This window comes from Pseudomonas plecoglossicida NBRC 103162 = DSM 15088 (assembly GCF_000730665.1).
Taxonomy (GTDB): Bacteria; Pseudomonadota; Gammaproteobacteria; order Pseudomonadales; family Pseudomonadaceae; genus Aquipseudomonas; species Aquipseudomonas plecoglossicida.
Window position 1 is genome coordinate 57,672 of the sequence record NZ_BBIV01000004.1, and the last position, 112,176, is coordinate 169,847.

Below are 112,176 nucleotides of genomic sequence, written 5' to 3' on the forward strand. Positions count from 1 at the left end.
GCGTGCTCTCCGACTCCATGCGCAGCCTGTTCTGCCATACCATGCAACAGGATATCGAAGCCCTCCAGGCAGCCCTGGCCGGCAATGACCAGGCGCAGGCGACACAGTTGGTGCATTCGGTGTGCGGGGCCCTGGCCGTGGTGCGTGCCGACGACTTGTCGCAGGTGTTCGGTGGCCTGGAGCAGCGCCTGCGTGAACAGCCGCTGGATGCCTCTTTGCAAGCCGATGTGAGCCAGGCGCTGGGCAGGCTCAGCGGATTGTTGTTGTCGCTATGAAGGCTTCCCACTCGGACCGTTCGAACATGCCAAAAACCACCATTGTAATTGCCGATGATCATTCGATCGTGTTGCTCGGGGTGCGTCAGCTCGTCGAGGCGACCGAATGCTTCGAGGTAGTCGCCGAGGCCTCGAACTCCACAGACCTGATTGCCAGGCTGCACGCAACCAGCCCTGACATTCTCATTACCGACTACAACATGCCAGGCGATACGCAGTACGGTGATGGTCTGAAGTTGATCGACTATCTCGTGCGCCATTTTCCAGGCATGCAGGTCCTGGTGCTGACCATGGTCTCGAATGACCTCATTCTTTCCCGACTCTACGACCTCGGGGTAGCCGGGGTGGTGCAGAAGAGCCAGCTGCATGCGGAGATCGAGCGGGCCCTGGAAGCGCTGGTGCACAAGCGCAAATACAAGGCCACCAGCCTCGAGCGCTCCTGGGTGCGGGACGATTCGCCGTCGGTCGATGCGCGTATCGCCTCGCTTTCGCCCAAGGAGATGGAAGTGTTGCGGCTGTTCATCGCTGGCATGAGCCTGAACGACATCGCCAGGGTCCAGAACCGCAGCGCCAAGACCATCAGCACCCAGAAAGTGGCGGCCATGCACAAGCTGGACGTCAGGACCGACCAGGAACTGATCGCGTTCTGCCTGGCGGAAAAGCTCTTCCAGTAAAGCAGCGCCCCTGCTTGCGGTTTTCAGGATCGCCTGATGGCGCCAGGCAAGCCCCGAGGGCTAAGGTGTGCCCACATGGCTCCTGGGGTGCAACGTCTGGTGGTGTGGTACATGTCTATAAGAAACGTGAAACTGGTACCCAGAACCGTCATGGCGTTCGGGATTACCTGTGTCTTGCTGATGGTGCTCGGCGGGCAGTCGTGGTGGCGCATGGGCAACGTCCTGTGGTCGATCACGGACTTGCAGGACAATTGCCTGCCGAGCGTACGCCAGTCCGGCATTATCGAAGTCACTTCCTACAAGCTGCGGATGGCGAACCAGTTCTTCGCCGTGGGCTCCTCGAAATCCGCAGATGGCGGTGCAGGGCAGGTCAGGCACTGGAAAGCTGTCCTGGAAAGGGAAACCGCAGCCTATGTCCCGCTGATCGTCGGGCCTGAGGAGCAGCATCTGTTCGATATCGTCAATGCCAACGTCGAATCGTTCATGCGACAGGTGGACCAGCTGCTGGCGCTGGGCCGTGCCAGCCAGGATGAGCGGAAAAGGTTCGTCGACAGCCAGGCAGCACCCGCGGCCGAGACGCTGCAGCGGTCCATCGAGGATCTGCAGCGTCTGATGATGGGCCGCGCCGAACAGTCCGGTACCAATGCACGTGCTGAAGCGCATCAGAGTACCGTGGCGACACTCGTGGTAGTTTGCATCGCGCTGTTGGTGACCTGCGTGCTTACCGTGGTCTTCACCCGCAGCATCATCGTGCCCCTTCGCGAGGTGCTTGGCGTCACGCGGAAAATTGCCGATGGCGACCTGACGGGCAATGTCAGCCTTGGCGGCAAGGACGAGCTCAGCGAACTGCAGTACGCCACGGCGCAGATGGTGGACAATCTGAAAGCCACACTCCATCACATCGCCGAATCCTCGTCGCAGCTGGCGGCGGCGGCGGAAGAAATGAGCGCTGTCACCCATGAGTCAAGCTCAAGCGTGCAGCGTCAGAGCATGGAAACCGAACTGGCCGCTACTGCAGTCAACCAGATGACGGTGGCAGTCGACGAGGTGGCGCGCAACGCCATGGCGGCATCGGTCTCCAGCCAGCAGTCGGAGCAGTCGGCGCACACCGGCATGCAGCGAGTGAATGAAACCATTGCCTCGATCGAAAGCCTCAGCCATGCCGTCCAGGGCAACAGTGTGCAGATCGAGCGATTGTCAGTTCGCACCGGCAACATTGCCGAGGTCTTGAATGTGATCAGGGCCATCGCCGAGCAGACCAACCTGCTGGCGCTCAACGCTGCCATCGAAGCGGCACGTGCCGGCGAGCAGGGGCGTGGATTTGCCGTGGTGGCCGATGAGGTGCGCGCGCTGGCGCATCGAACCCAGGCCTCCACGCTAGAGATCGAGGAGACCATCAGCTACATCCAGTCCGACTCGCAGAAGGCGGTTTCGTCGATGAAGCAAACCGACCAGAAAGCGATGGCGGCGTTGCAGATCGCTCGCGAGGCGGGCGCGGCGATCGGCGAGATCACCCAGGCCGTTTCCGATATCAAGGACCGTAACTGCCTCATTGCCAGCGCTTGCGAAGAGCAGGCGCAGGTGGCCAAAGCCGTGGACATGAACCTGGTCAGCATCAACAACCTCTCGGTACAGAGCACCAGTGGCGCGGAGCAGATTTTTCAGGCCAGTGGCGAACTTTCGGTCCTGGCGGTGGACCTGAACAGGTTGGTCGCCCGTTTCGTCATCTAGCGCCAACGAGGGAGATGGAAAATGTTGTCGGAATCTTTCAGAACGTATCCTCCAAGCCTTGACAGGATCTTCATATCAGCGAGTGAGACCAGCGACATACAGGGTTTCGTCGAGCAATACTTCGAAACCCGCAATCTGCGTGACAGTACGCAGATACAGCAAAGCGTGGTCGCTGCGCTAAGGCGTTATCCCGGCGAGGCACCGGTTCGGATGTATGAGCTCAATGCGTGGCTGGACAAGACCTTCAGGCGCCACTTCTTCTGCCGTTGCTGAAACCAATGGGCAAGACCGACGGTATCCATCGCTGCGAACGAACCACGACACGATCAGGTTTCACAGGCGAACGCTGCGCAGGCCCAGGCATCGAAATGTTGTGACAAGATTGTGCCGAGCCGGCCGGGCGGGGAGGGCTTATTCTTGGCGTTCATTTCTCGATCCGTGGAGACGCGCGATGAATACCCGTGGTTTGCTCGACCAGTTGCTCAAGTCCGGTCAGGAACTGTTGCAGAGCCCGTCAGGCAAGGCATCCGCTGGCAAGCCCGCAAGTGGTGGCCTGGGCAACCTGCTCTCGGGCGCCGGTGGCGGCGCTCTGGCAGCCGGGGTCATGGGCATGCTGATGGGCAGCAAGAAGGCCCGCAAATACGGTGGCAAGGCGCTGACCTACGGCGGCCTGGCAGCCCTCGGGGTATTGGCCTACAAGGCCTACGGCAACTGGCAGGCCAAGCAGGGCGCGACGCCCCAGGACGCCCCCCGGACCCTCGACCGCCTGCCGCCGGCCCAGGTCGAAATGCACAGTCAAGCCATCCTCAAGGCCCTGGTGGCGGCGGCCAGGTCCGATGGCCATATCGATGAGCGTGAACGCGAACTGATCGAAGGCGAGTTCACCCGCCTGGACAGCGACGGCGAGCTGCAGCAGTGGCTGCATGCCGAACTTCACAAACCGTTGGATCCGGCCGAAGTCGCCCGCGCGGCACAGACACCGGAAATGGCCGCCGAGATGTACCTGGCCAGCGTGATGATGGTCGATCAGGAGAACTTCATGGAGCGCGCCTATCTTGATGAGCTTGCCCGCCAGCTGCGCCTTGACCCGGCGCTGCGACAGGAACTGGAGAACCAGGTCAGGCTTGCAGCCGGCCACTGACCGGAAACTGAGGGCTGCTTTGCAGCCCTTCGCCGGCAAGCCGGCTCCCATACGTGCCGTGGATCAGCAAAGTACTGCATTCTCCACGCATTTCAGCCGCAAAAGCGGAGGAAGCCTAGGCTATACTTCGACGATTTTCCCGCTCGTAGTGTATTCCTGAGGGCTGAATGTGAAGAACTGGACCTTGCGCCAACGGATCCTGGCAAGTTTCGCCGTGATCATCGCCATCATGCTGCTGATGATCGTGGCCGCCTACTCTCGACTTGTGACGATCGAAAGTGCCGAGGAGGCTGTGGGGTCCGACAGCATTCCAGGGGTCTACTACAGCTCGATGATCCGCAGCGCCTGGGTCGACAGCTATGTCACCAGCCAGCAGCTGGTGGGGCTTTCCAACCGCCGTGAAGTCACCCCGGCCGACATGGAGCTGTTCAAGAGCTTCGACGAACGCCTCAAGCAACACATGGCCAGCTACCACGCCACCATCCAGGATCGTGACGACCAGGCCAGGTTCGACACCTTCGTGCGCATGGAGGAGACCTACGTCAAGCTGGTCGACCAGGTGCTGGAAGCCTATCGCCAGCGCCACTATGACGAGGCCGAGCGGCTGATCAGCGATGAGCTGACCCCGGCCTGGGTCGACGGGCGCAAGCACCTGAACACGGTGATCGAACACAACCGCGAATCGGCCGAGGCCGCCACCGGCGAAATCGTCAGCGCGGTGAGCACCGCCAAAGGCAGCATGATGGTCTCGCTGCTGCTGGCGATCATCGCCGCCGGTATCTGCGGTCTGCTGCTGATGCGTGCGATCACCGCACCCGTGCAGCGTGTGGTCCATGCCCTCGACAAGTTGCGTTCGGGCGACCTGAGCATGCGCCTGAGCCTCGACCGCAAGGACGAGTTCGGTGCCATCGAGAATGGCTTCAACGAAATGGCCGAAGCACTGGCCAACCTGGTGTCCCAGGCGCAGCGCTCCTCGGTGCAGGTGACCACCTCGGTGACCGAGATTGCCGCCACCTCCAAGCAGCAGCAAGCCACGGCTACGGAAACGGCTGCCACCACCACGGAAATCGGCGCTACCTCACGCGAGATCGCCGCCACCTCGCGCGACCTGGTGCGCACCATGACCGAAGTCACCAGCGCCGCCGACCAGGCGTCGAGCCTGGCCGGCTCTGGCCAGCAAGGCCTGGCGCGGATGGAGGAAACCATGCACCAGGTCATGGGCGCTGCCGATCTGGTCAATGCCAAGCTGGCGATCCTCAATGAAAAGGCCAGCAACATCACCCAGATGGTGGTGACCATCGTCAAGGTCGCCGACCAGACCAACCTGCTGTCGCTCAACGCCGCCATCGAAGCCGAAAAAGCGGGTGAATACGGGCGTGGTTTTTCGGTGGTCGCCACCGAAGTGCGTCGCCTGGCCGACCAGACGGCCGTGGCCACCTACGATATCGAACAGATGGTGCGGGAAATCCAGTCGGCGGTGTCTGCCGGGGTCATGGGCATGGACAAGTTTTCCGAAGAAGTGCGTCGTGGCATGTACGAAGTCCAGCAGGTAGGCGAGCAACTGAGCCAGATCATCCACCAGGTCCAGGCCCTGGCACCGCGGGTGCTGATGGTCAACGAAGGCATGCAGGCCCAGGCCACCGGTGCCGAGCAGATCAACCAGGCCTTGGCCCAGCTCAGCGATGCCAGCACCCAGACGGTGGAGTCGCTGCGTCAGGCCAGCTTCGCCATCGATGAGCTGAGCCAGGTGGCCGCAGGCCTGCGCGGCGGCGTATCGCGCTTCAAAGTCTGATCATCATGACCGACCTGCACCCGCATCCGGCAGCGGCTGCCCAGGCCAAGGGCAAGGGCACGCTGTACCTGCAGTTTCGCATCGACCAGCAGCGCTTCGCCCTGGATGTGCACGAGGTGGTCGAGGTCCTGCCGCGCCGGCCGCTCAAGCCGATCGCCCAGGCACCGGCCTGGGTCGCTGGCATCTACGCCCACCGTGGCGTGCTGGTGCCGGTGATCGATCTGTGCGCCCTGAGCTTCGCCAAGCCCGCCGCCGCGCGCACCAGCACGCGCATGGTGCTGGTGCATTACCGCAAGGTGCATCAGCTGGGCCTGATCCTGGAACAGGCGACCGATACTCTGCGATGCCGCCCGGAAGAGTTTCAGCCATACGGGCTGGACAATGACCATGCGCCTTATCTGGGCCCGGTACGCCAGGATGCCCAAGGGCTGTTGCAGCGCATTGCAGTGGATGATCTGCTCAGTGATGCGGTACACCAACTGTTGTTCCCGGATGTCCCAGATGCGCAGCAGGTGGAGCCATGAGCCAGCAACGCTTTTTCCGTTTCCTGCAGGAGCGCATCGGCCTGGATGTCGAGTCGGTGGGCGTACCCATGGTCGAACGTGCCTTGCACCAGCGCAGCCTGGCGCTCAATGCCGCCGACCTTGACGATTACTGGCTGCGCCTGCAGCAATCGCCAGGCGAACAGCAGGCGCTCATCGAAGCGGTGATCGTTCCTGAGACCTGGTTTTTCCGATATCCCGAATCGTTCACCGCGCTGGTCGACCTGGCCCACAAACGCTTGGCCGAACTTGCCGGCGAAAGGCCGTTGCGCTTGCTCAGCCTGCCATGCTCGACCGGCGAGGAGCCTTATTCGCTGGCCATGGCATTGCTGGATTCGGCGATCAACCCTGCAGCCTTGCAGATCGACGCCATCGACATAAGTCCCAATTCCGTGGCCAAGGCCGTGCGGGCGACCTATGGCCGCAACTCTTTCCGCGGCAGCGAGCTGGCCTTTCGCGAGCGACATTTTCACGCTGTCGGCGACAGCCATCAGCTCGACGAGCGGGTACGCCAACAGGTGAAGTTCGAAGTGGGCAACGTGCTCGACCCGCTACTGGCCAGCCGCGATGGCCTGTATGACTTCGTGTTCTGCCGCAACTTGCTGATCTATTTCGATTTGCCGACCCAGCAGCGAGTATTCGAGGTGCTCAAGCGCCTGATCCACCCGCAAGGGGTGCTGTTCATCGGGCCGGCCGAAGGCAGTCTGCTGGCGCGACTGGGCATGCGCCCGCTGGGGATTGCCCAGTCGTTCGCCTATGTGCATCAGCCTGCCGATACGACCGTCGCGGCGCCTGCGCCATTGCGCAGCATCTCGGCGAGAGCGGCCACTACGCCGATCAAGCCAAGTCGGCCTTTGCCCGCGCCGCAGCCACGACGGCCGACCCCGGTCGCCGCGCCGGTGGTCGAGCAGCGCGAGAGCGAGGATGAGTTACTGGCCAGCATCGCTCGGCAGGCCAATGCCGGTGACAGCGTGCAAGCGCGCGCCAGCTGCCAGCGCTACCTGCGCCAGTTCGCGCCGAAGGCCCAGGTGTATTACTGGCTGGGGCTGCTCAGCGACACTGAAGGCGACGCGACGCAAGCGCTGAGTCACTACCGCAAGGCGCTGTACCTGGAGCCGCAGCACCCCGAAGCGCTGCTGCACCTGGCAACCCTGCTGGCCGCCCAGGGCGATAGCGCAGGCGCACGCCGCCTGCAGGAACGCGCGGCGCGCGCCGGTCGGGAGTCTGAACGATGAATGTCGACCATGCGCTCGAGCTGCTCGCCGAGGGAGACCTGCACATCGATGACTGCTGGAACCGTATCGGCGTGCACGGCGACAAGCAGTGTCCATTGCTGGAACGGCACATCCACTGCCGCAATTGCGAGGTCTATGCCGCTGCCGCCACACGCCTGCTGGACCGCTATGGGCTGGTTCAGGACGAGCAGGAGCACGCGACGCAGACGAGCGAAGCCCATGCCGGGCGTTCGCTGCTGCTGTTCCGCCTGGGCGAACAGTGGCTGGCCCTGGCCACAGCCTGCCTGGTGGAGATCGCCCCGGTGCAGCCGGTGCATTCATTGCCGCATCAGCGCTCGCGGGTATTGCAGGGCGTGGCCAATGTGCGTGGCGCCCTGGTGCCGTGTCTGTCCCTGGGCGATCTGCTGGGGAGCGAGTCGTCGCCTGATCAGACTCGCAGTGTGCGGGCGATGCCTCGCATGTTGATTCTGGCTGCGTCGGGAGGCCCGGTGGTCATCGCCGTGGACGAGGTCGATGGCATTCACTGTCTCGACCTCGCGCCGGCCGGCGCCAGCGAACAGGCTGCACCGTTCACCGCGGCGGTACTGCAGTGGCGCGGGCGTAGCGTGCGGGTGCTGGAAGACCAACAACTACTGTCTGCCGTGCAGCGGAGCCTTTCATGACCCCTGAGCAAATGCGCGACGCATCGTTGCTCGAACTGTTCAGCCTGGAGGCCGAAGCCCAGACCCAGGTGCTCAGCACCGGGCTGATGGCACTGGAGCGCAACCCGACCCAGGCCGATCAACTGGAAGCCTGCATGCGCGCTGCGCACTCCCTCAAGGGGGCCGCGCGGATCGTCGGCCTCGACGCCGGGGTCAGCGTGGCCCATGTGATGGAAGATTGCCTGGTGGCGGCCCAGGAAGGCCGGCTGCTGCTGCGTGCCGAGCATATCGATGCACTGTTGCGCGGCACCGACCTGTTGCTGCATATCGCCACGCCCGGCGATCCGCAGGGCGAGGCCGCCGTGCCGTCTTTCCTCGTGCAGATGGCCGGGCTGATCGACCCTGAGGCTGTGCCTGTGCCCGCGCCTGTGGCAGAAAGCGCCGTGGCAGTGGCCGCCGAGCCTGCACCGGTCGAGACCGAGGCCGACAACGAGTCCGTCCCGCGCAAGGCCGGCAAGCGCGGGGAAGGGGGCGAGCGGGTCCTGCGGGTGACCGCGGACCGCCTCAACAGCCTGCTCGACCTGTCCAGCAAGTCACTGGTCGAAACCCAGCGGCTGAAGCCGTACCTGGCCTCTTTGCAGCGCCTCAAACGCATGCACGGCCAGGGCATGCGGGCCCTCGATGGCCTCAAGGCGCAACTGGAGGACAGCGGCCAGAGCCCGGAAGTGCTCGAAGCCCTGGCCCAGACCCAGCGGTTGCTGCTGGAGACCCAGCAGATCCTGCAGCAGCAGGCGGCCGACCTGGATGAGTTCGGCTGGCAGGCCAGCCAGCGCGCCCAACTGCTCTACGACACCGCCCTGGCTTGCCGGATGCGCCCGTTTGCCGATGTGCTCACCGGCCAGAGCCGCATGGTCCGCGATCTGGGGCGTTCGCTGGGCAAGCAGGTACGCCTGCAGATCGACGGCGAGAAGACCCAGGTCGATCGCGACGTGCTGGAAAAGCTCGATGCGCCCCTGACCCACCTGCTGCGCAATGCCGTCGACCACGGCATCGAAACACCCGGGCAACGCTTGCTGGCCGGCAAGCCGGAGGAGGGGGCGATACGCCTGCATGCCTCCCATCAGGCAGGCCTGCTGATCCTCGAATTGAGCGATGACGGTGCGGGCATCGACCTTGCACGGTTGCGTCGCAGCATCGTCGAGCGTGGCTTGTCGCCGGCGGACACCGTGGCACAGATGAGCGAGGCGGAACTGCTGACGTTCCTGTTCCTGCCCGGCTTCAGCATGCGCGACAAGGTCACCGAGGTGTCCGGCCGTGGCGTCGGCCTGGATGCGGTGCAGCACATGGTCCGCGAGCTGCGCGGTTCGATCGAGCTGACCCAGGTGGCGGGCCAGGGCTGTCGCTTCCATGTGGAGGTGCCGTTGACCCTGTCGGTGGTGCGCAGCCTGGTGGTGGAGGTCGGCGGGGAGGCCTACGCATTCCCGCTGGCCCATATCGAGCGCACCGTCGAAGTCGCCGCCCAGCAGATCGTGCAGATCGAAGGGCGCCAGCACTTCTGGCACGAGGGCCGGCATATCGGCCTGGTGGCGGCCAGCCAGTTGCTCAATCGCCCTGCGGCGCAGAGTGGTGAGGACAGCTTGCGGGTCGTGGTGATTCGCGAACGCGAACAGCTTTACGGGGTGGCCGTGGAGCGCCTGATCGGTGAGCGCGTGCTGGTGGTCATGCCGCTGGACCCACGCCTGGGCAAGGTCCAGGACATCTCGGCAGGGGCTTTGCTGGATGACGGTTCGGTGGTGTTGATCGTCGACGTCGAAGACTTGTTGCGCTCGGTCGAGAAGCTGCTCAGCACCGGCCGTCTGGAACGTATCGAGCGTGGCGCGCAGGCGGGGCGTGGGACGGTGCGCAAACGCATCCTGGTCGTCGACGACTCGCTCACCGTACGTGAACTGCAACGCAAGTTGCTGAGCAATCGCGGCTACGAAGTGGCGGTCGCGGTCGATGGCATGGACGGCTGGAACGCCCTGCGCAGCGAGGATTTCGACCTGCTGATCAGTGATATCGACATGCCGCGCATGGACGGTATCGAGCTGGTCACGCTGGTGCGCCGCGACCAACGGCTGCAGTCACTGCCGGTGATGGTGGTGTCGTACAAGGACCGCGAAGAAGACCGGCGGCGTGGCTTGGATGCCGGAGCCGACTACTATTTGGCCAAGGCCAGCTTCCACGACGACGCGTTGCTCGATGCCGTGGTGGAATTGATCGGAGCAGCTCAGGGATGAAGATCGCCATCGTCAATGATATGTCCATGGCCGTGGAGGCCTTGCGCAGAGCCCTGGCCTTCGAGCCCGCGCACGAAGTGGTGTGGGTGGCCAGCAATGGCGCCGAGGCGGTGAAAAAGTGCGCCGAGGATACGCCCGACCTCATTCTCATGGACCTGATCATGCCGGTCATGGATGGCGTCGAGGCCACCCGGCGGATCATGGCCGAGACGCCGTGCGCCATCGTCATCGTCACCGTCGACCGCAAGCAGAATGTGCACCGGGTGTTCGAGGCCATGGGCCATGGCGCGCTGGACGTGGTCGATACCCCGGCGCTTGGTGCAGGCGATGCGCGCGAGGCCGCTGCGCCGCTGCTGCGCAAGATTCTCAACATCAGCTGGCTGATCGGCCAGCAGCGGCCCAATGCGACCAAACCGGTGGCAGCACCCTTGCGCGATGCCGCCCAGCACCGAGGCCTGGTGGCGATCGGCTCCTCGGCGGGTGGCCCTGCTGCCCTGGAAGTGCTGCTCAAGGGCCTGCCTCCGGCATTTCCGGCGTCCATCGTGCTGGTTCAGCATGTGGACCAGGTATTCGCTGCCGGCATGGCCGAGTGGCTTGGCAGCGCTTGCGGGCTGCCGGTGCGCCTGGCCCGTGAGGGCGAGACGCCGCAGCCGGGCCAGGTGCTGCTGGCAGGTACCAATCACCATATCCGCCTGCTACAGAACGGGCAGTTGGCCTACACTGCCGAACCTGTCAATGAAATCTACCGGCCCTCGATCGACGTGTTCTTCGAGAGCGTGGCGCGCTACTGGCGCGGCGATGCGGTGGGCGTGCTGCTCACCGGCATGGGCCGCGATGGTGCCCAGGGCCTCAAACTGATGCGCCAGCAGGGCTTCCTGACCATTGCCCAGGACCAGTCCAGCAGCGCCGTCTATGGTATGCCCAAGGCCGCTGCGGCCATCGACGCGGCGGTGGAAATCCGTCCGCTGGAGCGAATCGCCGGGCGCTTGACGGAAATCTTCACAAAATGACGACATGTATTGAATCACGCCGCGCAGGCTGCAGTGATCAGGTGAAAACGGATGACTGACTTACCGATCGAGGGTTTCGCGACCCCCAACGAAAACTCGGCGATGGTCCTTTTGGTGGACGATCAGGCGATGATCGGCGAAGCCGTGCGCCGTGGCCTGGCCCACGAAGAGAACATCGACTTCCACTTCTGCGCCGACCCGCACCAGGCCGTGGCCCAGGCCATGCGCATCAAGCCCACGGTGATCCTCCAGGACCTGATCATGCCAGGCCTGGACGGCTTGACCCTGGTGCGCGAGTACCGCAACAACCCGGCCACGCAGGACATCCCGATCATCGTCCTGTCGACCAAGGAAGACCCGCTGGTCAAGAGCGCGGCCTTTGCCGCCGGGGCCAACGACTACCTGGTCAAGCTGCCCGACACCATCGAACTGGTGGCGCGTATCCGCTATCACTCGCGCTCCTACCTGACCCTGTTGCAGCGCGACGAGGCTTACCGCGCCTTGCGCGTCAGCCAGCAGCAGTTGCTCGATACCAACCTGATGCTGCAGCGGCTGATGAACTCCGACGGCCTGACCGGGCTGTCCAATCGCCGCCACTTCGACGAGTACCTGGAGCTGGAGTGGCGCCGGGCCATGCGCGAGCAGCAGCAGTTGTCGCTGCTGATGGTCGATGTCGACTATTTCAAGCTCTACAACGACAGTTTCGGCCACCTGGCCGGTGACGAAGCCTTGCGCCAGGTGGCCGAGGCGCTGCGGGGCTCCTGCTCGCGGCCTACCGACCTGCCGGCACGCTATGGCGGCGAGGAGTTTGCCCTGGTGTTGCCCAATACCTCCCCGGGCGGGGCGCGGTTGATCGCCGAAAAGCTGCGCCAGACCGTGCTCGGCCTGAACATCCCGCACACAGCGCCCCAGGCCGATTCGCGTCTGACCGTGAGCATTGGCCTGGCGACCCACACGCCGCCGATCGGCAGCCATTGCCGGCAACTGATCCTGGCGGCGGACAAGGGCCTGTACCAGGCCAAGCACAGCGGCCGTAATCAGGTCGGGATCGCCTGAACGGGCCTCATCGCCGGCTTGCCGGCGATAGGGCCCCCCAGAATTTCTACCGCCCGGCGGGTCTGCCGCCCAGCCCCAGACTGGTTTATACTCCCCGGCTTTTCACCGAATTCGCGCGAGTAGCCAGCCCATGGAAATCCAACCGATCCTGAACACCATCAAGGACCTCACCGAACGTTCCCAGTCCATTCGGGGGTATCTTTGACTACGATCACAAGCATGACCGCCTGATCGAAGTCAACCGCGAGCTCGAAGATCCCAACGTCTGGAACAAGCCCGAGTACGCCCAGGCCCTGGGCCGCGAGCGCGCCATGCTGGCGCAGGTCGTCGAGACCCTGGACAAGATGTCCAACGGCCTGGCCGACTGCCAGGACCTGCTCGACATGGCCGTCGAGGAGAAGGACGAAGGCGCCGTCAGCGACGTCGTGACCGAGTTGCAGAGCCTGGAAGAGTCCCTGGCCCAGCTCGAGTTCCGTCGCATGTTCAGCGGCGAGATGGACATGAACAACGCCTACCTGGACATCCAGGCCGGCTCCGGCGGTACCGAAGCACAGGACTGGGCCAACATCCTGCTGCGCATGTACCTGCGCTGGGCCGACAAGCGTGGTTTCGACGCCACCATCATCGAGCTTTCCGAAGGTGAAGTCGCCGGCATCAAGGGCGCCACCGTGCACATCAAGGGCGAGTACGCCTTTGGCTGGCTGCGCACCGAGATCGGCGTGCACCGCCTGGTGCGCAAGAGCCCGTTCGACTCCGGCGCCCGTCGTCACACCTCGTTCTCGGCCGTGTTCGTGTCGCCCGAGATCGACGACAAGGTCGAGATCGACATCAACCCGTCCGACCTGCGCATCGACACCTACCGCTCTTCCGGCGCCGGTGGTCAGCACGTGAACACCACCGACTCGGCGGTGCGTATCACCCACGTACCGACCAACACCGTGGTGGCCTGCCAGAACGAACGCTCCCAGCACGCCAACAAGGACACCGCCATGAAAATGCTGCGGGCCAAGTTGTACGAGCTGGAAATGCAAAAGCGCAACGCCGCCTCGCAAGCGCTGGAAGACAGCAAGTCGGACATCGGCTGGGGTCACCAGATCCGCTCCTACGTGCTGGATGACTCGCGCATCAAGGACTTGCGTACCGGCGTCGAGCGAAGCGACTGCCAGAAGGTCCTGGACGGCGATCTGGACCAGTACCTGGAAGCGAGCCTCAAGCAAGGGCTGTAAACCGCACACCACTGCCGCGATACCTGGCCGCCCGCCGGTATCGCGCGCCCTGCCCGACAAGGGCAACGAACACCTGATGGAAAGAATGACGACATGAGCGACCTCAAGACCGAAGCGCAAGACCTGCAACAGGAAGAAAATGCCCTGATCGCCCTGCGCAAGGAAAAACTTGCCGCCGAGCGCGCCAAGGGCAACGCCTTCCCCAACGACTTCCGTCGCGACAGCTACTGCAACGACCTGCAGAAGCAATACGCGGACAAGACCAAGGAAGAGCTGGAAGCAGCCGCGATCCCGGTCAAGGTCGCCGGCCGCATCATGCTCAACCGTGGTTCGTTCATGGTCATCCAGGACATGACTGGCCGCATCCAGGTCTACGTCAACCGCAAGACCCTGCCGGAGGAAACCCTGGCCGCAGTCAAGACCTGGGACCTGGGCGACATCATCAGCGCCGAAGGCACCCTGGCCCGTTCCGGCAAGGGCGACCTGTACGTCGAAATGACCAACGTGCGCCTGCTGACCAAGTCGCTGCGCCCGCTGCCCGACAAGCACCACGGCCTGACCGACACCGAGCAGCGCTACCGCCAGCGCTACGTCGACCTGATGGTCAACGAGGAAACCCGCAACACCTTCCGCGTGCGCTCGCAGGTGATCTCGCACATCCGCAAGTTCCTCATCGAGCGCGACTTCCTCGAAGTCGAGACGCCGATGCTGCAGACCATCCCGGGTGGTGCCGCGGCCAAGCCGTTCGAAACCCACCACAATGCCCTGGACATGGCCATGTTCCTGCGTATCGCGCCGGAGCTGTACCTCAAGCGCCTTGTCGTTGGTGGTTTCGAGAAAGTGTTCGAGATCAACCGCAACTTCCGTAACGAAGGCGTTTCGACCCGACACAACCCCGAGTTCACCATGCTCGAGTTCTACCAGGCCTACGCCGACTACCGCGACAACATGGACCTCACCGAGGAACTGTTCCGCGAGCTGGCGCTGCTGGTACTGGGCACCACCGACGTGCCGTATGGCGACAAGGTATTCCACTTCGGTGAGCCGTTCGCACGCCTGTCGGTGTTCGATTCGATCCTCAAGTACAACCCTGAGCTGACCGCCGCCGACCTGCAGGACGTCGACCGCGCCCGCGACATCGCCAAGAAGGCCGGTGCCAAGGTGCTCGGCCACGAAGGCCTGGGCAAGCTGCAGGTGATGATTTTCGAAGAGCTGGTCGAGCACAAGCTGGAGCAGCCGCACTTCATCACCGAGTACCCGTTCGAAGTCTCGCCGCTGGCCCGTCGCAACGACGACAACCCGGCCGTGACCGACCGCTTCGAGCTGTTCATCGGCGGCCGCGAGATCGCCAACGCCTACTCCGAGCTCAACGATGCCGAAGACCAGGCCGAACGCTTCCTGGCCCAGGTGGCCGAGAAGGACGCCGGTGACGACGAAGCCATGCACTATGACGCCGACTTCGTGCGTGCGCTGGAGTACGGCATGCCGCCGACCGCAGGCGAGGGCATCGGTATCGACCGCCTGGTGATGCTGCTGACCAACTCGCCGTCGATTCGCGATGTGATCCTGTTCCCGCACATGCGCCCACAGGCCTGAGTGAACTGAACAAGCCGCCTTTCGAGGCGGCTTTTTCTTGCCTGAAGGCTTATGTTGTCATTACTGGCCTCATCGCCGGCAAGCCGGCTCCCACGGGACCTTGTGGGAGCCGGCTTGTCGGCGATGAGGTCGGTACAGACAGCCGACGACTCGAACGATGAGGTATTCAGAGTGACACCCGCAATGCCCCACCAAGGCGCCGCCGGCATCGCCAGTGCCGTCGCCGAAAACGTGCAATACCAAGGCCGCAAGACCGCCCGTCAAGGCAGCGAGCAGCGCCGTCAGCTCATCCTCGACGCCGCCATGCGCATCGTCGTGCGTGATGGCGTGCGTGGCGTGCGTCACCGCGCCGTGGCAGCCGAGGCCGGCGTGCCGCTGTCCGCCACCACCTATTACTTCAAGGATATCGAGGACCTGCTCACCGATACCTTCGCCCAGTACGTCGAGCGCAGCGCTGCCTACATGGCCAAGCTCTGGGCCAACACCGAGGTGGTGTTGCGCCAGTTGCTCGCCCAGGGCGACGGCAGCGCGCACTCCCGGGCGCGGCTGGCCGACGAAGTGGCGCGCATGACCGCCGACTATGTTTCACGCCAATTGCTCACCCGCCGCGACTTCCTCATGGCCGAGCAGGCCTTCCGCCAGGAGGCGCTGTTGTGCCCGCGGCTGGCCGAGCTGGTGTGCGCCCATGAGCAGATCCTGCTGCATGGCACGCGGCAATTGCTTCAGGTCGTCGGCTCTCGGCAACCGGAGCAGGACGCCCAGATGTTGACGGCGATAATCGAGCAGATGGAATATCAGGGCCTGCTCAAGGATGCCGATGCACAGGCCGATGGGCAGATGCTCGCTATGCTTACCCGTTACCTGCACCTGGTGTTGGCATCGGCCTGAGCCGTGATCGACCTTTCAAGGAGAACCTGATGAAAGCCTGGCGTGTGGTGTTGTTGACGTTGTCATTCCTGCTGCTGGGCGGTTGTCTGGTGACCTTCCATGAGCCGTTGCCGAGCAACCAGGCGGCGCCCAAGGCCCTCTTGGGCAAGTGGCGCTGCAAGGATGCCTGGGGCGAGCCGCTGCAGCTGGTGATCAGCCGCAGTGGCGCCGATGCCTACAAGGCAGTGGCCACGGCCAAGGGCAAGAAGCCTGAAGAATATGTGTTTACCGTCTCGCGCCACGGCAACCGCTGGTACCTGTCGGCCGGGGTGCCGAAACGCCTGGGCGGCAATTTCCTGATTGGCGGCTTCGACATCGTCGATGGCAAGGAGCTGGTGGTCTACAACCTCGATGTCGAGCAGGTGCAGCAGGCGGTCGAGAAGAAAGAACTGACCGGACGCGGTACCGAAGTGCCGGAGGGCAACGGCGCCGGCGTGCTGATCGACAGCCCGGCGGCGCGGGTACTGGCCTACCTGGATGACCCGGCCAATTCCGACCTGTTCGTCGAGGTGGCGCGCTTCCAGCGCTCCGGCAAATGACCGTGCGGGCCTCATCGCCGCGGTTCGTCGCCACGACAAGCCGGCTCCCACACGGACCCTGTAGGAGCCGGCTTGTCGTGGCGACGAACCGCGTCGATGAGGCCGGTACAGGCGCCCTGTTCTAGAAAGGAGTCCCCGGTGGACGAGTACCAGCTGACCATCCGCACCCTGTCCGACCGCATCGTCGCGGCGCAGACCCCGATCCGCGTGCTCGACGCCGTGAAATGGGACGACAGCATCCGCCAGGGCTTCCTCAAGGCCAAGGGCAAGGAGCCGCCAGCGGTGGACCGCGCCTATTACCAGTCGCGCCCGCTGTCGTTCGACTCCAGCGCGGTCAAGGCCGAGTTCCAGAGCATCGAGCGCGACATCACCCGCCAACTGGGCCAGTTCAACCCGGTCGGGCAGATCATGCGGCGCATGTGCAAGGAGTACCGCATGGTGGTGCGTATGCTCGAAGCGCGTGGCACCGAAGACTTCGGCCTGATCTCCCAGGAACTGTATGGTGCCGCCTCCGATGCCTTCCACGCTGGCGACCCGACCCTGGCCGACCTGGGGCTGATGCTGTCGGACTACCTGAACAACATCGATGGCCGCGGCGACCTCAAGGACGAGCCGAAGAACCTCACCGCCAAGGAAGCCGTGAATATCCTCCAGCAGCGGCTGAACAAGGTGTTCGGCGAGGCCGAGGAAACCATCCGCGTGTTCGAGTCCGACGGTATCGTCGCCGATGCGGCGGCGGGTGCCGACTACATCAAGATCCGCAGCGACGCCATGTTCAACAGCCGCGATGTACGCGCGCTGGAAGTGCATGAAGGGCTGGTGCACGTGGGCACCACGCTCAATGGCCTGAACCAGCCGATCTGCACCTTCCTGGCCAAGGGCCCGCCCTCGTCGACGGTGACCCAGGAAGGCCTGGCGATCCTCATGGAGGTGATCGCCTTCGCTTCCTATCCCAGCCGCCTGCGCAAGCTCACCAACCGCACCCGCGCCATCCACATGGTCGAGGAGGGCGCCGACTTCCTGCAGGTCTTCGGCTTCTTCCGCGAGCAGGGCTTCGAGATGGCGCAGAGCTACAGCAATGCCAGCCGGGTGTTCCGCGGCTCGGTGCCCAATGGCCTGCCTTTCACCAAGGACTTGTCCTATCTCAAGGGTTTCATCATGGTTTACAACTACATTCAGTTGGCCGTGAAGAAGGGCAAGCTCGAGCAGATTCCGCTGTTGTTCTGCGGCAAGACCACCCTGGAAGACATGCGCACCTTGCGTCAGCTGGTCGAAGAGGGCCTGGTCGAACCGCCCAAGTACTTGCCCGAACAGTTCCGCGACCTCAATGCGCTGTCGGCATGGATGTGCTTCTCCAACTTCCTCAACCACCTGAGCCTGGATCGCATTGAAGCCGACTACGCGAACATTCTCTGAGCGCTGCCGCCTGCTGGTCCTGGGCTTGCTCCTGCTGGGGCTTGGTGGTTGCAGCAGCCTGCTGTTCTACCCCGAACCGGGCCAGGCGTTCACCCCCTTGCGGGCCAAGCTCGATTACCGCGACGTGCACCTCACGACTGCCGATGGCGTGCGCCTGCACGGGTGGTGGCTGCCGGCCAAGGCGGGGGTCGCGGTCAAGGGCACGGTGCTGCACCTGCATGGCAATGGCGGCAACTTGCCTGGGCACCTTGGAGGCAGCTACTGGCTACCGGAGCAGGGTTACCAGGTGCTGATGATCGACTACCGTGGCTACGGCCTGTCCGAGGGCGAGCCTGGCTTGCCGGAAGTCTACGAGGACATCGCCGCGGCCATGACCTGGCTCGACCAAGCCCCCGAGGTCAAGGGCAAGCCCTTGGTACTGCTGGGCCAGAGCTTGGGAGGGGCGATGGCCATCCACTACCTGGCAGCCCACCCGGAACAACGGCAGCGTTTCAGCGCCCTGGTGTTCGATGGCGTGCCGGCCAGTTATCGTGGCGTCGGCCGCTACGCGCTCAGCACTTCGTGGCTGACCTGGCCGCTGCAGGTGCCGCTGTCCTGGCTGGTGCCGGACGGCGACAGCGCGATTCGTTCGGTCGAGCGCCTGAGCACCCCGCCCAAGCTGTTCTTTCACAGCATCGACGACAACCTGGTGCCGATGGACAGCGGCATACGCCTCTACCAGCACGCCCCGCCACCGCGGGTGTTGCAACTGACCCGCGGCGGCCACGTGCAGACCTTCGCAGACCCGGTATGGCGCCAGGTGATGCTGCGTTTCCTGGATGATCCCAGCCATTTCAACGGCCTGCGGCGGCTCGCCGAAGTGCCCAACTACCCTGACGAGAAGAACAAGCAATGAGTGAAGAACGCAACGCCATCCCACTGATCCTGACCGGTATCGGCAGCATCGTCGTGACGGTGGGAGCCCTCTGGTACTACGGCTACCTGCATTTCGCCAAACCCGAGGATGCGCTGCTGCTGCAGGATTTCACCATGCTCAAGACCATTCCTGGCGAGGACTACAAGGTATCCCTCGACCCGGCGGCGCAGGTGGCGCAGTGCGTGGATGGCGTGCTGGTGCTGTTCGATACCGAGCAGAAAGGATTGACCGGAGTACTGGTCGACAACCGCAAGCGGGCGGTGCGCTGCATGGGCGAGGAGACGCCGCAGCAAGTGCAGTGATGCGACCGGCCTTATCGCTGGCAAGCCGGCTCCCACAGGTACTCCACAAGCCTTGAATATCGTGGAGAACCCTGTGGGAGCCGGCTTGCCGGCGATAGGGCCGGTACAGCCAATGAAAAACCTTATTGCTGGATCTGGCTAACCGAACGCGGTGCCACCGGCTGGTTGTCATTGGAAATGGTCACCTCCACCCGGCGGTTCTGCGCACGCCCCGAATTGTTCGAGTTGTCCGCCACCGGATACTCCTTGCCATACCCCTGGGCGACGATGCGCGCCGGGTCCACGCCGGCCCGTACCAATGCCATGCGCACGGCAGCGGCGCGGCGCTCGGACAGGGTCTGGTTGTAGTTGGCCGAACCTACGCTGTCGGTGTATCCCTCGACGCTCACCTTGCGCTCCGGATTCTCCTGGAGGAACTGCGCCAGCTTGGTGACGTTCGGGTAGGCATTGCTCTTGAGGTTGGCCTTGTTGAAGTCGAACAGCACGTCGCCGAAGGTCACCAGGGTACCGCGGTCAGTCTGCTTGGCGTTGAGGCTGTCCTGCAGCTTGGCGATCTGCGCATCGCGGGCGTCGAGCTTGGCCTTGGCGCGATCGGCCGAGGCGTTCTTCAGTTCGTTTTCGGCGGTGCGCAGGGCGATGGTCTGCTTGGCCACTTCGACGCGCTGGTTGGTCAGGTAGGCCAGCTGATCCACCTGCCGGGTGTCCTCGCGTTCCATGAAGGCCTTGTCGGCCTTGTTCAGCGAGTCCTGGGCGTCCTTGGTTTCAAGCGCGGCGACCTTGCTCGACTGCGGGTCGCTCTGCAGCGCCGAGAAGTTGGTGCGGGCCGATTCCAGGTTCGGGTTCGGGTCATGGGAGCAGGCAGCGAGGCTGACGCTCAGGGCCAGCAGGGCGGGAATCATGATGGGGTTGCGCATAATGTTCATCCTTTGATCGATTGCGAAGGCTCAAGTCGACGTGCCGCGCTCACTGAGCGCTGCGCATGCCTTCCTGACGCACGTCCTGGGCACCCTGGCGGGCTTCCTGCAAAGCCTTCTCGGCCTTGGCCGCCTGGGCCTTGCGTTCGGCGAGGCGGGCATCCCATTCGGCCTGCTCGGCCAGACGCTTGGCTTCGTCGTACTGCTTGTCGTGCATGGCGATTTCGGCCTGTTTGAACTTGTCCTGGGCGGCTTTCATTTCCACGGCAGCGAATTCGGTACCGCCAGCACTGACGGCAGAATTCACGGCGGACTGGGTCACGGCGTACTGCTCGGTGGGTGGATTGCCGGCACAGCCGGCCAGAACCAGGCTACTGCCCAGGGCCAGCGCGGCCAGCTTGAGTCTGCGCACATGTGGGGATGAGGTGTTTGCGGTGCGGGTCTTCATGATGGTCAGCTCCATTGGATCACTCCTGAAAAACGACGATATCCGTAGCAGTCAATCGCTCAATCCCTGGCTTCAGTCCGCACTTGCGCCGAACGGTGCACGACAGCAGCTGTGCAGGGTTTTAGCGTGATGGCTATTGGCTGGGACTGAAGGCGTTTTTGAATGGTTCAGAAAAATTGTCGGGGCTGGCCGACGACATCGGGCTGCGCAGGCAATCGCTGCGGCGGGGAATGTTCGAGGGAGGAAGGGATGGTTCCGGGCCGTGACAACGCCCGGAACCCAGGGTGGGCCTCAATTGCCGCTGTCATCGCCGGGGTTGCTGAGGTCGTGCAGATGGCGGCGTGAGAGGGCCAGGAAGCGGGGTGTGGAGCCGATGTCCTCGAACAGCGGGTCGCCTTGTTCGTCAGTCGAAATGACCTTGCGGCCCTGCACGTAGGGGAAGCTGGCTTCCAGTTCCTCCAGGGCGGCGGCCACCAGTTCGCCAAGCAGTTCCTCGGCGGTGCGTTTGGGGTACATGTCGATGAGCGCGGCCAGGCGCGCTTCGGACTCCAGGTCCAGGTGCAAGGTGTGGCCGGTGGGGCTCAGGCTGCCTGCGGCATTCTGCTCCCAGTGCTGGGCGAGTTCGCGGATTTTCATGGTGACCTCTGTGGACGCCTGCAAAGGCTGCAATGCTTGGGACTGCTCTGTTCTAACTTTAGTTTGCTTTGCCCGATCACGGCTTGCCATGACGCCTTGCCTGTGGGCACTCTTGGGGCATGCAGTCACCTGAGCAGCGCGCGGGCGAGCCGCGCCGAAGAGAGGGCCAATGACCGATATCGATGTGCGCTTGCGTGAAGATGTCCATCTGTTGGGGGAGTTGCTCGGCGAGACCATTCGCCAGCAGCATGGCGAGGCGTTCCTGCAGAAGATCGAGGATATTCGCCACAGTGCCAAGGCCGACCGCCGCGGCCCGGGCGAGCAATTGAGCTCGACCCTGGCAGACCTTGCCGAGGAAGACCTGCTGCCGGTGGCGCGCGCCTTCAACCAGTTCCTCAACCTGGCCAACATGGCCGAACAGTACCAGCTCATTCGCCGCCGCGATGCCGAGCAGGGGGAGCCCTTCGAGGCGCGGGTGTTGCCGGAGCTGCTGGCGCGGCTCAAGCAAGCCGGGCACAAGGACGATGCGTTGGCCCGTCAGCTGGCCAAGCTCGACATCCAGTTGGTGCTGACCGCGCATCCCACCGAGGTAGCCCGTCGTACGCTGATCCAGAAATACGACGCCATCGCCGGCCAGTTGGCGGTGCAGGATCATCGCGACTTGACGCCCACCGAGCGCGAGCAGGTGCGCGAGCGCCTGCGCCGGTTGATCGCCGAAGCCTGGCACACCGAAGAAATCCGCCGTACCCGTCCAACGCCGGTGGATGAAGCCAAATGGGGCTTCGCGGTCATCGAGCATTCGCTGTGGCAGGCCATTCCCAGCCACCTGCGCAAGGTCGACAAGGCGTTGTTCGAGGCCACCGGCCTGCGCCTGCCGCTGGAGGCCGCGCCCATTCGCTTTGCCTCGTGGATGGGCGGCGACCGCGACGGCAACCCGAACGTCACCGCTGCCGTGACCCGCGAAGTGCTGCTGCTGGCACGCTGGATGGCGGCCGACCTGTTCCTGCGCGATATCGACGCGCTGGCGGCCGAGCTATCCATGCAGCGGGCCAGCGCTGCCCTGCACGAGCGGGTAGGGGACAGCGCCGAACCCTACCGAGCCGTGCTCAAGCAACTGCGCGACCGCTTGCGAGCGACGCGTGCCTGGGCGCACACCGCGTTGACCAGCAACCCGCCGGCTGGCGCCGACGTGCTGGTGGACAACCGCGACCTGATCGCCCCGCTGGAGCTGTGCTACCAGTCGTTGCATGAATGCGGCATGGGCGTCATCGCCGATGGACCCTTGCTCGACACATTGCGCCGTGCGGTGACGTTCGGGCTGTTCCTCGGCCGCCTGGACGTGCGCCAGGACGCCGCCCGGCACCGCGATGCACTCTCTGAGATCACCGATTACCTGGGCCTGGGCAGCTATGGCGACTGGGATGAGGAGCAGCGCATCGCGTTCCTGCAGACCGAGCTGAAGAGCCGCCGGCCACTGCTTCCTGCGCATTTCCAGCCCCAGGCGGACACTGCCGAAGTGCTTGCCACCTGCCGCGAAATCGCGGACGCGCCGGGCGCTTCGCTGGGTTCGTATGTCATCTCGATGGCCGGTGCCGCCTCCGACGTGCTGGCGGTGCAGCTGCTGCTCAAGGAGGCCGGGCTGACCCGGCCCATGCGCGTGGTGCCGCTGTTCGAGACCCTGGCCGACCTGGACAACGCCGGGCCGGTGATGGAGCGCCTGCTCGGCCTGCAGGGCTACCGAGCTGGCCTGCGCGGGCCGCAGGAAGTGATGATCGGTTATTCCGACTCGGCCAAGGACGCCGGCACCACCGCCGCCGCCTGGGCTCAGTACCGTGCCCAGGAGAGCCTGGTGCGCATCTGCCGTGAGCATCAGGTCGAGCTGCTGCTGTTCCATGGCCGCGGCGGCACCGTGGGCCGCGGTGGCGGCCCGGCCCACGCGGCGATCCTGTCGCAGCCGCCGGGGTCGGTGTCGGGGCGTTTTCGCACCACCGAGCAGGGCGAGATGATCCGCTTCAAGTTCGGCTTGCCGGGCATCGCTGAGCAGAATCTCAACCTGTACCTGGCGGCGGTGCTCGAAGCTACCCTGCTGCCCCCACCGCCGCCGCAGCCAGCCTGGCGCGAGCTGATGGACCAGCTGGCGGCCGACGGCCTCAAGGCCTACCGTGGCGTGGTACGGGACAATCCCGACTTCGTCGAGTACTTCCGTCAGTCCACGCCTGAACAGGAACTCGGCCGCCTGCCCCTGGGCAGCCGCCCGGCCAAGCGCCGCGCCGGTGGCATCGAGAGCCTGCGGGCGATCCCGTGGATCTTCGGCTGGACCCAGACCCGCCTGATGCTGCCCGCCTGGCTGGGCTGGGAGACGGCGCTGAGCAACGCCCTGGCGCGCGGCCAGGGCAAGCTGCTGGCGCAGATGCGCGAACAGTGGCCGTTCTTCCGCACCCGCATCGACATGCTGGAGATGGTCCTGGCCAAGGCCGATGCGCAGATCGCCGAGGCCTACGACCAACGTCTGGTGCAACCGGGCTTGCTTCCTTTAGGTGTGCACCTGCGCGACCTATTGTCGCAGTCCTGCCAGGTGGTGCTGGGCCTGACCGGGCAGCCGGTGCTACTGGCGCACAGCCCCGAGACCCGGGAATTCATCAGCCTGCGCAACACCTACCTGGACCCGCTGCACCGCTTGCAGGCCGAGTTGCTGGCGCGCTCGCGCAGCCGCGAAGCCGCTCTGGACAGCCCGTTGGAGCAAGCCTTGCTGGTGACCGTGGCGGGTATCGCGGCGGGCCTGCGCAATACCGGCTGAGGCCATGCCGGGGTGCCCAGGTCTCGGGATGTGCCCGGGGCCAGGGCGAGGGGAAGTGGGTGGTTGCGCCGGGCGCAACCACCCACAACCGAGGTTGCCGATGGCACATTCCTGCAACTTTGTGGCGCTTGTCTGGCTGCCGGGCGCTGTGTATCTTGAGCAGCCTTCTGACCGATTTATGGTCATACCCGATTTTCCGGACTTGGCCCTGATTGCCGAATCCATTGAATTTCATACAAAAATTTGAGGAGCACGAGATGCGCGTAATTCTGCTGGGAGCTCCCGGGGCCGGTAAAGGTACTCAGGCAAAGTTCATCACCGAGAAGTTCGGTATTCCACAGATTTCCACCGGTGACATGCTGCGTGCCGCCGTCAAGGCCGGCACCCCACTGGGCCTGGAACTGAAGAAAGTCATGGATGCTGGCCAGCTGGTCTCCGACGAGCTGATCATCAGCCTGGTCAAGGAGCGCATCGCCCAGCCGGATTGCGTCAATGGCTGCCTGTTCGACGGTTTCCCGCGGACCATCCCGCAGGCTGAAGCCATGGTCGCGGCCGGTGTCGATATCGACGCCGTGGTCGAAATCGCCGTCGACGACGAAGAAATCGTCGGCCGCATGGCTGGTCGCCGCGTGCACCTGGCTTCGGGCCGCACCTACCACATTCAGTACAACCCGCCGAAAGTGGCAGGCAAGGACGATGAGACCGGCGAAGACCTGATCCAGCGCGACGACGACAAGGAAGAGACCGTGCGTCATCGTCTGTCGGTCTACCACAGCCAGACCAAGCCGCTGGTGGACTTCTACCAGAAGCTGTCGGCCGCCAACGCCGGCAAGCCGAAGTACAGCCACATCGAAGGCGTCGGTTCGGTCGAAGCGATCACCGCCAAGGTCATGGCAGCCCTGAGCTGATCCGGCACCGCGCATCACGACGGCCCGCTTGCGGGCCGTTGTCGTTTTGGGGCTGCCGATGCAACCCATCGCCGGCAAGTACTGCACAGCCCTCGAAACCTGTGGGAGCCGGCTTGCCGGCGACAGGGCCGCACAGCGGCCCCTTGACGACACAGCGCCGTACCTCCTCTATACTGCCGCTCTTTTCACTTGCTCCTGGATACCCGTTCGATGACCACCCTGCTGGCCCTGGATACCGCCACCGAAGCCTGTTCCGTCGCGCTGCTGCATGATGGCAAGGTAACCAGCCATTACGAGGTCATCCCGCGCATGCACGCGCAAAAGCTGCTGCCGATGATCAAGCAGTTGCTGGCCGATTCCGGTGTGGCGCTGAACGACCTCGACGCCATCGCCTTCGGCCGTGGCCCGGGTGCCTTCACCGGCGTGCGTATCGCCATCGGCGTGGTGCAGGGCCTGGCCTTCGCCCTCGAACGCCCGGTGCTGCCGGTATCCAACCTGGCTGCGCTGGCCCAGGGTGCGTTGCGCGAGCACGGGGTGCAGCAGGTCGCGGCTGCCATCGATGCGCGCATGGACGAGGTGTACTGGGGTTGCTACAAGGCGGTGGATGGCGAAATGCGCCTGCAAGGCCTGGAAGCGGTGTTGCCTCCGGAGCGCGCAGCATTGCCCGAGGGCAGCGGCGGCGACTGGTACGGCGCGGGTACCGGCTGGGGTTACGCCGAGCGCCTGGCCGTACAAGCCAGTGCCAGCAACCTGGCGGCATTGCCCAATGCCCTGGACATCCTCGAACTCGCTCGCTTCGCCTGGGCACGCGGCGAGGCGATCGCAGCCGACCAGGCGCAACCGGTCTACCTGCGCGATAATGTAGCCACGCCCAAGGCGCGCTGAGTGCAGTTCGTCGGTTATCGCGGTTGTCGATAAAACCTTTGGCGCGAACTGTGGTCCAGTTATCACTCGAGCATTAGCGACGGATTCCTGATGCTGCTAAATTGCCATCACTGGTCCTGAGTGCTCACACCATGCGTATCGACGGTTTTTCATCGCAGTCCTACCCGGTCAAGCGCACCCCGCGCAAGGCAACGGTGCGCGATGAGAGCATCGATGACGCCGAGCTGATCGAAGAGGGCGAGGTCGTTCAGGAACCGGTGACGCGCCGACGCCCCGGTGGCCTGCCGGCCCGCCAGCAAGACAGGGTGTTTCCCCGCGCCTGTGACAGGCGCACCGCCACGGCGCTTGCCAGCTACCTCAGTACCGCAGGTTTTACCGATTGGGACATGGAAGTGGTGGGGCTCGACCTGTACATTTGATGGATGAGTCCATCACCCCTGCCTTATTTCCTTGGTTGTCCGTCCTGGAGCGAAAACGCCTGGCGCGACTACCTGTATCCCGCCGATGCCACCAGCAACCAGATGCTTGGCTACTACAGCCAGGTGTTCAATGCCGTCGAGGGCAACACCACTTTCTACGCCCGTCCTGCCCCTGGCACCCTCGCGCGCTGGGCACAGGTCATGCCGGCGCACTTTCGCTTCACTGCCAAGTTTCCCAGGGATATCAGCCACGAGGGCGACCTGCGTGATCAGCTGGAATCTGCGTTCGATTTCACCCGTCTGATGGCCCCGCTGGGCCAGCGTGTATCGCCGTACTGGCTGCAGTTGCCTGCCCAGTTCGGGCCTGCGCGGTTGGCCGAGCTCGCGTGCTTTCTCGACGAGATCGGCGCGCAGGTGGCAGTGGAAGTGCGCAATCCGGCCTTTTTCGCCAAGGGTGAGGAAGAGCGGGTGCTCAATCGCCTGTTGCACGAGCGTGGCGTGGAGCGCATCTGCCTGGATCCACGTGCCCTGTTCAGTTGCACCGCGCGCGATCCCGCCGTGCTTCATGCCCAATCGAAGAAGCCCAAGGTGCCGCCGCGTCCTGCCGCGTTCAGCCAGCACCCGCAGGTGCGTTTCATCGGCCATCCTGAACTTGAGGCCAACGAAACCTTTCTCACACCCTGGGTGGACAAGGTCGCCGCCTGGATCGAGGAAGGGCGCAGCCCCTATGTGTTCCTGCACACCTCCGACAACCGCCTGGCCGCCGCGCTGGCCCAGCGTTTCCACCAGCGGCTGATGGCGCGCCTGCCAGGCCTTGGCGCTTTGCCGGAATTGCCGCGCGGTCCCGAGGTCGAACAACTGGGACTACTCTGACCATTCCCTGACCAGCCGGAGGTTCTGACCATGGATGTACAAACCCTGCGAGCCGAAGCCTTCAAGGCGCTGCACGAGCGTGAGGGTGCCTTCGTCATCCCCAACCCGTGGGATGCAGGTTCCGCCAAGCTCCTGGCCAGCCTGGGCTTCGAGGCGCTGGCCACGACCAGTGCAGGGCTTGCCTTCAGCCTCGGTCGGCCAGACGCCGAAGGGGCCTTGAGCCTGGACGAGACGCTGGACAACGCCGCATTGATCGTCGATGCAACGGCCTTGCCGGTAACCGCCGACCTGGAAAACGGTTTCGGCGACCTGCCCGAAGACTGTACCCAGACCATCCTGCGGGCGGCCGAGACGGGCCTGGTAGGCGGCTCCATCGAAGATGCCAGTGGCCGCAGCGAAGCGCCCATCTACGACTTCGGCCTGGCTGTGGAGCGCGTGCGTGCCGCCGTGCAGGCCGCGCGCGGCCTGCCATTCCCGTTCACCCTTTGCGCCCGCGCGGAAAACCTGCTGCACGGTCGCATGGACCTGGACGACACCATCCTGCGCCTGCAGGCCTACGCCGAGGCGGGTGCCGATGTGCTGTATGCCCCCGGGCTGCGCAGCGTCGACGAGATTCGCGCGGTGGTGCAGGCCGTGGCGCCGAAGCCGGTGAATGTGCTGATGGGGCTGGCGGGGGTGCCGCTCGGCGTCAACCAGTTGCAGGACCTGGGCGTGCGCCGTATCAGCGTGGGCTCGTCGCTGGCTCGTGCGGCGCTGGGCGCGTTCCAGCGGGCGGCATTGGAAATTCGCGACCAGGGTACGTTCGGTTATGGCGAGCAGGCATTGCCCTTCGCCGAGCTGAACGACCTGTTCCGCCGCTGAGGTGCCGTGCGCGCGCTGGCCTGGCTAGGCCTGCTGCTGCTGGCGGCGGGCGTGGCCTGGTTATCCGGTTGGCGCCTGCCGGGGGCCTGGAACCCTTGGGCAGCGCTGGACGTGCGCCAGCCGCCCAATCTGCTGACGCCCTACAAGCTGGCCCGCTTGCGCAAGGACCCGGGCTTGTGTCGCCAGGCGCTGGAGACCAGTGCCCTGCGCTACAAGGCGCAGGCCGACAGCCCGGCAACGGCCAACTGCCCGCTGCAGAATGCCTGGCGCATCGAGCAAGGGCAGGCGCGCCTGAGCAGCAGTTTCCTCGCCAGTTGCCCGCTGGCAGTGGCTTATGCGTTGTTCGAGGCGCACGGCCTGCAGCCCATCGCGCAGCGGGTCTTCGGCCAGCCGGTGACGCAGGTCGAGCACCTGGGCAGTTTTGCCTGCCGCAATGTCTATCATCGCAAGCAGGGGCGGCTGAGCCAGCACGCCACGGCCAACGCCCTGGATATCAGCGGCTTTCGGCTGCAGGATGGCCAACGGATCGTGCTGGCGCGGGATTGGCAGGCGGGCGGACAGAAGGCGCAGTTCCTGCGTGAGGTCCAGCAGGCGGCATGCGCCAGCTTCAGTACGGTGCTGGGCCCGGACTACAATGCCGCCCACCATGACCACTTTCACCTGGACATGGGGTTGTGGCAGGTCTGCCGCTGACTTCAGGCGTGGACGCGGACGTTGTTCAGCACCACCGGGCGTGCCCAGTGGATGTCGAATTCCAGGTCGTTCTGCTGCCTGGCCATCGTCGGCGCGTCGTAGGGCTCCGGCGCGGGGTCAAGCAGGTCCATGTCGAACTCCGCGATGGGCAAATGCAGCGGGCGCGCAGAAGGTGCAGGGCCAGGCTCGCCAAGGGGCTGGCCCTGGCTCATGACTACCGGGCGCAACCAGGTATTGCTGATGTCGAGCTGACGCTGCTGCTGGATCATCTCGGCGGCACTGAACGGTTCCGGCGCCGGCTCCAGCAAGTGGGCTTCGAGTTCGGCCTTGGGCAGGAACAGCGGCTCGGGTGGTGCGATCAGGGTGTCGTGCACGGGGCAGGCGCGCTGGGATTCGATCAGGGCCAGGGCCTTGGCGCCGCCGATCGGCTCGCCGCTGTCCTTGTCGTACTGCACCAGTGCCTGGCTGACGCTGTCAGGTGCCTGTGCTTGCTGCTCGGCCATGGCGCGGGCAAAGAAATCCTGCCACAGGTGGCTGACGCCCCCCAGTGCCTGGGTATTCTGCCGACCGTAGTTGCCGACAGGCGACAGGTAGGTCAAGCCGACGGGAAGAGTATCTGTCATGGCAGTCGCGCGCGTTGTGCTCTGGCAGAATAGCGGGATATTGCCTGTATCGGCCGCTGCTGCCGATTCATTAAGGGCTTGGTTTGATTTTTCAGGTGTGGACGATGGAAGAGCAAGGCACGGGTATCAGGGTCGAAGCGATGTCGGCTGAGTATGCGCAACAGGCCACGGTATGGGCCGAGCGTCTGGGCCTGCCGCTGCAGGACGATGCCGCCGGTTTCGCCGTGCAGGTGGGCGCCGAAGGCTTGCAGATCCAGCAACTGGGCCCACAGGCGCCCGGGCCGGTACGTGTGGACTTCGTCGAGGGCCAGGCAGCGCACCGGCGCCAGTTTGGTGGTGGCAACGGGCAGATGATCGCCAAGGCCGTGGGCATTTCCCAAGGCATACGACCGCAGGTGCTGGATGCCACGGCAGGGTTGGGCAAGGATGCCTTCGTACTGGCCAGCCTGGGATGCCAGATGACCCTGATCGAACGTCAGCCGCTGATTGCCGCCTTGCTGGAAGACGGCCTGGCGCGGGCCCGGTTGGATGAAGAGGTGGGCCCGATCGTCGGTCGCATGCGCCTGCTCACTGGCAATGCCATCGAGCGCATGCGCAACTGGGAAGGTGAGCCGCCGCAGGTGATCTACCTCGATCCGATGTTCCCGCACCGGGACAAGAGCGCACTGGTGAAGAAAGAAATGCGCGTGTTCAGGCCCCTGGTCGGCGACGACCTGGATGCGCCGGCGTTGCTCGAGGCCGCGCTTGCCCTGGCCAGTCACCGGGTGGTGGTGAAGCGGCCGCGCAAGGCGCCGATCATCGACGGGGCCAAGCCGAGCCATAGCCTGGAAGGCAAGTCGAGCCGGTATGACATCTATCCCAAGAAAGCGCTGAAGGCTTGATCCGGATGCAGTGTTGAAGCGACTGGCCCTATCGCCGTGGCGACGAACCGCGGCGATAGGGCCAGTGAAGCCAGTCAGAAAATCAGGGCCGGAATGCCCGAATGAACACCCCGACCACCTCGCGCACATGCGCCTCGGCTTCGTCTCCTTCAAGCGGTCCCGCACACCCCAGCAACAACCGGTAGTCCGGCGCGCCCTTGACCAGACAGAAAAAGTGTTCGGCCGCCCGCAACGGATTGTCGATGCGCAACAACCCGAGCTCATCCACCCCGCGTAACAGTGCTTCCATCCCCGTCAGCACGCGCTTGGGCCCGGCCTCGTAGAAGAACTCGCCAAAGCTCGGATCCTGGCTGCCCTGGGCCATGATCAAGCGGCTTAGCTTGACCGCTTCGTCACTGCTGATCAGCGCCTGGAAGCCTCGGGCAATGCTCAACAATACCTCTTCAACCGCCGCACCTTCGGGGTACTCGAACATCAGGTCGGGCAGCTGGTTCTGGCAGGTCGCCATGACCGCTGCGCCGAACAGGGTCTGCTTGTCGTTGAAGTGGCTGTAGACCGTGAGCTTCGAAACACCTGCCGCCGCAGCGACCGCATCCATGCTGGTGTTGGCGTAGCCAAGGCTGAGGAACAGCGTCTTGGCGGCTTCGAGGATCGCCTCGCGCTTGGCCAGGTCCTTGGGCCGGCCGGGGCCGTTGGGTGCGTCGTTGGGCATTGGAGTCCGCATCTGGTTGAAGGGGCGCACATCTTACCGGCTAAGTCGGCTTCCGGCTGTAGGCTGCGAGCACCCGTTGATCTTGATTTTCTTTCCGACGTCGGCTTCCCGGCCCCGGTCCCCTGACTTAATATACTCGCCAGTACAAATATTCCGTGCGCTCGTCGCGAAAGGATTCATCATGTTGCGTCATGCCTTGTCTCTCGTTCTGCCTGCCGCTGCTGTGCTGCTCCTCGCGGCCTGCGGACAGGAAACCGCGCCGCCCGCTGCACCGCGCCCGGCCTTGGTGGTCCAGCCGCAGCCGGCCGGAGCCGCTGCCGACAGTTACCCCGGCGAAGTGCGTGCGCGCTTCGAGCCGGAGCTGGCCTTTCGTATTGGCGGCAAGGTCAACAAGCGATTGGTCGAGGAGGGGCAGCGGGTGAAGGCCGAACAGCCGTTGGCCGAGCTCGACCCGCAAGACGTGCGCCTGCAACTGGAAGCCAACCGTGCCCAGATGGCAGCCGCCCAAGCCAACCTGTCGCTGGTGCGCGCCGAGCGTGACCGCTACCAGAAACTGCTCGAGCGGCAGATGGTCAGCCACTCCCAGTATGACAATGCCGAAAATCTCTACCGCGCCGGCCTGGCTCGCCTGAAACAGGCCAAGGCCGAGTTCGACGTGGCCGGCAACCAGGCCGAATACGCCGTGTTGCGCGCACCGCAGGCGGGCGTCATTGCCAAGCGTCAGGTCGAGGTGGGCCAAGTGGTAGCCGCCGGACAAACGGTGTTCACCCTGGCCGCCGACGGCGAGCGCGAGGTTGCCATCGGCCTGCCGGAGCAGCAGTTCGCCCGCTTTGCCGTGGGGCAGCAGGTCAGCGTCGAGCTGTGGTCACACCCCAACCAGCGATTCGAAGGGCGTATCCGTGAGCTGTCGCCTGCTGCCGACCCGCGTTCGCGCACCTTCGCCGCGCGCATCGCCTTCACGTCGGCCAAGGTCCCGGCAGAACTGGGCCAGAGTGCGCGGGTGTTCATCGCCCATGACGGGACGATCCCGCTGTCGGTGCCCTTGTCGGCGGTGACTGCAGAAAATGGCCAGGCCTATGTATGGCGGGTCAACCAGGACAGCCGCCTGGAGCGCGCGGTGGTGCGCCTCGGGCCTTACGGAGCGGAAAGCGTGCCGGTGCTCGAGGGCCTCAAACCCGGCGACTGGGTGGTCGCCGCCGGCGGCCATGTACTGCGCGAAGGGCAGCAGGTGCAGCCAGTGGATCGCACCAACCGTGTAGTGAACCTGACGGCCAAGGAGTAAGTCCCGATGGGTTTCAACCTTTCCGCCTGGGCGCTGCGCAATCGCCAGATCGTACTGTTCCTGATGATCCTGCTGGCAGCCATTGGTGCCATGTCCTACACCAAGCTGGGCCAGAGCGAAGACCCGCCGTTCACCTTCAAGGCCATGGTCATCCGCACCCTGTGGCCGGGGGCCACGGCCGAGGAAGTGTCGCGTCAGGTCACCGAACGCATCGAGAAGAAGCTGATGGAAACCGGCGAGTACGAGAAGATCGTTTCGTTCTCCCGGCCGGGTGAGTCCCAGGTCACCTTCATGGCCCGTGACTCGATGCATTCCAAGGACATTCCCGAACTGTGGTACCAGATCCGCAAGAAGGTCGCGGATATCCGCCACACCTTGCCGCCGGAAATCCAGGGGCCCTTCTTCAACGACGAGTTTGGCACCACCTTCGGCAATATTTATGCACTGACCGGCACCGGCTTCGACTATGCGGTGCTCAAGGATTACGCCGACCGCATCCAGATCCAGCTGCAACGGGTCAAGGATGTGGGCAAGGTCGAGCTGGTCGGCTTGCAGGACGAGAAGATCTGGATCGAGCTGTCCAACCTCAAGCTGGCCACACTCGGCGTGCCGCTGGAGTCTGTGCAGCAGGCGCTGCGTGACCAGAATGCCGTGAGCGCCGCCAGCTTCTTCGAGACGCCCAGCGAGCGCCTGCAGTTGCGGGTCAGCGGGCGTTTTGACAGTGTCGAGCAGATTCGCCAGTTCCCTATTCGAGTCGGTGATCGCACTTTCCGCATCGGTGATGTCGCCGAGGTGCACCGCGGCTTCAACGACCCGCCCGCGCCGCGCATGCGCTTCATGGGCGAAGATGCCATTGGTCTGGCCGTTTCGATGAAGGAGGGTGGCGACATCCTGGTGCTTGGCAAGGCCCTGGAGGGCGAATTCGAGCGTCTGGCGCGCAACCTGCCGGCCGGCATGGAACTGCGCAAGGTCTCGGACCAGCCAGCTGCGGTCAAGGCCAGCGTCGGCGAGTTCGTCCAGGTGCTGGTCGAAGCGCTGATCATCGTGCTGCTGGTGAGCTTCTTCTCGCTCGGGCTGCGCACTGGCCTGGTGGTGGCATTGGCCATCCCCCTGGTACTGGCCATGACTTTCGCCGCCATGCACTACTTCGGCATCGGCCTGCACAAGATTTCGCTCGGGGCGCTGGTGCTGGCCCTGGGCCTGCTGGTGGACGACGCGATCATTGCCGTGGAAATGATGGCGATCAAGATGGAGCAGGGCTTCGATCGGCTCAAGGCGGCCAGCTACGCCTGGACCAGCACGGCCTTCCCGATGCTCACCGGTACGCTGATCACCGCTGCCGGCTTCCTGCCGATTGCCACCGCTGCATCGAGCACCGGTGAATACACCCGCTCGATCTTCCAGGTGGTGACCATCGCGCTGCTGACCTCGTGGGTGGCGGCCGTGGTCTTCGTGCCCTACCTGGGGGAACGCCTGCTACCGGACCTGGCCAAATTGCATGCGGCACGCCACGGCAAGGATGGGCGAGCGCCAGACCCGTATGGCACGCCGTTCTACCAACGCGTGCGGCGAGTGGTGGAGTGGTGCGTGCGGCGGCGCAAGACGGTCATCCTGCTGACCATCGCAGCCTTCGTCGGCAGTATCCTGCTGTTCCGTTTCGTGCCCCAGCAATTCTTCCCGGCCTCCGCGCGCCCAGAGCTGATGGTCGACCTCAAGCTCGCTGAAGGCGCTTCGCTGGCCAATACCGCCGAGCGGGTCAAGCAACTGGAAGCGTTGCTCAAGCAGCAGGACGGTATCGACAACTACGTGGCTTATGTCGGTACGGGTTCGCCACGTTTCTACCTGCCGCTGGACCAACAGCTCCCAGCCGCCAGCTTCGCCCAGTTCGTGGTGCTGGCGAAATCGATGGAAGACCGCGAACGCCTGCGCAGTTGGCTGATCGCCACGATGGACCAGCAGTTCCCTGACCTGCGCGCCCGCGTCACTCGGCTGGAGAACGGCCCGCCCGTGGGATATCCGGTGCAGTTCCGGGTCACCGGCGAGCACATCGAGAAGGCCCGTGCACTGGCCCGCGAAGTGGCGGACAAGGTGCGCGAGAACCCGCATGTGGTCAACGTTCACCTGGACTGGGAAGAGCCGAGCAAGGCGGTGTTTCTGGAGATCGACCAGGACCGCGCGCGCGCCCTTGGCGTCAGCACCGCGCAGCTGTCCACGTTCCTGCAGAGCTCGCTGACCGGTACCACGGTCAGCCAGTACCGCGAGGACAACGAGCTGATCGAGATCCTCCTGCGCGGCACTCAGCAAGAGCGTAGCGAACTCGGCAACCTGGGCAGCCTGGCGCTGCCCACCGACAACGGCCAGAGCGTGGCGCTGTCGCAGGTGGCGACGTTGGAGTACGGCTTCGAGGAAGGCATCATCTGGCACCGCAACCGCTTGCCGACGGTGACCGTGCGCGCCGATATCTACGACAAGGAGCAGCCGGCGACCCTGGTCAGGCAGATTGCGCCGACCTTGCAGGCGATCAAGGACAAGCTGCCCGACGGTTACCTGCTGGAGGTCGGCGGTACGGTCGAGGACGCCGAGCGCGGGCAGCGCTCGGTGAACGCCGGCATGCCGTTGTTCATCGTGGTGGTGCTCAGCCTGCTGATGATTCAGCTGCGCAGCTTCTCGCGCACGGTGATGGTGTTTCTCACCGCACCCTTGGGCTTGATTGGCGTGACCCTGTTCCTGCTGGTGTTCCGCCAGCCGTTCGGCTTCGTCGCCATGCTCGGCACCATCGCCCTGGCGGGGATGATCATGCGCAACTCGGTGATCCTGGTGGACCAGATCGAACAGGACATCGCCTCCGGGCTGGACCGCTGGCAGGCGATCATCGAGGCCACGGTGCGACGCTTCCGGCCGATCGTGCTGACGGCGCTGGCGGCGGTGCTGGCGATGATTCCGTTGTCGAGAAGTGTGTTCTACGGGCCGATGGCGGTGGCGATCATGGGGGGATTGATTGTCGCTACCGTGCTGACGTTGCTGTTCCTGCCGGCGTTGTATGCGGCGTGGTTCAGGGTCAGGAAGGGCTGAAGATTGCAGGGGAGGGCGTTGCCCTCCCATCGCCGGCAAGCCGGCTCCCACAGGTTCGACACAGCTGTTGAAAACTGTGCTGTACCTATGGGAGCCGGCTTGTCGTGGCGACGAACCGCGGCGATGGGCTGCAAAGCAGCCCCCCTTTGGCCATCAAAGCGCGCCAAACACCTTCTTGGCCAGGCTGGTAGCTGCCTGTGCCGGGTTCTGGCGAATGCTCTGTTCCTGCTTGCCAATCATTTCGAACAACCCGTCCAGCGCCTTCTCGGTCACGTAGTTCTCGATATTGGCATCCGTCTTGATCAGCCCCAGGCCCTTGGCCTGGCCTGCGAAGCTGTTGTACTGCTGGGCCAGGCCGACCTTGTCGGTGGCTTGCTTGACGATGGGCAGGAACTTGGCGCGGATCTGCTCGCGGCTGCTCTTGTTCAGGTACTGGGTAGCCGAATCGTCGCCGCCGCTGAGAATGCCCTTGGCATCGGTCACGCTCATGTTCTTCACCGCATCGACAAGGATTGCCTGGGCCTGCGGCACTGCAGCTTCGGCGGCCTTGTTCATGCTGGCTTCCAGGGCCTCGACCTGGTCACCTTTGCCGAACATCTTCATGGCCTTGGCGGCCTTGCCGAGGTTGCCTGGCAGTTCGATGCGAACGTCCGGGTTGTTGCTGAAGCCGCCCGGGGTGCTCAGTTGCTTGACCGCCAGCTGGGCGCCTTGGGTGAGGGCGTCCTTCAGGCCGCCGGTGGCATCCTTCTGGCTCAGGTCGCCCAGCGACAGGGCCAGGGCACTGGCCGACAACAGCAAGCCGGCGCACAGCGTGGTGAAGCGCAGGGAAGAGCGAATCATGGGGCATTCCTTCTGAACGAGAACAAAAGCGCGTCAGCGCACCGGATCGACCTTGATCCGCACCGGCTGTGGGTCGCTGCCGTCGAGCTTGACGCCGTGGTGCTCGGTATTGATGAACAGCAGCTTGCCGTCCAGTTCGATGCGGGCGCTGACCGCGTAGCGGTGGCCGGGCTTGATCTGGGCGGGGTCATAGCTGAGGTGGAAGGGCAATGGCACGTTGCCCCTGATCGGGCCGGCCTGGCTGGCCAGGGTCACAGCCGGGGCGTCCATCAGCGAAACATCTTGCAGGCTGACACTCAAGGTAGCCGCAGGTGGCAAGGCGATGCGCTGCAGGTAGAAGACTTCACCGTCCAGGCTGGCCTGGGTCGATGGGGTGTTGCTGGTACAGGCTGCGAGCAGGGATGCGCAACACAGCATAAAGAGCTTTTTCATGGAATCTCCGGTGTCCTTGGGGCCGGCTTTTGGCCAACCCCGGGGACTTTAGCGGATTTTCCACAATCAATCAGCGATCAGTGGGGGTATCGATCCAGGTACCACCGTGTATGCCATCGCTCATCGAGTCGATCTTGTCGACGATGACCCGGACCTTGCCCTTGACCTTGTCGAGTTCGACTTCATGGGCGCGTGTGTTGATGTACCGCAGTTGGCCATCCTGTTCGATACGAACCGCCACCGCGTAGGTGTGGCGAGGGTCGATCTGCAGGCTGTCATAGTTCAGGCGCAGGTTGATCGGCATCGTGCCCCCGCAGCGCAAGCGCAATTGGGCATTGCAGATGGCGGACGCATCGGCCCGTGACACATCGTCCAGGCTCACTTGCACGAGGGCGGAAGGCGGTAGCGTGCCGTCACTCGAGGCCACGATCTCGATACTCAGCGATTGGATGGAAGCGTCGCTCATGTCTGTACTCCGAATGGGATTGGGGGACAAGCCACCCATCCTCGTCCCATCGGCATAACCGGAAGCAGCGAGAAGCCTTACCCGATGACCGCCTCCGTAGCCTCATCACGGTGCAGCGCGACTTGTCGGATCGACAACCGCAGCTCGGCCGACAGTACGCGCTTGGCCACGCCCTCGGCCAGTTCGCCGAGCTTTTCGCTGTAGCCAAGCTTGCCGTCAGCGCCTGGGTGCAGCACGCCTTGCCTGATCGAGGTCTGGATGAAGTGCCGGAACAGGGTCTTGTCGAAGAATTCCGGGGCGTTCAGGCCATGCAGGATGGACAGGCGCTGGGCCATCATCACACAGAGGTCTTCCAGTTCTTCGGCGCTGAGGCTGTTCTGGCCGCTGTTGAGCAACAGCGAGGTGGCCATGTAGAAGCGCTGCAAGGTCTGGGTGATGGTGCGGGCGAGCAGGGTCAGCAGGACGAACTGGCGCGAGCTGGGGGCGGGGCGAATGTACACCTCGCCCTCCAGGCGCAGCAGGCCTTGCTCGACCAGCGCAGCCAGCCACTGGTCGATCACTTCGTCCAGTTGCGCAGGCTCCCAGCGCAGGAACAGTTCGGCTTGCAGGTACGGGTACAGCGCGTGCACGTACTGGCCGAGCAGTTCGCGGCTCATCCGCGAGCTGCTGTGGAAGAAGCTCGCCAGCAACGCCGGCAGGGCAAAGATGTGCAGGACGTTGTTGCGGTAATAGGTCATCAGCACCGCGTTGGCTTCGTCCAGGTACAGGATGCGGCCCAGGGCGTCTTTCTGCTCGGCCAGCAGGTCCATGCCCCTGACGTGCTCGATCAGGGCCTTGCCGTCGCCTTCGGGCAGGGTGGTGTGGGCGGAATACGGCACTTTGCGCAACAGCGCCAGGTACAGGTCGAGCACGCGGGTCAGGGCCTGTTCGTCCAGGGCCAGGCGGCTGGTGGACAGCAAGGCCAGGGCCACCAGGTTGACCGGGTTGATCGCCGCCGCCTCGTTCAGGTGGCGGGCCACGGTGTCGCCCAGGCGTGTGGTGGCTTCGTTGAGCCAGGCCGGGCGGAACTGCGGGCCGTGTTCCTGCTGGCGCCAGCCGGGTTGCTGCTGGTCGAGGAAACCGGCCAGGCGAATGGGCTCGCCGAAGTTGACGTAGACCTGGCCGAAACGCTGCTTCAGCGCGCCGACGACCTTGAAGATGTCGAAGATCGATTCCTTCTTCTTGCTCGCCCCACGCAGTTCGCCCAGGTAGGTGCGGCCTTCGAGCACCCGTTCGTAGCCGATGTACACGGGGACGAAGACGATCGGCGTGCGCGACGAGCGCAGGAAGCTGCGCAAGGTGATCGCCAGCATCCCGGTGCGCGGCTGCAGCATGCGCCCGGTGCGCGAGCGCCCGCCTTCGACGAAGTACTCCACCGGAAAGCCCTTGCTGAACAGGGTGTGCAGGTATTCGTTGAACACGGCGGTGTACAGCGGGTTGCCCTTGAACGTGCGGCGCATGAAGAAGGCGCCGCCACGGCGCAGCAGGCCGCCGATCCCCGGCATGTTGAGGTTGATGCCGGCGGCGACGTGCGGTGGCGTCAGGCCATTGCGGAACAGCAGGTAGGACAGCAGCAAATAGTCGATATGGCTGCGGTGGCACGGCACGTAGATCACTTCGTGACCCGGGGCGATGCCTTGCACCTGTTCGATGTGGTTGACCTTGATGCCGTCGTAGATCTTGTTCCAGAACCAGCTCAACACCACCTCGAGGAAACGGATCGCGGTGTAGGTGTAGTCCGAGGCGATCTCGTTGCCATAGCGCAGCGCCTGGGCCTCTGCCTTGGCCTGGGGGATGTTTTCGCGCTGCACTTCTTCGGCAATGGCCTGACGGACCAGCGGGGCGTGCACCAGGCCTTTGACCAGGTTGCGCCGGTGCGAAATGTCCGGGCCTATCACCGCGGTCTTGAGGTTGCGGAAATGCACGCGCATCAGGCGCTGGGCCATGCGCACGGTGCGTTCATGCCCCTTGTTGTGCTGCACCAGTTCGCGCACGTGGATGGGCGCGGAGAATTGCACACGGGTCTTGCGCCCCAGGATAAGGATGGTCAGCAGCCGGCGCAGGCGCCCTGTAACGGCCCAGCTGTCGGCGAACAGCAGCTTCCAGGGGCTGGATTCGCTCGCTGGGGTCTGCCCCCAGAACACGCTGACCGGAATGATCTGCGCATCCTCCTCGGGGTGCTGGTTCACGGCGGCGACCACGCGCTCCAGCGTGGGCGGAGCGCCCCGCTTGTCGTGGCGGCCCAGCCAGTCCGGGTCCGGCGTCAGGTAGAAGAACCCGGCGGGTTCGTGCAACTGGCCCACGGCCACCGGTAGAACCGGGCGCGGCAGCCCGGCCTTGGTGCACTCGTGGTCGAGCACTGCCAGGTCGCTCAGCGATGGCGACGGCAGGGCATAGAACACCGGCCGGCTGCGGTCGAGGTTGAGGCTCATGGACGACTGGTTGATGGTCTCGGAGCGCACCCACAGGTACAACAGGCGACGCAAGGCGCCGAAGATCAGGCGGCGCAGGGGGGAACGGGTCATGGGGTTGTGCCCTGGGTGTGATGACAGAGGATAATTTAGCCGCGAATGCAGCCGAATAGTCTGCCGGATCTGCGCAAGTTCAGCAAAATCCTGCAAGCGGCGCCGCAGTCATAAAAATTATTTCATCCATGACATATACTCGGCCTGCCACTTGCAGGATATTTCAGCAAGCGGCGTCGGCACGTGGTAGGTACCCCGTGCCTGCAAGGCGATCTTCACAATAAAAATCCGGAGTAGTTCAGATGTCGTCTCGTGAGACTGGGAATGTAAAGTGGTTCAACGATGCCAAGGGCTATGGCTTCATTCAGCGCGAGGGTGGTGCGGATGTGTTCGTCCACTATCGGGCGATCCGCGGTGAGGGGCATCGTACCCTGGTCGAAGGGCAGCGGGTGGAATACGCCTGCGTGCAGGGCCAGAAAGGCCTGCAAGCCGAGGACGTAGTCGGGCTCTGAGCCTCAAGCTACAAGCTTCGAGCTGCAAGTTGACCGTGTAACTTGCAGCTTGATGCGAACCCTCTTGACGCTTGTAGCTCAAAGCTTGCAGCTCATGAGGTGCGCCAGGTGATTTCCTCTTCACCGTCGGCGCTGATGCGGATCCAGCGATCGGCATCCTCTTCTCCGTCTTCCTCGACCCAGCCACCCGGTGCGCAGCGCACTTCCACGCCAAGCGCGGCGAACGCGGCACGGGCGCAGGCAATGTCATCGGCCCAGGGCGTCTGGTCGCTTTCCAGGTACAGGCTGTTCCATTTCCCTACAGCCTTGGGTAACCAAGTGACCGGAATGTTACCGGCTCGGCATTTGAAGGTCTGGCCTTTCTGCTGCCATTCGCTGCACGGGCCGATCGCCTCGGCCAGCCACCTGGCAATCTGCTGGTGGTCGACGTCGGTGTCCTTCAGGTAGATCTCGATATCAGGTTGGCGCATAAGGGCTCCGGGTATGCTCAGTCTTGGCGCACGAAATAGTCATAACGCATGGAAACCGTGACCTCGAACGGCTCGGGCTGGTCGATCACCTGCGCACGCCGCTCGGCGCTGGCGCGCCAGCCGTGCGGGGTCATCGCCAGCAGGTCGGCGCGGGCCTTGGGCTCGGCCAGGCTCAGGCGGAACTCGAGGGTTTCGCTGTGGGCGTGGGCCATGCCTGGCGGCACCAGGGCCAGGTGCTTGTCGTCGGCGTAGGGGCGTACTTCATCGTAGAGCACCTCGCGCAGCTCCATCAGGTGGCCGCTGGTCGGGCCAACCCGCATCAGGCCGCCGCCGGGGCTGAGCAGGCGCTTGGCCTCGGCCCAGTCGAGCGGGCTGAACACGCTGGCGATGAACTGGCAGCTGGCGTCGGCCAGCGGCACGCGTGCCATGCTGGCGACCATCCAGGTCACGCCAGGGTCGCGGCGGCAGGCGCGTTTGACCGCTTCGCGGGAGATGTCCAGGGCATAGCCCTCGGCCTGGGGCAGCGCCTTGGCCAGTTGCGCGGTGTAGTAGCCCTCGCCGCAGCCGATGTCGAGCCAGGCGCCGGGCTTGCGCTCGGCAGCCAGTTCCGCCAGGCGGCGAGCCACGGGCGCATAGTGGCCGGCGTCGAGGAAGTCCCGGCGCGCCTCGACCATGGCCTGGTTGTCGCCTGGGTCACGGCTGTTCTTGTGCTGCACCGGCAACAGGTTCAGGTAACCCTGGCGTGCGCGGTCGAAGCGGTGGCCGGCGGGGCACACGGCCCCGTTGTCGAGGCGCGTGAGGGCGGCCTGGCAGATTGGGCAGGCGAGCATCAGGCGAGCAACCGCACCAGGGTCTGGTAGTAGATCTCGGTCAGCAAGTCGAGATCGCTGGCCAGGATTCGCTCGTCGACCTGGTGAATGGTGGCATTGACCGGGCCCAGCTCGACCACCTGAGTACCCATGGTGGCGATGAAGCGGCCATCGGAGGTGCCGCCACTGGTGGACGGCTGGGTGTCGCGGCCGGTGACGCCCTTGATGCTGGCCGCCACCGCGTCGAGCAGTTCGCCCGGCTCGGTGAGGAAGGGCAGGCCCGACAGCGCCCAGTCGATCGACCAGTCCAGCTCATGTTTGTCGAGGATCGCCGAAACCCGTGCCTGCAAGCCTTCGACGGTCGACTCGGTGGAGAAACGGAAGTTGAACAGCGCGCTCAGCTCGCCCGGGACCACGTTGGTGGCACCAGTACCCGAATTGAGGTTGGAGATCTGGAAACTGGTCGGCGGGAAGAACGCATTGCCTTCGTCCCAATGCTCGGCAGCCAGTTCCGCCAGCGCGGGTGCGGCCAGGTGAATCGGGTTGCGCGCCAGGTGCGGGTAGGCCACGTGGCCCTGCTTGCCGCGCACGGTCAGCTTGGCGCCGAGCGAGCCACGGCGGCCGTTCTTGACCACGTCGCCGAGCAGGGTGGTGCTGGACGGTTCGCCGACGATGCACCAGTCCAGGCGTTCGTTGCGTGCCTTCAGGCGCTCGACCACGGCTTTGGTGCCGTGGTGTGCGGGACCTTCTTCGTCGCTGGTGATCAGGAAGGTGACCTTGCCGCGGTGGTCGGGGTAGTCGCGCACGAAGCGCTCGCTGGCGACCACCATCGACGCCAGGCTGCCTTTCATGTCCGCGGCGCCGCGGCCGCAGAGCATGCCGTCGGCATCGATCAACGCCGCGAAGGGTTCATGTTGCCACTGCTGCACCGGGCCTGTGGGTACCACGTCGGTGTGGCCGGCGAAGCACAGCACCGGGCCGTCGTGGGTACCGTGGCTGGCCCAGAAGTTGTCGACGTCCTCGATGCGCATCGGTTCGAGCTGGAAGCCCGCGGCGCCCAGGCGATTCATCATCTGCGCCTGGCAGTCGGCGTCGACGGGGGTGACCGAAGGGCGACGGATCAGGTCGCAGGCCAGTTGAAGGGTGGGCGAGAGCTCGGCAGGGGCCGTCATGGGGGACTCCGGGGCAAGGTAAGGCGGGGAAACGAGGGGCGTTATCTTATATCAAAACTGGAGCGTCGGCACGGGCTAAGGGGCCGCTGCGCGCCCCGATCGCCGGCAGCCCCGTCCATTTCAAGCCTCCTGCGGTTCTGCCACCTTGTCCGCAGGCTTGGGCAGCGACGACAACAGCGCCATCACCAATGCCGCCAGGTACGGCAACGACTGCACCAGCAGCATCGCCACCCAGAAGCGCATGTCCGAACTCGGCAGCCCTTGCACCAGGCAGATGCCAGCAGCGGCGCCCCACAGCAGCAGCATGATGAACAGCTCTTCGCGCGCTTCGGAAATCGCCACCAGCACACCGTGGCTGTCGGCATGCTTGGGCGTGCGGATGAACGGCATGCTGCTGGTGAAGAACCCGTAGAGCACCGCCTTGGCAATGGTGTGCGACAAGGCCAGCCCGGCCAGCGCCGCGGCGAAGGCGTCCTTGAGGTTGACCCCCACCGCACGGCGGTACAGGAAGATGATCTTGCCTACCTTGAAGAAGAACAGCGCCAGGGGCGGAATGGCGAAGATCATCAGTGGCGGGTCGACCCGGTGCGGCACGATGATCATCGCCGCCGACCACAACAACGCGCCTACGGTGAAGAAGATGTTCATGCCGTCGGCGATCCATGGCAACCAGCCCGCCAGGAAGTGGTAGCGCTGGCCGCGGGTCAGCTCGCTGCCCTTGCCGCGCAGCAAGGCGGCAGCGTGGTGCTTGATGATCTGGATGGCGCCGTAGGCCCAGCGGAAGCGCTGCTTCTTGAAGTCGATGAAGGTGTCGGGCATCAGGCCCTGGCCATAGCTGTTGTGGGCATAGGCCGCCGACAGGCCTTTCTCGAAGACCCGCAGCCCCAGTTCGGCATCTTCGCAGATGCACCATTCGGCCCAGCCCAGTTCCTCGAGTACGCTGCGCCGGGTCATGGTCATGGTGCCATGCTGGATGATCGCGTCGCGGTCGTTGCGGGTGACCATGCCGATATGGAAGAAGCCCTTGTACTCGCTGTAGCACAGCTTCTTGAAGGCGCTTTCGTGCTGGTCGCGGTAGTCCTGCGGCGATTGCACCACGGCGATCTTCGGGTCGGCGAAGTGCGGCACCATGTGCTTGAGCCAGTTACGGTCGACGCAGTAGTCCGAGTCGATCACGGCGATGACTTCGGCATCCTTGGCCGTGTGCGGGATCAGGTAGTTCAGTGCGCCGCCCTTGAAGCCGGCCAAGGGCGAGACATGGAAGAACTTGAAGCGCTCGCCGAGCGTTTCGCAGTGGGCCTTGAGCGGCTCCCACACGGCAGGGTCCTTGGTGTTGTTGTCGATCACCAGGACTTCGTAATCCGGGTAATCGAGCGCGGCCAGGGCGTCCAGGGTCTGTTTGACCATCTCGGGCGGTTCGTTGTAGCACGGCACATGCACCGAGACTTTCGGCCGGTAGGCGCTGTCGCTCTGCACTGGCAGGAACTCCCGGCGGCGTTTGTGGATCCACACTGCTTCGGCCAGTTCGTGGGCCTCGGTCATCAACACGATGAACACGCCCAGCGCACCCAATGCCAGCAACACCCCGACGGTGAGGCTGAACCAGGTGCTGTACTGCTGGCTGTAGTCGTAGCCGATCCACACCAGCACCGAACCACACAGGAAGGTGATGAACGTCAGGAAGGTTCGGCCGCGCTGGCGCAAGGACGAGCCATCGATCAGCAGCACGGTCAGGGCGATCATCGCCAGCACCACCGAGGCGACCGCCAGTGCACGCCATTGTGGGATCGCTACCACCGGCCCCTCGAAGTTGAACTTCTGCTGGCGTTCGGCGTTGAACACCCCCCAGTAGGCCCCCACCGAGCCTTCGTCACTGGCTTTCCAGGGTTGGTCGTAGGCTTCGATGACGAAGTAGTTGTAGCCACGGCGGTTGAGGGTGTTGACCAACGTGCGCAGGTAGATGGCCTGGTCGGCCTGGGTCGCGTCGGCACCGCCGCGCATGCGGCCATTGCTCGGCCATCCGACTTCCGAAAGCAGCAAGGGCTTGCGCGGGAACTGCTGCTTGAGCTCGCGGGCGCGGTCGAGGACGAACGCTACCGAGTCCTGCATCGGCACGAACTCCCAGTAGGGCAGGATGTGCGCGGCGATCAGGTCGACGTGCTTGGCCAGCTCCGGGTGTTCCTTCCAGATATGCCACTGTTCGCTGGTGGTGACCGGCACCTTGACTGCGGCACGCACCCGGTCCAGGTACTGGATCAGAGCTTCGGGGGTAACCTCTTCGCGGAACAGGGCTTCGTTGCCCACTACCACGCGCACCACGCTGCGCGAGGTATTGGCCAGTTGGATGGCTGTGGCGATCTCGCGCTCGTTGCGTTCCAGGTCGGGGCTGATCCAGATGCCCAGGGTCACCCGCAAGCCGAACTCCTCGGCCAGCCGCGGAATGTCGGCCTGGGAGCCTTCGACGGTATAGATGCGGATGCTGTCGGTCAGCTTGTTCATCTGCTCCAGGTCCTGGCGCATCTCGTCGTCGCTGGGGTACTGGCCCTTTTGCGGGCTTTCCCCGAGGCGGAATGGCGAGTATGAGAAGCCGGAGATCTGTTCTGGCCAGGCAGGCGCGGACACTGGGCGATTGACCAGCGCCCAGAACCCGGTGAACAACGCGGCGATGGCCAGCACCACAACCAGGTTGAGGCCGAATTTGCGTGAAGACATTGTGATCCAATTCTGTCCAAGTGTTAGGACATTAGAGCAGCAACTGTAGGATTTTTCCTAACGATGGAGCTGGTGGCGGCCACTGGCCTATAATGCGCGCCGATTTTGCGGTATGAGCTTCGGGGTAGTCACATGAGCACAGAAGATCCACGCTTCGCCGGCGTCGCCCGGCTTTACGGCGACGAAGGGCTGCAGCGCCTGAGCCAGGCCCACGTGGCAGTCGTCGGTATCGGCGGGGTCGGCTCGTGGGCGGCCGAGGCCCTGGCGCGCAGTGGTGTGGGCGAAATCACCCTGTTCGACCTCGACGATGTCTGCGTCAGCAACACCAACCGCCAGGCCCATGCCCTGGAAGGCCTGGTCGGGCGCCCCAAGGTCGAGGTGATGGCCGAGCGTCTGCGGGCGATCAACCCGGCGTGCACGGTGCATGCAGTGGCCGATTTCGTCACCCGTGACACCATGGCCGAGTACATCACCGAGCACCTCGATGCCGTCATCGATTGCATCGACAGCGTGATGGCCAAGGCGGCGCTGATCGCCTGGTGCCGGCGTCGCAAGATTGCCATCGTGACCACCGGCGGGGCGGGGGGGCAGATCGACCCCACGCAGATCCAGATCGGCGACCTCAACAAGACCTTCAACGACCCGCTGGCTTCACGGGTGCGTTCGACCTTGCGCCGTGACTACAACTTCTCGCGCAATGTCAGCCGCAACTACGGTGTGCCGTGCGTGTTTTCCAGTGAGCAGCTGCGTTATCCCAAAGGGGATGGCAGCGTTTGCCTGCAGAAGAGCTTCGTTGGCGAAGGCGTGCGCCTGGACTGCGCGGGGGGCTTTGGTGCGGTGATGATGGTGACCGCGACCTTTGGCATGGTCGCGGCGAGCAAGGCCGTGGAGAAACTGGTAGCCGGTGCTCGTCGGCCGTCGGAGCGGGTGAAGGCTCAATAGCCAATCGTAAAGCGGGTTCCCACAGAAGCAAGGTGGGGTCACTGCAGATTTCGGCTCAATTCCGCCATGCGCTGCAACACTGCATGCAGCCCATTGCTGCGTGATGGCGAAAGTTGGCGTTCCAGCCCAAGCTGGGTAAACCAGTCCTGTAGGTCCAACCCAGCCAGTTCAGTGCCGGACAACCCCTGCACTCGCACCAGCAGCAGTGCCAGCAGCCCGCGCAACAGCCGCGCATCGCTGCTGGCCTTGAAGCGCCAATGGCCATCGCGCTGCTCAGCCACCAGCCACACCAGGCTTTCACAGCCATGCACGCGGTTGGCTTCGGACTTGTCCGCGTCGCCCAGCGGTTCCAGGCTGTCGCCCATCTGCATCAGCAACCGTGCCCGCTGCTCCCAGCCGCGTGCCTGCGCGAAGACGTCCAGTGCCTTTTGGGCCTCTGCCGACATACTCATCGCAACAGCTCCAGGCCCTGGTCGAGGGCATCGAAGAAGCGTTGCAGGTCATCGCTGTCGTTGTACAGCGCCAGCGAAACGCGAATCGCGCCTTCCAGGCCCAGGCCTTTGAGCAAAGGCATGGCGCAGTGATGGCCTGCGCGCACGGCAATGCCTTGCTCGGTCAACAGGTGCGCGATGTCGGCGTTATGCACGCCTTCGATGACGAAGCTGGCCAAGGCGGTTTGCGGGGTGCCGAGCACACGCACACCCTCGCGATCGACCAGGCCGCGTAGCAGCCCCTGATGCAGGTGCGCTTCATGGGCCTCGACAGCATGGGCATCGAGGCCGGCCAGGTAATCCAGGGTTGCGCCCAGGCCGATCACGCCGGCGATCGGCGGGGTGCCCGCCTCGAAACCCAAGGGGGCCGGGCGGAAGCTTGCCTCCTGGTAGTCGGCCAGTTGCACCATCTCACCGCCGAACTGCCAATGGCGCAGCAATTCCAGCGCCTGGCTGCGCCCGTAGAGCACGCCGACGCCTTCGGGGCCGTACAGCTTGTGGCTGGAGAAGACGTAGAAGTCGCAGCCCAGTTGCTGCACGTCATGGCGACCATGCACCACGCCCTGGGCGCCATCGACCACGGTCAGCGCGCCTTGGGCGTGGGCATGGGCCAACAACCCCGCCAGCGGCTGCCAGGTACCGAGCACGTTGGACAACTGGCTGACCGCAAGCAGCCGGGTGCGTGGGCCGATCAGTTGCAGCGCTTGCTCCAGGTCGATGCGACCGTGGACGTCCAGCGGCAATACCACCAGACGCAGGTTGCGGCGCCGTGCCAGTTGCTGCCAGGGCAGCAGGTTGGCGTGGTGCTCAAGGGCGCTGACGGCGATCTCGTCGCCCGCCTCGAAGCGGTGCTCCAGGCCATAGGCCAACAGGTTCAGCGCCGAAGTGGCGCCATGGGTGAACACGATCTGTCGCGACTCTGGCGCATTGAGCCAGGCGGCCACTTTATCCCGGCTACCTTCGAAGGCCTGGGTCGCCAATGCGCCGGGCAGGTGTTGGGCGCGGTGAACGTTGGCCGCGCCATGGCCGTAGTAATGGCTCAGGGCATCGAGCAGGGCCTGGGGCTTCTGGGTTGTGGCGGCGCTGTCCAGGTAGGTCTGGTGCTGCCGTTGCAGGGCGGCGATGGCGGGGAAGTCGGCACGCCAGGGGGAGGGCTGGAACATGATCACGGGGCCTGGAATGAAAATCGGGTCTGGCGTGAGTGCGCCAGACCCGATCTTAACACTTCGAACCCGCGGGGAGTTCTCAGTTGTGGGCGTGCAGCGCCTCGTTCAGCTCGATGGCCGACTTGTGCGTCTTGCACTCGACGGCGCCGTTGAGCGAGTTGCGGCGGAACAGCAGGTCGGTCTGGCCAGCCAGGTCACGGGCCTTGACGACCTTGACCAGCTCGTTGTTCTCGTCCAGCAGGTTCACCTTGGTGCCGGCGGTGATGTACAGGCCGGCCTCGACGGTGTTGCGGTCGCCCAGCGGGATGCCGATACCGGCGTTGGCGCCGATCAGGCAGCCTTCACCGACCTTGATGACGATGTTGCCGCCACCGGACAGGGTGCCCATGGTCGAGCAGCCGCCGCCCAGGTCCGACCCCTTGCCGACGAACACGCCAGCGGAAACGCGGCCTTCGATCATGCCCGGGCCTTCGGTGCCGGCGTTAAAGTTGACGAAGCCTTCGTGCATGATGGTGGTGCCTTCGCCGATGTAGGCGCCCAGGCGCACACGGGCGGTGTCGGCGATACGCACGCCGGCCGGGACCACGTAGTCGGTCATTTTCGGGAACTTGTCCACCGAGAACACTTCCAGCAACTCGCCCTTCAGGCGTGCTTCCAGTTGCAGTTCGGCCAGTTCGCTCAGGTCGACGGCGCCCTGGTTGGTCCAGGCCACGTTTGGCAGCAGTGGGAAGATGCCTGCCAGGCTCAGGCCATGCGGCTTGACCAGGCGGTGCGACAGCAGGTGCAGCTTGAGGTAGGCCTCTGGGGTCGAGGTCAGGGCTGCGTCTTCGGCCAGCAGGGTGGCGACCAGCGGCTTGTTGCTCTCGGCCAGGCGGGTCAGCAGGGCAGCCTGGGCGGCATCGACGCCTTTCAGGGCTTCGGCCAGCTGGGCGGCCTGGGCATTGCTGAAGGCGATGGCCTGGTTGCCACCTTCGTAGCCGAGGATTGGCGCTACTGCGGCAACCAGCTCGGCGCTCGGGTTGAGCAGGGGCTGTGCGTAGAACACTTCCAGCCAGGTGCCCTGGCGGTTCTGGGAGCCGACACCGAAGGCCAGGCTGAACAGGGTATTGGACATGTGATTACCTCGTGCGAAATAGGGTAGGGGCTCAGGTCAGCGCGGCGGCGTAAAGATCGGGTTTGAAACCGACCAGCGTGCGCTCGCCAAGGTCGAGCACCGGGCGCTTGATCATCGACGGCTGGGCCAGCATCAGTTCCACGGCCTTGGCCTGGTCGAGGTCGGCCTTGCTGGCGTCGTCGAGCTTGCGGAAGGTGGTGCCTGCACGGTTGAGGATGACTTCCCAGCCGTGTTCGTCGCACCAGCGGTTCAGGCTGTCGCGGTCGATGCCTTGGGTCTTGTAGTCATGGAATTCGTAGGCGATGGCTTTGTCTTCGAGCCAGGTGCGCGCCTTTTTCATGGTGTCACAGGCTTTTATGCCGTAGAGCGTATGGGTCATTGTGTGCATTGGGGTCAAAAGTTTCCCCAATCTCTCCCTGTCTGATAGTCAGTCGCGGGATTATGCGGGATCGATCCTTTTAGTGCCACGTGTGTGCACCCGAGCAGACGTATCAACGTGTTACATATTTGCGCGCCACCTGCGACTATCGTGCAGCGGCCTCATTTCCCGCTACCCCGCTAACATATTGTTTCAATGGCGATGTTTCGCCCTGTTGTGGTTTTGGGTTCACAAAGGAAGCTTTAACGGATGCAGTCCGCCTATACCGTCCTCATCCTGTTGACGCTGGTAAGCGTGTCGAAACTGGTCGGGCGGGTGATCCCGCTGCCCTTGCCGCTGGTGCAGATTGGCGCCGGTGCCTTGCTGGCGTGGCCAACCCTGGGTCTGCATGTGGCCCTGGACCCTGAACTGTTCCTCTTCCTGTTCCTGCCGCCGTTGCTGTTCGCCGACGGCTGGCGCATGCCCAAGCGCGAATTGTGGCGCATTCGTGGCCCGGTGGTGGCATTGGCCGTGGGGTTGGTGCTGTTCACCGTGGTCGGGGCGGGCTACTTCATTCACTGGCTGCTGCCGACCATCCCGCTGCCGGTGGCCTTCGCCCTGGCGGCGGTGCTTTCGCCGACCGATGCGGTGGCGGTGTCGGCCATCACCCAGGACCGTTTGCCGACCCCGCTGATGCACATGCTGCAGGGCGAGGCGTTGATGAACGACGCCTCGGGCCTGGTGACCTTCAAGTTCGCCCTGGCGGCGGCGATCACGGGGGCTTTCTCGCTGGCCGACGCCAGCTTCAGTTTCGTCCTGGTTGCCTTGGGTGGCCTGGCAGTCGGCGTGGCCCTTAGCTGGCTGATCGGCCGCCTGCGGGCCTGGATGATCGCCCGTGGCTGGGATGACCCGGCCACCCACGTGGTGTTCATGTTGCTGTTGCCGTTTGCCGCCTATGTGCTGGCCGAGCGACTCGGGGTATCGGGCATCCTTTCGGCGGTGGCGGCCGGCATGATGCAGAGCTGGCTCGACCTGCTGCCGCGCCAGACCAGCACCCGTCTGCTCAACCGCAGTGTCTGGTCGCTGCTGGAGTTCGCCTTCAACGGCCTGATCTTCCTGCTGCTGGGGCTGCAGTTGCCGGACATCATCAAGGCAGTGGTCAGCCATGAAGCCTCCATCTGGCCGACCCTGGCCTGGCGTTGCCTGGACGTGCTGGCGATCTTCGCGGCATTGATCCTGCTGCGCTTCACCTGGGTCCAGAGCATCTGGCGTGCGATCGGTGTGGTCCGGCGCTGGCGTGGCAAGCCGGCGCTGGTGCTGATGCCCACCGCGCGTTCGTGCTGGATGCTGACCCTGGGCGGTGTACGTGGGGCGGTGACGTTGGCGGGTGTGATGTCGGTGCCGTTGCTGATCAGCGCGGGCCAGGCATTTCCCGAGCGGGATTTGCTGATCTTCATCGCCGCCGGGGTCATCCTGCTGTCGCTGATCAGTGCCTGTATTGCCTTGCCGTTCCTGCTGCGCGGCGTGACCAGGACCCCCGACGAACGGCTGCACCAGGAGGTGCTGGATGCCTGGCGACGCACGGTCGAGGCGGCGATTCATGCGTTGGAGGCGGAAGAGGTGATCGACGCCAGTGCGCCACAGGATGCGGCGCAGGCGACCATGGCGACCGAGCTCAAGGCCAGGTTGATGGCCGAATATCGGGATGAGCTGAACAGTTACAACGACACGGCCGAGGCGAGGGCGCTGGCCGAGCAGATGGACCTGCTTGAGCGGCGCTTGCGCTTGCGGGCGCTGCGGGCGCAGCGGTTGGAACTGTACAACCTGCATCGCCAGCACCTGGTGGGTGATGAGTTGGTGAGGCAGGTGCTGGGGGAGCTGGATATGAGCGAAGCGAACCTGGGGCAGGTCAAGTAGGACGCTGGGGCTGCTTGGCAGCCCAGTCGCCGGCAAGCCGGCTGCCACAGGCACGCTCGCGCAATAGCTGTGGCAGCCGGCTTGCCGGCGATGGGTCAATCAACGATTGCGCAGAAACTCACGAATCCGCTCTGCCGCCTCGATGCATTCGGCCAGCGGCGCAACCAGCGCCATGCGCACCCGGCCAGCCCCCGGGTTCACACCACCCACCTCGCGCGACAGGTACGACCCCGGCACCACGGTCACATGCTGCGCTTCGAACAGGTCGCGGGTGAATTCGGCATCACAGCCCGGCACCTTGGCCCACAGGTAGAAGCTGCCATCGGGCCGCTGAACGTCCAGCACCGGCTGCAGGATGTCGAGCACGGCGTCGTACTTGGCGCGGTACTGGTCGCGGTTGTCGCGCACATGGGCCTCGTCCTGCCAGGCAGCGATGCTGGCCAGCTGGGTCTGCACCGGCATCGCGCAGCCGTGGTAGGTGCGGTACAGCAGGAACGGCTTGATGATCTCGGCGTCACCGGCGACGAAGCCCGAGCGCAGGCCTGGCAGGTTGGAGCGCTTGGACAGGCTGTGGAACACCACGCAACGCTTGAAGTCGCTACGGCCCAGCTCCGCGCATGCGCTCAGCAGGCCCGGTGGCGGTGCATCTTCATCGAAATACAGCTCGCTGTAGCACTCGTCGGCGGCAATCACGAAGTCGTGCTCGTCGGCCAGGGCGATCAGCTTCTTCAACGTGTCCATCGGCACCAGCGCACCGGTGGGGTTGCCCGGCGAGCACAGGAACAGGATCTGGCAGCGCTGCCAGACTTCGGCCGGCACGGCGTCGAAATCGGGGTTGAACCCATTGCTTTCCAGGCACGGCAGGTAGTGCGGCGTGGCGCCGGCGAGCAGGGCCGCGCCTTCGTAGATCTGGTAGAACGGGTTGGGGCTTACCACCAGGCCATCATCGGCGCGGTTGACCACGGCCTGGGTGAAGGCGAACAGCGCTTCGCGGGTGCCGTTGACCGGCAGGATGTGACGGTCGGCATCCAGCCAGCCGGCCGGCACGCCGAAACGGCGTGCGCACCACTGGCCGATGGCCTGGCGCAGGGCCGGCAGGCCGAGGGTGCTGGGGTAGACCGCCAGCTTGTCGAGGTTGTCGGCCATGGCCTTTGCGACGAAAGCCGGCGATTCGTGCTTCGGCTCCCCGATCGACAGGGCGATGGCGCGTTTGTCTGTCGCGGGTTTCACGCTGCCCAGCAGGGCGCGGAGTTTCTCGAACGGGTAGGTCTGGAGCAGGGTCAAGGCGTGGTTCATCGGCGTAAGGTCTCGTCAATCGTCTAATGGTTAAAAGGTCACGCGGTTCGGGCTGGCTTCGCTGGCCTGGCCAGCCTGCAATTGCTGCACGATGGCCTCCTGCAGGCGGCTGCACAGTTGCGGGTCGGACAGCGGCTGGTTGTCGGCGTCGGTGATGAAGAACACGTCCTCGACACGCTCGCCGAGGGTGGCGATCTTGGCGTTCTGCAGCGACAGGTCGAACTCCAGGAAGATGCGCCCCAGCCTTGCCAGCAGGCCCGGGCGGTCTGGTGCGGTGATCTCGAGGATGGTCACCGGCCGCTGGGCATCGTTGAGGATAGTCACCTGCGGCGGGAAGTTGAAGTGCTTGAGCTGGCGCGGCACCCGGCGCTGGATGATGGTCGGGTAGTCCTCGGGGTTGCGCAGCGCCTCGGTCAGCCCGTCGCGGATCTGCTTGACCCGCTGCGGGTTGTCGCCGATCGAGCCGCCATCGTTGTCCAGCACGATATAGGTATCGAGGGTGAACTGGCTGCTCGAGGTGATGATCCGCGCGTCATGGATGTTCAGGTTCAACTGCGACATCGCCGCCACGGTCACGGCGAAGAAGTCGTGCTGGTCGGGGGCATAGATGAAGATCTGCGTTCCGCCCTCGAACTCGCGTTGGGTGGTTTCCTTGATCAATACCAGCGGCCCGCCGTCGGCCGGCTGCTGGAGGATCGCGTCACTGTGCCAGGCCACGTCGGCAGCGGTGTGCTTGAGGAAGTAATCGTCACCCAGTTGCGACCAGAGCTGCTCGACGTCGTCTGGGTCGGTACCTTCGCGGATCAGAATGTCCAGCGCCGCGCTCTGGGTCTGGCGGATCTGCTCTTCACGGTCCAGCGGGTTTTCCAGGCCGCGGCGCAGGGCGCGCTTGGTCTCGGTATAGAGCTGGCGCAGCAGACTGGCGCGCCAGGAGTTCCACAGGCTGGGATTGGTGGCGTTGATGTCGGCCACGGTCAGCACATAGAGGTAGTCCAGGCGTATTTCGTCCCCCACGTGCAAGGCGAAGTCGTTGATGACCTGCGGGTCGGAAAGGTCCTTGCGCTGGGCGGTGGTGGACATCACCAGGTGGTTCTGCACCAGCCAGACGATCAGGCGGCTGTCCCAGGCGGGCAGTTGGTGGCGTTCACAGAACTTCTGCGCGTCCACCGCACCGATTTCGGAATGGTCGCCCTGGCGGCCCTTGCCAATGTCGTGGTAGAGGCCTGCCAGGTAGATCAGCTCGGGCTTGGGCAGGCGCCCCATGAGCTTGCTGGCCAGCGGGAATTTCTCGGATACCGGCGTGTACTGCAGCTTGCGCAGGTGCTTGATGAGATTGAGGGTGTGCGCATCGACGGTATAGATGTGGAACAGGTCGTGTTGCATCTGCCCGACGATCAGGCCGAACTCCGGCAGGTAGCGGCCGAGGATACCGTAGCGGTTCATCCGCCGCAGGTTGCGGTGGATGCCGATCTCGCACTTGAACAGCTCGATGAACAGGCTGGTGTTGCGAATGTCATTGCGGAAGGTGTCATCGATCAGGTGGCGGTGTTCCCGCAGCAGGCGCACGGTGTCGGCCCGCACGCCCTTGATCTCCGGGTGCTGGGCCATCAGCACGAAGATCTCCAGCATGGCGAACGGGGTGCGCTTGAATACCGTTGGGCTGGCCGCCTCGATATAGCCATCGTGCAGGCGGAAGCGGGCATTCAGCGGCTGGGTGGTGCCACTGTCGTCATCGGCGAGGATAACTTCCTCGAAGTGCTGGATGATCAGGTCGCACAACTGGCTGATGCTCATCACCACCCGGTAGTACTGCTGCATGAACTGTTCGATGGCGCGCTTGGGGTTCTCGTCGCTGTACCCAAGCAGCGCGGCGATGCTGCGCTGGTGGTCGAACAGCAGCCGGTCCTCGGCGCGCCCGGCGAGCATGTGCAGGGCGTAGCGGACCTTCCACAGGAAGTCCTGGGAGGAGGCGAGCAGCTCGTTCTCGCTTTCCAGCAGGAAACCCTCGCCGGCCAGCGCATGCAGGTTGAGCGTGCCGTACTGGCGACGAGCCACCCAGAGCACCGTCTGGATATCGCGCAGGCCACCAGGCGAGCCTTTGACGTTGGGCTCGAGGTTGTATTCGGTGTCGTTGTACTTGTGGTGGCGGGCCTTGAGTTCGGCGCGCTTGGCCAGGAAGAACTCCTTGCTCGGCCACATGTGCGCGGTGCTGGTGACGTCCAGCATGCGCTGGCGCAGCGCCTCGGGGCCGGCAATGGTGCGGCTTTCCATCAGGTTGGTGATGACCGTCAGGTCGGCGCGGGCCTGTTCGGCGCACTCGTCGACGGTACGCACGCTCTGGCCGACTTCGAGGCCGATGTCCCAGAGCAGGGTCAGGAAGCGCTCGATGGCATCGCGGTACTGTTCGTGCTCGCAGGCGTCCAGCAGGATCAGCAGGTCGATGTCCGAGTGCGGATGCAGTTCACCGCGCCCGTAGCCGCCGACGGCGATCAGCGCGATGCCGTCAGGATCGCCCCAGTCGAACTGCTTCCAGGCCTGCTGCAGGATGTTGTCGACGAGCCACGCGCGGTCTTCGATCAGGCGGCGTATTTCGCGGCCTTCGCGAAAACGCCTGTCGAGCACCTCGCCGGCCTGGCGGATGGCTTTCTTGAAGGCGGCGATCGGGCTCGCCTTGAGGGCCAGTTCCGCCTGGAACTGGCCGCGGTCGAACAGCTCGGGATCCACCTGGGGCATCGCGTCGCGTTCCTGTCGTAGGGGTTGCCTTGAGCGAAATCAGGCCGAGGTGCGCGGGATCGTGTCGTCCTTGCGCAGGGTGAAGATCTCGTAGCCGGTCGCGGTTACCACCAGAGTGTGTTCCCACTGGGCGGAGAGCTTACGGTCCTTGGTGATGGCAGTCCAGCCGTCGCCGAGAACCTTGGTGTCGGCCTTGCCCTGGTTGATCATCGGCTCGATGGTGAAGGTCATGCCTTCTTTCAGTTCCATGCCGGTGCCAGCGCGGCCGTAGTGAAGGATCTGCGGTTCTTCGTGGAACACCTTGCCGATGCCGTGCCCGCAGAACTCGCGAACCACCGAGAAACCGTTCTTCTCGGCGTGCTTCTGGATCACTTCGCCGATGTCGCCCAGGCGGCAGCCCGGCTTGACCAGTTCGATGGCCTTGTACATGCACTCCTGGGTGACCTTGGACAGGCGCTCGGCCCACACCGGCACGTTGCCGACATGGAACATGCGGCTGGTGTCGCCGTGGTAGCCGTCCTTGATCACGGTGATGTCGATGTTGAGCGTGTCGCCATCCTTGAGCGGCTTGTCGTTGGGGATGCCGTGGCAGACCACATGGTTGATCGAGGTGCAGATCGACTTGGGGTAGCCCTTGTAGTTGAGGGGCGCCGGGATGGCCTGCTGGACATTGACGATGTAGTCGTGGCAGATGCGGTCCAGCTCTTCGGTGGTGATGCCGGGCTTGACGTGTTCTTCGATCATCTCCAGCACGTCGGCGGCCAGGCGGCCGGCGATGCGCATCTTCTCGATGTCTTCTGCGGTCTTGATGGTGACGGTCATTACAGGCTCTCTACGGCGCCGTGTACGGCGCGAACAAACGGGAAAGGCCGGATTCTAGCAGAGCAGGGCGCCGATCGGTCGGGATACAGGCAGAGAATTGAGGCTGGCGCGCAGTCCATCGCCGGCAAGCCGGCTGCCACGCCGATCGCGTTATCATCGTGGGAGCCGGCTTGCCGGCGATGGGTCGCGTAGCGGCCCCAAGTGCCCGGGAAACTGCCAGTCCTGCAGCCATTCTGGCCTCTTTGGCAGGGTGCTGTAAAAACCGCTGACGGACGCACTTGTATCCGGGTTCCGTTCGCGTTCGGTCTGTGGTATAAAATGCGCCGCTTTCGGGGACGACCCCGTCAGCCTAAACCCACACACGTGTCGACACGATGACCTGGGTGCCCCGAGTTTTCGAATTTGCGGGTTGGTCATTGGGATACGTGGAGGCCCAACCCGACTTATCAAGGAACTATCATGTCCCAAGTCAACATGCGCGATATGCTGAAGGCCGGTGTGCACTTCGGCCACCAGACCCGTTACTGGAATCCGAAAATGGGCAAGTACATTTTCGGCGCGCGTAACAAGATCCACATCATCAACCTGGAAAAAACCCTGCCAATGTTCAACGACGCTCTGGCGTTCGTAGAGCGTCTGGCTCAGGGCAAGAACAAGATCATGTTCGTCGGCACCAAGCGTTCCGCCGGCAAGATCGTCGCCGAGCAAGCTGCTCGTTGCGGTTCGCCATACGTTGATCACCGTTGGTTGGGCGGCATGCTGACCAACTACAAAACCATCCGTGCTTCGATCAAGCGTCTGCGCGACCTGGAAACCCAGGCCGAAGATGGCACCTTCGCCAAGCTGACCAAGAAAGAAGCCCTGATGCGTTCCCGCGACCTGGAAAAACTGGATCGCAGCCTGGGTGGTATCAAGGACATGGGCGGCCTGCCTGATGCCCTGTTCGTGATCGACGTTGACCACGAGCGCATTGCTATCACCGAAGCCAACAAGCTGGGCATCCCGGTCATCGGCGTTGTCGATACCAACAGCAGCCCGGAAGGCGTTGACTTCGTCATCCCAGGTAACGATGACGCCATTCGCGCTATCGAGCTGTACATGACTTCGATGGCTGACGCCGTCATCCGCGGCCGCAACAACGTTGCTGGCGGCACCGAAGTCTACGCTGAAGAAGCGGCTGCACCGGCTGCCGAGTAATAGGCGCTAGCGTCTACTTGGCACGCGAAAAGGGGGCTTTGCCCCCTTTTTGCCACCTTGAAATCCTGCTGTCAGCAACGGCCCCGCATCATGGGCGAGCTGATATAAAGGCAGCGATTTGCAGAATTTAACGCCCGTGACGAGCGGGTGGAATGGTTGAAAAACTTTCCAAGAGGATTTTGAAATGGCAGCAATTACTGCAGCGCTGGTGAAAGAACTGCGCGAGCGTACCGGCGAAGGCATGATGGATTGCAAAAAGGCCCTGGAAAAGGCTGGCGGCGACATCGAAAAAGCCATTGACGACATGCGTGCCTCGGGCGCGATCAAGGCCGCCAAGAAGGCGGGCAACGTCGCTGCTGAAGGCGCTATCGCGGTCAAGACCGACGGTAAATCCGCCGTCCTGCTGGAAGTCAACTCGCAGACCGACTTCCTGGCCCTGCAAGACGACTTCAAGAACTTCGTCGCCGACAGCCTGGAAGAAGCCTTCGCCCAGAAGCTGACCGACGCAGCTCCGCTGATCGCCTCGCGTGAAGCAGCTCGTGAAGCCCTGGTTGCCAAGTGCGGCGAAAACGTCAACATCCGTCGCCTGGTGCGCGTTGAAGGCGACGTTGTCGGCGCCTACCTGCACGGCAACAAGATCGGTGCTGTCGTTGTCCTGAAAGGCGGCGACGTCGAGCTGGCCAAGAACATCGCCATGCACGTTGCCGCGTCGAACCCAGAGTTCCTGGACGCGTCGGAAATCTCCGCCGAGGCCATCGAGCGCGAGAAGAACGTCTTCCTGCAGCTGAACGCCGACAAGATCGCTGGCAAGCCGGAAAACATCGTTGAGAACATGATCAACGGCCGTATCACCAAGTTCAAGGCCGAAGCCTCGCTGAAAGAGCAAGCCTTCGTCATGAACCCGGAAGTCAAGGTTGGCGAGCTGGCCAAGAAAGCCGGTGCTGAAATCGTTTCCTTCACCTACTTCAAGGTTGGCGAAGGCATCGAGAAGCCAGTCGACGACTTCGCTGCTGAAGTTGCCGCTCAGGTAGCTGCTGCCAAGCAGTAAGACAGCCCCGTCTGTCGCCCCAAAGAGGCTGCCCGCTCACGCGCGCAGCCTCTTTGTCAAAGCGGGAGCGGTTTTCAAGGCCGTGCTCGCTGACGCAGTCGCTGCGTCACGTTAGAGTTACACGCAGGCTCAAGCAGCCCGCCAGAATTTTTTACAAACGCCGCAGGAGAGATTCGCAATGGCTCAGCAGGGCAGTGGTTATCAGGCTCGCTATAAACGCATTCTACTCAAACTTAGCGGCGAGGCCCTGATGGGCTCGGAAGAGTTCGGGATCGACCCCAAGGTCCTGGATCGCATGGCGCTGGAAGTCGGCCAACTGGTCGGCATCGGCGTTCAGGTAGGCTTGGTGATCGGTGGTGGCAACCTGTTCCGTGGTGCGGCGCTCAGTGCAGCCGGCATGGACCGTGTCACTGGCGACCACATGGGCATGCTGGCCACCGTGATGAATGCCCTGGCCATGCGCGATGCGCTGGAGCGGGCGAACATTACCGCCATCGTCATGTCAGCTATTTCCATGGTTGGCGTGACCGATCACTATGATCGCCGCAAAGCCATGCGTCACTTGAACGCCAAGGAAGTCGTAATCTTCGCTGCCGGTACCGGCAACCCGTTCTTCACTACCGACTCCGCCGCTTGCCTGCGCGCCATCGAAATCGATGCCGACGTGGTATTGAAGGCAACCAAGGTCGATGGTGTATACACTGCAGATCCGTTCAAGGACCCGCATGCCGAGAAGTTCGATCATCTGACCTACGATGAAGTGCTGGATCGCAAGCTGGGTGTCATGGACCTGACAGCAATCTGCCTGTGCCGAGACCACAAGATGCCGCTGCGCGTCTTCAACATGAACAAGCCCGGCGCCCTGCTGAACATCGTGCACGGCGGCGCGGAAGGAACCCTGATCGAGGAAGTTCAAAAATGATCAACGATATCAAGAAAGACGCCCAGGATCGCATGGGCAAGTCCATCGAGGCCCTGGCTCGCAACCTGGCGTCCATTCGCACCGGTCGTGCCCACCCGAGCATCCTGGACAGCGTCAAGGTCCCGGCCTGGGGTAGCGACATGCCGCTGAACCAGGTGGCTGCCATCACCGTCGAAGATGCCCGCACCCTGAAGATCGTCGCCCACGACAAGAACCTCAGCGCTGCCATCGAGAAGGCCATTCTGACTTCCGATCTCGGCCTGAACCCGTCCAGTGCCGGTACCACCATTCGCGTTCCGATGCCTGCCCTGACCGAAGAAACCCGCAAGGGCTACACCAAGCAGGCCAGCGGCGTTGCCGAAGATGCCAAGGTTGCCGTGCGCAACGTGCGCCGTGATGCGCTGGCGGACCTGAAGAAGCTGACCAAGGACAAGGAAATCAGCGAAGACGAAGAACGTCGCGCCGCTGACGAGATCCAGAAGCTGACCGACAAGTACGTCGCCGAAATCGACGCTGCGTTCAAAGCCAAGGAAAAGGACCTGTTGGCCGTCTAAGGCCGAGGTTTTTTAATGGAAAAGACCAAGCTGGCGACACCACTCTCGGTGCCGCGTCACGTCGCGATCATCATGGATGGCAACAATCGCTGGGCGAAGAAGCGCCTGTTGCCTGGCGTTGCCGGGCACAAGGCCGGCGTGGATGCCGTGCGTGCGGTCATCGAAGTCTGCGCCCAGTCCGGCGTCGAGGTGTTGACCCTGTTCGCGTTCTCCAGCGAGAACTGGCAGCGCCCGGCCGATGAGGTCGGGGCGTTGATGGAGCTGTTCTTCTCGGCGCTGCGTCGCGAGGCCAAGCGCCTCAACGAGAACAACATCAGCCTGCGCATCATCGGCGACCGTTCGCGCTTCCATCCAGAGCTGCAGGCCGCCATGCGCGAGGCTGAAGCGCTGACGGCGGGCAATAACCGCTTCATCCTGCAGATCGCCGCCAACTATGGCGGTCAGTGGGATATTGCCCAGGCCGCGCAGCGCCTGGCGCGGGAGGTTCAGGCCGGGCACCTGCGTCCGGACGACATCACCCCGGGGCTGCTGCAGACCTGTCTTGCAACCGGCGAACTGCCGTTGCCCGACCTGTGTATCCGCACCGGCGGCGAGCACCGCATCAGCAATTTCCTGCTGTGGCAGCTGGCTTATGCCGAACTGTACTTCTCCGACCTCTACTGGCCGGACTTCAAACACGAGGCCATGCGCAAAGCACTGGCCGATTTCGCTTCGCGCCAGCGCCGCTTTGGGAAGACCAGCGAGCAGGTCGAAGCTGGAGCTCGTGCTTAATGCTTAAACAACGCATCATTACTGCGCTGATCCTGCTGCCGATCGCGCTGGGTGGATTCTTCCTGCTAAACGGCGGGGACTTCGCCCTGTTCATCGGCTTCGTGGTGACCCTCGGTGCCTGGGAATGGGCGCGTCTGGCCGGGTTGATGGCCCAGCCGCTGCGCATTGCCTACGCTGCCGTGGTCGCCGGAGCGCTGATGCTGCTCTACCTGATGCCGGACCTCGCGCCCTGGGTGCTAGGGGCTGCGGTGATCTGGTGGGCGCTGGCCACCTGGCTGGTACTGACCTATCCGCGAACCAGCGAGCTGTGGGCCAGCGCCGCCTGCCGGCTGCTGATCGGCCTGCTGATCCTGCTGCCGGCCTGGCAGGGGTTGGTGCTGCTCAAGCACTGGCAGCTGGGCAACTGGCTGATCCTGTCGGTCATGGTGCTGGTGTGGGCTGCCGATATCGGCGCCTACTTCTCGGGGCGGGCTTTCGGCAAGCGCAAACTGGCGCCGCTGGTCAGTCCGGGCAAGAGCTGGGAAGGCGTGTACGGCGGCCTGGCGGTGAGCCTGGTCATTACCCTGGTGGTCGGCATCAGCCGAGACTGGGGCATTGGCCAGATTCTGCTGGGGCTGGTGGGTACGGCGCTGGTGGTCATGGTCTCGGTGGTCGGTGACCTGACCGAGAGCATGTTCAAGCGCCGTTCCGGCATCAAGGACAGCAGCAACTTGTTGCCGGGCCACGGCGGCGTGCTGGATCGCATCGACAGCCTGACCGCAGCCATCCCGATCTTCGCCGTGCTGTTGTGGGCTGCCGAATGGGGTGTGATGTGAGTGCGGTGCAGCGCATTACCGTACTGGGGGCGACCGGGTCGATCGGCCTGAACACCCTCGATGTGATCGCGCGTCACCCCGAGCGTTACCAGGTGCACGCCTTGAGCGGTTACTCGCGTATCGACGAGTTGCTGGCCCTGTGCGTGCGCCATCGCCCGGTTCATGCCGTGGTGCCCAATGCCGAAGCGGCCAGGCGGCTGCGCGAAGGTCTTGCGGCGGCCGGCTGTGCCACCGAGGTGCTCGAAGGCGAAGCAGGGCTTTGCGAAGTGGCTGCTGCGCCCCAGGTGGACGCGGTGATGGCCGCTATCGTCGGTGCTGCGGGCCTGCGCCCGACCTTGGCGGCCGTGCAGGCTGGCAAGAAAGTGCTGCTGGCCAACAAGGAAGCGCTGGTGATGTCCGGCGCGCTGTTCATGGATGCCGTGCGCCAGAGCGGCGCCGTGCTGCTGCCGATCGACAGCGAGCACAACGCGATCTTCCAGTGTCTACCGGGGGACTACAGCCGTGGCTTGAGTCAGGTCGGCGTGCGCCGCATCCTGTTGACCGCCTCGGGCGGGCCGTTCCGCGAAACGCCCCAAGCTGCGCTGGCCGATGTCACGCCGGAGCAGGCTTGTGCGCATCCGAACTGGTCCATGGGGCGCAAGATTTCCGTGGATTCGGCAAGCATGATGAACAAGGGGTTGGAGCTGATCGAGGCCTGCTGGCTGTTCGATGCGGCGCCGGCCAAGGTCGAGGTCGTGGTGCACCCGCAGAGCGTGATCCACTCGCTGGTCGACTATGTCGACGGTTCGGTGTTGGCCCAGCTGGGTAATCCGGACATGCGCACGCCGATCGCCAACGCGCTGGCCTGGCCAGAGCGGATCGATTCGGGGGTCGCACCGCTGGACCTGTTCGCCATCGCTCGCCTGGACTTCCAGGCGCCCGACGAGCAGCGCTTCCCGTGCCTGCGTCTGGCTCGGCAGGCCGCCGAGGCGGGCAATAGCGCTCCGGCGGTGCTCAATGCCGCCAACGAGATCGCGGTCGAGGCATTTCTCCAGCGGCGTATCCGCTTCCCGGAGATCGCGGGTATGATCGAACAGGTGCTCGATCAGGAACCTGTGGTGCCGCTACCCTCGCTGGATGCGGTGTTCGCCGCCGACCAGCGCGCCCGCGAGCTGTCTCGCGAGTGGCTGCGACGCCACGGTCGTTGAGGCCCGTCCCAGGGTTGGGCTGAACGTCATTCGGAGATAGACATGACTGCGCTCTACATGATTATCGGCACCCTGGTGGCCCTGGGTGTACTGGTCACTTTCCACGAATTCGGTCACTTCTGGGTCGCTCGCCGCTGCGGCGTCAAGGTGCTGCGCTTCTCCGTGGGCTTCGGTACGCCGCTGCTGCGCTGGCATGATCGTCAGGGCACCGAGTTCGTGGTGGCGGCAATTCCCCTGGGCGGCTACGTGAAAATGCTCGATGAGCGCGAAGGCGAAGTGCCGCCAGCGCAGCTCGATCAGGCGTTCAATCGCAAGTCGGTGCACCAGAGAATCGCCATCGTTGCAGCAGGTCCGATTGCCAACTTCCTGCTGGCCATCGTGTTCTTCTGGCTGCTGGCCATGATGGGCTCCCAGCAGATTCGCCCGGTGATCGGGGCGGTCGAGCCGGGTAGCCTGGCGGCATCGGCAGGGCTGATGGCCGGACAGGAAATCGTCTCCGTCGACGGCGAACCGACCAGTGGTTGGTCTGCGGTCAACCTGCAGCTGGTTCGCCGCCTGGGTGAAAGCGGAACCCTGCAGGTGGGGGTGCGTGACGAAGGTGCCGGCGCCGACCGCCAGCTGCAGGTGAAGCTGGACAACTGGCTCAAGGGCGCCGATGAGCCCGACCCCATTCAGTCGCTCGGGTTGCGCCCTTGGCGCCCGGCCCTGGAGCCCGTGCTGGCCGAGATCGACCCCAAGGGGCCGGCAGCAGCGGCCGGTCTGAAAACCGGCGATACATTATTGGCCATCGATGGTGTGGCGCTGAATGACTGGCAGCAGGTGGTCGACAACGTTCGCGCCCGCCCGCAGGCCCAGGTCGTGGTCCGTGTCGAGCGCGACGGCGCCGCCCTGGAGGTGCCGGTTACCCTGGGCCGCAAGGGCGAGGGCAAGGCTTCCGGTGGCTATCTGGGAGCGGGTGTCAAAGGTGCCGAATGGCCAGCCAACATGCTCCGCGAGGTCAGCTACGGCCCCCTGGAAGCCGTGGGCGAGGGCCTGTCGCGCACCTGGAGCATGAGCGTACTGACCCTCGAATCGCTGAAGAAAATGCTGTTCGGGGAGCTGTCGGTAAAAAACTTGAGCGGACCGATAACCATTGCTAAAGTGGCGGGCGCTTCAGCCCAGTCCGGCGTGGGGGATTTCCTGAATTTCCTGGCCTACCTGAGCATAAGCCTGGGGGTTCTTAACCTGCTGCCCATTCCAGTGCTGGATGGGGGGCATTTGCTGTTTTACCTGGTCGAGTGGGCGCGCGGTCGTCCGCTTTCGGATCGGGTACAAGGTTGGGGGGTCCAGATCGGTATCAGTTTGGTCTTGGGGGTGATGTTGCTCGCCCTGATCAACGATCTGGGTCGACTATAAAGCTTCGCATTGCGAACCTGCCGCCATTTTGCGGCGGGTTGTTTATTGCCAGTTGGAATAAAAGGACTTCATGAAACGTCTGCTGCTAACTGCGGTCCTCTCCGCATTGATGATCGCTGAAGTTCACGCCGAGTCCTTCACCATCTCCGATATTCGCGTCAATGGCCTGCAGCGGGTATCCGCCGGCAGCGTCTTTGGTGCCTTGCCGCTCAACGTCGGCGACCAGGCCGATGATCGCCGCCTGGTGGAATCGACCCGCTCGCTGTTCAAGACCGGCTTCTTCCAGGACATCCAGCTGAACCGCGACGGCAATGTCCTGATCATCAACGTGGTCGAGCGTCCGTCGGTATCGAGCATCGAAATCGAAGGCAACAAGGCGATCAGCACCGAAGACCTGATGAAGGGCCTGAAGCAATCGGGCCTGGCCGAAGGCGAGATCTTCCAGCGTGCCACCCTCGAAGGCGTGCGTAACGAACTGCAGCGCCAGTACGTGGCCCAGGGCCGCTACTCGGCCGAGGTCGACGCCGAAGTGGTGCCGCAGCCGCGCAACCGCGTTGCCTTGAAGATCAAGATCAACGAAGGCACCGTCGCCGCCATCCAGCACATCAACATCGTCGGCAACACCGTGTTCGACGATGAAGAGCTGGCGCAGCTGTTCGAGCTGAAGACCACCAACTGGCTGTCGTTCTTCAAGAACGACGACAAGTACGCCCGCGAGAAGCTCTCCGGTGACCTGGAGCGCCTGCGTTCCTACTACCTGGACCGCGGCTACATCAACATGGACATCGCCTCCACCCAGGTGTCTATCACCCCGGACAAGAAGCACGTCTACATCACCGTCAACGTCAACGAGGGCGAGAAGTACACCGTCCGTGACGTGAAGCTCTCCGGTGACCTCAAGGTGCCGGAAGACCAGGTCAAGTCGCTGCTGCTGGTTCAGCCAGGCCAGGTATTCTCGCGCAAGGTGATGACCACCACCTCCGAGCTGATCACCCGCCGCCTGGGCAACGAAGGCTACACCTTCGCCAACGTCAACGGCGTGCCACAGCCGAACGAGCAGGACCACACGGTCGATATCATGTTCGTGGTCGATCCGGGCAAGCGTGCCTACGTCAACCGTATCAACTACCGCGGCAACACCAAGACCGAAGACGAAGTGCTGCGCCGTGAAATGCGCCAGATGGAGGGTGGCTGGGCTTCGACCTACCTGATCGACCAGTCCAAGACCCGCCTCGAGCGCCTGGGCTTCTTCAAGGAAGTCAACGTCGAGACGCCGGCAGTGCCAGGTACCGACGACCAGGTCGACGTCAACTACAGCGTCGAAGAGCAGGCGTCCGGCTCGATCACCGCCAGTGTCGGCTTCGCCCAGAGCGCCGGCCTGATCCTCGGTGGTTCGATCAGCCAGACCAACTTCCTGGGTACCGGTAACAAGGTGTCCATCGGCCTGACCCGTTCCGAATACCAGACCCGCTACAACTTCGGCTTCGTTGACCCCTACTTCACTGCCGACGGCGTGAGCCTGGGCTACAACGCCTTCTACCGCAGCACCGACTACGACGACCTCGACGTCGACGTGGCCAGCTATGCGGTCGACAGCTACGGTGCAGGTATCAGCCTGGGCTACCCGATCAGCGAGACTTCGCGCCTCACCTACGGCCTGAGCGTGCAGAAAGACGAGATCAAGACCGGCCAGTACACCGTCGACGAGATCTTCGACTTCCTCAAGGAGGAGGGTGACAGTTTCACCAACTTCAAGGCCTCGGTCGGCTGGTCCGAATCGACCCTGAACAAAGGCGTGCTGGCGACCCGTGGTCATTCCCAGAGCCTGACCCTGGAATCGACCATTCCTGGCAGTGACCTGTCGTTCTACAAGCTCGACTACCGCGGCCAGCTGTTCAAGCCGATCACCAACAACTACACCCTGCGCCTGCACACTGAACTCGGCTATGGTGATGGTTACGGTGGTACTTCCGGCCTGCCGTTCTACGAGAACTACTTCGCGGGTGGTTTCAACTCTGTCCGTGGCTTCAAGGACAGCAGCCTTGGCCCGCGCAGTACGCCAAGTACCGGCAAGAACCCGGGCACCTTGCCTGATCCGGACCAGGATCCGCTGCCGTTCGGTGGCAACGTGCTGGTGCAGGGTGGTGTCGAGCTGCTGTTCCCGTTGCCGTTCGTCAAGGACCAGCGTTCGCTGCGCACCTCCGTGTTCTGGGACGTGGGTAACGTGTTCGACAGCAACTGTGGTAACCAGCCGGATTGCGAAAAGGTCAGCTTCTCGGGCATGGCCAGTTCGGTCGGCCTGGGTGTTACCTGGATCACGGCCCTGGGCCCGTTGAGCTTCAGCCTGGCAATGCCGGTGAAGAAGCCGGACGATGCCGATACCCAGGTGTTCCAATTCTCTCTGGGCCAGACCTTCTAAGGTCGGCCCTTGCTTAACGACAACGGTTTATCCAGGAGTGCATCGTGCGTAAGTTGACTCAACTGGCCGTAGTGGCCGCGGCGCTGGTCGCCACCCCGGCTTTCGCCGAAATGAAGGTTGCCGTCCTGAACTATCAGATGGCCCTGCTCGAATCCGATGCCGCCAAGAAGTACGCGGTCGATGCCGAGAAGAAGTTCGGCCCGCAGTTGACCAAGCTGAAAAGCCTGGAAAGCAGCGCCAAAGGCATCCAGGATCGTTTGATCAAGGGTGGCGACAAGATGGCACAGCCGGAGCGTGAACGCCTGGAGCTCGAGTTCAAGCAAAAGGCCCGTGACTTCCAGTTCCAGTCCAAGGAGCTGAACGAAGCCAAGGCCGTTGCCGATCGCGACATGCTCAAGCAGCTGAAGCCGAAGCTTGACGGCGCCGTCGAGGAAGTGATCAAGAAGGGTGGCTTCGACCTGGTACTCGAGCGTGGCGCGGTCATCGATGTCAAACCTCAGTACGACATCACCCGCCAGGTCATCGAGCGCATGAACCAAGCCCGTTGATATGACCGTGACCATGACGCTCGGCCAGCTGGCCGAGGCCCTCGGGGCCACACTCCAGGGCCCCGAGGCGCTGCAGATTACCGGCCTGGCCACCTTGCAAGAGGCTGGCCCCGGTCAATTGAGCTTCCTGGCCAACCCGCAATACCGCAAGTACCTGGACAACAACCAGGCCGCTGCGGTGTTGCTCAAGGCTGCGGACGCCGAAGGTTATGCCGGCAATGCCCTGATCGTGCCCGATCCGTACCTGGCTTACGCACGCATCTCCCACCTGTTCGATCCCAAGCCCAAGGCTGAGGCGGGTATTCATCCCAGCGCCGTGGTTGCCGGGGATGCCCAGGTGGACCCCAGTGCCAGCATCGGACCGTTCGTGGTCATCGAGAGCGGTGCGCGGGTGGCTGCCAACGTCAGCATCGGTGCGCATTGCGTGATCGGCGCCCGCTGCGTGATCGGCGAAGGTGGCTGGCTGGCACCGCGGGTCACGCTGTATCACGACGTGACCATCGGCAAGCGTGTGGTCATCCAGTCTGGCGCGGTGATCGGTGGCGAGGGCTTCGGCTTTGCCAACGAGAAGGGTGTATGGCGCAAGATCGCCCAGATCGGCGGCGTCAGCATCGGTGACGACGTGGAAATCGGCGTCAATACCGCGGTAGACCGCGGCGCGCTGTCCGACACGCGGATCGCCGACGGGGTCAAGCTCGACAACCAGATCCAGATCGCCCACAACGTGCAGATCGGCGAACACACCGCCATGGCCGCCTGCGTCGGCATTTCCGGCAGCACGCGCATCGGCAAGCACTGCACCATCGCCGGTGGCGTCGGCATGGTTGGTCATATCGATGTGTGCGACAACGTATTCGTTTCCGGGATGACCATGGTGACCCGTTCGATCACCGAACCGGGTGCCTATTCTTCCGGCACTGCCATGCAGCCACTGGCTGACTGGCGCAAGAGCGCCGCGCGTATCCGGCAGTTGGACGACATGTCCAAACGTCTCCAGCAGCTGGAAAAACGTGTCGATACCGTGACCTCAGGTGGCCAGCCGACATCAGAAGGCTGATACCATTTCCTGAGCAAGAGTGAACAGTCGCTAGCTGGCTCCTCTTTGGATTTGCAAAAGGAGCGTGTGGTCAGCACCTGCGCTCCCTATTCTTATTACAGGCTTCCCCCCGAAATGATGGACATCAACGAGATTCGCGAATACCTGCCTCACCGTTACCCGTTCCTGCTGGTGGATCGCGTGACGGATCTGGACTTCGAGGCCCAGAGCATTCGTGCCTACAAGAATGTCAGCATCAACGAGCCGTTCTTCAATGGCCATTTCCCGGCGCACCCGATCATGCCGGGCGTTTTGATCATCGAGGCGATGGCGCAGGCGGCCGGTATCCTGGGTTTCAAGATGCTCGATGCCAAGCCGGCCGATGGCACCCTGTACTACTTCGTCGGCTCCGACAAGTTGCGTTTTCGCCAGCCGGTGTTGCCGGGTGACCAGCTCGTGCTGGAAGCGAAGTTCCTCAGCCGCAAGAGCATGATCTGGAAGTTCGAATGCCGCGCCCTGGTCGACGGCAAGCCGGTCTGCTCGGCTGAAATCACCTGCGCGGAACGCTCCCTATGAGTTCGATTGATCCGCGGGCGATCATCGACCCCTCGGCCAAGCTGGCTGCAGGCGTCGAGGTTGGCCCGTGGTCGATTGTCGGTCCTGACGTCGAAATCGACGAGGGCACAGTCATTGGCCCTCACGTGGTGCTCAAGGGCCCCACGAAGATCGGCAAGCACAACCGTATCTACCAGTTTTCCTCGATCGGCGAAGACACCCCGGACCTCAAGTACAAGGGTGAACCGACGCGACTGGTCATCGGCGATCACAACGTGATCCGCGAGGGTGTGACCATCCACCGTGGTACGGTCCAGGACCGCTACGAAACCACCCTGGGTGACCACAACCTGATCATGGCCTATGCCCACATCGGCCATGACAGCGTGATCGGCAACCACTGCATCCTGGTCAACAACACGGCGTTGGCTGGCCATGTGCATGTCGGTGATTGGGCGATCCTGTCCGGTTTCACCCTGGTGCACCAGTACTGCCACATTGGCGCGCATGCGTTTTCCGGCATGGGCACGGCGATCGGCAAGGACGTGCCCGCGTTCGTCACCGTGTTCGGCAGCCCGGCGGAAGCCCGCAGCATGAACTTCGAAGGCATGCGTCGCCGCGGTTTCAGCGATGATGTCATCCATGCCCTGCGTCGCTCCTACAAGATCGTCTACCGCCAGGGCCTGACCGTCGAAGATGCGATCAAGGAACTGGAAGAACTGGCGGACAAACACCCCGAGGTCGATCTGTTCCGTCAGTCGATCGTGAATTCCGCTCGCGGCATCACTCGCTGACATGGCGCAGCTATGCGTAGCCCTGGTTGCAGGTGAGGCCAGCGGCGATATTCTTGGTTCCGGTCTGATGCGCGCCCTCAAGGCGCGCCATCCCGATGTGCGATTCATCGGCGTCGGCGGCCCGCTGATGGAGGCCGAAGGCCTGCAGTCGTACTTCCCCATGGAGCGTCTGGCGGTCATGGGCCTGGTCGAAGTGCTCGGGCGCCTGCGCGAGCTGCTCAAGCGGCGCAAGGCACTCATCCAGACACTGATCGCTGAAAAGCCCGACGTGTTCATCGGCATCGACGCGCCGGATTTCACCCTCAATATCGAATTGAAACTGCGCCAGGTCGGTATCAAGACCGTGCACTACGTCAGCCCGTCGGTCTGGGCCTGGCGGCAGAAGCGCGTGCTGAAGATCCATGAGGGTTGCGACCTGATGCTGACCTTGCTGCCTTTCGAAGCGCGCTTCTATGAAGAGCAGGGCGTGCCGGTGCGCTTCGTTGGCCACCCACTGGCCGATACCATCCCGCTGGATGCCGACCGTCAGGCAGCGCGCCAGGCGCTGGGCTTGACCGAGGGGCCGCTGGTGGCGTTGATGCCCGGTAGCCGTGGCGGTGAGGTCGGGCGTCTGGGGGTATTGTTCCTCGATACGGCCCAGCGGCTGCGCGAACAGGTGCCGGGTGTGCGTTTCGTGCTGCCCTGCGCCAATGCAGCGCGGCGCGAGCAGGTCGAGCAGATGCTGGTGGGCCGCGACCTGCCGCTGACCTTGCTCGATGGCCAGTCGCACCAGGCCCTGGCCGCCTGTGATGCAGTGCTGATCGCCTCCGGTACTGCCACCCTCGAAGCGCTGCTGTACAAGCGCCCGATGGTCGTGGCTTATCGCCTTGCCCCGCTGACCTACTGGATACTCAAGCGTCTGGTAAAAAGCCCCTACGTGTCGCTGCCGAACCTGCTTGCCCAGCGCGCGCTGGTGCCCGAGCTGCTGCAGGATGCCGCGACCAGCGAAGCCCTTGCCCAGGCCTTGGCGCCGCTGGTCGTCGATGGCAGCCAGCAGACCGAGCGCTTCGACGAAATTCACCGTACCTTGCGCCGCGACGCCTCCAATCAGGCGGCCGACGCGGTGCTGGCTTTGCTCGAGACCCGCTGACATGCAGATTGGACTGGATTTCAACCTGGTCGAAGACCTTGTCGCCGGCGTCGATGAAGTAGGGCGTGGCCCGTTGTGCGGCGCTGTGGTCACGGCGGCGGTGATCCTCGACCCGAGCCGGCCGATTCTTGGCCTGAACGATTCGAAGAAACTCACCGAAGCCAAGCGCGAAGCGCTGTTCGACGAGATCTGTGAAAAAGCCCTGAGCTTCTGCATCGCCCGCGCCGAGGTGGAGGAAATCGACCGCCTGAACATCCTGCAGGCCACCATGCTCGCCATGCAGCGTGCGGTGGAAGGCCTGCATGTCACGCCAAAGCTCGCGCTGATCGATGGTAACCGTTGCCCCAAGCTGTCGGTGCCGGCTGCGCCGGTGGTGAAAGGGGATAGCCAGGTACCGGCTATCGCCGCCGCGTCGATTCTGGCCAAGGTCACCCGCGACCGGGAGATGAGCGCGTTCGAGCTGATCTACCCAGGCTACGGGATGGGTGGGCACAAGGGGTATCCGACGCCGGTGCACCTTGAGGCCTTGGCGCGGCTTGGGCCGACGCCCATTCATCGGCGATCCTTTGCGCCAGTGCGGGCGGCCTGGGAAGCCCGTGAGGGCGTTACCGATTCCCTGATCTAGTGGGGGGGCGCTGCGCGGCCCCAATCGAACCCCGCATTTACGCTACAATCCCGCCCTTGTCGTTCAGCACTGCTACAGGATCATCCATGTCGGTTCCCTTCGTTCACCTGCGCGTCCATTCCGAATTCTCGCTGGTCGACGGCCTGGTGCGGATCAAGCCGCTGGCCAAGGCGCTGGCGGGGATGAACATGCCGGCGGTGGCGATCACCGACCAGAGCAACATGTGCTCGCTGGTGAAGTTCTACAAGACCGCCATGGGCGCCGGGATCAAGCCGATCTGCGGTGCCGACCTGTGGCTGGCGGGTGCCGACCCCGAAGCGCCGCTGTCGCGCATCTGCTTCCTGGCCATGGACCCCAAGGGCTACCGCAACCTCACCGAGCTGATTTCGCGGGGCTGGACCGACGGCCAGCGCAATGGCCTGGTCATCCTCCAGCGTGACTGGATCGCTCTGGCCAGCGAAGGCCTGATTGCCCTGTCCGCAGGTAAGGAAGGCGATATCGGCATGGCCCTGATGGCCGGTAGGAACGCTGAAGCCGAGGCGCTGCTGGGCGACTGGATGGGCATGTTCCCCGAGCGCTTCTACGTCGAAGTCCAGCGCACCAACCGCGCCGGTGACGAAGAGTACGTCCATGCCGCCGTGGCCTTGGCCGACAAGCTCGGCGCGCCATTGGTGGCGACCAACGATGTGCGTTTCATCAAGCAGTCCGACTTCGATGCCCACGAAACCCGCGTCTGCATCGGCGAAGGCTGGACCCTCGACGACCCGCGCCGCCCGCGTGGCTACAGCGACCAGCAATACCTGAAGTCGGCCGAAGAGATGGCCGAGCTGTTCAGCGACCTGCCCGACGCCATCGCCAACACCGTCGAGATCGCCAAGCGCTGCAACATCCAGGTGCAGCTGGGCAAGTACTTTCTGCCCGACTTCCCTACGCCCAACGGCATGGGCATCGACGACTACCTGCGTCATGTGTCCCACGAAGGCCTGGAAGAGCGCCTGGCGGTGCTCTGGCCGAAGGAGACCACGCCCGATTACGAAGAGAAGCGCCAGGTCTACCTGGACCGCCTGAAGTTCGAGCTGGATATCATCATCCAGATGGGCTTCCCCGGTTACTTCCTGATCGTCATGGACTTCATCAAGTGGGCCAAGAACAACGATGTGCCGGTTGGCCCCGGCCGGGGTTCGGGCGCGGGTTCCCTGGTAGCCTACGTGCTGAAGATCACCGACCTCGACCCGCTGGCCTACGACCTGCTGTTCGAACGTTTCCTCAACCCTGAACGTGTTTCCATGCCCGACTTCGACGTCGACTTCTGCATGGATGGCCGTGACCGGGTCATCGACTACGTGGCCGAAGCCTATGGCCGCAATGCGGTCAGCCAGATCATCACCTTCGGTACCATGGCCGCCAAGGCAGTGGTGCGCGACGTGGCACGGGTGCAGGGCAAGTCCTACGGCCTGGCCGACCGCTTGTCGAAGATGATTCCGTTCGAAGTGGGCATGACCCTGGAGAAGGCCTTCGAGCAGGAAGAGATCCTGCGCGACTTCCTCAAGGGTGACGAAGACGCCCGCGAAATCTGGGACATGGCGCTCAAGCTCGAAGGTGTCACCCGCGGTACCGGCAAGCACGCCGGTGGTGTGGTCATCGCCCCGACCAAGCTCACCGACTTCTCGCCGATCGCCTGTGACGAAGAGGGTGGCGGACTGGTGACCCAGTTCGACAAGGATGATGTGGAAGCGGCTGGCCTGGTGAAGTTCGACTTCCTCGGCCTGCGTACCCTGACCATCATCAAGTGGGCGATGGAGATCATCAACCGCGAGCAGGCCAAGAAAGACCTGCCCGACCTCAATATCGACTTCATTCCGCTGGACGACCGCAAGACCTACGAGCTGCTGCAGAAGGCCGAGACCACGGCGGTGTTCCAGCTCGAATCGCGCGGCATGAAGGAGCTGATCAAGAAGCTCAAGCCCGACTGCCTGGAAGACCTTATCGCACTGGTGGCGCTGTTCCGCCCGGGCCCGCTGCAATCGGGCATGGTGGACGACTTCATCAACCGCAAGCACGGCCGCGCCGAGCTGGCCTACCCGCACTCGGACTACCAGTACGAAGGCCTCAAGCCGGTGCTGGCACCGACCTACGGCATCATCCTGTACCAGGAACAGGTGATGCAGATCGCCCAGGTGATGGCCGGCTATACGCTCGGCGGCGCCGACATGCTGCGCCGTGCGATGGGCAAGAAAAAGCCCGAGGAAATGGCCAAGCAGCGCGGCGGTTTCATCGAGGGTTGCGTCGCCAACAACATCGAAGCGGATCTTGCGGGCAACATCTTCGACCTGGTGGAGAAATTCGCAGGTTACGGCTTCAACAAATCCCACTCCGCCGCCTATGGCCTGGTGTCGTACCAGACTGCCTGGCTGAAGACCCACCACCCGGCACCCTTCATGGCCGCCGTGCTGTCGGCGGACATGCACAACACCGACAAGGTCGTGGTCCTGGTTGAGGAAGTGCGCAGCATGAAGCTGCGCCTCGACGCGCCGGATGTGAACTTCTCCGACTTCAAGTTCACCGTCAACAACGATGGCCGCATCGTGTATGGCCTGGGTGCGATCAAGGGCGTCGGCGAAGGGCCTGTGGAAGCGATCGTCGAGGCGCGCGCCCAGGGCGGTCCGTTCAAGGACCTGTTCGACTTCTGCGACCGCATCGACCTCAAACGGGTCAACAAGCGTACCCTCGACGCACTGATCCGCAGCGGTGCACTGGACCGCCTGGCCCCGCACTTCCATGACGAGATCAAGGCCTACCAGGCCAATATCGACCTCAACCGTGCGACCTTGCTGTCGGCACTGGGCGAAGCCATCAAGGCCGCCGAGCAGGCAGCCCACACCGCCGACAGTGGCCACGTCGACCTGTTCGGCAGCATGTTCGACGAGGTGGATGTCGACGTCTACGCCAATCACCGCAAGGTGCGCGAGCTGACCCTCAAGGAACGCCTGAAGGGCGAGAAGGACACCCTGGGCCTCTATCTCACCGGTCACCCGATCGACGAGTACGAGACCGAGATCCGCCGCTTCGCCCGCCAGCGCATCATCGACCTCAAGCCGTCGCGCGAGACCCAGACCATTGCCGGGATGATCATTGCCCTGCGGGTAATGAAGAACAAGAAGGGCGACAAGATGGGCTTCGTCACCCTCGACGACCGCTCCGGACGCATCGAGGCCTCACTGTTCGCCGATGCCTTCATGGCGGCCCAGTCCTTGCTGCAGACCGACGCCATGATCGTGGTGGAAGGGGAGGTCAGCAACGACGATTTCTCCGGTGGCCTGCGCCTGCGCGTGAAGCAGGTCATGACCATGGAAGACGCCCGCACCAAGCTGGCCGAGAGCCTGCGCCTGAAAGTGGCACACGAAGCACTCAAGGGCGACCGCCTGAAATGGCTGGGCGAGCTGATCACCCGCCATCGCGGCGCCTGCCCGATCACGCTCGAATACACGGGCAGCGATGCCAAGGCCATGCTGCAGTTTGGCGACCAGTGGTCGATCGACCCAGCCGATGGCCTGATTCAGGCGCTGCGTGACCAGTTCGGGCGTGAGAACGTCTTCCTGCAATATCGTTGAACCGACGAAATTTAATCTCGACCTGAATGCGCCCGATCCCTTAAGGTAGGGCGCCAAACGGATCAACCGGCCGGCCGCCTGGCCGTAGACCCAAGACGGATGACTATGAACCCGAATTTTCTCGATTTCGAACAGCCGATTGCCGACCTGCAAGCCAAGATCGAAGGGCTGCGCCTGGTGGGCAACGACAACTCGCTGAACATCAGCGATGAAATTGCCCGTCTGCAAGACAAGAGCAACACCCTGACCGAAAGCATCTTCGGCAACCTGACCAGCTGGCAGATCGCCCGCCTGGCCCGTCACCCACGTCGTCCCTACACCCTGGACTACCTGGAGCACATCTTCACCGAATTCGAAGAGCTGCACGGCGACCGCCACTTCTCCGACGACGCCGCCATCGTCGGCGGTACCGCGCGCCTGGATGGCAAACCGGTAATGGTCATCGGCCACCAGAAGGGCCGTGAAGTGCGCGAGAAGGTTCGCCGCAACTTCGGCATGCCACGCCCCGAAGGCTACCGCAAGGCCTGCCGTCTGATGGAGATGGCCGAGCGCTTCAAGATGCCGATCCTGACCTTCATCGACACCCCGGGCGCCTACCCGGGCATCGATGCCGAAGAGCGCAACCAGAGCGAGGCGATCGCCTGGAACCTGCGTGTCATGGCGCGCCTGAAGACCCCGATCATCGCTACCGTGATCGGTGAAGGTGGCTCCGGCGGTGCGCTGGCCATCGGCGTGTGCGACCAGCTGAACATGCTGCAGTACTCCACCTACTCGGTGATCTCGCCGGAAGGTTGCGCCTCGATCCTGTGGAAGACCGCCGACCGTGCGGCCGACGCAGCCGAAGCGATGGGTGTGACTGCCGAGCGCCTGAAGAGCCTGAACATCGTCGACAAGGTCATCCCGGAACCGCTGGGCGGCGCCCACCGCGATCCGGCCAAGATGTCCGAGAGCATTCGGGCCGACCTGGTTCAGCAGCTGGACATGCTCGGCAAGTTCGACAACGACGCGCTGCTGGCCCGTCGTTACGAGCGCCTGATGAGCTACGGCGTCTGATCGATCCTGGGGGGCCGCTCTGCGGCCCCATCGCCGGCAAGCCGGCTCCCACAGGATTTGGCGTGGGAGCCGGCTTGCCGGCGATGTGGCGCAAGGCGCCCCCAGTATTGCGAATGATGTGAGGCCCCCATGATCAACCTCACCCCCTGGCTCAATGCCCCCGCCTGGCACATCGCCTTCTCCGGCGGCCTCGATTCCACCGTCCTTCTGCACCTGCTGGCCGATCACGCCCGCCGCCACGCCACGCCCCCCCTGCACGCCATCCACATCCATCACGGCCTGCAACCTGCCGCCGATACCTGGCCAGCCCACTGCGAGGCGGTCTGCGAGCACCTGGGCATCGAACTCAGCGTCGTCCACGTCCAGGTCGCTCCTGGCGCCAGCCTCGAACAGGCGGCCCGCGATGCGCGCTATGCGGCATTTGAGCGCATCCTCGGCCCTGGTGACGTGCTGTTCACCGGCCAGCACCGCGAAGACCAGGCTGAAACACTGCTCTTTCGTCTGCTGCGCGGCGCCGGCCTGCGTGGTCTGGCCGGGATGCCTTTGCAGCGTCCGCTGGGGCAGGGCAGCCTGGCCAGGCCGCTATTGATGTGTTCACGCCAGCAATTGCATGACCATGCAAAAGCCCATGGGCTGATCTGGGTCGACGACCCTTCCAACAGCGACTCGGCCTTCGCCCGCAATTTCCTGCGCAACGACGTGATGCCGCTGCTGCAGCAACGTTGGCCTCAGGCCAGCCAGAACCTTGCCCGGTGTGCCGGGCACCTGGGCGAGGCGCAGGGGCTGCTCGACGAGTTGGCGCAAGCGGACCTCGCAACGGCCGGGGACGGCGCTGCCACTGCCTGGTCCGGGCTGGATTCCCTCGACCTTGCAACGCTTGTCGCCTTGTCGCCTGCCCGTCAACGCAATGCACTGCAGTATTGGCTGGGCGCGCGAACCCGTTTGCCGGATACCCGCCACTGGTCCGGATGGGTGGACCTGCGCGATGCTGCAGTCGATGCCCAGCCCGTTTGGCAGCTGACCGACGGCACCCTGGTGCGCAGCCACGGCCGGATCTGGTGGTTGAGCGGCGACTGGTTGCAGCCTGTTGCCGGTCAGTGGCGCTGGGATCGGTCCGACTCTCCTTTGTCGTTGCCCGGCAACGGCCGCGTTCATCTGCAGGGGCATGCCCCTGGCAGCCTGCATGTCGCCTACCGCCAGGGCGGCGAGGTCCTGGACGTTCCAGGCCGCGGCAGACGCGACCTCAAGCGCCTGCTCAACGAGCTGCAGGTGCCGTACTTCCTGCGCCCGCGCTTGCCGTTGCTGTACTGCGGCGAACGTTTGCTGGCAGTGGCCAACCTGCCTGAGCTCGGGCAGGCGAATTGCCAGGTGCACTGGCAGCTGCCGACGAACGCGCAAGGTTTGAGCTGAAGGGTACATTCCGGTAGACTACCCTCCCTTCTTGATACAACTTCTGTGGCTTCCTCGGAAACACGGCAGTTGCCGATTACCACGCAGTTTTTTGCTGGGCTGATTCTGGAAATGACGAGCGAGCTCCATGCCGGGGATACCCCTGGTCTGTACAGACGCGGCAGTTTTTCGAGATGCACTGTGATTGACGCAGGTGATCGGGGGCTTCGGCCTTCCTTCGCTTTCTCCGGCGGCGCTGGCCGCCTTAACGCAGACTTCTAGGGTTTTTCATGACGCGCTACATATTCGTCACGGGCGGTGTTGTTTCTTCATTGGGGAAAGGCATTGCCTCGGCTTCCCTGGCGGCCATCCTGGAAGCGCGGGGGCTCAAGGTCACCATGCTCAAGCTGGATCCGTACATCAACGTCGATCCTGGCACCATGAGTCCGTTCCAGCACGGTGAAGTGTTCGTCACCCACGACGGCGCCGAGACCGACCTCGACCTGGGTCACTACGAGCGGTTCATCCGCACCACCATGACCCAGAACAACAACTTCACCACCGGCCGCATCTACGAGCACGTGCTGCGCAAGGAGCGTCGTGGTGATTACCTGGGTGCGACCATCCAGGTCATCCCGCACATCACCGACGAAATCAAGCGTCGCATCATCAAGGGCGCCGGCGATGCCGACGTGGCCCTGGTGGAAATCGGCGGTACCGTGGGTGACATCGAGTCGCAGCCGTTCCTCGAGGCGATTCGCCAACTGCGCGTCGAAGTGGGCTCCAAGCGCGCCATGCTGATGCACCTGACCCTGGTTCCGTACATCGCCACCGCTGGCGAGACCAAGACCAAGCCGACCCAGCACTCGGTCAAGGAACTGCGTTCCATCGGCCTGCAGCCTGACGTGCTGATCTGCCGCTCCGACCACCCGGTCGATGCCTCGTCGCGCCGCAAGATCGCGTTGTTCACCAACGTCGAAGAGCGCGCGGTCATTTCGCTGGAAGACGTCGACACCATCTACAAGATTCCTGGCGTACTGCACGCCCAGGGCCTGGACGACTTCGTCGTCGAGCGCTTCGGCCTGCAGTGCAATGGCGCCGATCTGTCCGAGTGGGACAAGGTGGTCGATGCCAAGCTCAACCCTGAGCACGAAGTGACCATTGCCATGGTCGGCAAGTACATGGAGCTGCTGGACGCGTACAAGTCGCTGATCGAAGCGATGAGCCACGCCGGCATCACCAACCGCACCAAGGTCAACCTGCGCTACATCGATTCCGAAGACATCGAGAACCAGGGCACCAGCCTGCTGGAAGGCGCCGACGCCATCCTGGTACCGGGCGGTTTCGGCCTGCGTGGCGTGGAAGGCAAGATCACCGCGGTGCAATACGCCCGTGAGAACAAGGTGCCGTACCTGGGTATCTGCCTGGGCATGCAGGTTGCCGTGATCGAGTTCGCCCGTAACGTGATGGGCTGGAAAGACGCCAACTCCACCGAGTTCGACCGCAACAGCGGCCACCCGGTCGTCGGCCTGATCACCGAGTGGGCCGATGCCACCGGTGCCGTCGAGACGCGTACCGAAGCCTCCGACCTGGGTGGCACCATGCGCCTGGGCGCACAGGACTGCCAGCTGTCGGCCGGTTCCAAGGTTCATGACTGCTACGGCAAGGACGTGATCACCGAGCGTCACCGCCACCGCTACGAAGTGAACAACAACCTGCTGCCACAACTGGTCGACGCCGGCCTGGTGGTTTCCGGTCGTTCCGAAGACGGCGCGCTGGTCGAAGTGGTCGAGTCCAAGGACCACCCATGGTTCGTCGCCTGCCAGTTCCACCCGGAGTTCACCTCGACTCCACGTGATGGCCACCCGCTGTTCAGCGGCTTCGTCAAGGCCGCCCTGGCCCAGAAGAACAAGGCCTGAGCCAAGGCTTTGTGAGTTTTCCGACGGTATAAACCGCGCAAAGCTCATTTCTCGGGTAAAGTACCGCCCGTTCTGCCCCTGACCTGCCGGTCAGGGGCTGCTTCTGCCAGGCCTGCCTGCTGCATATCCGCCTGGCACAAGGCAAGAATTTCCTAAAGCTGCGTTGTTTTCGTCAATTCTGGAGTGCTTACAACAATGGCAAAAATCGTCGACATCAAAGGTCGTGAAGTTCTCGATTCGCGTGGCAACCCCACCGTGGAAGCCGATGTACTGCTCGACAACGGCATCATCGGCAGCGCTTGCGCGCCGTCCGGTGCTTCCACCGGCTCGCGCGAAGCGCTCGAGCTGCGTGATGGCGACAAGAGCCGTTACCTGGGCAAGGGCGTGCTGAAGGCAGTTGCCAACATCAACGGCCCGATCCGTGACCTGCTGCTGGGCAAGGATCCTTCCGACCAGAAAGCCCTGGACCGCGCCATGATCGAACTGGACGGTACCGAGAACAAGGCCAAGCTGGGCGCCAACGCCATCCTGGCCGTGTCCCTGGCTGCCGCCAAGGCCGCTGCCCAGGATCAGGACCTGCCGCTGTACGCGCACATCGCCAACCTCAATGGCACCCCTGGCCAGTACTCGATGCCGGTTCCGATGATGAACATCATCAACGGTGGCGAGCACGCCGACAACAACGTCGACATCCAGGAGTTCATGGTGCAGCCGGTTGGCGCCAAGACCTTCTCCGACGGCCTGCGCATGGGCACCGAAATCTTCCATCACCTCAAAGCCGTGCTCAAGGCCCGTGGCCTGAACACCGCAGTGGGTGACGAAGGTGGCTTCGCACCGAACCTGGCTTCCAACGAAGACGCCCTGGGCGCCATCGCCGAAGCCGTCGAAAAAGCCGGCTACAAGCTGGGCACCGACGTGACCCTGGCCCTGGACTGCGCGGCTTCCGAATTCTACGAAGACGGCAAGTACAACCTGTCCGGTGAAGGCAAGTCGTTCGACGCCGAAGGCTTCGCCGACTACCTGAAAGGCCTGACCGAGCGCTTCCCGATCATCTCGATCGAAGACGGCCTGGACGAGTCCGACTGGGCTGGCTGGAAGATCCTGACCGACAAGATCGGTGAAAAGGTGCAGCTGGTCGGTGACGACCTGTTCGTGACCAACACCAAGATCCTCAAGGAAGGCATCGAGAAGGGCATCGGTAACTCGATCCTGATCAAGTTCAACCAGATCGGCTCGCTGACCGAAACCCTGGAAGCCATCCAGATGGCCAAGGCTGCCGGCTACACCGCGGTGATCTCGCACCGTTCCGGTGAAACCGAAGACTCGACCATTGCCGACCTGGCCGTGGGTACTGCTGCTGGCCAGATCAAGACTGGCTCGCTGTGCCGTTCCGACCGCGTTTCCAAGTACAACCAGCTGCTGCGCATCGAAGAGCAACTGGGCGCCAAAGCGGTTTACCGTGGTCGTGCCGAGTTTCGCGGCTAAGCAAGAGATGGTAAAAAGACAGCAGCCGAGGCTGTCGGAACTTTCGAACTGAAATTTCCGACGCTTCAAGCGGGTTTCTGTCGAACGAAGCCTGGCCTCGGCCAGGCTTCGTGCTATTTGAGACCTGCCCCGGTGAGGCGGTCTTTTTAACCTGGATACCTTGATGCGCAGTCCCTATTGGTTGTTCCTGCTCCTGCTTCTGCTGCTCGGTGGCCTGCAGTACCGCCTCTGGGTGGGCAATGGCAGCCTGGCGCAAGTGGCAGAGCTCAAGCAGCAGATCGACGAGCAGCACGCCGAGAACGAGCGGCTGCTGGAGCGTAACCGCGTGCTCGACGCCGAGGTGCTGGAGCTGAAGAAAGGTATGGAGACCGTGGAAGAACGGGCTCGTCATGAATTGGGAATGGTCAAAGAGGGTGAAACCCTCTTCCAGCTGCCGCAAAAATGAATGAAACGCTACCGGCCTTCTGGGCTGTGATTCCCGCCGCGGGTGTAGGTGCCCGCATGGCTGCCGACCGCCCCAAGCAATACCTGGAGTTGGCCGGGCAGACGATTCTCGAGCACAGCCTCGACTGTTTTCTTGGCCATCCCACGCTCAAGGGCCTGGTGGTCAGCATTGCTGAAGACGACCCTTATTGGCCGGGCCTGCGCTGCGCCAGCGATCCACGCATCCAGCGTGCCTCGGGTGGTCGTGAGCGCGCCGATTCGGTGTTGAATGCCTTGCTGCTGCTGCATGCCCAGGGCGCAGCGGACAGCGACTGGGTGCTGGTTCACGATGCGGCGCGGCCGAACCTGGCGCGCACGGATCTTGACCGTTTGTTGTCGGAACTGGCTGACGATTCGGTGGGCGGTCTCTTGGCAGTGCCTGCCCGCGATACGCTCAAGCGTGCCGATGCCAAGGGGCGTGTCAGCGCCACCGTGGATCGCAGCACCATCTGGCAGGCCTATACGCCACAGATGTTCCGCCTGGGTGCCTTGCACCGGGCCCTGGCCGAGTGCCTGGTGTCCGATGTGGTGGTGACCGACGAGGCCTCTGCCATCGAATGGTCCGGGCAGGCGCCGCGGTTGATCGAAGGGCGCAGCGACAATATCAAGGTGACCCGGCCGGAAGACCTGGAGTGGCTGCGCCAGCGTTGGGCTGGGCGTCGTTGACGTTGCCGGGCCCGCGAAGCGGACCCGGCAGATCATCAGCCCCCCGATACTCCGGCAACCCCGCCAGCCCTTCCTTCAGATAATCCACCAGCCGCCGCACCTTGGGCGACAGGTGCCGTTGCTGCGGATACAACGCCCACACCGCCGTGTTCGGCGGCTGATGCCCCTCCAGCAGCGAGACCAGTGCACCGCTGTTCAGATGCTCGAGGACGTAGTAGTCCGGCAACTGGCACAGCCCCATCCCCTGCAACGCCGCATCCAATACGGCCTGCCCGCTGTTGCAACGCCAGTTGCCCTGCACCCGCTGGCTGATCTCACGGCCATCCTGCTGCAGTGCCCACAGGTCGGAGCTCCCCACCAGGCAGTTGTGCCTGGCCAACTCCGACAGGCTGTGTGGCCGGCCATATCGCTCCAGGTATGCAGGCGAGGCGCACAGGTACATGCGCCGCGGCGCCAGGCGGGTAGCCACCAGCCGGGAGTCGGCGAGCCGTCCCAGGCGGATGGCCAGGTCCATGCCTTCGTGCAGCAGGTCCAGGGTGCGGTTGCTCAGTTCCACCTCGACCCGCAGTTGCGGATACAGCGCCATGAAGCGAGTCACCAAGGGCACGATGAAGCGCTCGCCGTAGGCCACGGCGCAGGTCATGCGCAGCAGCCCCTTCGGTTCGCTGGCCAGGTCGCCCATGGCACGCAGAGCCTCCTCACGACCATCCTGCAGGCGCTGGCAATGTTGCAGGAAGGTCTGCCCGGCTTCACTCAGCGTCACGCGACGGGTACTGCGGTACAGCAATCGCGTCTGCAGGCGCTCTTCCAGGCGAGCGATCTGCCGGCTGATATGCGAGGACGACACACCCAGGCGCTCGGCCGCCGCCGTGAACTGGCCGGACTCGGCCACGGCGACGAACTCGTCGATCCCTTCCCAGCGACTGCTCATTGATTATCCCTGCAGGGCAATAATGTTTTGTCTTGGCCAGGATTATTCATCAAATCAGCATGAATTACACTGCAGGACTGAATCAAACCCCTGCCTGGAGATCCCCATGATCAAGTCCCGTGCTGCCGTTGCCTTCGAGGCCAAGAAACCCCTGGAAATCGTCGAAGTGGACGTGGCCATGCCGAAGGCTGGCGAGGTGCTGCTGCGCGTTGTAGCCAGCGGTGTCTGCCATACCGATGCCTATACTCTGTCCGGCGCAGACCCTGAAGGTATCTTCCCGTCGATCCTCGGTCATGAAGGTGGCGCGATCGTCGAGGCGGTGGGCGAGGGCGTCACTTCGGTGGCGGTCGGTGACCACGTGATCCCGCTCTACACCCCCGAATGCGGCCAGTGCAAGTTCTGCCGCTCCGGCAAGACCAACCTGTGCCAGGCCATTCGTGCCACCCAGGGCAAGGGCCTGATGCCCGATGGCACCACGCGCTTCTCCTACAAGGGTCAGCAACTGTTCCACTACATGGGCACTTCGACCTTCTCCGAGTACACCGTACTGCCGGAAATCTCCGTGGCCAAGATCCAGAAGGAAGCCCCGCTGGAGAAGGTCTGCCTGCTCGGATGCGGCGTTACCACCGGCATCGGTGCCGTGTTGAATACGGCCAAGGTCAAGCCGGGTGACACCGTGGCCATCTTCGGCCTGGGTGGCATCGGCCTGTCGGCCGTGATCGGCGCGGTCAAGGCCAAGGCCTCGCGCATCATCGCCATCGACATCAACCCGGCCAAGTTCGAGATCGCTCGCCAGCTGGGCGCTACCGACTGCATCAACCCGAAAGACTACGACCGTCCGATCCAGGAAGTGATCGTCGACCTCACCGACGGTGGCGTGGACTTCTCCTTCGAGTGCATCGGCAACGTGCAACTGATGCGCGCGGCACTGGAATGCTGCCACAAGGGCTGGGGCGAGTCGGTGATCATCGGCGTCGCCGGTGCCGGCCAGGAAATCGCCACGCGCCCGTTCCAGTTGGTGACCGGCCGCGTCTGGCGCGGTTCGGCATTCGGTGGCGTGCGCGGCCGCAGCGAGCTGCCAAGCTACGTTGAAATGTCCGAGAAGGGCGAGATCCCGCTGGATACCTTCATCACCCACACCATGGGCCTGGAGGACATCAACAAGGCCTTCGACCTGATGCACGAAGGCAAGAGCATCCGCAGCGTCATCCACTTCTGAGGTCCGTCATGAGCCTGGATAACATTTCCTGCCAGAAGAGCTTCGGCGGCTGGCACAAGCGTTACCGGCATCACTCCAAGGTGCTGGGGTGCGACATGGTGTTCGCCGTCTACCTGCCGCCGCAGGCCGAACAGGGCGAAAAGCTGCCGGTGCTGTACTGGCTGAGCGGCCTGACCTGTACCGACGAGAACTTCATGCAGAAGGCCGGCGCCCACCGTCTGGCCGCAGAGCTTGGCCTGATCATCGTCGCCCCCGACACCAGCCCGCGGGGTGAGCAGGTGCCGGGCGACCCGGACGGAGCCTGGGACTTCGGCCTGGGCGCGGGCTTCTATCTCAATGCCACCCAGCAGCCCTGGGCCCAGCACTACCGCATGCATGACTATGTGGTGCAGGAGCTGCCAGCACTGATCGAAGCGCACTTCCCGGCGTCGGCTCAGCGCAGTATCAGCGGCCACTCCATGGGCGGGCACGGCGCGCTGGTGTGCGCCTTGCGCAACCCGGGGCGCTACCGCTCGATATCGGCGTTCTCGCCTATCAGCAACCCCATGGACTGCCCGTGGGGCGAGAAGGCGCTCAGCCGTTACCTGGGTGAAGACCGTACCCGCTGGCGCGAGTGGGATGCCAGCGTGCTGCTGGCCGAAACCCCGTCCGGCGAGTGCCCGCCATTGCTGGTGGACCAGGGGGATCGTGACGACTTCCTCGAGAAGCAGCTCAAGCCCGAAGCGCTGGAGCAGGCGGCACGCAGGGGGGGACATGAGCTGACCCTGCGCCTGCAGCCTGGCTACGACCACAGCTACTACTTCATCGCCAGCTTCATCGACGAACACCTGCGCCATCATGCGATGGCGTTGGGTCGCCTGTAACACCACGCTCGGTGTGGGAGCCGGCTTGCCGGCGATAGGCTGCGAAGCAGCCCCAATACAGCATAAAGCAGGTAGAATCACGCCCTGACTCAATCAGGGCGTTTTTCTATGCGTATTGGCCACGGCTACGATGTGCACCGTTTCTGCGACGGTGATTTCATTACCCTGGGTGGGGTGCGTATCCCCCACAAATACGGCCTCCTGGCCCATTCCGACGGCGACGTGCTGCTGCACGCCCTGAGCGATGCCTTGCTCGGCGCTGCGGCGCTGGGCGACATCGGCAAGCATTTTCCTGACACCGACCCGCAGTTCAAGGGCGCCGACAGCCGCGCACTGCTGCGTCATGTGGTCGGCATCGTCATGGCCAAGGGCTGGAAGATCGGCAACGTCGACGCCACCATCGTCGCCCAGGCGCCGAAGATGGCCCCGCATATCGAAACCATGCGCCAACTGATCGCCGACGACCTGCAGGTCGAACTCGACCAGGTCAACGTCAAGGCCACCACTACCGAGAAGCTTGGTTTCACCGGGCGCGAGGAGGGCATCGCCGTGCATTCGGTCGCCCTGCTGCTGCCAGCATGACCGAACAGGAACTGCTGGGCCCGCGCGCATCGGGTGAATCCCTTGGCACTGCGGTGCTCAAGGCTGTGGCGGAAGACTTCCAGGTCGACGAGGTGCTCGATATCCCGTTGTCCGGCCAGGGCGAGCACCTGTGGCTGTGGGTCGAGAAGCGCGACCTGAATACCGAAGAAGCCGCGCGTCGCCTGGCCCGTGCCGCTGGCGTGCCGGTGCGCTCGATCAGCTATGCCGGCCTCAAGGACCGCCAGGCCCTGACCCGCCAGTGGTTCAGTCTGCATCTGCCTGGCAAGGCCGACCCCGACGTGTCGCGTGCCGAGGACGAGACCCTGCGCGTACTCAAGCAGGTACGCCACCAGCGCAAGCTGCAACGCGGTGCCCATTCGGCTAACGGTTTTACCCTTCGCCTGACTGCACTGGCGGCTGACCGCCAGGCCCTGGATGCCCGGCTGGCGCTGCTCAAGCAACACGGCGTGCCGAACTATTTCGGCAGCCAGCGTTTCGGCCATGGCGGCGGCAACGTCCATGACGCCCAGGACTGGGCTGCGCGCAAGGCCCTGCCAGAGCAGCGCAACGTGCGCTCGCGGCTGCTTTCGGCGGCACGCAGCTATGTCTTCAACCAGGTGCTGGCGGCGCGTGTTGCCGATGGCAGCTGGCAGCATGCCCAGGTCGGCGACCTGCTGGCCTTCACTGATAGCCGCAGTTTCTTCCCCGCAGGCGAGCAGGAATGCTCCGATCCACGTCTGGCCATTCTCGACTTGCACCCGACCGGCCCGATGTGGGGCGAAGGGTCTTCGCCCGCGAATGGCGCCACGTCGGTGCTGGAATCGGCGATCGCCGAGCAGCATCCGGCACTGTGCCAATGGCTGGCCAATGCGGGCATGAGTCACGAACGGCGAATCCTGCGGCTCCCTATTGGCGGCCTTACGTGGCATTATCCCGAGCCTGATATCCTGCAACTGGAATTCGTCCTTCCGGCCGGATGCTTCGCCACCGTGGTGGTGCGCGAACTTGTCGATCTGGTGCCGGCAGGGCAGACGGACAGCCCATGCGTATTCTGATTTCGAATGACGACGGTGTTACGGCACCAGGCCTCGCCGCACTTCACGGTGCGCTGGCGGATTATGCCGAGTGCGTGGTGATCGCCCCGGATCAAGACAAGAGCGGCGCCGGCAGTTCGCTGACGCTGGACCGGCCACTGCACCCGCAGACCTTGGCCAACGGCTTCATCAGCCTCAATGGCACGCCCACCGACTGTGTGCACCTGGGGTTGAACGGCTTGTTGCCGGAAGCCCCGGACATGGTCGTCTCGGGCATCAACCTGGGCGCCAACCTGGGTGATGACGTGATCTATTCCGGCACGGTCGCTGCCGCGCTGGAAGGCCGTTTTCTCGGTGGCACGTCGCTGGCGTTCTCGCTGTTGTCGCGCCTGCCCGACAACCTCCCGACCGCGGCCTTCATCGCCCGTCGCCTGGTGGAGGCGCAGTCGCGCCTGGAGCTGCCACCGCGCACCGTGCTCAACGTCAACATTCCCAACTTGCCGCTTGAGCACATCCGGGGCATCCAGCTCACCCGCCTCGGTCACCGGGCGCGGGCGGCTGCGCCGACCAAGGTGGTCAACCCGCGCGGCAAGGAAGGGTACTGGATTGCCGTGGCCGGGGATGCCGAGGACGGCGGACCGGGCACCGACTTCCATGCGGTGATGCAAGGTTACGTGTCGATCACTCCACTGCAGCTGGATCGCACCTTCAATGATGCCTTCGAGCAGCTCGACGGTTGGCTGGAGGGCCTGCTCTGATGCGCGAACAGGACGATCTGCAGCGCCGGGGTATCGGCATGACCTCCCAGCGCACCCGGGAGCGTCTGATCCAGCGCCTGAGCGAGGAGGGGGTTTCCAACCCCAAGGTGCTCGATGCCATCCGCCGCACCCCGCGCCACCTGTTCGTCGACGAGGCGCTGGCCCATCGCGCCTACGAAGACACCGCATTGCCGATCGGACACAACCAGACCATCTCCCAGCCGTTCATGGTCGCGCACATGAGCGAGCTGCTGCTGGAGGCGGGGCCGCTGGACAAGGTGCTGGAGATTGGCACCGGCTCCGGCTACCAGACCGCTATCCTGGCCCAGTTGGTCGAGCGCGTCTTCTCGGTCGAACGGATCAAGGTCCTTCAGGACCGGGCCAAGGAGCGTCTGCTCGAGCTGAACTTGCGCAACGTGGTGTTTCGCTGGGGCGATGGTTGCGACGGCTGGCAGGCGCTGGCGCCCTACAATGGCATCATCGTCACTGCGGTGGCTGCGCAAGTGCCACAGGCGTTGCTCGACCAGCTGGCCCCAGGCGGTCGCATGGTAATTCCGGTGGGCCCGGCTGGCGAGGTGCAACAACTGATGCTGATCGTGCGTGAAGAGCAGGGCTTCTCGCGGCGGGTTCTGGGCGCAGTGCGCTTCGTGCCTTTGCTCAATGGTCCGCTGGCCTGACCCGGGCGGATTATTTCAAGCGGCGAAGAATTCTTGCCGTTTCGCCCTGTCTATCTGGCGAGGATCCCGATGCCGGAGAGCTGGTCGGGCCTTCACGGCCGTTCTCACATGAACGGTGTGCTCGGTTATAATTGCAACATTATTGCATTTCTGTCGTTCATTTTTCGGCACCATGAGGGGAGCGCGGGTGGGGCACACAGTCATTCTGCAGCGCAGGGATCAATCGGGTTTCAAGCTTCTGGCGATTGCTCTGGCCATCGGCACACTGCTGACAGGTTGCTCCAGCACCGGCTCGAGCGGTGCACGTGTGGTCGACCGCAGTAACAGCAATGCGGCGCCCAAGCGGCCAACCGTGACCTCAGGCCAGTACATCGTCAAGCCCGGCGATACCTTGTTCTCCATCGCCTTCCGCTATGGCTGGGATTACAAGGAGCTGGCCGCACGCAATGGTATCAGTGCGCCCTATACGATCCGTCCAGGCCAGCCGATCCGCTTCAACAGCACGTCGACCGGTAGCACCACAGTGGTGTCCAGCCCGTCCTCGTCGAGCAAGACCACCGTCATTCGTCGGCCTGTTACTGCGCCTATCACCCCGCCCGCCAGCGACGGAAAACCGACGCCAACAACGCCCACCACGCCTACTCCGGTAGTTACCCCGGTGCCCGCCGCAGAGCGCGCCGTAGGGGGTTGGACCTGGCCTGCCAATGGCGTGCTGATTGGTAAATTCGCTTCAAACGGTAGTTTGAATAAAGGCATTGATATCGCCGGTGATTTGGGACAGCCTGTTTTTGCTGCGTCTGATGGTGCGGTGGTCTACGCCGGGAGTGGTTTGAGGGGCTACGGCGAGCTGATCATCATCAAGCACAGCGATACCTACGTCAGTGCCTACGGTCATAACCGCAGGTTGTTGGTTCGGGAGGGGCAGCAGGTCAAGGCAGGGCAGTCGATTGCTGAAATGGGGTCTACGGGCACTGATCGGGTGAAGCTGCATTTCGAGATTCGCCGCCAGGGCAAACCCGTCGATCCACTCCAGTTCCTGCCACGTCGTTGACTGTTGTACCCGGCCTGTTCCTGTGATGTAGAGGGGACAGGCTCCAGCGTTGCCAGGGATACAGGCGCCGCTCGAGTCTGAGTTCGAACTCAGCAAAGGACTATAACAATGGCTCTCAGTAAAGAAGCGCCGGAGTTTGACATCGACGATGACGTCCTCCTCATGGAGACGGGTATCGTTTTGGAAACGGATGTGGTGTCAGACGAACCTGCTGTACCTTCGGTTCGGACCAGGGCCAAATCAGGCTCTTCGCTCAAACAGCATAAATATATCGATTACAGCCGGGCGCTCGATGCCACCCAGCTGTATCTCAACGAGATCGGCTTCTCGCCACTGCTTTCGCCGGAAGAGGAAGTGCACTTTGCGCGCTTGTCGCAAAAGGGCGATCCCGCTGGCCGCAAGCGCATGATCGAAAGCAACCTGCGCCTGGTTGTGAAAATTGCCCGTCGTTACGTCAATCGCGGCCTGTCGCTGCTCGACCTGATCGAGGAGGGCAACCTTGGGCTGATCCGTGCCGTGGAGAAGTTCGACCCGGAGCGCGGTTTCCGTTTCTCGACCTATGCGACCTGGTGGATTCGCCAGACCATCGAGCGGGCGATCATGAACCAGACCCGCACCATTCGCCTGCCGATCCACGTGGTCAAGGAGCTCAACGTCTACCTGCGCGCCGCGCGGGAGCTGACTCAGAAGCTCGACCACGAACCTTCGCCGGAAGAAATCGCGACCTTGCTGGAGAAGCCAGTTGCCGAGGTCAAGCGCATGCTCGGCCTCAACGAGCGAGTTTCTTCGGTAGATGTTTCGCTAGGGCCTGATTCCGACAAGACCCTGCTCGATACCCTGACCGACGATCGCCCGACCGACCCCTGCGAGCTGCTGCAAGACGACGACCTGTCGCAGAGCATCGACCAATGGCTGGGTGAGCTGACCGACAAGCAGCGCGAAGTGGTAGTGCGTCGCTTCGGCCTGCGCGGACATGAGAGCAGTACGCTGGAAGACGTAGGTCTGGAAATTGGCCTGACCCGCGAACGTGTGCGCCAGATCCAGGTAGAGGGGCTCAAGCGCCTGCGTGAGATTCTCGAAAAGAATGGCCTGTCCAGCGAGTCGCTGTTCCAGTAAATATCCAGGCAGTGAATGCAAAGCGCCCCGATGACCTCGGGGCGTTTTCGTTTGTGCCTTTCCTGTACGCCTGCTTCAGTGATTTCGAGTTTGCGCTGGGCATGAATACTGTGAAACGCGCTAGCGCTGAGGCATTGCGTGTAAGTCATTGCTTACGTTTGTTGTAAGCCATTCGCGCAAATAGCAGTAAATCATTGTCGTTTTCATATCCTTGAAATTCGCAACTTATTGAAAATAATGAAATTTATAGATATGTGGAAATGTGTCCCTTGTAATTTCCTGTGAGGTATCGCGGTTGCCTGCTCTGCGGAAGTCATTAGTATTCGAACTGTGCACACGGACATGCACAGGCTTTCAGGACGAAGGCCAAGGACATCGCAAGACGCGATTCATCAGGATGATGTCTGGGACAAGCAGGGACTACGGAAAAAATGTGGGCGGGTCAAACCGCCCCTTTTTTTGCCTGCGAAAAATGAAAAAAGGCCCATTGCGGGCCTTTTTCGTACCTGGAGCTATCAGCGCTCCAGATCGGCAATCTTGCCTGGCTTGCCATCCCACTCTTCAGCGTCAGGCAGGGCATCCTTGCGTTCGGTGATGTTCGGCCAGATCTCCGCCAGCTCGGCGTTGAGCTCGATGAAGTTTTCCATGCCTGCAGGCACTTCGTCTTCCGAGAAAATCGCCTGGGCCGGGCACTCAGGCTCGCACAGTGCACAGTCGATGCACTCGTCCGGGTGAATCACCAGGAAGTTCGGGCCTTCGTAGAAGCAGTCCACCGGACAGACTTCCACGCAGTCGGTGTATTTGCATTTGATGCAGTTGTCGGTGACGACGAAGGTCATTTCTAGTTTTCTCCTCAGGCGACGGCGGCGGCCCTTCCTCTCAGGGCCGCGCGGTTTACGGGTACATGGCTGCAGGCCAGGCTAATAACCTGCAGCACCAGCAAACCGCGGCGGATTCTACCAGCTTGTTGTGGGCGCCGTTATAACAGGTTTTTTAGTTGATATAGCGTTTCGATAGCTTGACGCGGGGTCATGTCGTCCAGGTCCAGCTTGCCCAGCTTCTCGATGGCCGGGTGAGGCAGACTGGCGAACAGGTCGCTCTGGTGCGGTGCTTGCGTCTCGCCCTTGGCTTTTCTGGCGACTGGCAGTTCATGCGGCAGGCTGCTGGTTTCCAGGCGGCCCAGGTGCTCACGCGCGCGCTGGATCACCGGCGATGGTACGCCTGCCAGTTGCGCCACTGCCAGACCGTAGCTCTGGCTGGCCGGGCCAGGCAGGACATGGTGCAGGAATACGATGCGCTCGTTGTGCTCCGTAGCGTTGAGGTGCACGTTGGCCACCAGGGGTTCGTTGTCCGGCAGAACGGTGAGCTCGAAGTAATGGGTGGCGAACAAGGTGTAGGCGCGTAATTGCGCCAGGCGCTCGGCTGCAGCCCAGGCCAGCGACAGGCCATCGAAGGTACTGGTGCCCCGGCCGACTTCGTCCATCAGCACCAGGCTGCGGTCGGTGGCGTTGTGCAGGATGTTGGCGGTTTCGCTCATTTCGACCATGAAGGTCGAGCGCCCGCCCGCCAGGTCGTCGCTGGAGCCGATGCGGGTGAAGATGCGGTCGACCAGCGACAGCTCGCAGCTGGCGGCCGGTACGAAGCTGCCGATATGGGCCATCAGCACGATCAGTGCGGTCTGGCGCATATAAGTGGATTTACCGCCCATGTTCGGGCCGGTGATGATCAGCATCCGCGTGCTGTTGTCCAGGCTCAGGTCGTTGGCCACGAACGGCGTGGTCAGTACCTGCTCGACGACCGGGTGGCGGCCCTGGTCGATGCGCAGGCAGGGCTCGTCGACGAAGCGTGGGCAGTTCAGGTCGAGGTTCAGCGCACGCTCGGCAAGGTTGCTCAGCACATCCAGTTCAGCCAGCGCCGCGGCGCTGTCCTGCAGCGGTGCGAGGTGGCTGATGAGGGTTTCCAGCAGCGCGTCATAGAGCATCTTTTCGCGGGCAAGGGCGCGGCTTTTGGCCGACAGGGCCTTGTCCTCGAACGCTTTGAGTTCAGGGGTGATGAAGCGCTCGGCACCCTTGAGCGTCTGCCGCCGAATGTAGTCGCCTGGCGCCTGTTCGGCCTGCTTGGTGGGCAGCTCGATGAAGTAGCCGTGCACACGGTTGTAGCCGACCTTCAGGTTGGCAAGGCCGGTGCGGGCCTTCTCGCGCGCTTCCAGGTCGATCAGGAACTGGCCGGCGTTCTCGCTGATCGCCAGCAAGTCGTCCAGCTCGTTGTCGTAGCCGGCCTTGAGCACGCCGCCATCGCGAATCACCGCCGGCGGGTTGTCGATGACCGCCCGCGCCAGCAGGCTGGCCAGCTCGGGGTAGGTGCCGGTGATGGCAGCCAGGCGGGCCAGGTGCGGGGCCTCGAGCTCGGCCATGGCGTTCTGCAGCTCAGGCAGGGCACCGAGGGCATCGCGCAGGCGCGCCAGGTCACGCGGGCGGGCATTGCGCAGGCCGATACGGGCAAGGATCCGCTCGATGTCGCCGATTTCCTTGAGCTGCGGCTGCAGTTTCTCGAAGCGGTAGCCATCGAGCAGGCAACGGATCGAATCCTGGCGTGCCTGCAGCACCTTGAGGTCGCGCAGCGGGCGGTTCAGCCAGCGCGTCAGCAGGCGACTGGCCATGGCGGTCTGGCAGCGATCGAGTACCGACTGCAAGGTGTTGTCCCGGCCGCCCGCCAGGTTGATGTCCAGCTCCAGGTTGCGGCGGCTGGCGCCGTCGAGGATCACCGTGTCATCGAGACGTTCGTGACGCAGGCTGCGCAGGTGGGGCAGGGCGGTGCGCTGGGTTTCCTTGGCGTAGGTCAGCAGACAGCCGGCAGCACCGATGGCCAGGGTCAGCTTGTCGCAGCCGAAGCCTTTGAGGTCCTTGGTCGCGAATTGCTGGCACAGGGCTTTGCGCGCCGAGTCGCGGTCGAAGTCCCAGGGCGCGCGCCGACGTGCGCCCGGCCGTTTCTCGGCGGGCAGGTCGCGAGGCCAGTCATCGGGAATCAGCAGCTCGACCGGGTTGAGGCGTTCGAGCTCGGCCAGCAGGTTCTCCCAGCCCTTGATCTCCTGAACGCTGAAGTTGCCGCTGGTGATGTCCAGCACCGCCAGGCCGAACAGGCGCTCGTCGCCCAGCAGCGCGGCGATCAGATTGTCGCGGCGTTCGTCCAGCAGCGCCTCGTCACTGACCGTGCCAGGCGTGATGATTCGCACCACCTGGCGTTCGACCGGGCCTTTGCTGGTGGCAGGGTCGCCAATCTGTTCGCAGATCACCACCGACTCGCCAAGCTTGACCAGCTTGGCCAGGTAGCCCTCGAGCGAATGGAATGGAATTCCGCACATGGGAATCGACTGGCCGGCCGACTGACCGCGCGCGGTCAGGGTGATATCCAGCAGTTTTGCGGCTTTTTTCGCATCTTCGTAGAAGATTTCGTAGAAGTCGCCCATGCGGTAGAACATCAGCTGGTCCGGGTGCTGGTTCTTCAGCTTCCAGTACTGCTGCATCATTGGTGTGTGTGCGGAAAGATCAGACATTCAGGGCCTTACAGCGGTCATCTGGTTGGCAATTTTGAAACCGGCAATGGTACAGGCTTTTTCACACAGATGCAGGCGCCGGCACAGCGCCGTGCGGCGGGCATCTGTGGTGATGCATCAGGTCCTCCAGTACAATGCTGCCCCTCGGCGAGCCCGCTCCAGCAGATGTGTAATGAACGTGCCAAGCAGCATTCCCTTCGTTAAGCAGCAACTGATCTACCTACTTTATGGCCAGCGCCGCATCTATCAGCTTGAAGCCAAGTTCAGCATTCTTACCGCGATAGCCCGCAGCAAGCCGGGCGAGTTGCCCGTGATCCGGGTGCTGACCGATCAACCGCAAGCTTTCGAGGGGTGGCCCGTAGAAGTGGTGGCGCTGGATGCGCAGTTGCTCGAAGAGTGGACTGGCACTGGCGGCTATATCCATCGGCGCAAGGCCTGTGCCATCGCCCATGCCTCCGGTTGGGCCGAGAAGACCGTCTTCATCGATACCGACACAGTATTCCTAGAAGCACCGAACAAGCTTTTCCGGCAGGTGGACGCTGAGCATTTCCTTGTGGATGAAGTCGAGATGAGCTGGGCCGAGGCATCGCAGAGTGCCTACTATGCAGGCTTTACCCGAAGCCTGGCGTTGTCCGGCGATGCGCCGGCCAACGACCTGAAGCTTTGCAACAGTGGTGTCTTGGGCTTTGCCCGCGAAAACGCCGCGATTGCCAAGCGGGCCATTGAGCGCATCGACGCCTGGACCGTGCACGCATCGTCCCTGCACACCATCGAACAGATTGCCTTCTCGTTCGAATTGCACGGCACGCCTATCAATCAAGCGCGTGGCGTGATCAGCCATTACTTCGCGACGAAGCAGTACATCCACGCCATTCTGGAAATTTTCTTCCGGCGCTGTGGCGACCGCTTTGAGCCGCGCATGTGTCAGCAAGCGCTCAAGGTGCCGATGCAGCGGGCAGTGCCTAACTGGCTGGGACGGCTTGCGGCGAAATGGCAGCTCAAGCGCGTACCGCCCGAATTGCGCGGCGTCGGTCGCAAGATGTTGTATGGCAGCGCCATCGGCGGCAACGAGTATCAACGCGCCTGCAAGGCAATCTGGTGGCGCTCGGCCATCGAGGACATGCGTCAACTCGACGCGCTCGATTGGTCAAGCGAATGGCCCGACGGATTGCCGCGGCTGGGGCGCCAGGACGAACGGGCGTTCAGCGCAATCGCTCGGGAAAGTCTGAAAGTCGGGTAATGCCTTCCGGCTCCTGATAGGGTATTTGACAGTTTCTGCCTGGAGCCTGTCATGGACCCGATCACTGTTCTTTCCACCCGCCTGGGCGAGCACCTGCGCCGCTTCAATGCCCAGGTGACCACCGCCGAATCCTGCACCGGCGGCGGCATCGCCGAGGCAATCACGCGTGTGTCCGGCAGTTCGGCCTGGTTCGAGGCCGGTTACGTCACTTACTCCAATAGCCAGAAAACCCGGCAGTTGAACGTGCCACAGGCGCTGTTCACCCAAGTCGGCGCTGTCAGCCAGGAAGTGGTCGAGGCCATGGTTCGTGGTGCCCGGGCCGCCAGCGGTGCGCGTTTTGCGGTGGCCGTCAGCGGCATCGCTGGCCCCGACGGTGGATCGGCCGCCAAACCGGTAGGCACCGTGTGGCTTGCCTGGGCCGACGGCGATCGTGTGTTCAGTGAGCGTCGCCACTTCGACGGTGATCGCGAAAGCGTGCGCCGACAGACGGTGATCGCCGCGCTAGACGGCTTGTTACAGCTTGGTGCGGAGTAATTCGACGACAGGGGTTTGCTCAAACGCTTGCCTGTGGAATAATACTGGCTACTTATACAGGTATTCCGGCCGTCAGGGCCAAGTCGAACACGTGAGGATTTCAATGGACGACAACAAGAAGCGCGCCTTGGCTGCGGCCCTGGGTCAGATCGAACGCCAATTCGGCAAAGGCGCTGTCATGCGCATGGGCGACCACGAGCGTCAGGGTATCCCGGCTATCTCCACCGGCTCGCTGGGCCTGGACATCGCGCTCGGCATCGGTGGCCTGCCAAAAGGCCGTATCGTCGAGATCTACGGTCCGGAGTCGTCGGGCAAGACCACCCTGACTCTGTCGGTCATCGCCGAAGCCCAGAAAAACGGCGCCACCTGCGCCTTCGTCGACGCCGAGCACGCACTCGACCCTGAATACGCCGGCAAGCTGGGCGTCAATGTCGACGACCTGCTGGTCTCGCAGCCGGACACCGGTGAACAGGCCCTGGAAATCACCGACATGCTGGTGCGCTCCAACGCGGTTGACGTGATCATCGTCGACTCCGTGGCCGCGCTGGTGCCGAAGGCCGAAATCGAAGGCGAGATGGGCGACATGCACGTCGGCCTGCAGGCCCGCCTGATGTCCCAGGCGCTGCGCAAGATCACCGGTAACATCAAGAACGCCAACTGCCTGGTCATCTTCATCAACCAGATCCGTATGAAGATCGGCGTGATGTTCGGCAGCCCGGAAACCACCACCGGTGGTAACGCCCTGAAGTTCTACGCCTCGGTGCGCCTGGACATTCGTCGTACCGGCGCGGTCAAGGAAGGCGACGAAGTGGTCGGCAGCGAAACCCGCGTCAAGATCGTCAAGAACAAGGTCTCGCCACCGTTCCGCCAGGCCGAATTCCAGATCCTTTACGGCAAGGGTATCTACCGTAACGGCGAAATCATTGACCTGGGTGTTTCTCAGGGGCTGGTGGAGAAATCCGGTGCCTGGTACAGCTATCAGGGCAACAAGATTGGCCAGGGCAAAGCCAACGCCGCCAAGTACCTGCATGAGAACCCGGCTATTGGTAGCGAGATCGAGAAGCAGATCCGCGAGAAGCTGCTCACCTCGGGTGTTGTTGCTGCCGAAGGCAAGGCCGCTGCTGTCGAAGCCGATGCCGACGACATGGCTGATGCCGACGCCGGTTATTGATCAGCGTTTGTAGAGCACCTGTATGTCCGTCGTACTCGACACCCCCGTCGCCGTCCGGCGGACAGCCATGGACCTGCTCGCGCGCCGCGAGCACGGTCGCGTAGAGCTGACGCGCAAACTGCGTCAGCGAGGCGCTACGGATGAACTGATCGAGCCTGAGCTCGATCGGCTCGCCGAAGAGGGGCTGCTCAGTGAAGCCCGCTATCTCGAGAGTTTCATTCGATACCGTTCCAATGCCGGCTATGGCCCCGCGCGCATTCGCGAGGAGCTGGGCCAGCGTGGCCTGAACCGTGGCGATATCGACCAGGCACTGCGCGACAGTGGCGTGGACTGGGCGGAGCGGTTACAGGAGGTCTGGCAGCGCAAGTTCGCCGGCCAGCACCCGCATGATCCCCGCAGCCGTGGCCAGCAGACCCGATTCCTCGCGTACCGTGGATTTCCCATGGACATGATCGGCCGCCTGCTCAGCGGCCGTGACTTGTATGACCTGTAGGAGCTGTCTTGTGTCGCGAAAGGGCTGCGCAGCGGCCCCAAACTATCAGCACCAACGCTGAAACCCTGGGGCCGCTACGCGGCCCTTTCGCGACACAAGGCCGCTCCTGCACCGGTGTACCTCAACTCACCTTCAACGCCTCCCGTGCCCGCTGCGTGGTATGCATTGGCTGTGGCTTTGCCCAGTTCTCCGGCAGATTGATGAAGTCGATCAGCTCACGCAGGCGTCCTTGATCACGGCCATTGAAGGCAAAGGTCAGGCGAGTGAGATGGCTGAAGTTACCCACTTCATGCTCCGCGCCACTGTCTGCCTGCTGGTGATATTTGCCACTCAGGCGCAGATCGGCGAAGGCTTCCTGAATTTCAGACAGTGCGGCATCGCTGAGCCGGTGGTGCATGCGAATCACGAACTGGTTCTTCAGCCAGCGGCTGGAGTGGTAGTTGCTGTAGAACTGGTTGATCTCTTCCACGGCTTCGTCGGCACTGTACACCAGGCGCAACAGCTTCAGGTCGCTGGGCAGGATGTAGCGGTTTTCCTGCAATTGGCGGCTGATGAAGTCCAGGCAGTCTCGCCAGAACGTGCCACCCGGTGAGTCCAGGAGTACTACGGGCACCAGTGGACTCTTGCCGGTCTGGATCAGCGTCAGCACTTCCAATGCTTCATCGAGGGTACCGAAACCGCCTGGGCAGAGCACCAGCCCATCGGCCTCCTTGACGAAGAACAGCTTGCGAATGAAAAAGAAGTGGAAGGGCAGCAGCTTGTCGGTCCCGTCGACCGTCGGGTTGGCATGCTGTTCGAAGGGCAGGGTGATGTTGAAACCGAGGCTGTGGTCGCTGCCAGCGCCTTCGTGGGCTGCGGCCATGATGCCGCCACCGGCGCCGGTGATGACCATCAGATCGGAGCGGGCCAGGGTAGCTCCAAGCTCGCGCGCCAATGCATACATCGGATGTTCCAGTGGGGTGCGCGCCGAGCCGAAAACGGTGACTTTGCGCCGTCCCTTGTAGCGTTGCAAGGTGCGGAAAGAATGGTCCAGTTCGCGAAGTGCCTGCAAGGTGATCTTGGCGCTCCAACGGTCACTGTCATCATGAGCCATGCGCAAGACGGTCAGCATCATGTCACGGTACAGCGCAAGGTTGGGGCTGTCGGGCGCGACCAATTGCAGTTGTTCGTCGATCTTGTTCAGGTCGATGCCGCTGTCCCTGAAGTGATTGAACAGATGCTCATTCGGTTGGTAAGGCATTCAACGTCTCCTTCTGCAGCAAAACCTCTGACCGAGCCGATGGCAGGGCTCGGCCGCGACACTGCGTGTGTCGCTGGCTGCGCTGGCTCGAGTATGCATCCCGAGCGTTGCAGTTGGCCTTCAGGCCGTGATGCAGGGTGTCAGTCCATCTTGTTGTTTTTTCGGTCTTCTCTATCAATCTAGACCTTCGCGCCACTTCGTGCAGCAAAGGATCTGCGGGCCATTCGTCGGAGCTTGGCCATCGGCGGCGCGAGTTTGGTTAACTGAAGAAGCGAAACGTTATTGATACAGGAGGTGACCCTATGCATCGCCTGGTCATCGAGGTGGAGCGCGAGCTCTATGAGCAACTGGAAAATGCCGCCCAGGATCATCATGTGAGCCTGGAGGAGGAGTGTCGCCGCAGGTTGGCTACCCTGGAGTGCCAGTCTCGCTATCTGCAGGCGCTGCTGGCGGAAATGCGCGCTGACGAAGAGCCGCAGCGCGCAGAAGGTGTGCAGGTTACCTGATCACTTCTTCTTGTTGCCGGCCGTGCAGCTGGCAGCATCGAACGCCTGGTCCATGACCGGTTGGTTGGTTTTGTAGACGGTGAAGCGGTAGACCATCACGGCGCCTTTGGACATCAGGTTACGGAAGCCACTGTTACGGCATACGCTGTCACCCAGCTGGCTGCGAACCTGGCCCGGGTTTTCCTGCATCCGCGCCGCGTGCTCCGCACGCACGCTCAGGTGGTTGATCAGTGCCTTGCCTTCGACGGTGTAGCCTTGGTCGAGAATGTCTTCATTGATGGCGCGTGGCGTGCCGACGCTGCTTTCCTTGGCGACTTTCTGCAGCACCTTGTTCAACTCGAACTCCTGCTTTGATGCTGCCTGGGCGGCGAGTGGCAGTGCGAGCAACAGGCTCAGGGTCGGGACGATAAGACGCAGCATGAATCTCTCCTGGTTCGATGACTGGCGCTTCGACACGCGCTGAGGGCTGGCGTTCCATGAAAAGCGCGCAGCGCTGCAGGCAAATGTCTGTCTGCCAAAGCACGGGATTATAAGGGCCACCCTGTCCTGCTGCACGGCAAATGACGCCCGCTCTGGTAGACTGGCGCTTTGTTCAATCCGAGTTTTCCCAGTGTTCAGTCAGATTCTTCGCAGAGGCTTGTCAGTATGAGCCATGCGGTAGCGCGCTTGCGTGCCGAACGCCTGGCGCGCAGCAACAAACCGTTCATCGCCCGCGGTTCAAGAGCTGAGCGGTGCCCTGCCTGCAGGGTCATCGCGAGCCATTGCCTGTGTGCCTGGAAGCCCCGGGTCCAGGCAGACTCAGGTGTTTGCCTGCTGATGCATGACACCGAGCCGCTGAAGCCGACCAATACCGGCTGGCTGATCGCCGACCTGATCGAAGACACCTCCGCCTTTGGCTGGTTGCGCACCACGGTGGACGAAGGTCTGCTGGCGTTGCTCGACGATCCTCGATGGCAGCCCTACATCGTCTTCCCTGGTGAATTCGTGGCCCAGGAGCGAGTGGTCAATGATGTTCAACGCCAGCCAGGCAAGCGCCCATTGTTCATCCTGCTCGATGCAACCTGGACCGAAGCGCGCAAGATGTTTCGCAAGAGCCCGTATCTGGATCGTTTTCCGGTGCTGAGCCTGCAGGCCGAGCAGATGTCCCGCTATCGCCTGCGTCGCTCCAAGCGCGACGATCATTTCTGTACGGCGGAAGTGGCTGCGATGTGCCTGGACCTGGCCGGCGACAGCCAGGCCTCCCAGGCCCTGGATGCCTACCTGGATGTGTTCAGCCTGCATTACCTCAGTGGCAAGCGCCGTCTGCCGCTGGATGATCAGGATGACATTCACCAGCGCTTGCATACCTTCCTATAGTCCAAGGGGCAGATGCCCCGGTTTGATTCATAATGACGGAGCTGGCAGCCAGGGTGGGCGAGACGGCAGGGCGAATGGCTTGACCACCCCCGGCCGTGCTCGGCATCCTTGGCGCCGATTCCCCGCCAGGCGCGATCACTCTCCCGTATGCGCCTGGCACAGAACAGGATCCATAGATCGATGGCCACTTACGAAATCCTGATAGCCGATGACCACCCGCTGTTTCGTAGCGCGCTGCGCCAGGCTGTCACCCTCGGCCTGGGCGCGGATGTGCGTCTGGTCGAGGTGGCGAGCATCGCCGAGCTTGAAACCCGCCTGAGCGAAAAGTCCGATTGGGACCTGGTGCTGCTGGACCTGAACATGCCGGGTGCCTATGGCTTCTCCGGACTGGTCCTGTTGCGCGGCCAGTATCCGCAGATCCCGGTGGTGATGGTTTCGGCGCAGGAGGAGGCTGCGGTGGTGGTCAAGTCTCGAGAATTCGGTGCCAGTGGTTTCATTCCCAAGTCCAGCGGCCTCGAAGTCATCCAGGACGCAGTGCGCAAAGTGCTCGACGGTGACGTCTGGTGGCCACCCCAGGCCTTCGAGAAAGTCGATGTTTCCGCTGAGGCCAAAGCCGCCAGCGAGGGTCTGGCCAGCCTCACGCCTCAACAGTTCCGCGTGCTGACCATGGTCTGCGAAGGCTTGTTGAACAAGCAGATCGCCTACGAGCTGAATGTGTCGGAAGCGACCATCAAGGCCCATGTGACCGCGATCTTCCGCAAGCTTGGCGTACGTACCCGGACACAGGCGGCGTTGCTGCTGCAACAACTTGAATCGGTTGCGAGCAACTGACAGCCTGCGCCTTCACGCTTTTTTGACCCTTGCCGGACTAGTCTTCTGGCCTTTTATCTGTGAAGTGAGACCCATGTCGCCATTCAAAGGCCAGACCGGCCTGAAACGCATCTTCAACGCCGCCGGCTACTCGCTGGACGGCTTGCGCGCCGCCTTCAAGGGTGAAGCCGCCTTCCGCCAGCTGGTACTGCTCAATGTCCTGCTGATTCCGATTGCATTCTGGTTGCCGGTCAGCCGTGCCGAGCGGGCAATCATGATCGCGGTGTGCCTGCTCGGCTTGATCGTCGAGCTGTTCAACTCTGCGGTGGAGGCGGCCATCGACCGCATCTCGCTGGAGCGCCACCCGTTGTCGAAAAACGCCAAGGACATGGGCAGTGCCGCGCAGCTGGTGGCGCTGACCATGGTCGCGCTGGTCTGGGGCGTGATCCTGCTTTAAGCGATTGGCGGCAACACGATTTCGTCACTTCGGGTAAAGCCTGCGGTGAAGTTGCGGCACAGCTCCAGAAACTCTCGCATGGCCGTGGTCTGGTATTTCTGTTTGTGCCAGATGAAATAGAACTGGCGCATCAAGTCCAGCTCCGGCGTTTCCACGGGCACCAGGCTGCCTCTGCGGAACGCGTCTCGCAGGGCCATGCGCGAGATGCAGCTGATGCCTAGCCCCGACTCCACGGCCCGCTTGATCGCTTCGGTGTGTTCCAGCTCCAGGCGAATGTTCAGGTTGGCGCGATGGTGGCGCATGGCCTGGTCGAAGGTCAGGCGCGTCCCTGAGCCTTGCTCGCGCAAGATCCAGGCTTCATGGGACAGGCTTTCGACGTCGGCACGTCCCAGCTTGGCCAGCGGGTGCTGTGGCGCACAGAACACCACCAGCTCGTCTTCGACCCAGGGTTGTACCTCAAGGTCCGGGTGGTTGCAGTCACCTTCGATTAGACCCAGATCAATTTCGTACTGCGCGACCTGATGCACGATATGTGCGGTGTTCTGTACATGCAGCTTCACTTGGCTTTCCGGGTGCACTTTCATGAAGCTGCCGATCAACAGGGTGGCCAGGTAATTGCCAATGGTCAGGGTGGCGCCGACCGCCAGTGAGCCGAAACCCGTCTTGCCGTTGAGCAAGTCTTCGATTTCCTTGGCCTGGTCGAGCAATGCCACTGCCTGGGGCAGCAGCTGATGGCCGAGCGCATTGAGGGCCAGGCGCTTGCCGGCACGGTCGAACAATTGGCAGCTCGATTGCCGCTCGAGTTCGGTGATCGAGGTACTGGCTGCCGATTGTGACAGCGCCAGCACACTGGCGGCCCTCGAGACGCTTTGATGCTGGGCCACGGCAACGAAGACTTGAAGCTGACGAAGTGTAAATCGCATATCGATATAACCGATAACACATATCTTGATAATTCAGTTAACAGATATTGTGGCTGCCCCTAAACTATCGCGCAACTGCGCGTCTTGCGCGCTGCGTTTTTCTTCAGGAGCCCCATAGATGAGCAACATGAACCACGAACGTGTCCTCAGTGTGCATCACTGGAATGACACCCTGTTCAGCTTCAAGTGCACCCGCGATCCGGGCTTGCGCTTCGAGAACGGTCAGTTCGTGATGATCGGCCTGCAACAGGACAATGGCCGTCCGCTCATGCGCGCCTATTCCATCGCGTCGCCAAACTGGGAAGAGCACCTGGAATTCTTCAGCATCAAGGTACCGGACGGTCCGCTGACCTCGCAGCTGCAGCACCTGAAGGAAGGCGACGAGATCATCATCAGCAAGAAGCCTACCGGCACCCTGGTGCTCGATGACCTGAACCCGGGCAAGCACCTGTACCTGCTGAGCACCGGCACTGGCCTGGCGCCGTTCATGAGCGTCATCCAGGACCCGGAAACCTACGAGCGTTTCGAGAAGGTGATCCTGGTGCACGGCGTGCGCTACGTGAACGAAGTGGCCTACCGCGAGTTCATTACCGAGCACCTGCCGCAGAACGAGTTCTTCGGTGAGGCGGTACGCGACAAGCTGATCTACTACCCGACCGTCACCCGTGAGCCGTTCGAGAACCAGGGCCGGCTGACCGACCTGATGCGCAGCGGCAAGCTGTTCAGCGATATCGGCCTGCCGCCGATCAATCCGCAGAACGACCGTGCGATGATCTGCGGTAGCCCGAGCATGCTCGACGAGACCAGCGAAGTGCTCGACAGCTTCGGCCTGAAGATCTCGGCGCGTATGCGCGAACCAGGTGACTACCTGATCGAGCGCGCATTCGTCGAGAAGTAGGGCGAACGCGGCAATAAAAAACGCAGGCCTCGGCCTGCGTTTTTTATTGCCTGAATCCCGGCTTCAGCTGTCGAGCGTTACTTCCAGTACGCGAATCGTGCCGGCCTGGGGGTACTGCCACCTGACCTGTACATCCCAGAACTTCACCCCATAAACCCGCTCCGGCGCTGGTACCTGGTAGGCCGGTCGGGGGTCCTGGGCCAGGCACTGATCGATCAGCTCCACCAGCGGCTCGCCAAGGCGCAATGCGTGTGCCTTGGCCTGCGACAGGGCGCTGTCGCTCCATTGCACGGCAATTGCCTGTGGCGCCGCACTGGCCATCAGGTTGCGGGCTTCCGGGATGCTGTCGGCATAGGGCACATAAGGCTTGATATCGATGACTGGCGTGCCGTCGAGCAGGTCGATCCCGGACAGCAGCAGCCGGCCTGGTTCCACACCTTCCAGCCGCACTACCGACTGACCGATGCCGTTCGGCCGGTGGGTCGCCCGGGTCGCGAACACCCCCATGCTCTTGTTGCCACCCAGGCGCGGTGGGCGCACTTTCAGGCGTGGCTTGTCTTCCAGAGCCTGATGAAACAGAAACAGCAACCAGACGTGGCTGACCTGCTCGAGGCCTTCCACCGCATCACCCTGGTCGAATGGCGGCAGCAGCTCCAGTACCCCGCGCGCCGCGGGTGCCAGCTGCGGCTGGCGCGGGATGGCGAACTTTTCCTTGAAACAGGAATGCACGATGCCAACGGGCGTAACCGTATGCTGCATGGTCACTCAGCCGCGCACGCGCAGGGTCAGGCCCTTGAGGAAGTTGCGCAGCAACTGGTCGCCGCACGGACGGTAGTTGTCATGGCCGACCTTGCGGAACAGTGCGCTGAGTTCAGGCTTGGACACCGGGAAATTGACCGTCTTGAGGATCGCGTGAAGGTCTTCTTCCTTGAGCTCGAAGGCCACCCGCAGTTTTTTGAGGATGGTGTTGTTGGTCACCGGCAGCTCGACCGGTTGCGGCGTACGGCTGTCGTCCTTGCCGCGGCGGTGGATCACCAGGCCGTCGAGAAAGTGCGCCATGACCCGCTCTGGGCAGCGCACAAAGCCTGCCTCGTCTTCTTTCTTCAGGTAGGTGGCGAGCACCACCGGATTTACCTCGAGGCCGGACAGCGCGATGATTTCGGCCATCTTGGCGTCGTTCACCTTGAGCATGTAGCGCAAGCTGCGCAGGACATCGTTGTGGTTCATTGCTGCAGAATCCTGTTCAGAAGCCGCGCCTGGGCGCGGCGTATTGCTTAAAAACGTTCGGTGCCGGCCAGGTAGCGCCATTGCCCCAAGGGCAGCTTGCCCATCGGCACGCCACCCAGGCGGATACGGCGCATGCTGCGCACCTCCAGGCGCAGGTAGGCGCACAGCTCGGAGATCTGCCCGGGTTGCGGGTTCTTCAAGGCCAGACGCAGGTGAGTTTCGTTCTGCCAGCTGGCCTTGGCCTTGGGCAGCTCCCGGTCATTGCGGGTTGCTCCGCGCGCCAGCCTTTCCAACGCTTGCGGCGTGGTTTCGCCACGGACTTCGATGATGTATTCCTGCTCCAGCTTGCGCAGGTCGGCCTCGATCTTGCGGGTTACCCGCCAGTCCTGGGTGAATACCTGCAGGCCGCTGGCTCCGCGTTCCAGTGGTGCCACGCAGGACAGGCGGGCAAAGTGCCCATGCAGCGGTCGCACGCCTTCGCGGTGGAATTCGCTGAGGGTGTCAAGGGTGATGCCGGCGCGGGCCGTTTCGCTGTCGACCCCGGCCTGCTGGTTGAGCAGCAAGGTCACAGGCTCAAGGGTTTCGGCCTTGGCGCCGGGCAACAGTTCGATGCGCTGGTTGTCCACCTTGAACTGCGGTTGCTCGACGACGATGCCATCAACCGTGACCCAGCCCCCTTCGATATACAGCTCGGCCTCGCGGCGGGAGCAGCCGAGTTGCTCGATGAGGCGTTTGGACAGGCGGATGGGTTCGGACATGGGGCGGTTCGCAAGGCAGGGAAAGACCTACATTGTACCTGCCCATGGCCGGTTGATGATGGGAATCTGTGTCAAATGCGCCATTTCGCAAACATGGCACGGCTTCCTAAGGCGCAATCCTAGGAGGTGGCACGAATCAGCTTCATGTGGAGCAGGGGATAAGGCTGCCCCAGGCCGTCGGTTTCCGAGCGGCCAATCACTTCGAAGCCTTCGTGCAGGTAGAAGCCCAAGGCCTGTGGGTTCTGCTCGTTGACGTCCAGGGTTTCGGCATTCAGTTCGGCGATGGCGTAGCGCAACAGCCGCTTGCCAACGCCGCGGCCACGATAGGCCGGGGCGACGAACAGCATGTCGACACGCCCGTTGGCGACGCCGGCGAAGCCGCAGATGCGCTGGCGATCCTTGCAGCAGATGAGCATCACGGCGTCGAGGTACCGGCGCAGCACCTGATCACGCAACAGCAGTATGTAGGCATCGGGCATGAAATCGTGGGTCGCGCGTACCGAGTCTTCCCAGACCTGAACCAGCTCCGGGTAATCGTTCAGGTGCGGGGTTTGCAGCGTCAGTGCCGAATGCATGCCGATCAATCCTCTGTGGCTCCTTGAGAAAAGATAGATGCAAAGAAAAGCCCCGCCAACAGGCGGGGCTTGGTCATGTGCGCAAGCCTCAGACAGGCTCGGCCCACATGTCGTATTCGTCGGCATCGACCACTCGGCAACGGACTTTGTCACCTGGCTTGAAGCCATGGTTGCCATCGATGAACACGCTGCCGTCGATCTCGGGAGCGTCGAAGAAGCTGCGGCCCACCGAGCCCTGCTCCTCGACTTCGTCGATCAGCACTTCGATTTCCTTGCCGATGCGCAGTTGCAGGCGCGCGGCGCTGATGGCCTGCTGGTGGGCCATGAAGCGGTCCCAGCGCTCCTGCTTGACGTCGTCCGGCACTTCGTCCAGGCCCAGGTCGTTGGCTGGCGCACCCTCGACAGGCGAGTACTGGAAGCAGCCGACACGGTCGAGCTGGGCTTCGGTCAGCCAGTCCAGCAGGTACTGGAAGTCTTCTTCGGTCTCGCCCGGGAAGCCGACGATGAAGGTCGAGCGGATCACCAGCTCAGGGCACTGCTCGCGCCAGCTCTTGATGCGCGCCAGGGTGCGATCTTCGAAGGCCGGGCGTTTCATCGACTTCAGGACCTTGGGACTGGCGTGCTGGAACGGGATGTCCAGGTAAGGCAGGATCTTGCCAGCCGCCATCAGCGGGATCACATCGTCGACGTTCGGGTACGGGTACACGTAGTGCAGGCGTACCCAGGCTCCCAGGCTGCTCAGCGCTTCGCACAGCTCGAGCATGCGGGTCTTGACCGGGCGACCGTTCCAGAAGTCGGTCTTGTACTTGACGTCGACGCCGTAGGCGCTGGTGTCCTGGGAAATCACCAGGATCTCCTTGACGCCTGCCTTGACCAGGCGCTCGGCTTCGCTCAGCACTTCGCCGACCGGGCGGCTGACCAGCTTGCCGCGCATCGACGGGATGATGCAGAAGCTGCAGCTGTGGTTGCAGCCTTCGGAAATCTTCAGGTAGGCATAGTGGCGCGGGGTCAGCTTGACGCCTTGCGGCGGCACCAGGTCGATCAGCGGGTTGTGGTCCTGGCGGGGCGGCACCACTTCATGCACGGCGTTGACCACCTGCTCGTACTGCTGCGGGCCGCTGACCGACAGCACGCTCGGGTGCACGTCGCGGATGTTGCCTTCTTCGACACCCATGCAGCCGGTGACGATGACCTTGCCGTTTTCCTTGATCGCTTCGCCGATCACTTCCAGCGATTCGGCCTTGGCGCTGTCGATGAAGCCGCAGGTGTTGACCACCACCACATCGGCGTCTTCGTAGGTGGGCACGACTTCATAGCCTTCCATGCGCAGCTGGGTAAGGATGCGCTCGGAATCGACCAAAGCCTTCGGGCAGCCCAGGCTGACGAATCCGACCTTAGGGGTGGCGGGAGTGGTGGACATGACTAACCTCGGTATTGAATGCAGATCGCCCGGCCGGTGGCAGGGCGGTCCTGACGGGCGCTGTGGGCGCCTCTGATCAAAAAGTGCGCAATTCTAGCGAGCGCAAGGTCGCTTGACCAGCACAAAAGCGACGAACGCTGCGCTATGCTTCGCGCCGTTGCGTCGAGGCAGCTGTGATGCCTTGGCGTGGGGTGGGTTTCTATCGGCCGTTGGGGCCGTTCGCGGGAGTGGTCGATGGTTCAAGCAAGCAGTCACGCCGAGGGTGGGCACGGGGCGACACGCTCGATCAGCCTGCTGGTGGCAGCTGTTGGGGTGGTCTATGGGGATATCGGTACCAGCCCGTTGTATACCCTCAAGGAAGTCTTTACCGGCGGTTATGGGGTGCCGGTCAACCACGATGGCGTGCTGGGGATCCTGTCGCTGATCCTCTGGTCGCTGCTGTGGGTGGTGTCGTTCAAGTACGTGATGTTCATCCTGCGCGCCGACAACCAGGGTGAAGGCGGCACCATGGCCCTGATCGCGCTGGCGCGGCGGGCCACGGCTGCCTACCCGCGGCTGCGCGCGCTGATGGTCATCTGCGGGTTGATCGGCGCCTCGCTGTTCTACGGCGACAGCATGATCACGCCGGCCGTGTCGGTGTTGTCGGCGGTGGAAGGCATGGGCCTGGCGTTCGATGGCATCGACCATTGGGTGGTGCCGATCTCGCTGGTGGTGCTGGTGGCGCTGTTCCTGGTGCAAAAGCATGGCACGGAGAAGATCGGCAAGCTGTTCGGCCCGATCATGGTTGTCTGGTTCGTGGTGCTGGGGGCGTTGGGGGTGCACGGTATCTCGCAGAGCCCGGAAGTGCTCAAGGCATTCAACCCGGGTTGGGCGGTCAACTTCTTCGTGGTCCACCCCGGCATGGGCGTGGCCATTCTTGGCGCAGTGGTGCTGGCGCTGACCGGTGCCGAGGCGCTGTACGCCGACATGGGCCATTTCGGCCGCAAGCCGATCGCCCGCGCCTGGTTCGCCCTGGTGCTGCCGGCCTTGGTGCTGAACTACTTCGGCCAGGGTGCGATCCTGCTGCAGAACCCTGATGCCGCACGCAACCCGTTCTACCTGCTGGCGCCGGGCTGGGCCTTGCTGCCGCTGGTAGGCCTGGCGACCATGGCCACGGTGATTGCCTCGCAGGCGGTGATTTCGGGAGCGTTCTCCCTGACCCGCCAGGCCATCCAGCTCGGTTACATCCCGCGCATGCAGATCCAGCACACCTCCAGCGACGAGCAGGGGCAGATCTACATCGGTGCGGTGAACTGGACGTTGATGGTCGCGGTGGTACTGCTGGTGATCGGTTTCGAGTCGTCCGGCGCCCTGGCCGCGGCCTATGGCGTGGCGGTAACCGGCACCATGCTGATGACCACGATTCTGGTGTCTTCGGTGATGCTGCTGTTGTGGAAGTGGCCGCCGATAGTGGCGGTGCCGATCTTGCTGGGCTTCCTGTTCGTCGACGGGCTGTTCTTTGCCGCCAACGTACCGAAGATCGTCCAGGGCGGCGCCTTCCCGGTGCTGGCAGGGGGCGTGCTGTTCCTGCTGATGAGTACCTGGAAGCGTGGCAAGCAGATCCTGGTCGACCGCATCGACGAAGGCGGATTGCCGCTGCCGGTGTTCATCAGCAGCATTCGCGTGCAGCCGCCACACCGGGTCGAAGGCACTGCCGTGTTCCTCACTGCGCGCCCCGACGCCGTGCCCCATGCGCTGTTGCACAACATGTTGCACAACCAGGTGCTGCATAGCCAGGTCGTGTTGCTGACAGTGGTCACCGAAGATCGGCCGCGGGTGCCGGAGCAGGAGCGTTTCGAGGTGGAGGCCTATGGCGACGGCTTCTTCCGGGTGCTGCTGCACTTTGGTTTCGTCGACGAACCGGATGTACCGGCGGCGCTGAAGCTGTGCCACCTGGAGGAGCTGGATTTCAGCCCGATGCGCACCACCTATTTCCTGAGCCGGGAAACCGTGATCGCGTCGCGTCTGGAGGGGATGTCGCGTTGGCGCGGCAACCTGTTCGCGTTCCTGCTGAAGAATGCCAACGGCAACCTGCGCTTCTTCAACCTGCCGCTCAATCGGGTGATCGAGCTGGGGACGCAGGTCGAGATCTGAGTCAGGCCTGGGGCGCGCAGCGCCCCTTGATTCACCTCAATTCTTGTCAGCGACGCTGGATTTTCCCTGGCGCGTCTCGATCTCATCGATCAAGCGCTTGGCCAGCTGCGGGTAGTTTTCGTCGAAGTGATGCCCACCCGGCAGCTTCATGCGCTCGCCCACGGCCGTCCTGTCGGTGCAACCGCTCTCGTCGGTCTCTTCCACGCCGTACACGCATACCACCTTGGACGCCGGCAACTTGGCCATTTCCGGTCCGGTCGGCGCTTCCTGGCCTTCCTTGCCCAACCAGCCTTCCACTTCGATCTCGAAGCTGCCGCTGCGGGCGAAGGCCAGCAGCACCACCGCATCGATGCGCTGCTGGTCTTCGGCAGGCAGGCGATTGTAGATCGCGGGCAGGACGTCGGCGCCAAACGAATAACCCGTCAGCACGAAGCGCTTGGTGCCCCATTTCTGCCGGTAGTGCTGCATCAGTTCGGACAAGTCGGCGGCGCTTTGCTCGGGCGTCTTGTGCTGCCAGTAGTAGCGCAGGGTGTCGATGCCCACTACTGGATAGCCAAGCTTGGCCATCTCGCCGGCCACGTCGCGGTCCAGGTCGCGCCAGCCACCATCGCCGGAAAGGAACAGGGTGACAGTGTCGGTGGTCTGTCCGGCAGGCACCTCGACCACCGGAATGGCCAGGGCGTTGCCATCGCGGCCCACCAGCGCCTGGGTCAGCTGCGCCTTGAGCACCTGTGGCAAGTGAATGTCGTAGTCGCTGATGCTGGTTTCGGCATTGGCCTGGTCACGCACGAAGGCGGCACTGGCGTCATCCGGATTGTCGTTCCAGGCCACGTTCCAGTGGCCGTGCGCGGCGGATTTCGGTAGTTCGGCGGCGCAGCCGGGCTGCTCGACACTGAAGTCGACCGAGATGGCCCTGGCCTTGTCATCGCTCTGGGTTGCCAGCCAGCGCCAGGCCTGGGCTGCACCTGGGCCGATGCCGGCGACCAGGGTCGGTTTGTCGGAGAGCTGAGTCAGTGCCTGGTCCATGGCCTGCTGCTGCTTGCCGCAGTCGCCCGGTGGCAGGATCACCTGAACCAGCTGTGCTTCGCCGGCCTGGCTCAGGTCCAGCAGTTGCTTGTCGCTCAATGCCTGGTCCTGGGGGACGCCGATGGCGACCCGGGCCTTGGCATGCACGCCTGGGGTCACGCGGGTGATGCTGGCGTCATTCAGGGTCAATTGCTCCAGGCGCGCCTGCGGGGCGGGGCGGGCCCACAGCCAGAAGGCCGCAGCGCCGACCAGGGCAGCCGCGAGCAGGGGAATCAGTACGTACAGCCAATAGCGTCGGATCATCAACGTTTCACCAAACCAGTCAGGCCGCCAGCGATCAGCGCGGCAGTGTCAGCCAGTGCCACCAGCGGGTCGAGCCCGGCCGGCACGGCCATGTAACGAGGTTCCCAGTCCGGCTGGAACTTGTCCTTGAAGCGCCGCAGGCCCTGGAAGTTGTAGAGCTGTTCGCCGCGACGAAACACCATCGAGCCGAGGCGTTGGGTCAGGGGGGCGCCACGCCGCGGCTGCAGCCCTGAAAGCGGGACCATGCCCAGGCTGAAACGGCCGTAGTCATGGCTTTTGTAATGAAGGATCAGGCCGACCATCATGAATTCCATGGTCAGCTTCGGCGCCTCGGGGTGCGCGCGCATCAGGTCGAGGCTGGCCAGTTCGTTGCCGTGGGTTTCCAGCAAGTTGGCAAATGCCACCGGTCGGCCCTGGAAGCGGATCAGGGCGATACGGAAATGCTGCAGGTATTCAGGGCTGAAGCGTCCCAGCGAGAAGCCTTTCTCGCGCACGTTCTTGCCGCCGAGCCACGCGTCGGAGATTTCCTTGAGCTCGGCCAGCGGTGCCTGACCGGGTTCGTGGATCTCCAGGCTCAGGCCGTCGCGCCCGCCCCGGTTCCAGGTGTAGCGCAGGTCTTTCATCTCCTTGCCCTTGGCTTCGATGTCGAAGCGGCGCAGGTCGACCCGCGCTTCCTCGCCGAGCTTGAGCGCGGTCAGGCCGATGTCCATGTAGAACGGCAGGTTCTCCGCGCGTACCTGGTAGAACACCGGGCGGGCGTGGTGCAGGTCGCACAGGTCGCGGAACTGCCAGATCATTTCGGCGCGCTCCTGGGCCGGGCCGATCGGGTCGTAGAGCGCCACCAGGCTGCGGCCGCGGCGGGCGTACATGAGGAAGGCATTGTCGCTGGGGTGGAACAGCAAGGCCTTGTCGCCGGTCAGGGCCAGCCCGCCGTCGGGCTGGTCGGACGCCAGCAGGATTCGGTTGGCGCGCTGCAGTTCGTCGGCGTCGGGCAGGTGAATGGTCGGGCGGGCAGTACGCAGCAACCAGGTCAGGGCGACGATCACCAGCAGCACGGCGCTGCCCATGGCCGCACGCAGTCCGCGCGGGGCGTCGGCATCCAGGGTGAACTGCCACCACAGCTGGTGGCTGTAGGGCACATCCTGGTAGGCGAACAGCAGCAACCATACCGAGGCGCCGACCACGCAGGCGCTGGCCACCAGGTAAATGGGCGAGAACGGCAGTTCCAGCAGGCGGCTCGGGCGGTAGAACGAGCGACGGAACAATGCCAGCAGCGCGGCGGTGGCGGTCAGCAGGCACGCCTCCTCCCAGTCGAAGCCCTTGAGCAGCGAGAGCAGGGCGCCCACCAGCAGCAGCACGGTCGTCAGGATCCAGGCCGCGGACAGGCGACGGCGCAGGCCCTGCGCCAGCAGCAGGCACAGCACGCCGATCAGGCTTGCACCGAAGTGCGAAGCATCGATCAGCCGGTGGGGTACCAGAAAGCCCATGTGTTCCAGACGAGTGTCGATCTCGGGGGTGGCGCCGGAGAACAGCAGTACCACGCCAGACAGGAACACCAGGATGGCCAGGATCGGCGCCGCCAGCCCGGACGCGGCCTTGATCGCCTGTTGGGCGAAAAGCAGACGGCGCGCTTCGTTGGCCAGCAGCAGGGCACATGCCAGGA

At 63.4% G+C, this 112,176-nt stretch carries 104 protein-coding genes (2 of these 104 running past the window's edge); 71 read left to right on the forward strand and 33 right to left on the reverse strand.

Going from position 1 to position 112,176, the window contains the following annotated elements; all coding sequences use genetic code 11:
* The 18 genes from PPL01S_RS02090 to PPL01S_RS02180 all read left to right on the forward strand — a co-directional run.
* Positions 1-275, forward strand: the final stretch of a protein-coding gene (locus tag PPL01S_RS02090; protein ID WP_028625212.1) for a hybrid sensor histidine kinase/response regulator. 2,926 nt of this gene lie to the left of the window's left edge; 275 of the gene's 3,201 nt are visible here — the last part of the coding sequence; its start codon lies off the left edge, out of view; its stop codon occupies positions 273-275.
* Between the two features lie 26 nt (positions 276-301).
* Complete coding sequence (locus PPL01S_RS02095; RefSeq protein ID WP_028625213.1) at positions 302-949, forward strand: response regulator; 648 nt, start codon at positions 302-304, stop codon at positions 947-949.
* Between the two features lie 75 nt (positions 950-1,024).
* On the forward strand, positions 1,025-2,680 hold the full coding sequence (locus PPL01S_RS02100; protein WP_255212381.1) for a HAMP domain-containing methyl-accepting chemotaxis protein: 1,656 nt from the start codon (positions 1,025-1,027) through the stop codon (positions 2,678-2,680).
* Between the two features lie 451 nt (positions 2,681-3,131).
* Complete coding sequence (locus PPL01S_RS02110) at positions 3,132-3,821, forward strand: tellurite resistance TerB family protein (RefSeq protein ID WP_016391431.1); 690 nt, start codon at positions 3,132-3,134, stop codon at positions 3,819-3,821.
* A gap of 169 nt (positions 3,822-3,990) precedes the next feature.
* Positions 3,991-5,613: a methyl-accepting chemotaxis protein gene (locus PPL01S_RS02115; protein WP_016391430.1), complete on the forward strand. Its 1,623-nt coding sequence runs from the start codon at positions 3,991-3,993 to the stop codon at positions 5,611-5,613.
* Between the two features lie 5 nt (positions 5,614-5,618).
* Positions 5,619-6,137, forward strand: a complete 519-nt coding sequence (locus PPL01S_RS02120) for a chemotaxis protein CheW (RefSeq protein WP_016391429.1) — start codon at positions 5,619-5,621, stop codon at positions 6,135-6,137.
* Complete coding sequence (locus tag PPL01S_RS02125; protein ID WP_028625216.1) at positions 6,134-7,390, forward strand: CheR family methyltransferase; 1,257 nt, start codon at positions 6,134-6,136, stop codon at positions 7,388-7,390. Before PPL01S_RS02120 ends, PPL01S_RS02125 begins: the two co-directional genes overlap by 4 nt.
* Positions 7,387-8,052 (forward strand): chemotaxis protein CheW, encoded by a 666-nt coding sequence (locus PPL01S_RS02130; protein WP_016391427.1) that lies wholly within the window; start codon positions 7,387-7,389, stop codon positions 8,050-8,052. The genes PPL01S_RS02125 and PPL01S_RS02130 overlap by 4 nt, the downstream gene beginning before the upstream one ends.
* Complete coding sequence (locus PPL01S_RS02135; protein WP_028625217.1) at positions 8,049-10,310, forward strand: hybrid sensor histidine kinase/response regulator; 2,262 nt, start codon at positions 8,049-8,051, stop codon at positions 10,308-10,310. Before PPL01S_RS02130 ends, PPL01S_RS02135 begins: the two co-directional genes overlap by 4 nt.
* On the forward strand, positions 10,307-11,320 hold the full coding sequence (locus PPL01S_RS02140; RefSeq protein ID WP_016391425.1) for a chemotaxis response regulator protein-glutamate methylesterase: 1,014 nt from the start codon (positions 10,307-10,309) through the stop codon (positions 11,318-11,320). The genes PPL01S_RS02135 and PPL01S_RS02140 overlap by 4 nt, the downstream gene beginning before the upstream one ends.
* A gap of 51 nt (positions 11,321-11,371) precedes the next feature.
* Positions 11,372-12,376 carry a response regulator gene (locus tag PPL01S_RS02145; protein WP_028625218.1) on the forward strand — a complete coding sequence of 335 codons (1,005 nt, stop codon included), beginning with the start codon at positions 11,372-11,374 and terminating at the stop codon, positions 12,374-12,376.
* A 130-nt stretch (positions 12,377-12,506) separates the two neighbouring features.
* Positions 12,507-13,602, forward strand: a protein-coding gene (gene prfB, locus PPL01S_RS25000) for a peptide chain release factor 2 (protein ID WP_100933426.1) whose coding sequence is annotated in 2 segments (ribosomal slippage) — positions 12,507-12,578 and positions 12,580-13,602 — 1,095 coding nt in all. Because the reading frame shifts where the segments join, the coding sequence is not laid out codon by codon here.
* 93 nt (positions 13,603-13,695) lie between these two features.
* Positions 13,696-15,198, forward strand: coding sequence for a lysine--tRNA ligase (gene lysS / locus PPL01S_RS02155; RefSeq protein ID WP_016391422.1), 1,503 nt, complete (start codon positions 13,696-13,698; stop codon positions 15,196-15,198).
* Positions 15,199-15,381: 183 nt separating this feature from the next.
* Positions 15,382-16,086: a TetR/AcrR family transcriptional regulator gene (locus PPL01S_RS02160; RefSeq protein ID WP_016391421.1), complete on the forward strand. Its 705-nt coding sequence runs from the start codon at positions 15,382-15,384 to the stop codon at positions 16,084-16,086.
* 29 nt (positions 16,087-16,115) lie between these two features.
* Positions 16,116-16,664 (forward strand): hypothetical protein, encoded by a 549-nt coding sequence (locus PPL01S_RS02165; protein ID WP_028625220.1) that lies wholly within the window; start codon positions 16,116-16,118, stop codon positions 16,662-16,664.
* A gap of 96 nt (positions 16,665-16,760) precedes the next feature.
* A complete protein-coding gene (locus PPL01S_RS02170) occupies positions 16,761-18,080 on the forward strand; it encodes a flavohemoglobin expression-modulating QEGLA motif protein (RefSeq protein WP_171817226.1) in 1,320 nt (439 codons plus the stop codon).
* Positions 18,052-18,975, forward strand: coding sequence for an alpha/beta hydrolase (locus PPL01S_RS02175; protein ID WP_028625221.1), 924 nt, complete (start codon positions 18,052-18,054; stop codon positions 18,973-18,975). The genes PPL01S_RS02170 and PPL01S_RS02175 overlap by 29 nt, the downstream gene beginning before the upstream one ends.
* Positions 18,972-19,298 carry a PA3694 family proteiin gene (locus PPL01S_RS02180; RefSeq protein WP_016391417.1) on the forward strand — a complete coding sequence of 109 codons (327 nt, stop codon included), beginning with the start codon at positions 18,972-18,974 and terminating at the stop codon, positions 19,296-19,298. The genes PPL01S_RS02175 and PPL01S_RS02180 overlap by 4 nt, the downstream gene beginning before the upstream one ends.
* Positions 19,299-19,420: 122 nt before the next feature.
* Here PPL01S_RS02180 and lptF read toward each other — a convergent pair whose 3' ends face one another.
* The 3 genes from lptF to PPL01S_RS02195 form a co-directional block, all read right to left on the reverse strand.
* Positions 19,421-20,212, reverse strand: coding sequence for a lipotoxin F family OmpA-related lipoprotein LptF (gene lptF, locus PPL01S_RS02185; protein ID WP_016392343.1), 792 nt, complete (start codon positions 20,210-20,212; stop codon positions 19,421-19,423).
* Positions 20,213-20,261: 49 nt separating this feature from the next.
* Positions 20,262-20,675: a DUF4398 domain-containing protein gene (locus tag PPL01S_RS02190; RefSeq protein WP_016392342.1), complete on the reverse strand. Its 414-nt coding sequence runs from the start codon at positions 20,673-20,675 to the stop codon at positions 20,262-20,264.
* Positions 20,676-20,951: 276 nt separating this feature from the next.
* Positions 20,952-21,296 (reverse strand): hypothetical protein, encoded by a 345-nt coding sequence (locus tag PPL01S_RS02195; RefSeq protein ID WP_016392341.1) that lies wholly within the window; start codon positions 21,294-21,296, stop codon positions 20,952-20,954.
* Positions 21,297-21,465: 169 nt separating this feature from the next.
* On the opposite strand from PPL01S_RS02195, the gene ppc reads away from it, so the two are divergent.
* The 7 genes from ppc (at position 21,466) to PPL01S_RS02230 (ending at position 28,732) form a co-directional block, all read left to right on the forward strand.
* A complete protein-coding gene (gene ppc / locus PPL01S_RS02200) occupies positions 21,466-24,093 on the forward strand; it encodes a phosphoenolpyruvate carboxylase (protein ID WP_028625222.1) in 2,628 nt (875 codons plus the stop codon).
* A 257-nt stretch (positions 24,094-24,350) separates the two neighbouring features.
* Complete coding sequence (gene adk, locus PPL01S_RS02205) at positions 24,351-25,001, forward strand: adenylate kinase (protein WP_016392339.1); 651 nt, start codon at positions 24,351-24,353, stop codon at positions 24,999-25,001.
* A gap of 210 nt (positions 25,002-25,211) precedes the next feature.
* Positions 25,212-25,886, forward strand: a complete 675-nt coding sequence (gene tsaB, locus PPL01S_RS02210; protein WP_028625223.1) for a tRNA (adenosine(37)-N6)-threonylcarbamoyltransferase complex dimerization subunit type 1 TsaB — start codon at positions 25,212-25,214, stop codon at positions 25,884-25,886.
* Between the two features lie 131 nt (positions 25,887-26,017).
* A complete protein-coding gene (locus PPL01S_RS02215) occupies positions 26,018-26,305 on the forward strand; it encodes a hypothetical protein (protein ID WP_016392337.1) in 288 nt (95 codons plus the stop codon).
* Positions 26,306-26,308: 3 nt separating this feature from the next.
* Positions 26,309-27,178 carry a DUF72 domain-containing protein gene (locus tag PPL01S_RS02220; RefSeq protein ID WP_016392336.1) on the forward strand — a complete coding sequence of 290 codons (870 nt, stop codon included), beginning with the start codon at positions 26,309-26,311 and terminating at the stop codon, positions 27,176-27,178.
* A 30-nt stretch (positions 27,179-27,208) separates the two neighbouring features.
* Positions 27,209-28,039: an isocitrate lyase/PEP mutase family protein gene (locus PPL01S_RS02225; RefSeq protein WP_016392335.1), complete on the forward strand. Its 831-nt coding sequence runs from the start codon at positions 27,209-27,211 to the stop codon at positions 28,037-28,039.
* A gap of 6 nt (positions 28,040-28,045) precedes the next feature.
* On the forward strand, positions 28,046-28,732 hold the full coding sequence (locus PPL01S_RS02230) for an extensin-like domain-containing protein (protein ID WP_028625224.1): 687 nt from the start codon (positions 28,046-28,048) through the stop codon (positions 28,730-28,732).
* A gap of 2 nt (positions 28,733-28,734) precedes the next feature.
* Here PPL01S_RS02230 and PPL01S_RS02235 read toward each other — a convergent pair whose 3' ends face one another.
* Positions 28,735-29,355 (reverse strand): hypothetical protein, encoded by a 621-nt coding sequence (locus PPL01S_RS02235; RefSeq protein WP_028625225.1) that lies wholly within the window; start codon positions 29,353-29,355, stop codon positions 28,735-28,737.
* A 104-nt stretch (positions 29,356-29,459) separates the two neighbouring features.
* Between PPL01S_RS02235 and PPL01S_RS02240 the strand changes: the two genes are divergently transcribed.
* Positions 29,460-30,236 (forward strand): class I SAM-dependent methyltransferase, encoded by a 777-nt coding sequence (locus tag PPL01S_RS02240; RefSeq protein WP_016392332.1) that lies wholly within the window; start codon positions 29,460-29,462, stop codon positions 30,234-30,236.
* A gap of 82 nt (positions 30,237-30,318) precedes the next feature.
* Here PPL01S_RS02240 and PPL01S_RS02245 read toward each other — a convergent pair whose 3' ends face one another.
* Positions 30,319-30,960 carry a TetR/AcrR family transcriptional regulator gene (locus tag PPL01S_RS02245; protein WP_016392331.1) on the reverse strand — a complete coding sequence of 214 codons (642 nt, stop codon included), beginning with the start codon at positions 30,958-30,960 and terminating at the stop codon, positions 30,319-30,321.
* Between the two features lie 169 nt (positions 30,961-31,129).
* On the opposite strand from PPL01S_RS02245, the gene PPL01S_RS02250 reads away from it, so the two are divergent.
* Positions 31,130-32,230 carry an efflux RND transporter periplasmic adaptor subunit gene (locus PPL01S_RS02250; protein ID WP_028625226.1) on the forward strand — a complete coding sequence of 367 codons (1,101 nt, stop codon included), beginning with the start codon at positions 31,130-31,132 and terminating at the stop codon, positions 32,228-32,230.
* A 6-nt stretch (positions 32,231-32,236) separates the two neighbouring features.
* On the forward strand, positions 32,237-35,302 hold the full coding sequence (locus tag PPL01S_RS02255; RefSeq protein WP_028625227.1) for an efflux RND transporter permease subunit: 3,066 nt from the start codon (positions 32,237-32,239) through the stop codon (positions 35,300-35,302).
* A 153-nt stretch (positions 35,303-35,455) separates the two neighbouring features.
* Here the strand turns inward: PPL01S_RS02255 and PPL01S_RS02260 are convergent, their stop codons facing one another.
* The 4 genes from PPL01S_RS02260 to plsB form a co-directional block, all read right to left on the reverse strand.
* Positions 35,456-36,142: a DUF4197 domain-containing protein gene (locus PPL01S_RS02260; protein ID WP_016392328.1), complete on the reverse strand. Its 687-nt coding sequence runs from the start codon at positions 36,140-36,142 to the stop codon at positions 35,456-35,458.
* A 33-nt stretch (positions 36,143-36,175) separates the two neighbouring features.
* Entirely contained in the window at positions 36,176-36,574 is a 399-nt protein-coding gene (locus tag PPL01S_RS02265; protein ID WP_016392327.1) for a YbaY family lipoprotein, read from the reverse strand.
* Positions 36,575-36,644: 70 nt separating this feature from the next.
* On the reverse strand, positions 36,645-37,040 hold the full coding sequence (locus PPL01S_RS02270; RefSeq protein ID WP_016392326.1) for a YbaY family lipoprotein: 396 nt from the start codon (positions 37,038-37,040) through the stop codon (positions 36,645-36,647).
* A gap of 77 nt (positions 37,041-37,117) precedes the next feature.
* Positions 37,118-39,604: a glycerol-3-phosphate 1-O-acyltransferase PlsB gene (gene plsB, locus PPL01S_RS02275; RefSeq protein ID WP_016392325.1), complete on the reverse strand. Its 2,487-nt coding sequence runs from the start codon at positions 39,602-39,604 to the stop codon at positions 37,118-37,120.
* 242 nt (positions 39,605-39,846) lie between these two features.
* Here plsB and PPL01S_RS02280 point away from each other — a divergent pair, with 242 nt between their 5' ends.
* Positions 39,847-40,056 (forward strand): cold-shock protein, encoded by a 210-nt coding sequence (locus PPL01S_RS02280; protein WP_003252255.1) that lies wholly within the window; start codon positions 39,847-39,849, stop codon positions 40,054-40,056.
* A gap of 92 nt (positions 40,057-40,148) precedes the next feature.
* On the opposite strand, the gene PPL01S_RS02285 is transcribed toward PPL01S_RS02280, so the two are convergent.
* The 4 genes from PPL01S_RS02285 to PPL01S_RS02300 all read right to left on the reverse strand — a co-directional run bounded on the left by PPL01S_RS02285 (position 40,149) and on the right by PPL01S_RS02300 (position 45,219).
* A complete protein-coding gene (locus PPL01S_RS02285; RefSeq protein ID WP_016392324.1) occupies positions 40,149-40,526 on the reverse strand; it encodes a hypothetical protein in 378 nt (125 codons plus the stop codon).
* 17 nt (positions 40,527-40,543) lie between these two features.
* Positions 40,544-41,356, reverse strand: coding sequence for a putative RNA methyltransferase (locus tag PPL01S_RS02290; protein ID WP_016392323.1), 813 nt, complete (start codon positions 41,354-41,356; stop codon positions 40,544-40,546).
* Positions 41,356-42,507: a succinyl-diaminopimelate desuccinylase gene (dapE, locus tag PPL01S_RS02295; protein ID WP_016392322.1), complete on the reverse strand. Its 1,152-nt coding sequence runs from the start codon at positions 42,505-42,507 to the stop codon at positions 41,356-41,358. The genes PPL01S_RS02290 and dapE overlap by 1 nt, the downstream gene beginning before the upstream one ends.
* Before the next feature lie 120 nt (positions 42,508-42,627).
* The gene (locus PPL01S_RS02300; RefSeq protein ID WP_028625228.1) at positions 42,628-45,219 is read right to left on the reverse strand and encodes a glycosyltransferase; all 2,592 of its coding nucleotides are present in this window, start codon (positions 45,217-45,219) and stop codon (positions 42,628-42,630) included.
* 132 nt (positions 45,220-45,351) lie between these two features.
* Between PPL01S_RS02300 and tcdA the strand changes: the two genes are divergently transcribed.
* Positions 45,352-46,161 carry a tRNA cyclic N6-threonylcarbamoyladenosine(37) synthase TcdA gene (tcdA, locus tag PPL01S_RS02305; protein WP_016392320.1) on the forward strand — a complete coding sequence of 270 codons (810 nt, stop codon included), beginning with the start codon at positions 45,352-45,354 and terminating at the stop codon, positions 46,159-46,161.
* 38 nt (positions 46,162-46,199) lie between these two features.
* Here the strand turns inward: tcdA and PPL01S_RS02310 are convergent, their stop codons facing one another.
* The 4 genes from PPL01S_RS02310 to PPL01S_RS02325 form a co-directional block, all read right to left on the reverse strand.
* A complete protein-coding gene (locus PPL01S_RS02310; protein WP_016392319.1) occupies positions 46,200-46,613 on the reverse strand; it encodes a SufE family protein in 414 nt (137 codons plus the stop codon).
* The gene (locus tag PPL01S_RS02315; protein WP_028625229.1) at positions 46,610-47,815 is read right to left on the reverse strand and encodes a cysteine desulfurase; all 1,206 of its coding nucleotides are present in this window, start codon (positions 47,813-47,815) and stop codon (positions 46,610-46,612) included. The genes PPL01S_RS02310 and PPL01S_RS02315 overlap by 4 nt, the downstream gene beginning before the upstream one ends.
* 82 nt (positions 47,816-47,897) lie before the next feature.
* Positions 47,898-48,932, reverse strand: coding sequence for a 2,3,4,5-tetrahydropyridine-2,6-dicarboxylate N-succinyltransferase (gene dapD, locus PPL01S_RS02320; protein ID WP_016392317.1), 1,035 nt, complete (start codon positions 48,930-48,932; stop codon positions 47,898-47,900).
* 31 nt (positions 48,933-48,963) lie between these two features.
* Complete coding sequence (locus tag PPL01S_RS02325) at positions 48,964-49,311, reverse strand: ArsC family reductase (RefSeq protein ID WP_028625230.1); 348 nt, start codon at positions 49,309-49,311, stop codon at positions 48,964-48,966.
* A 249-nt stretch (positions 49,312-49,560) separates the two neighbouring features.
* On the opposite strand from PPL01S_RS02325, the gene PPL01S_RS02330 reads away from it, so the two are divergent.
* A complete protein-coding gene (locus tag PPL01S_RS02330; protein WP_028625231.1) occupies positions 49,561-51,207 on the forward strand; it encodes a Na+/H+ antiporter in 1,647 nt (548 codons plus the stop codon).
* A 99-nt stretch (positions 51,208-51,306) separates the two neighbouring features.
* On the opposite strand, the gene dapC is transcribed toward PPL01S_RS02330, so the two are convergent.
* The 3 genes from dapC to map are packed head-to-tail and all read right to left on the reverse strand — an operon-like array spanning position 51,307 to position 56,058.
* On the reverse strand, positions 51,307-52,503 hold the full coding sequence (dapC, locus tag PPL01S_RS02335) for a succinyldiaminopimelate transaminase (protein WP_016392314.1): 1,197 nt from the start codon (positions 52,501-52,503) through the stop codon (positions 51,307-51,309).
* Between the two features lie 30 nt (positions 52,504-52,533).
* Entirely contained in the window at positions 52,534-55,236 is a 2,703-nt protein-coding gene (locus PPL01S_RS02340) for a [protein-PII] uridylyltransferase (protein ID WP_016392313.1), read from the reverse strand.
* 39 nt (positions 55,237-55,275) lie between these two features.
* Entirely contained in the window at positions 55,276-56,058 is a 783-nt protein-coding gene (map, locus tag PPL01S_RS02345) for a type I methionyl aminopeptidase (RefSeq protein WP_016392312.1), read from the reverse strand.
* Positions 56,059-56,517: 459 nt separating this feature from the next.
* Between map and rpsB the strand changes: the two genes are divergently transcribed.
* The 22 genes from rpsB to ispD all read left to right on the forward strand — a co-directional run bounded on the left by rpsB (position 56,518) and on the right by ispD (position 81,659).
* Entirely contained in the window at positions 56,518-57,255 is a 738-nt protein-coding gene (gene rpsB / locus PPL01S_RS02350; RefSeq protein ID WP_011535280.1) for a 30S ribosomal protein S2, read from the forward strand.
* A 184-nt stretch (positions 57,256-57,439) separates the two neighbouring features.
* Positions 57,440-58,303, forward strand: coding sequence for a translation elongation factor Ts (gene tsf / locus PPL01S_RS02355; RefSeq protein WP_016392311.1), 864 nt, complete (start codon positions 57,440-57,442; stop codon positions 58,301-58,303).
* Between the two features lie 178 nt (positions 58,304-58,481).
* Positions 58,482-59,225, forward strand: a complete 744-nt coding sequence (gene pyrH, locus PPL01S_RS02360) for a UMP kinase (RefSeq protein ID WP_016392310.1) — start codon at positions 58,482-58,484, stop codon at positions 59,223-59,225.
* Entirely contained in the window at positions 59,222-59,779 is a 558-nt protein-coding gene (gene frr / locus PPL01S_RS02365) for a ribosome recycling factor (RefSeq protein ID WP_016392309.1), read from the forward strand. The genes pyrH and frr overlap by 4 nt, the downstream gene beginning before the upstream one ends.
* Positions 59,780-59,794: 15 nt before the next feature.
* Positions 59,795-60,550, forward strand: coding sequence for a polyprenyl diphosphate synthase (uppS, locus tag PPL01S_RS02370; protein WP_028625232.1), 756 nt, complete (start codon positions 59,795-59,797; stop codon positions 60,548-60,550).
* Positions 60,550-61,365, forward strand: coding sequence for a phosphatidate cytidylyltransferase (locus tag PPL01S_RS02375; protein ID WP_028625233.1), 816 nt, complete (start codon positions 60,550-60,552; stop codon positions 61,363-61,365). Before uppS ends, PPL01S_RS02375 begins: the two co-directional genes overlap by 1 nt.
* Positions 61,362-62,552 carry a 1-deoxy-D-xylulose-5-phosphate reductoisomerase gene (gene ispC, locus PPL01S_RS02380; RefSeq protein WP_016392306.1) on the forward strand — a complete coding sequence of 397 codons (1,191 nt, stop codon included), beginning with the start codon at positions 61,362-61,364 and terminating at the stop codon, positions 62,550-62,552. The genes PPL01S_RS02375 and ispC overlap by 4 nt, the downstream gene beginning before the upstream one ends.
* Positions 62,553-62,594: 42 nt before the next feature.
* Positions 62,595-63,947: an RIP metalloprotease RseP gene (rseP, locus tag PPL01S_RS02385; protein ID WP_016392305.1), complete on the forward strand. Its 1,353-nt coding sequence runs from the start codon at positions 62,595-62,597 to the stop codon at positions 63,945-63,947.
* Between the two features lie 70 nt (positions 63,948-64,017).
* Positions 64,018-66,366 (forward strand): outer membrane protein assembly factor BamA, encoded by a 2,349-nt coding sequence (gene bamA / locus PPL01S_RS02390; RefSeq protein WP_016392304.1) that lies wholly within the window; start codon positions 64,018-64,020, stop codon positions 66,364-66,366.
* Between the two features lie 44 nt (positions 66,367-66,410).
* Positions 66,411-66,914, forward strand: a complete 504-nt coding sequence (locus tag PPL01S_RS02395; RefSeq protein ID WP_016392303.1) for an OmpH/Skp family outer membrane protein — start codon at positions 66,411-66,413, stop codon at positions 66,912-66,914.
* A 1-nt stretch (position 66,915) separates the two neighbouring features.
* A complete protein-coding gene (gene lpxD / locus PPL01S_RS02400) occupies positions 66,916-67,971 on the forward strand; it encodes a UDP-3-O-(3-hydroxymyristoyl)glucosamine N-acyltransferase (RefSeq protein ID WP_028625234.1) in 1,056 nt (351 codons plus the stop codon).
* Between the two features lie 114 nt (positions 67,972-68,085).
* Entirely contained in the window at positions 68,086-68,526 is a 441-nt protein-coding gene (gene fabZ / locus PPL01S_RS02405; RefSeq protein ID WP_003252314.1) for a 3-hydroxyacyl-ACP dehydratase FabZ, read from the forward strand.
* Positions 68,523-69,299 carry an acyl-ACP--UDP-N-acetylglucosamine O-acyltransferase gene (gene lpxA, locus PPL01S_RS02410; protein ID WP_028625235.1) on the forward strand — a complete coding sequence of 259 codons (777 nt, stop codon included), beginning with the start codon at positions 68,523-68,525 and terminating at the stop codon, positions 69,297-69,299. Before fabZ ends, lpxA begins: the two co-directional genes overlap by 4 nt.
* A gap of 1 nt (position 69,300) precedes the next feature.
* Positions 69,301-70,428, forward strand: coding sequence for a lipid-A-disaccharide synthase (lpxB, locus tag PPL01S_RS02415; protein ID WP_028625236.1), 1,128 nt, complete (start codon positions 69,301-69,303; stop codon positions 70,426-70,428).
* A 1-nt stretch (position 70,429) separates the two neighbouring features.
* On the forward strand, positions 70,430-71,053 hold the full coding sequence (gene rnhB / locus PPL01S_RS02420) for a ribonuclease HII (RefSeq protein ID WP_016392298.1): 624 nt from the start codon (positions 70,430-70,432) through the stop codon (positions 71,051-71,053).
* An 86-nt stretch (positions 71,054-71,139) separates the two neighbouring features.
* The gene (gene dnaE / locus PPL01S_RS02425; protein WP_028625237.1) at positions 71,140-74,664 is read left to right on the forward strand and encodes a DNA polymerase III subunit alpha; all 3,525 of its coding nucleotides are present in this window, start codon (positions 71,140-71,142) and stop codon (positions 74,662-74,664) included.
* Positions 74,665-74,769: 105 nt separating this feature from the next.
* Positions 74,770-75,717, forward strand: a complete 948-nt coding sequence (locus PPL01S_RS02430; RefSeq protein ID WP_028625238.1) for an acetyl-CoA carboxylase carboxyltransferase subunit alpha — start codon at positions 74,770-74,772, stop codon at positions 75,715-75,717.
* Positions 75,718-75,846: 129 nt separating this feature from the next.
* Positions 75,847-77,127, forward strand: a complete 1,281-nt coding sequence (tilS, locus tag PPL01S_RS02435; protein WP_028625239.1) for a tRNA lysidine(34) synthetase TilS — start codon at positions 75,847-75,849, stop codon at positions 77,125-77,127.
* Positions 77,128-77,396: 269 nt separating this feature from the next.
* Positions 77,397-79,025, forward strand: a complete 1,629-nt coding sequence (gene pyrG, locus PPL01S_RS02440) for a CTP synthase (protein ID WP_016392294.1) — start codon at positions 77,397-77,399, stop codon at positions 79,023-79,025.
* A 195-nt stretch (positions 79,026-79,220) separates the two neighbouring features.
* Positions 79,221-80,510, forward strand: a complete 1,290-nt coding sequence (gene eno / locus PPL01S_RS02445) for a phosphopyruvate hydratase (RefSeq protein ID WP_003252333.1) — start codon at positions 79,221-79,223, stop codon at positions 80,508-80,510.
* Positions 80,511-80,673: 163 nt separating this feature from the next.
* On the forward strand, positions 80,674-80,955 hold the full coding sequence (gene ftsB / locus PPL01S_RS02450) for a cell division protein FtsB (protein ID WP_016392293.1): 282 nt from the start codon (positions 80,674-80,676) through the stop codon (positions 80,953-80,955).
* Positions 80,952-81,659 carry a 2-C-methyl-D-erythritol 4-phosphate cytidylyltransferase gene (gene ispD, locus PPL01S_RS02455; protein ID WP_016392292.1) on the forward strand — a complete coding sequence of 236 codons (708 nt, stop codon included), beginning with the start codon at positions 80,952-80,954 and terminating at the stop codon, positions 81,657-81,659. Before ftsB ends, ispD begins: the two co-directional genes overlap by 4 nt.
* Here ispD and PPL01S_RS02460 read toward each other — a convergent pair.
* Positions 81,598-82,590, reverse strand: a complete 993-nt coding sequence (locus tag PPL01S_RS02460) for a LysR substrate-binding domain-containing protein (protein ID WP_016392291.1) — start codon at positions 82,588-82,590, stop codon at positions 81,598-81,600. The genes ispD and PPL01S_RS02460 overlap by 62 nt on opposite strands.
* A gap of 106 nt (positions 82,591-82,696) precedes the next feature.
* On the opposite strand from PPL01S_RS02460, the gene PPL01S_RS02465 reads away from it, so the two are divergent.
* The 8 genes from PPL01S_RS02465 to rpoS all read left to right on the forward strand — a co-directional run bounded on the left by PPL01S_RS02465 (position 82,697) and on the right by rpoS (position 89,890).
* Positions 82,697-83,809 (forward strand): S-(hydroxymethyl)glutathione dehydrogenase/class III alcohol dehydrogenase, encoded by a 1,113-nt coding sequence (locus tag PPL01S_RS02465; RefSeq protein WP_016392290.1) that lies wholly within the window; start codon positions 82,697-82,699, stop codon positions 83,807-83,809.
* An 8-nt stretch (positions 83,810-83,817) separates the two neighbouring features.
* Positions 83,818-84,672, forward strand: a complete 855-nt coding sequence (fghA, locus tag PPL01S_RS02470; RefSeq protein ID WP_028625240.1) for an S-formylglutathione hydrolase — start codon at positions 83,818-83,820, stop codon at positions 84,670-84,672.
* Positions 84,673-84,780: 108 nt separating this feature from the next.
* Positions 84,781-85,254, forward strand: a complete 474-nt coding sequence (gene ispF / locus PPL01S_RS02475; protein ID WP_016392288.1) for a 2-C-methyl-D-erythritol 2,4-cyclodiphosphate synthase — start codon at positions 84,781-84,783, stop codon at positions 85,252-85,254.
* A complete protein-coding gene (truD, locus tag PPL01S_RS02480; RefSeq protein ID WP_028625241.1) occupies positions 85,251-86,309 on the forward strand; it encodes a tRNA pseudouridine(13) synthase TruD in 1,059 nt (352 codons plus the stop codon). Before ispF ends, truD begins: the two co-directional genes overlap by 4 nt.
* Positions 86,297-87,046: a 5'/3'-nucleotidase SurE gene (gene surE, locus PPL01S_RS02485; protein ID WP_016392286.1), complete on the forward strand. Its 750-nt coding sequence runs from the start codon at positions 86,297-86,299 to the stop codon at positions 87,044-87,046. The genes truD and surE overlap by 13 nt, the downstream gene beginning before the upstream one ends.
* Positions 87,047-87,084: 38 nt before the next feature.
* Complete coding sequence (locus PPL01S_RS02490; RefSeq protein ID WP_162176847.1) at positions 87,085-87,723, forward strand: protein-L-isoaspartate(D-aspartate) O-methyltransferase; 639 nt, start codon at positions 87,085-87,087, stop codon at positions 87,721-87,723.
* Between the two features lie 187 nt (positions 87,724-87,910).
* On the forward strand, positions 87,911-88,774 hold the full coding sequence (locus PPL01S_RS02495) for a peptidoglycan DD-metalloendopeptidase family protein (protein ID WP_016392284.1): 864 nt from the start codon (positions 87,911-87,913) through the stop codon (positions 88,772-88,774).
* A 108-nt stretch (positions 88,775-88,882) separates the two neighbouring features.
* Positions 88,883-89,890 carry an RNA polymerase sigma factor RpoS gene (gene rpoS / locus PPL01S_RS02500; protein WP_016392283.1) on the forward strand — a complete coding sequence of 336 codons (1,008 nt, stop codon included), beginning with the start codon at positions 88,883-88,885 and terminating at the stop codon, positions 89,888-89,890.
* A gap of 515 nt (positions 89,891-90,405) precedes the next feature.
* Here the strand turns inward: rpoS and fdxA are convergent.
* Entirely contained in the window at positions 90,406-90,729 is a 324-nt protein-coding gene (fdxA, locus tag PPL01S_RS02505) for a ferredoxin FdxA (RefSeq protein ID WP_016392282.1), read from the reverse strand.
* A 140-nt stretch (positions 90,730-90,869) separates the two neighbouring features.
* A complete protein-coding gene (mutS, locus tag PPL01S_RS02510) occupies positions 90,870-93,443 on the reverse strand; it encodes a DNA mismatch repair protein MutS (protein ID WP_016392281.1) in 2,574 nt (857 codons plus the stop codon).
* Between the two features lie 172 nt (positions 93,444-93,615).
* Between mutS and PPL01S_RS02515 the strand changes: the two genes are divergently transcribed.
* From PPL01S_RS02515 to recX, 4 genes are all read left to right on the forward strand, one after another.
* On the forward strand, positions 93,616-94,683 hold the full coding sequence (locus PPL01S_RS02515) for a hypothetical protein (RefSeq protein ID WP_016392280.1): 1,068 nt from the start codon (positions 93,616-93,618) through the stop codon (positions 94,681-94,683).
* A 51-nt stretch (positions 94,684-94,734) separates the two neighbouring features.
* Positions 94,735-95,217 (forward strand): CinA family protein, encoded by a 483-nt coding sequence (locus PPL01S_RS02520; RefSeq protein ID WP_016392279.1) that lies wholly within the window; start codon positions 94,735-94,737, stop codon positions 95,215-95,217.
* A gap of 103 nt (positions 95,218-95,320) precedes the next feature.
* Entirely contained in the window at positions 95,321-96,388 is a 1,068-nt protein-coding gene (gene recA, locus PPL01S_RS02525; RefSeq protein WP_016392278.1) for a recombinase RecA, read from the forward strand.
* A gap of 22 nt (positions 96,389-96,410) precedes the next feature.
* Positions 96,411-96,881, forward strand: coding sequence for a recombination regulator RecX (recX, locus tag PPL01S_RS02530; RefSeq protein WP_016392277.1), 471 nt, complete (start codon positions 96,411-96,413; stop codon positions 96,879-96,881).
* 121 nt (positions 96,882-97,002) lie between these two features.
* On the opposite strand, the gene PPL01S_RS02535 is transcribed toward recX, so the two are convergent.
* Complete coding sequence (locus PPL01S_RS02535; RefSeq protein WP_028625242.1) at positions 97,003-98,121, reverse strand: LOG family protein; 1,119 nt, start codon at positions 98,119-98,121, stop codon at positions 97,003-97,005.
* A gap of 302 nt (positions 98,122-98,423) precedes the next feature.
* On the opposite strand from PPL01S_RS02535, the gene PPL01S_RS02540 reads away from it, so the two are divergent.
* Positions 98,424-98,627 (forward strand): hypothetical protein, encoded by a 204-nt coding sequence (locus PPL01S_RS02540; RefSeq protein WP_016392275.1) that lies wholly within the window; start codon positions 98,424-98,426, stop codon positions 98,625-98,627.
* Here the strand turns inward: PPL01S_RS02540 and PPL01S_RS02545 are convergent, their stop codons facing one another.
* A complete protein-coding gene (locus tag PPL01S_RS02545; protein WP_016392274.1) occupies positions 98,628-99,047 on the reverse strand; it encodes a quorum-sensing-regulated virulence factor family protein in 420 nt (139 codons plus the stop codon).
* Between the two features lie 225 nt (positions 99,048-99,272).
* Between PPL01S_RS02545 and PPL01S_RS02550 the strand changes: the two genes are divergently transcribed.
* The 3 genes from PPL01S_RS02550 to PPL01S_RS02560 all read left to right on the forward strand — a co-directional run bounded on the left by PPL01S_RS02550 (position 99,273) and on the right by PPL01S_RS02560 (position 101,250).
* Positions 99,273-99,983, forward strand: coding sequence for a tRNA-uridine aminocarboxypropyltransferase (locus PPL01S_RS02550; RefSeq protein WP_016392273.1), 711 nt, complete (start codon positions 99,273-99,275; stop codon positions 99,981-99,983).
* Between the two features lie 180 nt (positions 99,984-100,163).
* Positions 100,164-100,814, forward strand: coding sequence for a response regulator transcription factor ErdR (gene erdR, locus PPL01S_RS02555; protein ID WP_016392272.1), 651 nt, complete (start codon positions 100,164-100,166; stop codon positions 100,812-100,814).
* Between the two features lie 73 nt (positions 100,815-100,887).
* On the forward strand, positions 100,888-101,250 hold the full coding sequence (locus PPL01S_RS02560) for a diacylglycerol kinase (protein WP_008094698.1): 363 nt from the start codon (positions 100,888-100,890) through the stop codon (positions 101,248-101,250).
* Here PPL01S_RS02560 and finR read toward each other — a convergent pair.
* Complete coding sequence (gene finR / locus PPL01S_RS02565) at positions 101,247-102,173, reverse strand: LysR family transcriptional regulator FinR (RefSeq protein ID WP_016392271.1); 927 nt, start codon at positions 102,171-102,173, stop codon at positions 101,247-101,249. The two genes, PPL01S_RS02560 and finR, sit on opposite strands and share 4 nt — an antisense overlap.
* A gap of 118 nt (positions 102,174-102,291) precedes the next feature.
* Here finR and fpr point away from each other — a divergent pair, with 118 nt between their 5' ends.
* Entirely contained in the window at positions 102,292-103,071 is a 780-nt protein-coding gene (fpr, locus tag PPL01S_RS02570; RefSeq protein ID WP_028625243.1) for a ferredoxin-NADP reductase, read from the forward strand.
* Positions 103,072-103,134: 63 nt separating this feature from the next.
* Here the strand turns inward: fpr and tsaA are convergent, their stop codons facing one another.
* The 5 genes from tsaA to rimO all read right to left on the reverse strand — a co-directional run bounded on the left by tsaA (position 103,135) and on the right by rimO (position 107,051).
* Positions 103,135-103,830 (reverse strand): tRNA (N6-threonylcarbamoyladenosine(37)-N6)-methyltransferase TrmO, encoded by a 696-nt coding sequence (gene tsaA, locus PPL01S_RS02575; protein ID WP_016392270.1) that lies wholly within the window; start codon positions 103,828-103,830, stop codon positions 103,135-103,137.
* 6 nt (positions 103,831-103,836) lie between these two features.
* Positions 103,837-104,298 (reverse strand): YehS family protein, encoded by a 462-nt coding sequence (locus PPL01S_RS02580; protein WP_016392269.1) that lies wholly within the window; start codon positions 104,296-104,298, stop codon positions 103,837-103,839.
* 47 nt (positions 104,299-104,345) lie between these two features.
* Entirely contained in the window at positions 104,346-105,056 is a 711-nt protein-coding gene (locus tag PPL01S_RS02585; RefSeq protein ID WP_028625244.1) for an rRNA pseudouridine synthase, read from the reverse strand.
* A gap of 119 nt (positions 105,057-105,175) precedes the next feature.
* Positions 105,176-105,631, reverse strand: coding sequence for a GNAT family N-acetyltransferase (locus tag PPL01S_RS02590; protein ID WP_028625245.1), 456 nt, complete (start codon positions 105,629-105,631; stop codon positions 105,176-105,178).
* Between the two features lie 88 nt (positions 105,632-105,719).
* The gene (rimO, locus tag PPL01S_RS02595) at positions 105,720-107,051 is read right to left on the reverse strand and encodes a 30S ribosomal protein S12 methylthiotransferase RimO (protein ID WP_016392266.1); all 1,332 of its coding nucleotides are present in this window, start codon (positions 107,049-107,051) and stop codon (positions 105,720-105,722) included.
* A gap of 234 nt (positions 107,052-107,285) precedes the next feature.
* Between rimO and PPL01S_RS02600 the strand changes: the two genes are divergently transcribed.
* Positions 107,286-109,184: a potassium transporter Kup gene (locus tag PPL01S_RS02600; RefSeq protein WP_016392265.1), complete on the forward strand. Its 1,899-nt coding sequence runs from the start codon at positions 107,286-107,288 to the stop codon at positions 109,182-109,184.
* Positions 109,185-109,220: 36 nt separating this feature from the next.
* On the opposite strand, the gene PPL01S_RS02605 is transcribed toward PPL01S_RS02600, so the two are convergent.
* Both PPL01S_RS02605 and mprF read right to left on the reverse strand, forming a co-directional pair.
* Positions 109,221-110,513, reverse strand: coding sequence for a virulence factor family protein (locus tag PPL01S_RS02605; protein WP_016392264.1), 1,293 nt, complete (start codon positions 110,511-110,513; stop codon positions 109,221-109,223).
* A protein-coding gene (mprF, locus tag PPL01S_RS02610; protein WP_016392263.1) for a bifunctional lysylphosphatidylglycerol flippase/synthetase MprF crosses the window boundary here: on the reverse strand, positions 110,513-112,176 show its 3' portion. Its footprint extends 979 nt past the window's final position; only the last 1,664 of its 2,643 coding nucleotides appear in the window; its start codon lies beyond the right edge, outside the window; the stop codon is at positions 110,513-110,515. Before mprF ends, PPL01S_RS02605 begins: the two co-directional genes overlap by 1 nt.

Excerpts from the sequence above, each read along its gene's own strand:
- PPL01S_RS02220 (WP_016392336.1), top strand. The coding sequence starts at position 26,309 with ATGAGTCCATCACCCCTGCCTTATTTCCTTGGTTGTCCGTCCTGGAGC.
- dnaE (WP_028625237.1), top strand. The coding sequence starts at position 71,140 with ATGTCGGTTCCCTTCGTTCACCTGCGCGTCCATTCCGAATTCTCGCTG.
- PPL01S_RS02100 (WP_255212381.1), top strand. The coding sequence starts at position 1,025 with ATGGCTCCTGGGGTGCAACGTCTGGTGGTGTGGTACATGTCTATAAGA.
- fghA (WP_028625240.1), top strand. The coding sequence starts at position 83,818 with ATGAGCCTGGATAACATTTCCTGCCAGAAGAGCTTCGGCGGCTGGCAC.
- PPL01S_RS02190 (WP_016392342.1), bottom strand. The coding sequence starts at position 20,675 with ATGGAGCTGACCATCATGAAGACCCGCACCGCAAACACCTCATCCCCA.
- PPL01S_RS02540 (WP_016392275.1), top strand. The coding sequence starts at position 98,424 with ATGCATCGCCTGGTCATCGAGGTGGAGCGCGAGCTCTATGAGCAACTG.
- PPL01S_RS02135 (WP_028625217.1), top strand. The coding sequence starts at position 8,049 with ATGACCCCTGAGCAAATGCGCGACGCATCGTTGCTCGAACTGTTCAGC.
- PPL01S_RS02140 (WP_016391425.1), top strand. The coding sequence starts at position 10,307 with ATGAAGATCGCCATCGTCAATGATATGTCCATGGCCGTGGAGGCCTTG.
- PPL01S_RS02560 (WP_008094698.1), top strand. The coding sequence starts at position 100,888 with ATGTCGCCATTCAAAGGCCAGACCGGCCTGAAACGCATCTTCAACGCC.
- PPL01S_RS02300 (WP_028625228.1), bottom strand. The coding sequence starts at position 45,219 with ATGTCTTCACGCAAATTCGGCCTCAACCTGGTTGTGGTGCTGGCCATC.
- PPL01S_RS02465 (WP_016392290.1), top strand. The coding sequence starts at position 82,697 with ATGATCAAGTCCCGTGCTGCCGTTGCCTTCGAGGCCAAGAAACCCCTG.
- PPL01S_RS02550 (WP_016392273.1), top strand. The coding sequence starts at position 99,273 with ATGAGCCATGCGGTAGCGCGCTTGCGTGCCGAACGCCTGGCGCGCAGC.
- PPL01S_RS02340 (WP_016392313.1), bottom strand. The coding sequence starts at position 55,236 with ATGCCCCAGGTGGATCCCGAGCTGTTCGACCGCGGCCAGTTCCAGGCG.
- pyrG (WP_016392294.1), top strand. The coding sequence starts at position 77,397 with ATGACGCGCTACATATTCGTCACGGGCGGTGTTGTTTCTTCATTGGGG.
- finR (WP_016392271.1), bottom strand. The coding sequence starts at position 102,173 with ATGCGATTTACACTTCGTCAGCTTCAAGTCTTCGTTGCCGTGGCCCAG.
- PPL01S_RS02110 (WP_016391431.1), top strand. The coding sequence starts at position 3,132 with ATGAATACCCGTGGTTTGCTCGACCAGTTGCTCAAGTCCGGTCAGGAA.
- rpoS (WP_016392283.1), top strand. The coding sequence starts at position 88,883 with ATGGCTCTCAGTAAAGAAGCGCCGGAGTTTGACATCGACGATGACGTC.
- ppc (WP_028625222.1), top strand. The coding sequence starts at position 21,466 with ATGACCGATATCGATGTGCGCTTGCGTGAAGATGTCCATCTGTTGGGG.
- PPL01S_RS02285 (WP_016392324.1), bottom strand. The coding sequence starts at position 40,526 with ATGCGCCAACCTGATATCGAGATCTACCTGAAGGACACCGACGTCGAC.
- PPL01S_RS02250 (WP_028625226.1), top strand. The coding sequence starts at position 31,130 with ATGTTGCGTCATGCCTTGTCTCTCGTTCTGCCTGCCGCTGCTGTGCTG.
- PPL01S_RS02515 (WP_016392280.1), top strand. The coding sequence starts at position 93,616 with ATGAACGTGCCAAGCAGCATTCCCTTCGTTAAGCAGCAACTGATCTAC.
- truD (WP_028625241.1), top strand. The coding sequence starts at position 85,251 with ATGACCGAACAGGAACTGCTGGGCCCGCGCGCATCGGGTGAATCCCTT.
- PPL01S_RS02160 (WP_016391421.1), top strand. The coding sequence starts at position 15,382 with ATGCCCCACCAAGGCGCCGCCGGCATCGCCAGTGCCGTCGCCGAAAAC.
- plsB (WP_016392325.1), bottom strand. The coding sequence starts at position 39,604 with ATGACCCGTTCCCCCCTGCGCCGCCTGATCTTCGGCGCCTTGCGTCGC.
- rimO (WP_016392266.1), bottom strand. The coding sequence starts at position 107,051 with ATGTCCACCACTCCCGCCACCCCTAAGGTCGGATTCGTCAGCCTGGGC.
- PPL01S_RS02195 (WP_016392341.1), bottom strand. The coding sequence starts at position 21,296 with ATGAAAATCCGCGAACTCGCCCAGCACTGGGAGCAGAATGCCGCAGGC.
- fpr (WP_028625243.1), top strand. The coding sequence starts at position 102,292 with ATGAGCAACATGAACCACGAACGTGTCCTCAGTGTGCATCACTGGAAT.
- PPL01S_RS02120 (WP_016391429.1), top strand. The coding sequence starts at position 5,619 with ATGACCGACCTGCACCCGCATCCGGCAGCGGCTGCCCAGGCCAAGGGC.
- PPL01S_RS02095 (WP_028625213.1), top strand. The coding sequence starts at position 302 with ATGCCAAAAACCACCATTGTAATTGCCGATGATCATTCGATCGTGTTG.
- PPL01S_RS02245 (WP_016392331.1), bottom strand. The coding sequence starts at position 30,960 with ATGCGGACTCCAATGCCCAACGACGCACCCAACGGCCCCGGCCGGCCC.
- uppS (WP_028625232.1), top strand. The coding sequence starts at position 59,795 with ATGGAAAAGACCAAGCTGGCGACACCACTCTCGGTGCCGCGTCACGTC.
- PPL01S_RS02490 (WP_162176847.1), top strand. The coding sequence starts at position 87,085 with ATGACCTCCCAGCGCACCCGGGAGCGTCTGATCCAGCGCCTGAGCGAG.
- lysS (WP_016391422.1), top strand. The coding sequence starts at position 13,696 with ATGAGCGACCTCAAGACCGAAGCGCAAGACCTGCAACAGGAAGAAAAT.
- PPL01S_RS02260 (WP_016392328.1), bottom strand. The coding sequence starts at position 36,142 with ATGATTCGCTCTTCCCTGCGCTTCACCACGCTGTGCGCCGGCTTGCTG.
- PPL01S_RS02125 (WP_028625216.1), top strand. The coding sequence starts at position 6,134 with ATGAGCCAGCAACGCTTTTTCCGTTTCCTGCAGGAGCGCATCGGCCTG.
- rseP (WP_016392305.1), top strand. The coding sequence starts at position 62,595 with ATGACTGCGCTCTACATGATTATCGGCACCCTGGTGGCCCTGGGTGTA.
- PPL01S_RS02180 (WP_016391417.1), top strand. The coding sequence starts at position 18,972 with ATGAGTGAAGAACGCAACGCCATCCCACTGATCCTGACCGGTATCGGC.
- PPL01S_RS02310 (WP_016392319.1), bottom strand. The coding sequence starts at position 46,613 with ATGAGTATGTCGGCAGAGGCCCAAAAGGCACTGGACGTCTTCGCGCAG.
- tcdA (WP_016392320.1), top strand. The coding sequence starts at position 45,352 with ATGAGCACAGAAGATCCACGCTTCGCCGGCGTCGCCCGGCTTTACGGC.
- recA (WP_016392278.1), top strand. The coding sequence starts at position 95,321 with ATGGACGACAACAAGAAGCGCGCCTTGGCTGCGGCCCTGGGTCAGATC.
- PPL01S_RS02165 (WP_028625220.1), top strand. The coding sequence starts at position 16,116 with ATGAAAGCCTGGCGTGTGGTGTTGTTGACGTTGTCATTCCTGCTGCTG.
- PPL01S_RS02375 (WP_028625233.1), top strand. The coding sequence starts at position 60,550 with ATGCTTAAACAACGCATCATTACTGCGCTGATCCTGCTGCCGATCGCG.
- lpxB (WP_028625236.1), top strand. The coding sequence starts at position 69,301 with ATGGCGCAGCTATGCGTAGCCCTGGTTGCAGGTGAGGCCAGCGGCGAT.
- tsf (WP_016392311.1), top strand. The coding sequence starts at position 57,440 with ATGGCAGCAATTACTGCAGCGCTGGTGAAAGAACTGCGCGAGCGTACC.
- lpxA (WP_028625235.1), top strand. The coding sequence starts at position 68,523 with ATGAGTTCGATTGATCCGCGGGCGATCATCGACCCCTCGGCCAAGCTG.
- ispF (WP_016392288.1), top strand. The coding sequence starts at position 84,781 with ATGCGTATTGGCCACGGCTACGATGTGCACCGTTTCTGCGACGGTGAT.
- fabZ (WP_003252314.1), top strand. The coding sequence starts at position 68,086 with ATGATGGACATCAACGAGATTCGCGAATACCTGCCTCACCGTTACCCG.
- tsaB (WP_028625223.1), top strand. The coding sequence starts at position 25,212 with ATGACCACCCTGCTGGCCCTGGATACCGCCACCGAAGCCTGTTCCGTC.
- PPL01S_RS02145 (WP_028625218.1), top strand. The coding sequence starts at position 11,372 with ATGACTGACTTACCGATCGAGGGTTTCGCGACCCCCAACGAAAACTCG.
- PPL01S_RS02520 (WP_016392279.1), top strand. The coding sequence starts at position 94,735 with ATGGACCCGATCACTGTTCTTTCCACCCGCCTGGGCGAGCACCTGCGC.
- PPL01S_RS02585 (WP_028625244.1), bottom strand. The coding sequence starts at position 105,056 with ATGTCCGAACCCATCCGCCTGTCCAAACGCCTCATCGAGCAACTCGGC.
- adk (WP_016392339.1), top strand. The coding sequence starts at position 24,351 with ATGCGCGTAATTCTGCTGGGAGCTCCCGGGGCCGGTAAAGGTACTCAG.
- PPL01S_RS02600 (WP_016392265.1), top strand. The coding sequence starts at position 107,286 with ATGGTTCAAGCAAGCAGTCACGCCGAGGGTGGGCACGGGGCGACACGC.
- PPL01S_RS02580 (WP_016392269.1), bottom strand. The coding sequence starts at position 104,298 with ATGAACCACAACGATGTCCTGCGCAGCTTGCGCTACATGCTCAAGGTG.
- dapC (WP_016392314.1), bottom strand. The coding sequence starts at position 52,503 with ATGAACCACGCCTTGACCCTGCTCCAGACCTACCCGTTCGAGAAACTC.
- map (WP_016392312.1), bottom strand. The coding sequence starts at position 56,058 with ATGACCGTCACCATCAAGACCGCAGAAGACATCGAGAAGATGCGCATC.
- PPL01S_RS02315 (WP_028625229.1), bottom strand. The coding sequence starts at position 47,815 with ATGTTCCAGCCCTCCCCCTGGCGTGCCGACTTCCCCGCCATCGCCGCC.
- PPL01S_RS02290 (WP_016392323.1), bottom strand. The coding sequence starts at position 41,356 with ATGCTCGCCTGCCCAATCTGCCAGGCCGCCCTCACGCGCCTCGACAAC.
- eno (WP_003252333.1), top strand. The coding sequence starts at position 79,221 with ATGGCAAAAATCGTCGACATCAAAGGTCGTGAAGTTCTCGATTCGCGT.
- dapE (WP_016392322.1), bottom strand. The coding sequence starts at position 42,507 with ATGACGGCCCCTGCCGAGCTCTCGCCCACCCTTCAACTGGCCTGCGAC.
- PPL01S_RS02330 (WP_028625231.1), top strand. The coding sequence starts at position 49,561 with ATGCAGTCCGCCTATACCGTCCTCATCCTGTTGACGCTGGTAAGCGTG.
- recX (WP_016392277.1), top strand. The coding sequence starts at position 96,411 with ATGTCCGTCGTACTCGACACCCCCGTCGCCGTCCGGCGGACAGCCATG.
- ftsB (WP_016392293.1), top strand. The coding sequence starts at position 80,674 with ATGCGCAGTCCCTATTGGTTGTTCCTGCTCCTGCTTCTGCTGCTCGGT.
- PPL01S_RS02235 (WP_028625225.1), bottom strand. The coding sequence starts at position 29,355 with ATGACAGATACTCTTCCCGTCGGCTTGACCTACCTGTCGCCTGTCGGC.
- PPL01S_RS02545 (WP_016392274.1), bottom strand. The coding sequence starts at position 99,047 with ATGCTGCGTCTTATCGTCCCGACCCTGAGCCTGTTGCTCGCACTGCCA.
- ispD (WP_016392292.1), top strand. The coding sequence starts at position 80,952 with ATGAATGAAACGCTACCGGCCTTCTGGGCTGTGATTCCCGCCGCGGGT.
- PPL01S_RS02270 (WP_016392326.1), bottom strand. The coding sequence starts at position 37,040 with ATGAGCGACGCTTCCATCCAATCGCTGAGTATCGAGATCGTGGCCTCG.
- dapD (WP_016392317.1), bottom strand. The coding sequence starts at position 48,932 with ATGTCCAATACCCTGTTCAGCCTGGCCTTCGGTGTCGGCTCCCAGAAC.
- PPL01S_RS02215 (WP_016392337.1), top strand. The coding sequence starts at position 26,018 with ATGCGTATCGACGGTTTTTCATCGCAGTCCTACCCGGTCAAGCGCACC.
- PPL01S_RS02535 (WP_028625242.1), bottom strand. The coding sequence starts at position 98,121 with ATGCCTTACCAACCGAATGAGCATCTGTTCAATCACTTCAGGGACAGC.
- surE (WP_016392286.1), top strand. The coding sequence starts at position 86,297 with ATGCGTATTCTGATTTCGAATGACGACGGTGTTACGGCACCAGGCCTC.
- PPL01S_RS02605 (WP_016392264.1), bottom strand. The coding sequence starts at position 110,513 with ATGATCCGACGCTATTGGCTGTACGTACTGATTCCCCTGCTCGCGGCT.
- PPL01S_RS02240 (WP_016392332.1), top strand. The coding sequence starts at position 29,460 with ATGGAAGAGCAAGGCACGGGTATCAGGGTCGAAGCGATGTCGGCTGAG.
- lptF (WP_016392343.1), bottom strand. The coding sequence starts at position 20,212 with ATGCGCAACCCCATCATGATTCCCGCCCTGCTGGCCCTGAGCGTCAGC.
- erdR (WP_016392272.1), top strand. The coding sequence starts at position 100,164 with ATGGCCACTTACGAAATCCTGATAGCCGATGACCACCCGCTGTTTCGT.
- lpxD (WP_028625234.1), top strand. The coding sequence starts at position 66,916 with ATGACCGTGACCATGACGCTCGGCCAGCTGGCCGAGGCCCTCGGGGCC.
- rnhB (WP_016392298.1), top strand. The coding sequence starts at position 70,430 with ATGCAGATTGGACTGGATTTCAACCTGGTCGAAGACCTTGTCGCCGGC.
- PPL01S_RS02225 (WP_016392335.1), top strand. The coding sequence starts at position 27,209 with ATGGATGTACAAACCCTGCGAGCCGAAGCCTTCAAGGCGCTGCACGAG.
- frr (WP_016392309.1), top strand. The coding sequence starts at position 59,222 with ATGATCAACGATATCAAGAAAGACGCCCAGGATCGCATGGGCAAGTCC.
- tsaA (WP_016392270.1), bottom strand. The coding sequence starts at position 103,830 with ATGCAGCATACGGTTACGCCCGTTGGCATCGTGCATTCCTGTTTCAAG.
- fdxA (WP_016392282.1), bottom strand. The coding sequence starts at position 90,729 with ATGACCTTCGTCGTCACCGACAACTGCATCAAATGCAAATACACCGAC.
- PPL01S_RS02590 (WP_028625245.1), bottom strand. The coding sequence starts at position 105,631 with ATGCATTCGGCACTGACGCTGCAAACCCCGCACCTGAACGATTACCCG.
- rpsB (WP_011535280.1), top strand. The coding sequence starts at position 56,518 with ATGTCCCAAGTCAACATGCGCGATATGCTGAAGGCCGGTGTGCACTTC.
- bamA (WP_016392304.1), top strand. The coding sequence starts at position 64,018 with ATGAAACGTCTGCTGCTAACTGCGGTCCTCTCCGCATTGATGATCGCT.
- PPL01S_RS02280 (WP_003252255.1), top strand. The coding sequence starts at position 39,847 with ATGTCGTCTCGTGAGACTGGGAATGTAAAGTGGTTCAACGATGCCAAG.
- PPL01S_RS02170 (WP_171817226.1), top strand. The coding sequence starts at position 16,761 with ATGAGGCCGGTACAGGCGCCCTGTTCTAGAAAGGAGTCCCCGGTGGAC.
- PPL01S_RS02325 (WP_028625230.1), bottom strand. The coding sequence starts at position 49,311 with ATGACCCATACGCTCTACGGCATAAAAGCCTGTGACACCATGAAAAAG.
- PPL01S_RS02255 (WP_028625227.1), top strand. The coding sequence starts at position 32,237 with ATGGGTTTCAACCTTTCCGCCTGGGCGCTGCGCAATCGCCAGATCGTA.
- PPL01S_RS02265 (WP_016392327.1), bottom strand. The coding sequence starts at position 36,574 with ATGAAAAAGCTCTTTATGCTGTGTTGCGCATCCCTGCTCGCAGCCTGT.
- PPL01S_RS02460 (WP_016392291.1), bottom strand. The coding sequence starts at position 82,590 with ATGAGCAGTCGCTGGGAAGGGATCGACGAGTTCGTCGCCGTGGCCGAG.
- mutS (WP_016392281.1), bottom strand. The coding sequence starts at position 93,443 with ATGTCTGATCTTTCCGCACACACACCAATGATGCAGCAGTACTGGAAG.
- PPL01S_RS02130 (WP_016391427.1), top strand. The coding sequence starts at position 7,387 with ATGAATGTCGACCATGCGCTCGAGCTGCTCGCCGAGGGAGACCTGCAC.
- tilS (WP_028625239.1), top strand. The coding sequence starts at position 75,847 with ATGATCAACCTCACCCCCTGGCTCAATGCCCCCGCCTGGCACATCGCC.
- pyrH (WP_016392310.1), top strand. The coding sequence starts at position 58,482 with ATGGCTCAGCAGGGCAGTGGTTATCAGGCTCGCTATAAACGCATTCTA.
- PPL01S_RS02430 (WP_028625238.1), top strand. The coding sequence starts at position 74,770 with ATGAACCCGAATTTTCTCGATTTCGAACAGCCGATTGCCGACCTGCAA.